Origin of the sequence: Pseudarthrobacter sp. L19, from assembly GCF_050859435.1 — a bacterium.
In the GTDB taxonomy this organism is placed as follows: Bacteria; Actinomycetota; Actinomycetes; order Actinomycetales; family Micrococcaceae; genus Arthrobacter.
In genome coordinates this window covers 2737963-2849001 of record NZ_CP193935.1, presented here as the reverse complement: position 1 = coordinate 2849001, position 111039 = coordinate 2737963, and the positions used below count along the sequence as shown (strand labels likewise).

General features: G+C 69.3%; 105 protein-coding genes, 2 tRNA genes, 11 pseudogenes and 1 riboswitch (2 of these 119 cut by a window edge). Of the genes and pseudogenes, 52 read left to right on the top strand and 66 right to left on the bottom strand.

What is annotated here, in order from left to right; all coding sequences use genetic code 11:
- On the bottom strand, nucleotides 1-351 hold the beginning of the coding sequence (locus tag ACRQ5B_RS13630) for a replication-associated recombination protein A (RefSeq protein WP_432394720.1). It extends 1116 nt beyond the left edge of the window; 351 of the gene's 1467 nt are visible here — the first part of the coding sequence; the start codon lies at nucleotides 349-351; its stop codon lies beyond the left edge, outside the window.
- 91 nt (nucleotides 352-442) lie between these two features.
- Between ACRQ5B_RS13630 and ACRQ5B_RS13625 the strand changes: the two genes are divergently transcribed.
- Nucleotides 443-1090 (top strand): acVLRF1 family peptidyl-tRNA hydrolase, encoded by a 648-nt coding sequence (locus ACRQ5B_RS13625; RefSeq protein ID WP_412883049.1) that lies wholly within the window; start codon nucleotides 443-445, stop codon nucleotides 1088-1090.
- Between the two features lie 74 nt (nucleotides 1091-1164).
- On the opposite strand, the gene ACRQ5B_RS13620 is transcribed toward ACRQ5B_RS13625, so the two are convergent.
- The 3 genes from ACRQ5B_RS13620 to aspS form a co-directional block, all read right to left on the bottom strand.
- On the bottom strand, nucleotides 1165-2700 hold the full coding sequence (locus ACRQ5B_RS13620) for a DUF222 domain-containing protein (protein WP_432394716.1): 1536 nt from the start codon (nucleotides 2698-2700) through the stop codon (nucleotides 1165-1167).
- A gap of 148 nt (nucleotides 2701-2848) precedes the next feature.
- Nucleotides 2849-3664: a GNAT family N-acetyltransferase gene (locus ACRQ5B_RS13615; RefSeq protein WP_432394714.1), complete on the bottom strand. Its 816-nt coding sequence runs from the start codon at nucleotides 3662-3664 to the stop codon at nucleotides 2849-2851.
- A 105-nt stretch (nucleotides 3665-3769) separates the two neighbouring features.
- On the bottom strand, nucleotides 3770-5566 hold the full coding sequence (aspS, locus tag ACRQ5B_RS13610) for an aspartate--tRNA ligase (protein ID WP_432394711.1): 1797 nt from the start codon (nucleotides 5564-5566) through the stop codon (nucleotides 3770-3772).
- Nucleotides 5567-5662: 96 nt separating this feature from the next.
- On the opposite strand from aspS, the gene ACRQ5B_RS13605 reads away from it, so the two are divergent.
- Nucleotides 5663-6946: an APC family permease gene (locus ACRQ5B_RS13605; protein ID WP_432394708.1), complete on the top strand. Its 1284-nt coding sequence runs from the start codon at nucleotides 5663-5665 to the stop codon at nucleotides 6944-6946.
- Between the two features lie 26 nt (nucleotides 6947-6972).
- Here the strand turns inward: ACRQ5B_RS13605 and hisS are convergent, their stop codons facing one another.
- Nucleotides 6973-8325, bottom strand: coding sequence for a histidine--tRNA ligase (gene hisS / locus ACRQ5B_RS13600; RefSeq protein WP_432394705.1), 1353 nt, complete (start codon nucleotides 8323-8325; stop codon nucleotides 6973-6975).
- Nucleotides 8326-8475: 150 nt separating this feature from the next.
- Between hisS and ACRQ5B_RS13595 the strand changes: the two genes are divergently transcribed.
- The 3 genes and pseudogenes from ACRQ5B_RS13595 (at nucleotide 8476) to ACRQ5B_RS13585 (ending at nucleotide 11540) form a co-directional block, all read left to right on the top strand.
- A complete protein-coding gene (locus ACRQ5B_RS13595; RefSeq protein ID WP_432394702.1) occupies nucleotides 8476-9276 on the top strand; it encodes a peptidylprolyl isomerase in 801 nt (266 codons plus the stop codon).
- 60 nt (nucleotides 9277-9336) lie between these two features.
- Nucleotides 9337-10823 (top strand): annotated as a pseudogene (locus ACRQ5B_RS13590) (DUF349 domain-containing protein).
- Nucleotides 10824-10934: 111 nt separating this feature from the next.
- Complete coding sequence (locus ACRQ5B_RS13585; RefSeq protein ID WP_432394700.1) at nucleotides 10935-11540, top strand: hypothetical protein; 606 nt, start codon at nucleotides 10935-10937, stop codon at nucleotides 11538-11540.
- A 23-nt stretch (nucleotides 11541-11563) separates the two neighbouring features.
- Here ACRQ5B_RS13585 and ACRQ5B_RS13580 read toward each other — a convergent pair whose 3' ends face one another.
- From ACRQ5B_RS13580 to pdxT, 9 genes and pseudogenes are all read right to left on the bottom strand, one after another.
- Nucleotides 11564-13957, bottom strand: a complete 2394-nt coding sequence (locus ACRQ5B_RS13580) for a RelA/SpoT family protein (protein ID WP_377970353.1) — start codon at nucleotides 13955-13957, stop codon at nucleotides 11564-11566.
- A 142-nt stretch (nucleotides 13958-14099) separates the two neighbouring features.
- Entirely contained in the window at nucleotides 14100-15107 is a 1008-nt protein-coding gene (secF, locus tag ACRQ5B_RS13575) for a protein translocase subunit SecF (RefSeq protein ID WP_432394697.1), read from the bottom strand.
- A pseudogene (gene secD, locus ACRQ5B_RS13570) lies at nucleotides 15108-16882 on the bottom strand (protein translocase subunit SecD).
- Nucleotides 16883-16988: 106 nt separating this feature from the next.
- Nucleotides 16989-17417: a preprotein translocase subunit YajC gene (gene yajC / locus ACRQ5B_RS13565; protein WP_412883060.1), complete on the bottom strand. Its 429-nt coding sequence runs from the start codon at nucleotides 17415-17417 to the stop codon at nucleotides 16989-16991.
- Between the two features lie 211 nt (nucleotides 17418-17628).
- A pseudogene (gene ruvB, locus ACRQ5B_RS13560) lies at nucleotides 17629-18704 on the bottom strand (Holliday junction branch migration DNA helicase RuvB).
- Entirely contained in the window at nucleotides 18697-19341 is a 645-nt protein-coding gene (gene ruvA / locus ACRQ5B_RS13555) for a Holliday junction branch migration protein RuvA (RefSeq protein ID WP_432394694.1), read from the bottom strand. Before ruvA ends, ruvB begins: the two are co-directional and overlap by 8 nt.
- Before the next feature lie 67 nt (nucleotides 19342-19408).
- Nucleotides 19409-20017 (bottom strand): crossover junction endodeoxyribonuclease RuvC, encoded by a 609-nt coding sequence (gene ruvC / locus ACRQ5B_RS13550; protein WP_290257719.1) that lies wholly within the window; start codon nucleotides 20015-20017, stop codon nucleotides 19409-19411.
- A complete protein-coding gene (locus ACRQ5B_RS13545) occupies nucleotides 20014-20769 on the bottom strand; it encodes a YebC/PmpR family DNA-binding transcriptional regulator (protein WP_290257718.1) in 756 nt (251 codons plus the stop codon). The genes ruvC and ACRQ5B_RS13545 overlap by 4 nt, the downstream gene beginning before the upstream one ends.
- Nucleotides 20770-20772: 3 nt before the next feature.
- A complete protein-coding gene (gene pdxT, locus ACRQ5B_RS13540; RefSeq protein ID WP_432394691.1) occupies nucleotides 20773-21474 on the bottom strand; it encodes a pyridoxal 5'-phosphate synthase glutaminase subunit PdxT in 702 nt (233 codons plus the stop codon).
- 92 nt (nucleotides 21475-21566) lie between these two features.
- Between pdxT and ACRQ5B_RS13535 the strand changes: the two genes are divergently transcribed.
- The 3 genes from ACRQ5B_RS13535 to ACRQ5B_RS13525 all read left to right on the top strand — a co-directional run bounded on the left by ACRQ5B_RS13535 (nucleotide 21567) and on the right by ACRQ5B_RS13525 (nucleotide 24149).
- Complete coding sequence (locus ACRQ5B_RS13535) at nucleotides 21567-22871, top strand: MurT ligase domain-containing protein (protein ID WP_432394688.1); 1305 nt, start codon at nucleotides 21567-21569, stop codon at nucleotides 22869-22871.
- Between the two features lie 112 nt (nucleotides 22872-22983).
- A complete protein-coding gene (locus tag ACRQ5B_RS13530) occupies nucleotides 22984-23661 on the top strand; it encodes a type 1 glutamine amidotransferase (RefSeq protein WP_432398767.1) in 678 nt (225 codons plus the stop codon).
- A gap of 20 nt (nucleotides 23662-23681) precedes the next feature.
- Nucleotides 23682-24149: a GNAT family N-acetyltransferase gene (locus ACRQ5B_RS13525; RefSeq protein ID WP_432394685.1), complete on the top strand. Its 468-nt coding sequence runs from the start codon at nucleotides 23682-23684 to the stop codon at nucleotides 24147-24149.
- Between the two features lie 8 nt (nucleotides 24150-24157).
- Here ACRQ5B_RS13525 and ACRQ5B_RS13520 read toward each other — a convergent pair whose 3' ends face one another.
- The 3 genes from ACRQ5B_RS13520 to ACRQ5B_RS13510 all read right to left on the bottom strand — a co-directional run bounded on the left by ACRQ5B_RS13520 (nucleotide 24158) and on the right by ACRQ5B_RS13510 (nucleotide 26821).
- The gene (locus tag ACRQ5B_RS13520) at nucleotides 24158-24655 is read right to left on the bottom strand and encodes an AAA family ATPase (protein ID WP_432394682.1); all 498 of its coding nucleotides are present in this window, start codon (nucleotides 24653-24655) and stop codon (nucleotides 24158-24160) included.
- Nucleotides 24652-25299: an alpha/beta fold hydrolase gene (locus ACRQ5B_RS13515; protein ID WP_432394679.1), complete on the bottom strand. Its 648-nt coding sequence runs from the start codon at nucleotides 25297-25299 to the stop codon at nucleotides 24652-24654. Before ACRQ5B_RS13515 ends, ACRQ5B_RS13520 begins: the two co-directional genes overlap by 4 nt.
- A 253-nt stretch (nucleotides 25300-25552) precedes the next feature.
- Nucleotides 25553-26821 carry a CapA family protein gene (locus ACRQ5B_RS13510; protein WP_432394677.1) on the bottom strand — a complete coding sequence of 423 codons (1269 nt, stop codon included), beginning with the start codon at nucleotides 26819-26821 and terminating at the stop codon, nucleotides 25553-25555.
- Nucleotides 26822-26902: 81 nt separating this feature from the next.
- Here ACRQ5B_RS13510 and ACRQ5B_RS13505 point away from each other — a divergent pair, with 81 nt between their 5' ends.
- Entirely contained in the window at nucleotides 26903-28915 is a 2013-nt protein-coding gene (locus tag ACRQ5B_RS13505; protein ID WP_432394675.1) for a M3 family metallopeptidase, read from the top strand.
- A 266-nt stretch (nucleotides 28916-29181) separates the two neighbouring features.
- On the opposite strand, the gene pdxS is transcribed toward ACRQ5B_RS13505, so the two are convergent.
- The 6 genes from pdxS to ACRQ5B_RS13475 all read right to left on the bottom strand — a co-directional run bounded on the left by pdxS (nucleotide 29182) and on the right by ACRQ5B_RS13475 (nucleotide 37587).
- Nucleotides 29182-30108: a pyridoxal 5'-phosphate synthase lyase subunit PdxS gene (pdxS, locus tag ACRQ5B_RS13500; RefSeq protein WP_290257711.1), complete on the bottom strand. Its 927-nt coding sequence runs from the start codon at nucleotides 30106-30108 to the stop codon at nucleotides 29182-29184.
- Nucleotides 30109-30312: 204 nt separating this feature from the next.
- Complete coding sequence (gene pgsA / locus ACRQ5B_RS13495) at nucleotides 30313-30951, bottom strand: phosphatidylinositol phosphate synthase (RefSeq protein ID WP_412883073.1); 639 nt, start codon at nucleotides 30949-30951, stop codon at nucleotides 30313-30315.
- Nucleotides 30941-31561 (bottom strand): HIT family protein, encoded by a 621-nt coding sequence (locus ACRQ5B_RS13490; RefSeq protein ID WP_432394671.1) that lies wholly within the window; start codon nucleotides 31559-31561, stop codon nucleotides 30941-30943. Before ACRQ5B_RS13490 ends, pgsA begins: the two co-directional genes overlap by 11 nt.
- Nucleotides 31562-31574: 13 nt before the next feature.
- Complete coding sequence (gene thrS / locus ACRQ5B_RS13485; protein WP_432394668.1) at nucleotides 31575-33581, bottom strand: threonine--tRNA ligase; 2007 nt, start codon at nucleotides 33579-33581, stop codon at nucleotides 31575-31577.
- A 140-nt stretch (nucleotides 33582-33721) separates the two neighbouring features.
- Entirely contained in the window at nucleotides 33722-37261 is a 3540-nt protein-coding gene (locus ACRQ5B_RS13480) for a DNA polymerase III subunit alpha (RefSeq protein WP_432394666.1), read from the bottom strand.
- Complete coding sequence (locus ACRQ5B_RS13475) at nucleotides 37258-37587, bottom strand: DUF6504 family protein (protein ID WP_290257706.1); 330 nt, start codon at nucleotides 37585-37587, stop codon at nucleotides 37258-37260. Before ACRQ5B_RS13475 ends, ACRQ5B_RS13480 begins: the two co-directional genes overlap by 4 nt.
- 210 nt (nucleotides 37588-37797) lie before the next feature.
- On the opposite strand from ACRQ5B_RS13475, the gene ACRQ5B_RS13470 reads away from it, so the two are divergent.
- Complete coding sequence (locus ACRQ5B_RS13470; RefSeq protein ID WP_412883077.1) at nucleotides 37798-38184, top strand: hypothetical protein; 387 nt, start codon at nucleotides 37798-37800, stop codon at nucleotides 38182-38184.
- Here the strand turns inward: ACRQ5B_RS13470 and ACRQ5B_RS13465 are convergent, their stop codons facing one another.
- Complete coding sequence (locus ACRQ5B_RS13465; RefSeq protein WP_290257704.1) at nucleotides 38185-38511, bottom strand: chorismate mutase; 327 nt, start codon at nucleotides 38509-38511, stop codon at nucleotides 38185-38187.
- A gap of 14 nt (nucleotides 38512-38525) precedes the next feature.
- On the opposite strand from ACRQ5B_RS13465, the gene ACRQ5B_RS13460 reads away from it, so the two are divergent.
- Nucleotides 38526-38948 (top strand): VOC family protein, encoded by a 423-nt coding sequence (locus tag ACRQ5B_RS13460; RefSeq protein WP_432394662.1) that lies wholly within the window; start codon nucleotides 38526-38528, stop codon nucleotides 38946-38948.
- 13 nt (nucleotides 38949-38961) lie between these two features.
- On the opposite strand, the gene ACRQ5B_RS13455 is transcribed toward ACRQ5B_RS13460, so the two are convergent.
- On the bottom strand, nucleotides 38962-39714 hold the full coding sequence (locus ACRQ5B_RS13455; protein WP_432394659.1) for an SOS response-associated peptidase: 753 nt from the start codon (nucleotides 39712-39714) through the stop codon (nucleotides 38962-38964).
- Nucleotides 39715-39879: 165 nt separating this feature from the next.
- Here ACRQ5B_RS13455 and ACRQ5B_RS13450 point away from each other — a divergent pair, with 165 nt between their 5' ends.
- The 4 genes from ACRQ5B_RS13450 to ACRQ5B_RS13435 all read left to right on the top strand — a co-directional run bounded on the left by ACRQ5B_RS13450 (nucleotide 39880) and on the right by ACRQ5B_RS13435 (nucleotide 42570).
- Entirely contained in the window at nucleotides 39880-40137 is a 258-nt protein-coding gene (locus tag ACRQ5B_RS13450) for a mycoredoxin (RefSeq protein ID WP_290257701.1), read from the top strand.
- Nucleotides 40138-40255: 118 nt separating this feature from the next.
- Complete coding sequence (locus ACRQ5B_RS13445; protein WP_432394656.1) at nucleotides 40256-41341, top strand: S-(hydroxymethyl)mycothiol dehydrogenase; 1086 nt, start codon at nucleotides 40256-40258, stop codon at nucleotides 41339-41341.
- On the top strand, nucleotides 41338-41982 hold the full coding sequence (locus ACRQ5B_RS13440; RefSeq protein WP_432394653.1) for an MBL fold metallo-hydrolase: 645 nt from the start codon (nucleotides 41338-41340) through the stop codon (nucleotides 41980-41982). Before ACRQ5B_RS13445 ends, ACRQ5B_RS13440 begins: the two co-directional genes overlap by 4 nt.
- Nucleotides 41983-42066: 84 nt before the next feature.
- Complete coding sequence (locus tag ACRQ5B_RS13435; protein WP_432394650.1) at nucleotides 42067-42570, top strand: DinB family protein; 504 nt, start codon at nucleotides 42067-42069, stop codon at nucleotides 42568-42570.
- Nucleotides 42571-42586: 16 nt separating this feature from the next.
- Here ACRQ5B_RS13435 and ACRQ5B_RS13430 read toward each other — a convergent pair whose 3' ends face one another.
- Nucleotides 42587-43333, bottom strand: coding sequence for a lipoate--protein ligase family protein (locus ACRQ5B_RS13430; protein ID WP_432394647.1), 747 nt, complete (start codon nucleotides 43331-43333; stop codon nucleotides 42587-42589).
- Nucleotides 43334-43349: 16 nt separating this feature from the next.
- Between ACRQ5B_RS13430 and ACRQ5B_RS13425 the strand changes: the two genes are divergently transcribed.
- Entirely contained in the window at nucleotides 43350-43733 is a 384-nt protein-coding gene (locus ACRQ5B_RS13425; protein WP_432394644.1) for a DUF2177 family protein, read from the top strand.
- On the opposite strand, the gene ACRQ5B_RS13420 is transcribed toward ACRQ5B_RS13425, so the two are convergent.
- A complete protein-coding gene (locus ACRQ5B_RS13420) occupies nucleotides 43730-44533 on the bottom strand; it encodes a thioesterase family protein (RefSeq protein WP_290257695.1) in 804 nt (267 codons plus the stop codon). The two genes, ACRQ5B_RS13425 and ACRQ5B_RS13420, sit on opposite strands and share 4 nt — an antisense overlap.
- 125 nt (nucleotides 44534-44658) lie before the next feature.
- On the opposite strand from ACRQ5B_RS13420, the gene ACRQ5B_RS13415 reads away from it, so the two are divergent.
- Nucleotides 44659-45339, top strand: a complete 681-nt coding sequence (locus tag ACRQ5B_RS13415) for an endonuclease/exonuclease/phosphatase family protein (protein WP_412883270.1) — start codon at nucleotides 44659-44661, stop codon at nucleotides 45337-45339.
- 63 nt (nucleotides 45340-45402) lie between these two features.
- Here ACRQ5B_RS13415 and ACRQ5B_RS13410 read toward each other — a convergent pair whose 3' ends face one another.
- Nucleotides 45403-45927: a hemerythrin domain-containing protein gene (locus ACRQ5B_RS13410; RefSeq protein ID WP_432394641.1), complete on the bottom strand. Its 525-nt coding sequence runs from the start codon at nucleotides 45925-45927 to the stop codon at nucleotides 45403-45405.
- Between the two features lie 432 nt (nucleotides 45928-46359).
- Here ACRQ5B_RS13410 and ACRQ5B_RS13405 point away from each other — a divergent pair, with 432 nt between their 5' ends.
- Complete coding sequence (locus tag ACRQ5B_RS13405; RefSeq protein WP_432394638.1) at nucleotides 46360-47628, top strand: alkaline phosphatase family protein; 1269 nt, start codon at nucleotides 46360-46362, stop codon at nucleotides 47626-47628.
- Entirely contained in the window at nucleotides 47625-48824 is a 1200-nt protein-coding gene (locus tag ACRQ5B_RS13400) for an alkaline phosphatase family protein (protein WP_432394636.1), read from the top strand. The genes ACRQ5B_RS13405 and ACRQ5B_RS13400 overlap by 4 nt, the downstream gene beginning before the upstream one ends.
- 56 nt (nucleotides 48825-48880) lie before the next feature.
- Here ACRQ5B_RS13400 and ACRQ5B_RS13395 read toward each other — a convergent pair whose 3' ends face one another.
- Complete coding sequence (locus tag ACRQ5B_RS13395; RefSeq protein WP_432394633.1) at nucleotides 48881-49555, bottom strand: DUF1345 domain-containing protein; 675 nt, start codon at nucleotides 49553-49555, stop codon at nucleotides 48881-48883.
- 145 nt (nucleotides 49556-49700) lie between these two features.
- Here ACRQ5B_RS13395 and ACRQ5B_RS13390 point away from each other — a divergent pair, with 145 nt between their 5' ends.
- The 5 genes from ACRQ5B_RS13390 (at nucleotide 49701) to ACRQ5B_RS13370 (ending at nucleotide 54455) form a co-directional block, all read left to right on the top strand.
- Nucleotides 49701-51101, top strand: a complete 1401-nt coding sequence (locus ACRQ5B_RS13390; protein WP_432394630.1) for a glutamate decarboxylase — start codon at nucleotides 49701-49703, stop codon at nucleotides 51099-51101.
- An 86-nt stretch (nucleotides 51102-51187) separates the two neighbouring features.
- Nucleotides 51188-51958 (top strand): phosphatase PAP2 family protein, encoded by a 771-nt coding sequence (locus tag ACRQ5B_RS13385; RefSeq protein WP_432394627.1) that lies wholly within the window; start codon nucleotides 51188-51190, stop codon nucleotides 51956-51958.
- Between the two features lie 90 nt (nucleotides 51959-52048).
- Complete coding sequence (locus ACRQ5B_RS13380) at nucleotides 52049-52753, top strand: DedA family protein (RefSeq protein WP_432398766.1); 705 nt, start codon at nucleotides 52049-52051, stop codon at nucleotides 52751-52753.
- A gap of 4 nt (nucleotides 52754-52757) precedes the next feature.
- Complete coding sequence (locus ACRQ5B_RS13375) at nucleotides 52758-53420, top strand: response regulator transcription factor (RefSeq protein WP_432394624.1); 663 nt, start codon at nucleotides 52758-52760, stop codon at nucleotides 53418-53420.
- Nucleotides 53421-53456: 36 nt separating this feature from the next.
- Complete coding sequence (locus ACRQ5B_RS13370) at nucleotides 53457-54455, top strand: sensor histidine kinase (RefSeq protein ID WP_432394621.1); 999 nt, start codon at nucleotides 53457-53459, stop codon at nucleotides 54453-54455.
- A gap of 58 nt (nucleotides 54456-54513) precedes the next feature.
- Here the strand turns inward: ACRQ5B_RS13370 and ACRQ5B_RS13365 are convergent, their stop codons facing one another.
- Entirely contained in the window at nucleotides 54514-54912 is a 399-nt protein-coding gene (locus ACRQ5B_RS13365) for a hypothetical protein (RefSeq protein WP_412883093.1), read from the bottom strand.
- Nucleotides 54913-55101: 189 nt separating this feature from the next.
- Here ACRQ5B_RS13365 and ACRQ5B_RS13360 point away from each other — a divergent pair, with 189 nt between their 5' ends.
- Nucleotides 55102-56253, top strand: coding sequence for a cation:proton antiporter (locus tag ACRQ5B_RS13360; protein WP_432394618.1), 1152 nt, complete (start codon nucleotides 55102-55104; stop codon nucleotides 56251-56253).
- Between the two features lie 13 nt (nucleotides 56254-56266).
- Here ACRQ5B_RS13360 and ACRQ5B_RS13355 read toward each other — a convergent pair whose 3' ends face one another.
- Nucleotides 56267-58015, bottom strand: a complete 1749-nt coding sequence (locus tag ACRQ5B_RS13355; RefSeq protein ID WP_432394615.1) for a DUF5671 domain-containing protein — start codon at nucleotides 58013-58015, stop codon at nucleotides 56267-56269.
- On the bottom strand, nucleotides 58012-58467 hold the full coding sequence (locus tag ACRQ5B_RS13350; protein WP_432394612.1) for a hypothetical protein: 456 nt from the start codon (nucleotides 58465-58467) through the stop codon (nucleotides 58012-58014). The genes ACRQ5B_RS13355 and ACRQ5B_RS13350 overlap by 4 nt, the downstream gene beginning before the upstream one ends.
- A 112-nt stretch (nucleotides 58468-58579) precedes the next feature.
- Between ACRQ5B_RS13350 and ACRQ5B_RS13345 the strand changes: the two genes are divergently transcribed.
- The 3 genes from ACRQ5B_RS13345 (at nucleotide 58580) to ACRQ5B_RS13335 (ending at nucleotide 61105) form a co-directional block, all read left to right on the top strand.
- Nucleotides 58580-60133, top strand: a complete 1554-nt coding sequence (locus tag ACRQ5B_RS13345) for a DUF5129 domain-containing protein (RefSeq protein WP_432394609.1) — start codon at nucleotides 58580-58582, stop codon at nucleotides 60131-60133.
- Nucleotides 60134-60217: 84 nt separating this feature from the next.
- Entirely contained in the window at nucleotides 60218-60595 is a 378-nt protein-coding gene (locus tag ACRQ5B_RS13340) for a cupin domain-containing protein (RefSeq protein WP_432394606.1), read from the top strand.
- Nucleotides 60596-60604: 9 nt separating this feature from the next.
- Complete coding sequence (locus tag ACRQ5B_RS13335; RefSeq protein ID WP_432394603.1) at nucleotides 60605-61105, top strand: dihydrofolate reductase family protein; 501 nt, start codon at nucleotides 60605-60607, stop codon at nucleotides 61103-61105.
- A 172-nt stretch (nucleotides 61106-61277) separates the two neighbouring features.
- Here ACRQ5B_RS13335 and ACRQ5B_RS13330 read toward each other — a convergent pair whose 3' ends face one another.
- Entirely contained in the window at nucleotides 61278-62039 is a 762-nt protein-coding gene (locus tag ACRQ5B_RS13330) for an NlpC/P60 family protein (protein WP_432394601.1), read from the bottom strand.
- 2 nt (nucleotides 62040-62041) lie between these two features.
- A riboswitch (cyclic di-AMP (ydaO/yuaA leader) is annotated at nucleotides 62042-62236 on the bottom strand.
- 133 nt (nucleotides 62237-62369) lie between these two features.
- On the opposite strand from ACRQ5B_RS13330, the gene ACRQ5B_RS13325 reads away from it, so the two are divergent.
- Complete coding sequence (locus ACRQ5B_RS13325; RefSeq protein ID WP_290257678.1) at nucleotides 62370-62621, top strand: hypothetical protein; 252 nt, start codon at nucleotides 62370-62372, stop codon at nucleotides 62619-62621.
- A 29-nt stretch (nucleotides 62622-62650) separates the two neighbouring features.
- On the opposite strand, the gene ACRQ5B_RS13320 is transcribed toward ACRQ5B_RS13325, so the two are convergent.
- The 5 genes and pseudogenes from ACRQ5B_RS13320 to arsB all read right to left on the bottom strand — a co-directional run bounded on the left by ACRQ5B_RS13320 (nucleotide 62651) and on the right by arsB (nucleotide 66769).
- Nucleotides 62651-63283, bottom strand: a complete 633-nt coding sequence (locus tag ACRQ5B_RS13320) for a DNA alkylation repair protein (protein WP_432394598.1) — start codon at nucleotides 63281-63283, stop codon at nucleotides 62651-62653.
- 39 nt (nucleotides 63284-63322) lie between these two features.
- Nucleotides 63323-63837 (bottom strand): annotated as a pseudogene (locus ACRQ5B_RS13315) (GNAT family N-acetyltransferase).
- Complete coding sequence (locus ACRQ5B_RS13310) at nucleotides 63834-65228, bottom strand: FAD-dependent oxidoreductase (RefSeq protein ID WP_432394596.1); 1395 nt, start codon at nucleotides 65226-65228, stop codon at nucleotides 63834-63836. Before ACRQ5B_RS13310 ends, ACRQ5B_RS13315 begins: the two are co-directional and overlap by 4 nt.
- 2 nt (nucleotides 65229-65230) lie before the next feature.
- Nucleotides 65231-65647: an arsenate reductase ArsC gene (locus ACRQ5B_RS13305; protein ID WP_432394593.1), complete on the bottom strand. Its 417-nt coding sequence runs from the start codon at nucleotides 65645-65647 to the stop codon at nucleotides 65231-65233.
- A gap of 24 nt (nucleotides 65648-65671) precedes the next feature.
- The gene (gene arsB / locus ACRQ5B_RS13300) at nucleotides 65672-66769 is read right to left on the bottom strand and encodes an ACR3 family arsenite efflux transporter (protein WP_432394590.1); all 1098 of its coding nucleotides are present in this window, start codon (nucleotides 66767-66769) and stop codon (nucleotides 65672-65674) included.
- Between the two features lie 105 nt (nucleotides 66770-66874).
- Between arsB and ACRQ5B_RS13295 the strand changes: the two genes are divergently transcribed.
- From ACRQ5B_RS13295 to ACRQ5B_RS13285, 3 genes are all read left to right on the top strand, one after another.
- Entirely contained in the window at nucleotides 66875-67225 is a 351-nt protein-coding gene (locus ACRQ5B_RS13295) for an ArsR/SmtB family transcription factor (RefSeq protein ID WP_432394587.1), read from the top strand.
- A gap of 240 nt (nucleotides 67226-67465) precedes the next feature.
- On the top strand, nucleotides 67466-68728 hold the full coding sequence (locus ACRQ5B_RS13290) for an MFS transporter (RefSeq protein WP_432394584.1): 1263 nt from the start codon (nucleotides 67466-67468) through the stop codon (nucleotides 68726-68728).
- 50 nt (nucleotides 68729-68778) lie between these two features.
- Entirely contained in the window at nucleotides 68779-69813 is a 1035-nt protein-coding gene (locus tag ACRQ5B_RS13285; RefSeq protein ID WP_432394582.1) for a Gfo/Idh/MocA family protein, read from the top strand.
- Between the two features lie 925 nt (nucleotides 69814-70738).
- On the opposite strand, the gene ACRQ5B_RS13280 is transcribed toward ACRQ5B_RS13285, so the two are convergent.
- From ACRQ5B_RS13280 to ACRQ5B_RS13255, 6 genes and pseudogenes are all read right to left on the bottom strand, one after another.
- Entirely contained in the window at nucleotides 70739-71308 is a 570-nt protein-coding gene (locus ACRQ5B_RS13280; RefSeq protein ID WP_432394580.1) for an RNA polymerase sigma factor, read from the bottom strand.
- A gap of 126 nt (nucleotides 71309-71434) precedes the next feature.
- Nucleotides 71435-72133, bottom strand: a complete 699-nt coding sequence (locus tag ACRQ5B_RS13275) for a DUF4397 domain-containing protein (RefSeq protein WP_432394577.1) — start codon at nucleotides 72131-72133, stop codon at nucleotides 71435-71437.
- Between the two features lie 190 nt (nucleotides 72134-72323).
- Nucleotides 72324-72545 carry a hypothetical protein gene (locus tag ACRQ5B_RS13270; RefSeq protein WP_290257666.1) on the bottom strand — a complete coding sequence of 74 codons (222 nt, stop codon included), beginning with the start codon at nucleotides 72543-72545 and terminating at the stop codon, nucleotides 72324-72326.
- 52 nt (nucleotides 72546-72597) lie between these two features.
- Nucleotides 72598-73006, bottom strand: a pseudogene (gene mscL, locus ACRQ5B_RS13265) (large conductance mechanosensitive channel protein MscL).
- Between the two features lie 81 nt (nucleotides 73007-73087).
- Complete coding sequence (locus tag ACRQ5B_RS13260) at nucleotides 73088-73357, bottom strand: hypothetical protein (RefSeq protein WP_432394574.1); 270 nt, start codon at nucleotides 73355-73357, stop codon at nucleotides 73088-73090.
- On the bottom strand, nucleotides 73354-73506 hold the full coding sequence (locus ACRQ5B_RS13255) for a hypothetical protein (protein ID WP_432394571.1): 153 nt from the start codon (nucleotides 73504-73506) through the stop codon (nucleotides 73354-73356). The genes ACRQ5B_RS13260 and ACRQ5B_RS13255 overlap by 4 nt, the downstream gene beginning before the upstream one ends.
- Before the next feature lie 211 nt (nucleotides 73507-73717).
- On the opposite strand from ACRQ5B_RS13255, the gene ACRQ5B_RS13250 reads away from it, so the two are divergent.
- Together ACRQ5B_RS13250 and ACRQ5B_RS13245 are read left to right on the top strand one after the other, a co-directional pair.
- Nucleotides 73718-74155: a universal stress protein gene (locus ACRQ5B_RS13250; RefSeq protein ID WP_432394568.1), complete on the top strand. Its 438-nt coding sequence runs from the start codon at nucleotides 73718-73720 to the stop codon at nucleotides 74153-74155.
- 53 nt (nucleotides 74156-74208) lie between these two features.
- Nucleotides 74209-74625 carry a VOC family protein gene (locus tag ACRQ5B_RS13245; RefSeq protein ID WP_432394565.1) on the top strand — a complete coding sequence of 139 codons (417 nt, stop codon included), beginning with the start codon at nucleotides 74209-74211 and terminating at the stop codon, nucleotides 74623-74625.
- Between the two features lie 33 nt (nucleotides 74626-74658).
- Here the strand turns inward: ACRQ5B_RS13245 and ACRQ5B_RS13240 are convergent, their stop codons facing one another.
- The 3 genes and pseudogenes from ACRQ5B_RS13240 to ACRQ5B_RS13230 form a co-directional block, all read right to left on the bottom strand.
- Nucleotides 74659-75141 carry a 3-hydroxyacyl-CoA dehydrogenase family protein gene (locus ACRQ5B_RS13240; protein ID WP_432394562.1) on the bottom strand — a complete coding sequence of 161 codons (483 nt, stop codon included), beginning with the start codon at nucleotides 75139-75141 and terminating at the stop codon, nucleotides 74659-74661.
- A 116-nt stretch (nucleotides 75142-75257) separates the two neighbouring features.
- A pseudogene (locus tag ACRQ5B_RS13235) lies at nucleotides 75258-75512 on the bottom strand (3-hydroxyacyl-CoA dehydrogenase NAD-binding domain-containing protein); the annotation flags it as partial.
- 23 nt (nucleotides 75513-75535) lie between these two features.
- Nucleotides 75536-76165: a TetR/AcrR family transcriptional regulator gene (locus ACRQ5B_RS13230; protein WP_412883116.1), complete on the bottom strand. Its 630-nt coding sequence runs from the start codon at nucleotides 76163-76165 to the stop codon at nucleotides 75536-75538.
- Between the two features lie 69 nt (nucleotides 76166-76234).
- On the opposite strand from ACRQ5B_RS13230, the gene ACRQ5B_RS13225 reads away from it, so the two are divergent.
- On the top strand, nucleotides 76235-78694 hold the full coding sequence (locus ACRQ5B_RS13225; protein ID WP_432394559.1) for an alpha/beta fold hydrolase: 2460 nt from the start codon (nucleotides 76235-76237) through the stop codon (nucleotides 78692-78694).
- Here the strand turns inward: ACRQ5B_RS13225 and ACRQ5B_RS13220 are convergent.
- A complete protein-coding gene (locus ACRQ5B_RS13220; protein ID WP_432394556.1) occupies nucleotides 78691-79488 on the bottom strand; it encodes a dioxygenase family protein in 798 nt (265 codons plus the stop codon). The two genes, ACRQ5B_RS13225 and ACRQ5B_RS13220, sit on opposite strands and share 4 nt — an antisense overlap.
- Nucleotides 79489-79576: 88 nt before the next feature.
- Here ACRQ5B_RS13220 and ACRQ5B_RS13215 point away from each other — a divergent pair, with 88 nt between their 5' ends.
- Nucleotides 79577-80632, top strand: coding sequence for a DNA polymerase IV (locus ACRQ5B_RS13215; RefSeq protein WP_432398765.1), 1056 nt, complete (start codon nucleotides 79577-79579; stop codon nucleotides 80630-80632).
- Between the two features lie 130 nt (nucleotides 80633-80762).
- Nucleotides 80763-81521, top strand: coding sequence for a polysaccharide deacetylase family protein (locus ACRQ5B_RS13210; RefSeq protein WP_432394553.1), 759 nt, complete (start codon nucleotides 80763-80765; stop codon nucleotides 81519-81521).
- On the opposite strand, the gene ACRQ5B_RS13205 is transcribed toward ACRQ5B_RS13210, so the two are convergent.
- The 3 genes from ACRQ5B_RS13205 to ACRQ5B_RS13195 are packed head-to-tail and all read right to left on the bottom strand — an operon-like array spanning nucleotide 81518 to nucleotide 83325.
- On the bottom strand, nucleotides 81518-82066 hold the full coding sequence (locus ACRQ5B_RS13205; protein WP_432394550.1) for an AAA family ATPase: 549 nt from the start codon (nucleotides 82064-82066) through the stop codon (nucleotides 81518-81520). The genes ACRQ5B_RS13210 and ACRQ5B_RS13205 overlap by 4 nt on opposite strands.
- Nucleotides 82067-82069: 3 nt before the next feature.
- Nucleotides 82070-82807: a hypothetical protein gene (locus ACRQ5B_RS13200; protein WP_432394548.1), complete on the bottom strand. Its 738-nt coding sequence runs from the start codon at nucleotides 82805-82807 to the stop codon at nucleotides 82070-82072.
- Nucleotides 82804-83325, bottom strand: a complete 522-nt coding sequence (locus ACRQ5B_RS13195; RefSeq protein WP_432394545.1) for an ATP-binding protein — start codon at nucleotides 83323-83325, stop codon at nucleotides 82804-82806. The genes ACRQ5B_RS13200 and ACRQ5B_RS13195 overlap by 4 nt, the downstream gene beginning before the upstream one ends.
- A gap of 80 nt (nucleotides 83326-83405) precedes the next feature.
- Between ACRQ5B_RS13195 and ACRQ5B_RS13190 the strand changes: the two genes are divergently transcribed.
- Nucleotides 83406-84110 carry a class I SAM-dependent methyltransferase gene (locus ACRQ5B_RS13190; RefSeq protein WP_432394542.1) on the top strand — a complete coding sequence of 235 codons (705 nt, stop codon included), beginning with the start codon at nucleotides 83406-83408 and terminating at the stop codon, nucleotides 84108-84110.
- A 213-nt stretch (nucleotides 84111-84323) separates the two neighbouring features.
- Nucleotides 84324-84986 (top strand): ScbR family autoregulator-binding transcription factor, encoded by a 663-nt coding sequence (locus ACRQ5B_RS13185; protein ID WP_432394539.1) that lies wholly within the window; start codon nucleotides 84324-84326, stop codon nucleotides 84984-84986.
- 206 nt (nucleotides 84987-85192) lie between these two features.
- On the opposite strand, the gene ACRQ5B_RS13180 is transcribed toward ACRQ5B_RS13185, so the two are convergent.
- A complete protein-coding gene (locus tag ACRQ5B_RS13180; RefSeq protein WP_290257651.1) occupies nucleotides 85193-85411 on the bottom strand; it encodes a three-helix bundle dimerization domain-containing protein in 219 nt (72 codons plus the stop codon).
- Nucleotides 85412-85549: 138 nt separating this feature from the next.
- Between ACRQ5B_RS13180 and ACRQ5B_RS13175 the strand changes: the two genes are divergently transcribed.
- The 10 genes from ACRQ5B_RS13175 (at nucleotide 85550) to ACRQ5B_RS13130 (ending at nucleotide 94285) form a co-directional block, all read left to right on the top strand.
- Nucleotides 85550-86173 (top strand): GNAT family N-acetyltransferase, encoded by a 624-nt coding sequence (locus ACRQ5B_RS13175; RefSeq protein ID WP_432394536.1) that lies wholly within the window; start codon nucleotides 85550-85552, stop codon nucleotides 86171-86173.
- Between the two features lie 108 nt (nucleotides 86174-86281).
- A complete protein-coding gene (locus ACRQ5B_RS13170; RefSeq protein WP_432394533.1) occupies nucleotides 86282-86671 on the top strand; it encodes an STAS/SEC14 domain-containing protein in 390 nt (129 codons plus the stop codon).
- Entirely contained in the window at nucleotides 86668-88206 is a 1539-nt protein-coding gene (locus ACRQ5B_RS13165) for a putative bifunctional diguanylate cyclase/phosphodiesterase (protein WP_432394530.1), read from the top strand. The genes ACRQ5B_RS13170 and ACRQ5B_RS13165 overlap by 4 nt, the downstream gene beginning before the upstream one ends.
- 368 nt (nucleotides 88207-88574) lie before the next feature.
- A complete protein-coding gene (locus ACRQ5B_RS13160) occupies nucleotides 88575-89003 on the top strand; it encodes a hypothetical protein (RefSeq protein WP_432394527.1) in 429 nt (142 codons plus the stop codon).
- A 5-nt stretch (nucleotides 89004-89008) separates the two neighbouring features.
- Entirely contained in the window at nucleotides 89009-89677 is a 669-nt protein-coding gene (locus ACRQ5B_RS13155; RefSeq protein ID WP_432394524.1) for an alpha/beta fold hydrolase, read from the top strand.
- A 95-nt stretch (nucleotides 89678-89772) separates the two neighbouring features.
- On the top strand, nucleotides 89773-90747 hold the full coding sequence (locus ACRQ5B_RS13150; RefSeq protein ID WP_432394521.1) for an aldo/keto reductase: 975 nt from the start codon (nucleotides 89773-89775) through the stop codon (nucleotides 90745-90747).
- Between the two features lie 158 nt (nucleotides 90748-90905).
- A complete protein-coding gene (gene rlmN / locus ACRQ5B_RS13145) occupies nucleotides 90906-92150 on the top strand; it encodes a 23S rRNA (adenine(2503)-C(2))-methyltransferase RlmN (protein WP_290257643.1) in 1245 nt (414 codons plus the stop codon).
- A 59-nt stretch (nucleotides 92151-92209) separates the two neighbouring features.
- Nucleotides 92210-92905, top strand: coding sequence for a hypothetical protein (locus tag ACRQ5B_RS13140; RefSeq protein ID WP_432394517.1), 696 nt, complete (start codon nucleotides 92210-92212; stop codon nucleotides 92903-92905).
- 232 nt (nucleotides 92906-93137) lie between these two features.
- Nucleotides 93138-93683, top strand: a complete 546-nt coding sequence (locus tag ACRQ5B_RS13135) for a hypothetical protein (RefSeq protein ID WP_432394515.1) — start codon at nucleotides 93138-93140, stop codon at nucleotides 93681-93683.
- An 89-nt stretch (nucleotides 93684-93772) separates the two neighbouring features.
- Nucleotides 93773-94285, top strand: a complete 513-nt coding sequence (locus ACRQ5B_RS13130; RefSeq protein ID WP_432394512.1) for a hypothetical protein — start codon at nucleotides 93773-93775, stop codon at nucleotides 94283-94285.
- A gap of 104 nt (nucleotides 94286-94389) precedes the next feature.
- Here the strand turns inward: ACRQ5B_RS13130 and nrdF are convergent.
- From nrdF to ACRQ5B_RS13090, 8 genes and pseudogenes are all read right to left on the bottom strand, one after another.
- Nucleotides 94390-95363, bottom strand: a pseudogene (gene nrdF / locus ACRQ5B_RS13125) (class 1b ribonucleoside-diphosphate reductase subunit beta).
- 593 nt (nucleotides 95364-95956) lie between these two features.
- Nucleotides 95957-98077, bottom strand: a complete 2121-nt coding sequence (nrdE, locus tag ACRQ5B_RS13120) for a class 1b ribonucleoside-diphosphate reductase subunit alpha (protein ID WP_432398764.1) — start codon at nucleotides 98075-98077, stop codon at nucleotides 95957-95959.
- Nucleotides 98078-98127: 50 nt separating this feature from the next.
- Nucleotides 98128-98624: pseudogene (nrdI, locus tag ACRQ5B_RS13115) on the bottom strand (class Ib ribonucleoside-diphosphate reductase assembly flavoprotein NrdI).
- A gap of 40 nt (nucleotides 98625-98664) precedes the next feature.
- On the bottom strand, nucleotides 98665-98910 hold the full coding sequence (gene nrdH, locus ACRQ5B_RS13110; RefSeq protein ID WP_120949950.1) for a glutaredoxin-like protein NrdH: 246 nt from the start codon (nucleotides 98908-98910) through the stop codon (nucleotides 98665-98667).
- 545 nt (nucleotides 98911-99455) lie between these two features.
- Nucleotides 99456-100703, bottom strand: coding sequence for a class I SAM-dependent methyltransferase (locus tag ACRQ5B_RS13105; protein ID WP_432394509.1), 1248 nt, complete (start codon nucleotides 100701-100703; stop codon nucleotides 99456-99458).
- Nucleotides 100700-102114 (bottom strand): annotated as a pseudogene (locus tag ACRQ5B_RS13100) (class I SAM-dependent methyltransferase). The gene ACRQ5B_RS13105 and the pseudogene ACRQ5B_RS13100 overlap by 4 nt, the downstream one beginning before the upstream one ends.
- Nucleotides 102111-102839, bottom strand: coding sequence for a DUF1365 domain-containing protein (locus ACRQ5B_RS13095; protein ID WP_432394506.1), 729 nt, complete (start codon nucleotides 102837-102839; stop codon nucleotides 102111-102113). Before ACRQ5B_RS13095 ends, ACRQ5B_RS13100 begins: the two are co-directional and overlap by 4 nt.
- An 11-nt stretch (nucleotides 102840-102850) precedes the next feature.
- Nucleotides 102851-104225 (bottom strand): annotated as a pseudogene (locus tag ACRQ5B_RS13090) (NAD(P)/FAD-dependent oxidoreductase).
- A 172-nt stretch (nucleotides 104226-104397) separates the two neighbouring features.
- Here ACRQ5B_RS13090 and ACRQ5B_RS13085 point away from each other — a divergent pair.
- Nucleotides 104398-105318, top strand: coding sequence for a LysR family transcriptional regulator (locus ACRQ5B_RS13085; RefSeq protein WP_412883150.1), 921 nt, complete (start codon nucleotides 104398-104400; stop codon nucleotides 105316-105318).
- Nucleotides 105319-105345: 27 nt separating this feature from the next.
- Here ACRQ5B_RS13085 and ACRQ5B_RS13080 read toward each other — a convergent pair whose 3' ends face one another.
- Nucleotides 105346-106752 carry an aldehyde dehydrogenase family protein gene (locus tag ACRQ5B_RS13080; protein ID WP_432394503.1) on the bottom strand — a complete coding sequence of 469 codons (1407 nt, stop codon included), beginning with the start codon at nucleotides 106750-106752 and terminating at the stop codon, nucleotides 105346-105348.
- A gap of 108 nt (nucleotides 106753-106860) precedes the next feature.
- On the opposite strand from ACRQ5B_RS13080, the gene ACRQ5B_RS13075 reads away from it, so the two are divergent.
- On the top strand, nucleotides 106861-107367 hold the full coding sequence (locus ACRQ5B_RS13075) for a DUF2004 domain-containing protein (RefSeq protein ID WP_290257632.1): 507 nt from the start codon (nucleotides 106861-106863) through the stop codon (nucleotides 107365-107367).
- 123 nt (nucleotides 107368-107490) lie between these two features.
- A complete protein-coding gene (locus ACRQ5B_RS13070; RefSeq protein ID WP_432394500.1) occupies nucleotides 107491-107688 on the top strand; it encodes a hypothetical protein in 198 nt (65 codons plus the stop codon).
- Nucleotides 107689-107721: 33 nt separating this feature from the next.
- On the opposite strand, the gene ACRQ5B_RS13065 is transcribed toward ACRQ5B_RS13070, so the two are convergent.
- From ACRQ5B_RS13065 to rsfS, 5 genes and pseudogenes are all read right to left on the bottom strand, one after another.
- Nucleotides 107722-108924 carry an ROK family transcriptional regulator gene (locus ACRQ5B_RS13065; protein ID WP_432394497.1) on the bottom strand — a complete coding sequence of 401 codons (1203 nt, stop codon included), beginning with the start codon at nucleotides 108922-108924 and terminating at the stop codon, nucleotides 107722-107724.
- Nucleotides 108925-109059: 135 nt separating this feature from the next.
- Nucleotides 109060-110222, bottom strand: a pseudogene (locus ACRQ5B_RS13060) (class I SAM-dependent methyltransferase).
- Between the two features lie 88 nt (nucleotides 110223-110310).
- Nucleotides 110311-110383, bottom strand: a tRNA-Ala gene (locus ACRQ5B_RS13055).
- 196 nt (nucleotides 110384-110579) lie between these two features.
- A tRNA-Ala gene (locus ACRQ5B_RS13050) sits at nucleotides 110580-110652 on the bottom strand.
- Nucleotides 110653-110769: 117 nt separating this feature from the next.
- Nucleotides 110770-111039, bottom strand: partial view of a ribosome silencing factor gene (rsfS, locus tag ACRQ5B_RS13045; RefSeq protein ID WP_290257628.1) — the 3' portion only. The gene runs 132 nt beyond the window's last position; 270 of the gene's 402 nt are visible here — the last part of the coding sequence; its start codon lies beyond the right edge, outside the window; the stop codon is at nucleotides 110770-110772.

Here is a 111039-nt window from a genome sequence, read left to right as displayed (position 1 = left end):
TTTCCGCCCCGGGCCCTTGGCGATCACGTGGGCCAGGGTGGTCTTGCCGGTGCCGGGAGGGCCCCAGAGGATCAGTGAGCTGGGGCCGGCCGGTCCGGTGGCGTTGCTGCCGGCGGCGAGCTGCCGCAGCGGGGAGCCGTGGCCCAGGAGGTGCTGCTGGCCTACGACGTCATCCAGGGTCCGCGGACGCATGCGGACGGCCAGAGGACTGCGCGGGGCGGCTCGGCCGGAGCCGTGGGACGAGTGGCCGCGGGCGGAGTCGCCGTCGCCTGACTCATCGCCGAAGTCGTCGGCGTCGGAGTCGTTGTTCGCGGACGCCTTGTCCTGCCCTGCACCAAAGAGATCATCCACATAGATAGGCTACTTCTAGTTCCGGACGGTCCCCGCACGGCCGCCGACCGCCCTTATTCTTCCCGCCCGCCCATTCCAAGGGAGATCCGCTATGCCCAGCCCCGAGTCACGTGTGGCCCGCGTCCCCGGGGAGCGGCTGGCCGGCTGGGTGGAGCGCTTTGCGGCCAGTCACGGAAGCCTGGAGGAGTCCGACACCGACGACGGGTTGCTCCTGCGCGCCGCCGACGGTGCCGAGGCGCTCCTGCAGGCACCCTGGCCCGCGGACGGGCGTCCGGGCCGCGGCGACGACGCGATCACCCGGCTGGCCGGTCTGGCCGCGCAGCCCCGGCCGCTGGGCCTGGTGCTGGTGCGCCGCGGCGGTTATTCGGTGGCCGTCGTGACGGAGGGACGGGTGCTGGCCTCGAAGACCGGCACCCGGCACGTGCAATCGCGCACGGCCGCCGGCGGCTGGTCGCAGCAGCGCTTCGCCCGGCGCCGGTCCAACCAGGCCGACGCCCTGGTGGAGGCGGTCGCGGCGCACGCGGCCCGGATCTTCGCCGAGCACCGCATCGAGTACCTGGTGCCCGGCGGGGACCGGACTCTGGCGGACCTGGTGCTCGCCGAACCGGTCCTGAAGCGTTACGCGCCGCTGGCCCGGCTGGCTTTCCTGGATGTCCCGGATCCGCGGGCGGCCGTGTTGAAGAAGGCCGCCGCCGACGCGTGTGCCGTGCGCATCCAGGTCACCGACCCGCCACGCTAAGCGGGCAGTCTGAGTGGGTCTCTGTCGTCCCGGAGAAAACGCTCTGGGAATCCAACCAGGGCGCATCGTCCGGTTCACCAGGCGGCCACTTGTCCCATTCCGGAAAAGGGTCTTCCAACAACCCTTGCAGCAGATTTACTCCGTGTTTTGGCCAAGGGTCCTGTGGAGCGCTCGCTTCGGCCTCCCACCCGTCCGCTTGGGGAGCTGCGCCACTCCACAGCCACGGCGGCCGGTGGCCACTGGGGTGGTTCCCAGTCCTGGTATTCGCTGGCGTACGTCCGGCCGGCGGGTGATGTCCACCCGGGCGGGTGGTTTGCCCCGGCGGCAGTCGGTGCCCAGGCGGTGGTGTGCTTCAAGCGATGGTGTTTGCGACAGGGCTGACCCAGGTTTCTGACGCCGGTGCCGCCGCCGTCGGCCCAGGCCAATAGGTGGTCGGCGTCGTTGTCCAGGGAAGCGTTGCTGCAGCCCGGAAATGGACACTTACCGTCGCGGAGTCTGAGCCACTGACGCATTGCCTTAGGAACGCGGTAGCTGGTCCGCCCGATCTCCAACGGGGCACCGTCGCGCGGATCGGTCAAGACCCGGCGAAACGAGTCGGCACCGTCCGCTATTAGTCGGCGGGCCATCGACGGTGGGACCGGCCCGTGTCCATCGAGAATGGCCGGTTCCTCGGTGGCGCCGAGCAGGGCCATCACGGGGACGGTTATCAGGACCTGCGCCCGCGGCGCCGGAACCTCCCCGGAGGACGGGGCGCCGGGTGCTCCATCCTCGGCAGTTCCTGGGCCGGTACCGCTGCTGAGCAGCCAGGTCGCTGCAACGTCAGCCCGGAGCTGCCCCAACGTCCGTTGCTCGTCCGGCGCCTGGAGGGTGCGGGCTGCAGCGGTGGTCCGCTCCCAGATGCCCGAAGCGGTGTCGGCGGGAAGGTAAGCCGACAGCCAGGCCATGCCGTCCCGGTCCGGGCAATATTCAACACGCCGGTTCTCGACGCCTTTGGCATGGCGGGTTTCGATGCTGACCGGGTGGTGGCGTTCGCGCCAGCTGCGTGCCTTGGCCCGGAACCGTCCCGGGACGAGTTCTCCGGCGGGACAACCGCGGGCGGGAGTGGGTGCATCCGGGTCCAGGAAATGGGCTTCCAGCGCCGCCGCGCCGGCCTGGTCAATGTTCGCGGTTTCGTCGACCATGATCCGTGCATGCTGCCAGGAAATCGTCCCGGCCCGCAGGGCGGCCAGGGTCAGTGGCAGCGCCGCTGTCAGCGCCCGGGCCTCAGAGATCAGGGCACCGGCGGCTCGCTCGCTGACGGTCAGGACGCAGGCGATCTCGGCAACAGTAGACATTTCCCGCGCCGTGCATTCCTGAGGGGACCGTGCCGGCGGCGCCAGAGCCTCGGCCGCTCGAGTGTAGTCCGCGATCAGCCGCACCTTCAGCGCCGCCATCCGGGCTTCCCACCGGGCAGACTCGGCCAGGGCGTTCAGACAGTCGTCGGCCAAGTTCCGCAGCGGGTCTGCGGAATCGACGCCGCCATCCAAACCCGCCGCCACCGCGTCGGCGGACCCGATGAGGGCCGTCAGGGCCTCACGGGTTTCAGCCGACAACGCTGTTGCGCCTTCCATAAGCCCACATTAGGTCCAGGCACTGACATTAAACGGCGGGCCAGGACGGCTGTCCGTTGGGTGCGAGAACCGGCGGCTGTCGGACGCGAGGACACGGAGGCAAGGCCAAATAACCCCCTGCAGACTGACCGTGGTCAGCGGTTAGTCGTCAGCAGCCGGTCAGGGCGCGGCGCGGGCGGTCCTGCCGGTAAAGGTAGCGGCCGGCCACGGAGAACCCGGCACGGGCGTAGAGCTCCCGCGCGCCGGCGTTGGCCGCCGTCACCAACAGCCAGCAGTCCCGTCGGCCCCGGGCCTCCGCCTCGCACAGGAGGGTCCGCAACACCCGCCCGGCATAGCCGTTGCGCCGGGCATCCGGCCGGGTGGCCATCCCGTAGATCCCGGCCGCTGTAGCAGCGGCCGCGTCGGCGTCGTCTACGGGGAGGGCCAGGCGTCCGACGGCGGCGGGCTCCCCGTGCTCGTCCCGCACCAGCGCGTACAGCGACGGGCAGCCCTCCAAAATGGTTCGGGCCACCGGCAGGTTCTCCGGGCCGCCCCGGCCGTCGACGCTCCACCAAAGCCGCAGCCATTCCTCCGAGGGGTGGTCCAGCACCTCCATATCCGACTCCGGAGCAGCCTCCGCGACTCCTTCCGCCGCATTGCCACTAACCTGGCGGGTCAGGATCAGCGTCTCGGACTGCCGGGTGAAGCCCTCGGCGTCGAGGAAGGCGTTCAGCGTCGCATGGCCGGGCCCCTCGAACACCTGGAAGATCAGCGGCAGGCGGCGGTCGCGGTACCAGCGCCGAGCCTCGGCCAGGGTCCTGCGCAGCGCCTCCGGGTCCTCCCCCGGCTCACGCGGCCAAACGGAATTGGCACGCTGGGTCACGCCGGAGGCGGCGCGCAACACCCAGCCGCCGGCCCCGGACCGCTCAGATGCCGGCCACGCGGCGTCCATCAGCCACTCCAGCCTCGGCACAAGCTCCGGCATCAACGGTCTCCTCCCGGCGGCATCGCTGCCAGCCCTCATTCCACTGAAAAGGCAGCAGCGGCTCCCCGGTGTCCCGGGAAACCGCTGCTGCCAGCATCCTAAAAGCTACTTGACGCCGTCGTTCTTCGGGGCCTCGGCCTTCTTGGCCTCGGGCTTGAAGTCGACCCCGGCCTCCTTGCGCTGCTGCGCCGTGATCGGCGCCGGGGCGGCGGTCAGCGGGTCGTAGCCGTTGCCGGTCTTCGGGAAGGCGATGACGTCGCGGATGGACTCGACGCCGGAGAGCAGAGCCACCACGCGGTCCCAGCCGAACGCGATGCCGCCGTGCGGGGGCGCGCCGAACTTGAAGCCCTCGAGCAGGAAGCCGAACTTCTCCTGAGCGTCCTCGTGGGAGAGGCCCATGACCTTGAAGACGCGCTCCTGCACGTCGCCCTGGTGGATACGGATGGAGCCGCCGCCGATTTCGTTGCCGTTGCAGACGATGTCGTAGGCGTAGGCCAGCGCCGTCTCCGGGTCGGCGTCAAAGGTGTCCATGAATTCGGGCTTGGGCGAGGTGAACGCGTGGTGCACGGCGGTCCACTGGCCCCCGCCGACGGCGACGTCACCGGAGGCGACGGCGGCCGCGGCCGGCTCGAACATGGGGGCGTCGACCACCCAGCAGAAGGCCCAGTCGGTCGGGTTGATCAGGCCGGTGCGGTGGCCGATCTCCACGCGCGCCGCGCCGAGCAGGGCCCGGGACGGGGTCTTCTCGCCGGCGGCGAAGAAGATGCAGTCGCCCGGCCTGGCGCCGACGGCGTCGGCCAGGCCGGCGCGCTCGGTCTCGTTCAGGTTCTTGGCCACCGGGCCGGCCAGTTCGCCGTCTTCCTTGAAGAGGACGTAGGCCAGGCCCTTGGCGCCGCGCTGCTTGGCCCATTCCTGCCAGCCGTCCAGGGTGCGGCGCGGCTGGGAGGCCCCGCCGGGCATGACGACGGCGCCGACGTAGGGGGCCTTGAAGACGCCGAAGCTGGTGTCCTTGAAGAACTCGGTCAGTTCGGTCAGCTCCTGGCCGAAGCGCAGGTCCGGCTTGTCCGAACCGTAACGGGCCATCGCGTCGTTGTAGGTGATGCGCTGGATGGGCGTCGGGATCTCGACGTCGATCAGCTTCCAGAGCGCCTTCACGATGCCCTCGCCGAGGCTGATGATGTCTTCCTGCTCGACGAAGCTGGCCTCGATGTCCAGCTGGGTGAACTCCGGCTGGCGGTCTGCGCGGAAGTCCTCGTCACGGTAGCAGCGGGCAATCTGGTAGTACTTCTCGAAGCCACCGACCTGCAGCAGCTGCTTGAACAGCTGCGGCGACTGCGGCAGCGCGTACCAGGAGCCGGGGGCGAGGCGCGCGGGGACCACGAAGTCGCGGGCGCCTTCCGGCGTCGAACGGGTCAGCGTCGGGGTTTCGATCTCGACGAAGCCTTCACCGTGCAGCAGCTCGCGGGCCACCCGGTTGGCCTCGGAGCGCAGGCGCAGGTTCCGGGCGGGGCCGGGGCGGCGCAGGTCCAGGTAGCGGTGCTTCAGGCGGGCTTCCTCGCCGACCTCGACGTGCTCGTCGATCTGGAACGGCAGCGGCTCGGAGGTGTTCAGGACGGTGACCGTCTCGGCGATGACCTCGATCTCGCCGGTGGCCAGAGCCGGGTTCTCGTTGCCCTCGGGGCGCTGGGAGACGGTGCCCGTGACCTGCAGGACGTACTCGTTGCGCAGGCCGTGGAAGACCTCTTCCTCACGGACGACGACCTGGGCGACGCCGGACGCGTCGCGCAGGTCCACGAATGCGACACCACCGTGGTCACGACGCCGGCCGACCCAGCCGGCGAGGGTTACGGTTTGTCCAATGTGCTCGGAGCGAAGGGATCCGAGGTCGTGTGTGCGCAGCACAGCTCGCCTTTCAGAAGGAAAACAGGGTGGTATTAAATGGGACCGCTACGGGAACGGTCCCGTCCGAGTTTACCCGTTGGAGAGGCCACCCCCGCCATGGCGCAAGCAATCCCCGAACCCGCCCGGCTGCAGCGCCGCCTGGGCGTGGTCGATTCGACGGCGATCGGCCTGGGGTCAATGCTCGGCGCCGGCGTCTTCGTCGTCTTCTCCCCCGCCGCGGCCCTCGCCGGACCCTGGCTGCTCGTGGCGGTGGCGGTGGCCGGCGTGGTGGCGTACTGCAATGCGGTGGCGTCGGCCCAGCTGGCGGCCCGGTACCCGTCCAGCGGCGGCACCTATGTGTACGGGCGGCAGCGGCTGGGTGAGTGGCCGGGCTTTCTGGCCGGCTGGGGTTTCGTGACGGGGAAGACTGCCTCCTGCGCGGCGATGGCCCTGACCTTCGGGCACTACGTGGCGCCGGGACTCGCTACACCGCTGGCGGTGGACGCCGTCGTCGTCCTGACCGGTGTGAACCTGCTGGGCATCACCCGCACCGCGCTGGTGACCAAGATCCTGCTGGCAGTGGTGCTGGCCACCCTGGCGCTGGTGGCCGTCGCGGCGGCCGCCGGGCCGCACGCCGGCGGCTTTACGGACTTCGGCGCCGGCCGGGACATCGGGGAGGCCTCGGCCTGGGGCGTGCTGCCCGCGGCGGGGCTGATCTTCTTCGCGTTCGCCGGATACGCCCGGATCGCAACCCTGGGCGAAGAGGTCAAGGATCCCGCCACCACCATTCCCCGCGCCATCCTCGGCGCGCTGGGCGGGGCGTTCGTGATCTACCTCGGCCTCGCCGCACTTCTGCAGTGGCAGCTGCCGGCCGGGCAGCTGGCCCGCTCGACGGCGCCGCTGCTGGACGCCGTCGCCGCCTCGCCGCTGCATGAGTTCGCGCCGGTGGTGCAGTTCGGCTCCGCTGCGGCGTGCCTGGGTGCGCTGCTGGCCCTGATCACCGGCGTTGGCCGGACCACCCTGGCTATGGCACGCGAGCGGGACCTGCCGCCGGTGCTGGCGCGGGTGGGCGGCGGCCACGCGGTCCCGTTCGTCGCCGAACTGACGGTCGCGGCGGTGGTGATCGGGCTGCTGCTGACCTCGAACGTGCTGACCGTCGTCGGGTTCTCCAGCTTCGGCGTGCTGGTCTACTACGCGGTGACCAACGCGGCCGCCTTCACACTTCCCGAACGGGCGTGGCACGCGCCGCGCTGGCTGAACGTGCTGGGCTTCGCCGGCTGCCTGGTGCTGGCGGCCACCCTGCCGGTGGCATCCGTGTCCGTCATGGCGGCCCTACTGGCCGCCGGCGTCGTAGTCCGGCTCCTGGTGCTGCGCCGCCGGGGACGCGCCGCCGGGGCCTAGACCCCGGCGGCCCTCAGCGGAAGGACCTAGGCGCGGCTGACCGTCACGTGCAGATCCTCGTCCGCGGGGGTCCAGGTGGCGGGGTCCGCGTCGACCTGCTCGCCGCTGCGGATGTCCTTGACCTGGTGCTTGCCGTCGTCGTCGGTGAACCAGACGAACGGGATGCCGCGGCGGTCGGCGAACTTGATCTGCTTGCCGAATTTCTCGGCCTTCGCCGCGACCTCCGTGGCGATGCCGCGGGTGCGCAGCTGGGCGGCGACGTCCTGCGCGGCGCCCCAGCTCTCGTCCGCGTTCAGCGCCACCAGCACGGCGGTGGGAACGGAGCGGGAGGCCTTCGCGAGGTCCTGGCTGAGGATCCGCGAGACCAGGCGGGTGACGCCGATGGAGAGGCCGACGCCGGGGAACGTACGGTTGCCCTTGCTGGCGAGGGCGTCGTAGCGGCCGCCGGAGCAGATGGAGCCGAGCTGTTCGTGGCCCACCAGGACGGTCTCGACGACGGTGCCGGTGTAGTAATCCAGGCCGCGGGCGATGCTGAGGTCCGCGACCACCTTGCCGGGCGCGCGCTGCACGGCGGCGGAGATGACCTGTTCGAGTTCGCTCAGGCCCTCCTCGAGGAGGTCGTTGCTGACGCCGAGGGCACGGACCTGCTCCACGAAACCGGTGTCGGGGGTGCGGATCGAGGCCAGGGCCAGGGCGGCGCGGGCCTGCTCCTCGGTGGCGCCGAGCTCGGTCTTCAGCAGTTCGGCGACCTTGTCGGATCCGATCTTTTCCAGCTTGTCGATGCTGCGCAGCACGCCGGCGGTGTCGGTCAGCCCGATGCCGGTGTAGAAGCCCTCGGCGAGCTTGCGGTTGTTGATCCGGAGCAGGAAGTCGGGGATCGGCAGGGCGCTGAGGGCCTCGGCGATGACCAGCGCGATTTCGACATCGTAGCGGAACGGCAGCGTCCCGTCACCGACGATGTCGATGTCCGCCTGGGTGAACTCGCGGGCGCGGCCCTCCTGCGGGCGCTCGCCCCGCCAGACCTTCTGGATCTGGTAGCGGCGGAATGGGAAGGCGAGGTAGCCGGCGTTCTCCACCACGTAGCGGGCGAAGGGGACAGTCAGGTCGAAGTGCAGGGCCAGGGCGTTGGGATCCGTCTTGGCGGTCGCCGCGGAGGCCGGGTCGGCGTCGTCGTCCTGCAGGCGGCTGAGGCCGTAGACCTCCTTGTCGATCTCGCCCTTGCGCAGGAGCTGTCCCACGGTTTCCACGGCGCGCGTTTCGATCGAGGAGAAGCCGTGCAGCTCGAAGGTCTTCCGGAGCGTGTCCAGGACATGGAGTTCCACCAACCGCTCCTCGGGAAGCCACTCGGGGAATCCGGACAGGGAGGCGGTGCGTGCCATGGTGGAATTTTCTCCTCTGGTGACGACGGCGGATCCGGCTGCCGCGGCGTCGCCCGCGGACCGACCAGTCGTGCATAAACTGTGTGCGGCAGTCAGTTTATGCTTTTTCCCGCACGTATCCGTACTTGCGGCCCGACCCCAGGAGGACTTTTGGCGGCGAGTTCACGCAGTGCCCGCGAGGCAAAGCGGCGCGTCCATCAGATGGAGGCCAAGCGCGAGCTGCGCCGGCACCAGGACAAGCGCCGGAAGCGTGACAACATCATCGCCGGCGCCGCCGGTGGCGCCGCGCTGGTGCTGGCCCTGGTCCTGCAGCTGACCGTCTTCGCCAGCAACCCCACCGAGGACGAGTTCAAGGCCGCCGAGGCCGGCCTGAGCACCCCGTCGGCGACGCCGACCCCGGCCGCCAGCAACGGCGAAAACATCCCCAAGCCGCAGACCGCTGCGGGGAAGACCTTCACCGGCGACCTCAAGCTGAACCGCGGCACCCTGGGCGTGGAACTGGACGGGACCAAGGCCCCGCAGGCCGCCGCCGTGTTCAAGTCCCTGGCGGACCAGAACTTCTACGCCGGCGTCAGCTGCCACCGCCTGACCACGGCCGACTCCTTCGGCGTGCTCCAGTGCGGGTCCAAGACCGGCGACGGCGCCAGCGATCCCGCCTACACGTGGGGCCCCCTGGAGAACACGCCCACAGACAACAAGTACCCGGCCGGAACCATCGCGGTGGCCCGCACCGGTAACAACGCCTACGGCAACGGGACACAGTTCTTCATCGTCTACAAGGACACCGTGATTCCGGCCGACTCGGCCGGCGGCTACACCGTGGTGGGCAAGGTGACCTCGGGCCTGGATGTGGTCTCCGGGATCGCTGCGGCCGGCATCAAGCCCGGCACCAGCGCCACGGACGGCGCGCCGGTGGAACCAGTCACGATAGACTCGTTCTCTCTGAAGTAACCAGCCGTGCTCCCGGAGCATCGGTCCCGGTATTTCCCTCCAAGCGAAAGACTTCTAGCGGTGACAGACAGTCAGAAATCCGACGAAACAGTGGCAGCAGCTGCCAGCGAGACCGAATCCGGCGCGCCGGTGACGGAACAGGCCCCCGCGGCGGAAGCCCCCTCGGCTCCGACTCCGGCGGACGCCCCCGGCCGGCCGCGCGCCCTGCTCCCTCCCCCGCCGCCTTCGCGGCACGGCCCAAGGCAGCGCCGTCGCCGGCTGCTCCCGCCGTCGCCGCAGCCGCCCCGAGCACCTCGGCCGCCGAGGCCGCCCGCTGGGGCCGGGTGGAGGGTGACGGCCACGTCTTCCTCACCATCGACGGCGCCGAGCACCCCGTGGGCCAGTACCCCGGTGTGAGCGACGACGAGGCGCTGGCGTACTTCGCCCGCAAGTACGACGACGTCGTGGCCCAGATCGTCCTGCTGGAACAGCGCGTCGCATCCAAGGCTCCCGCCGCGGACATGCAGAAGACCGTGACCCACCTGCGCGAGCAGCTGGCCGAGCGGAACATGGTGGGCGACCTGCGCGCCGCCGAGGGCCGCCTGGACACACTCTCCGGCCAGATCACCGAGCTGGAGAAATCCGAGAAGGCCGAGCACGACGCCGTCCGCGCCGCCGAGCTCGCCGCCCGCGAGGCGATCGTCGCCGAGGCCGAGCAGATCTCCGCGCAGGATCCGTCCCAGGTGCAGTGGAAGACTTCCAGCGCCCGGATGAACGAGCTGTTCGAGAACTGGAAGACCGCCCAGAAGAGCGGCGTCCGGCTCGGCCGCAGCAACGAGGACGCCCTGTGGAAGCGGTTCCGTGCCGCGCGCACCGTCTTCGACCGGCACCGCCGCGCCTACTTCTCCCAGCTGGACAGCAACAACTCCGCCGCCAAGGCAGCGAAAGAGAAGCTGATCGTCGAGGCCGAGACGCTCTCCTCCTCGACCGACTGGGGCTACGCCGCCGGCGAGTACCGCCGCCTGATGGACCAGTGGAAGGCCGCCCCGCGCGCCAGCCGCAAAGACGACGACGCCCTCTGGGCACGCTTCCGCGCCGCCCAGGACGTGTTCTTCACGAACCGGCAGGCCGCCAACGAGGAAATCGACCAGGAATACGGTGCGAATCTCGTGGTGAAGGAGGCGCTCCTGGCCGAGGCCAACGAGCTGCTGCCGATCACGGACCTCGCCGCCGCCAAGAAGGCACTGCAGTCGATCCGTGACCGCTGGGAGGAAGCCGGCAAGGTTCCCCGCGCCGACATGGGCCGCATCGAGGCCGGTCTCCGCAAGGTCGAGGACGCCGTCCGGCACGCCGAAGACGAGAACTGGAAGCGCTCCAACCCGGAGACCAAGGCCCGCACCAACAGCGCGCTCTCGCAGCTGGAATCGGCCATCGCCGGTCTGAAGGAGGACCTCGCCAAGGCCGAGAAGGCCGGGGACGAGCGGAAGATCAAGGACGCCCGGGAGGCCCTCGAGGCCCGCCAGGCGTGGCTGGAACAGCTGGAGCGCTCCGCGAGCGAACTCTCCTAATACCCCCCGGGCCGAGCGGCCCGAACAGGTGTTGCCCGGGCCTCGGCCCCGTTATCCACATGACGGGACCGGGGCCTGTTCCATGCCCGGGGTCCGCGGCACGATGGCTCAATGACCCTTCCGCCGGTCCCCTCCGTCCCCTCGGGGCTCGACCCGCCCGTGCTGTACTCGCCGGGGCCGCTCTTCTCGTGGGCGGAGCTGCAGGCCATGGCGGCCGACGGCGTGCTGGCGCGGATCTCCCAGCGCGGCTTCCTGCCGCCCGGGGCCACGGCCACCCCGCAGCTCCGCGCGCGGGCGGCGGCGGCGCTGATCCCGGCCGCTATCCGGCAGCGGGTGGTGGCCGGCCGGATGACGGCGGCCTGGATCTATGGCTGCGCCGGGGAGCCGGACCGGCTGGCGCTCCTGGTGGACGCCAACCGGCGCATCTCCAGCCTCCGCGGTGCCCGGGGCTGCAGCTTCCACGAGACTCGGCTCGGGACCATGGATGTGGTGAGCCTGGGCGGGCTGATGGTCTCCAGCCCGCTGCGCACCGCCGTCGACATCGCCCTGCACGTCAGGCCCGAACACGCCGTTCCCGCGCTCACCGCGCTGCTGGCCGCGCCGGACCTCCCCGTACGCCTGAACCTGCTGGTCCGGGCGGTCGAGGCCGTGCCGCGGCTGCCGTACAAGAACTCGGCCCTCGCGGTGTTGGAACGGGTGCGGGAGGGCAGTGGGTAGCCGGTGAGGGCTAGCTTCCGGGGCTAGCTGCGGCGGCGGTTGCCGGTGGTGCGGTAGACGTCGAAGACCCCGTCGATCCGGCGGACGGCGCTGAGCACGTGGCTCAGGTACTTCGGATCGCCCATCTCGAAGGCGAACTTGGAGATCGCCACCCGGTCGGTGGATGTGTGGACGCTGGCGGCGAGGATGTTCACGTGGTTCTCCGAGAGCACCCGGGTGACGTCGGAGAGCAGCGACTTGCGGTCCAGCGCCTCGACCTGGATCTCCACGAGGAACACGCTCGACTGGGTGGGTGCCCACTCGACCTCGACGATCCGGTCCGGCTGGTCCATCAGCCCGGAGACGTTGGTGCAGTCCGTGCGGTGGACAGAGACACCGGAGCCGCGCGTGACGAAGCCCAGGATCGGGTCCGGCGGCACCGGGGTGCAGCAGCGGGCCAGCTTTACCCAGACGTCGTCCACGCCGCGGACCACGACGCCGGAATCGGAGTACCGCGTCTTGGAAACCTGGGCCGGAATGGAGACCTCGGTGAGGTCGTCCTCGGGCGTGTCGTTGCCGCCCAGGCTCTCGACGAGGCGTTCCATCACCGACTGGGCGGAGGTGTGTCCGTCGCCCACGCCGGCGTAGAGGCCGGAGATGTCCGTGTACTTGAAGTCCTCGGCGATCGCGGCGAGGGCGTCGTGGGTCATCAGGCGCTGCAGCGGCAGGTTCTGCTTGCGCATCGCCTTGGTGAGCAGGTCCTTGCCGCGATCGATTGCCTCTTCGCGGCGTTCCTTACTGAACCACTGGCGGATCTTGTTCCGGGCCCGGGCGCTCTTGACGAAGTGCTGCCAGTCCTGGCTGGGGCCGGCGCCTTCGGCCTTGGAGGTGAAGATCTCCACCCAGTCGCCGTGGTTGAGTTCGCTGTTGAGCGGGACGAGCTTGCCGTTGACGCGGGCGCCGATCGTCCGGTGGCCCACCTCGGTGTGCACGGCGTAGGCGAAGTCCACCGGGGTGGATCCGGCGGGCAGGGCCATGACCTCACCCTTGGGGGTGAAGACGAAGACCTCGCGGGCGTTGATCTCGAAGCGCAGGGAGTCCAGGAACTCGCCCGGGTCAGAGGTTTCCTGCTGCCAGTCCACGAGGGAGCGCAGCCAGCCCATGTCGCCGTCGCGCGGGCTTCCGGGGCCGGCCGCCGTGCGGTTGGGCTGATCCTTGTACTTCCAGTGTGCGGCGACACCATACTCGGCCCGGCGGTGCATCTCGTGCGTGCGGATCTGGATTTCCACCGGCTTGCCGCCGGGGCCGATCACCGTGGTGTGCAGCGACTGGTACATGTTGAACTTCGGCATCGCGATGTAGTCCTTGAACCGGCCGGGCAGCGGGTTCCAGCGGGAGTGCATCGCGCCGAGGGCGGCGTAGCAGTCGCGGACCGAGTCGACCAGGACGCGGACGCCCATGAGGTCGTTGATGTCGTCGAAGTCCTTATCGCGGACGATCATCTTCTGGTAGATCGAGTAGTAGTGCTTGGGCCGGCCGGTGATGGTGGCCTTGATCTTGGCCGCTCGCAGGTCCTCGGTGATCTGGTTGCGGATGACCGCCAGGTTCTTCTCGCGTTCGGGGGTGCGCTCCCCCACCATGCGCACGATCTCCTCGTACACCTTGGGATAGAGCGCGGCGAAGGAGAGGTCCTCGAGTTCCCACTTGATGGTGTTCATGCCGAGGCGGTGGGCCAACGGCGCGAAGATTTCCAGGGTCTCGCGGGCCTTCTTGGCCGAGGACTCCGCGGAGACGAAACGCCAGGTGCGGGCGTTGTGCAGCCGGTCCGCGAGCTTGATCATGAGGACACGGATGTCCTTGGCCATGGCCACGACCATCTTCCGGACGGTCTCGGACTGTGCGGCCTCGCCGAAGCTGACCTTGTCCAGCTTGGTGACGCCGTCCACCAGCATGGCCACCTCGGGACCGAACTCGCCCTTGAGGTCATCGAGGGTGTAGGAGGTGTCCTCCACCGTGTCGTGCAGCAGTGCGGCGGCGAGGGTGGTGCCGTTCATGCCGAGCTCGGCCAGGATGGTCGCCACCGCCACGGGGTGGGTGATGTACGGGTCCCCACTCTTGCGCTTCTGGCCGCGGTGGCAGCGTTCGGCCACCACGAAGGCCCGCTGGATCAGTTCGAAGTCGTCCTTGGGGTTGTTGGCGCGGACGGTGCGCAGCAACGGTTCCAGGATCGGAGAGTAGGCGGGGGTGCCGCGGCCGGTGAGGCGGGCCAGGCGGGAGCGGGTGCGTTCGCGCCGGCCGGGGAAGGTGGGCCGGGTTCCGGTGTTGTCGACGGGCACGGCCGCGTCGGGGCGTCCGGGAGCGGCCACGCCGGTCTGTGATCCCTGGCCGTGGGCCTCTTCCGCCGGTACTGCAGGCGCCGACGTCGAACGTTCTTCCAAGAAAACAACCTCTTCCAACCCGTTAATTATTCAAGTGTATTCCCGCGGGGAGACAGTTCGATAACCGGCGCGAACGGCCGACGGGCCGGAGAGCGTCCTGGACGTTCTCCGGCCCGTCGGGCGGTGCTGCTGTGGTGGCCTGTCAGGCCGTCGCGGCGGCGGTCTTGGCGGCGTTGTCCGCCCGGCGCTGCTGCACCCGCTTGGCCTGCTTGACCAGGTCCGGCTCCCCCTGACGCAGCCACGCATAGAGCGGGGCGGCGACAAAGATGGTCGCTGCGGTGCCGATCAGGATGCCCACGAAGAGGGCGAGCGACAGGTCGCGCAGGGTGCCGGCGCCGAGGAGCCCGGCCCCAATGAACAGAATCGCGCCGACCGGCAGGATCGCCACCATCATGGTGTTGATGGAGCGGACCAGGGTCTGGTTGACGGCCAGGTTGACCTCTTCGGCGAAGGTCCGCCGGGTGGAGGCCTGCAGGTCCGCGGTGTTCTCGCGGATCTTGTCGAATACCACCACGGTGTCGTACAGCGAGTAGCTGAGGACGGTGAGGAAGCCGATGATCGCGGACGGGGTGACCTCGAAGTCGCTGAGCGAGTACACGCCGGCGGTGATGAACATCGTCGCCGCCATGCCGGCCAGGGCGGAGAGGGACATCTTCCAGGTCCGGAAGTACAGCGCCATCAGCACCGCGGCGAGGCCGACGAAGACGGCCAGGCCGAGCAGGGCCTGCTGGGTCACGTCAGCACCCCAGGTGGGGCCGACGAAGGTGGAGGTCACCTCGTTGTCGGTCACGCCGTAGGCCTTGGTCAGGCCGTCCTTGATCTTCAGCGTCTCGTCGTCGGTGAGCTTGTCGGTCTGGATCCGCATGGTGTTGCCGGCGACGTTGGCCACGCGCGGCAGGCTGCCGGAGACGACATCCTGCACCGCCTTCTCGCCGAGGCCCGGGTCGCGGTCCTTGACGTTGGAGACGGTGAACTCGGAGCCACCGCGGAACTCGATGCCGAGGTTGAAGCCGCCCTTGACCACCGGGAGGAGGATCGAGAGCGCAACGGCGGCCGCGGCGATCAGGAACCAGATCTTCTTGGACCCGACGAAGTCGTAGGAGCGCTTGCCGGTGTAGAGCTCGTTACCGAATGTAGCGAAGCTGGCCATTTACTTTCCCTCCTTGGACGAGTTCTTGCCGGAGCCGGCGAGCTGGCTTTGGTCCGCCTGCCCCTGCCGTTCCGCGAGACGCCGTTCTGCGATCGTCATGCGCCGTTCGGCTTCGGCCGCGGCCTTGGTGTTCTTGGCGCGTACGACGGCGACCGGCTTGTCCTCGGGGGTCCGGATCCGGCCCGCGCCGCGGTACAGCGGCACCGCGCCGAGGCGCTTGGGGTCCAGGCCAGAGAAGGTGTGGCCCTCGCCGAAGAACTTGGTCCGGGCCAGGAGCTGCAGCGTCGGGTGGGTGAACATGAAGACGACGATCAGGTCGGCAATCGCGGTCAGGCCCAGCGTGAAGGCGAAGCCGCGGACGTTGCCGACGGCGACGAAGTACAGCACCAGGGCGGCCAGCAGGTTCACGGCCTTGGAGGCCAGCACGGTCCGCTTGGCGCGCTTCCAGCCGTTCTCCACGGCCGAGACCAGGCCGCGGCCCTCACGCAGTTCGTCGCGGATGCGTTCGAAGTAGACGATGAAGGAGTCGGCGGTCTGGCCGATGGCCACGATGATGCCGGCGACGCCGGCCAGGGACAGGCGGTAGTTCTCCGTCCAGCCCAGGATCGCGATGGCGAGGTACGTAAGGGCACCGGCGACGACGAGCGAGGCGACGGTGACGAAGCCGAGGGCCCGGTACTGGAACAGCGAGTACACGACCACGAGGAGCAGGCCGATGAGGCCGGCGAGCATGCCCATGCGGAGCTGTTCCCCGCCGAGGGTGGCGGAGATCTGCTGCTCGCTCTGGATGTCGAAGCTGATCGGCAAGGCGCCGAAGCGCAGCTGGTCGGAGAGGGCCTTGGCGGACTGTTCGGTAAAGCCGCCGGTGATCTGCGGGCGTCCGTCAGTGATGACGGCCTGCGACCGCGGGGCGGAGATGACCTGGTCGTCCAGGACGATCGCGAACTGGGACTTCGGGTCCGAGCCGGTGGCGCCGCCGGCGGCGACGTAGAACTGGTTCAGCCGCTCGGTGACGGTCTTGAACTTGGCGGTGCCCTGGTCGTTGAACTGGATGTCGACGGCCCACTCGTTGGTGACGGCGCCCTGGGCGCCGCGTTGGAGCTGGAAGGACGAGGTCTTGATGTCCGAGCCCTTCACCTCCACCGGGCCGAGGATGTACTTCACCGCGGGCTTGCCGTCCGCGGCGGGCTCGCAGGTGACCAGCGGCTTGGCCGGGTCGGAGCGTTCCTGCTTGTCCTGGGACGGGTTGTCGCAGTCGAGCGCCTCGAACTTCTTGTAGACGTCGGCGGTGACCCAGTTCTCGTCACTGCTGTTCGCGGGAGCGGCGGTGGGCTTGGGCAGCTTGTCGTCGGGGGTGCGCTGGGCTTCGGGCACTGCCGCGCCCGCGCCGGCCTGGATGACCGGGCGGAAGTTCATGTCCGCGGAGGCCTGGATCAGGGCCCGGGTTTCCTTGGAGGGGTACCCGGGAGGCTGACGACGACGTTGCGTCCGGACTGGGTGGAGATTTCGGCCTCGGCGACACCGGAGCCGTCCACGCGCTGGCGGATGATCGCCACGGCCTGGTTGAGCTGGTCTTCGTTGATGCCCGTGTTGCCCTCGACCTTGGGCGCCAGGATCATCTGGGTGCCGCCTTCGAGGTCCAGGGCGAGCTTGGGTGCCCAGCTGGCCTGTCCGGCCATGGTGCCGCCGGCCAGGACTGCGGTCAGGGCGACGAGGATAACGCCAAGCCAGACCAGCACCCTGCGGGCTGAGTTTTTAGGGCCAGTTCGTGCCATTGTCGATCTTTCTATTGTTTACGGAAGAACCGCCGGCGCAGACCTCTCAGGCCCGCACCGGCGGATGCCCGCGCACCGTAATTCCGCGGGTAGCTCAGGAGGCAGACTAGCTGTCTTTCCTGTTCTCATCGTTCAGGCGGCGCAGGGTTTCCTCCGGCGTTTCGGCGCGCGGGGCCTCCGCGGCAGGGGCTGCACCGGTGACGCCGGCGTCGTGGGTGTCGGCCTTGCCGAGGGTGAGCGAGGAGGCGTCGTCGGGAACCACGGTGGACTCCTCGGCGGCGGCGACCGGCTCGACGATCTTGGTCACGGCCTGGCGGTGGACCGTGGCGGTGTTGCCCGGGGACAGTTCCAGGACAACCTTGTTCTCGGCGTCATCGATGGAGACGATGCGGCCGAACAGGCCGAAGCTGGTCATCACGTCAACGCCGGGTCCGAACTTCGACTGGAGCTGTGCCTGCTGCTGCTGCGTCTTCTTGTTGCGGCGGAACATCATGAAGACGAACACGCCAAGCATGACGAACAGGAGAATTGTCATTGGATCCAAGGGGAAAGTTCCGTTCTGTACTTGCAAGCTGGTTTCACAGCACCGTCAGCTTCGTCCCTGGCCACGCGGCGCACGGCCCGGCAGCAAACCCATGCCGGCCAGCGGCGGCTGGCGGGAGCCGCCCTGCGGAAACGAAGGCCCGAACGTGCCGAGCGTCATACCAGTCTAAAGGGAAAACGCCCAGGGCGAGTGCTATTGCCGGTTACGGATGGGTTGCGGCCGGTTCCCCGCCGGCGCCGTCTTCCTCGAAGAGGTCCAGCGGTTCCTGGCCGAAGACCCCGGCGGGAACCGCGAAACCCAGGTGGGTCCAGGCGGGGGCGAGGGCGATCCGTCCGCGCGGGGTGCGGCCCAGCAGGCCCTCCCGGACCAGGTAGGGCTCGGCGACGGTTTCGACGGTCTCGGTTTCCTCGCCGACGGCGATTGCCAGCGTGGACAGGCCCACGGGGCCGCCGCCGAACTTGGTGATCAGCGCCTCCAGGACGGCGCGGTCCAGCCGGTCCAGGCCGCGCTTGTCCACCTCGTACATGTCCAGGGCGGCGGAGGCGCTGCGGGCGTCGATTTGCTCCACGCCGTGCACCAGCGCCCAGTCGCGCACCCGGCGCAGCAGCCGGTTGGCGATGCGGGGTGTACCGCGGGAGCGTCCGGCGATCTCGCTGAACCCGGCCGAGTTGACCTTCAGGTCCAGCAGGCCGGCGGAGCGGCGGAGCACCAGTTCCAGTTCCTCGACGGCGTAGAACTCGAGGTGGCCGGTGAAGCCGAAGCGGTCGCGCAGCGGACCGGGCAGCAGGCCGGCTCGGGTGGTGGCTCCGACCAGGGTGAACGGCGGCAGTTCCAGCGGGATGGCGGTGGCGCCGGCCCCCTTGCCGACGACGATGTCGACGCGGAAGTCCTCCATGGCCATGTACAGCATTTCCTCGGCGGGACGGGACATGCGGTGGATCTCGTCCAGGAACAGCACCTCGCCCTCGGAGAGCGAGGACAGGATGGCGGCCAGGTCGCCGGCGTGCTGGATGGCTGGGCCGCTGCTGATCCGCAGCGGGGCGTTCATTTCCGCGGCGATGATCATGGAGAGGGTTGTCTTGCCCAGGCCGGGAGGGCCGGAGAGGAGCACATGGTCGGCGCTGCGGCCGCGAATGCGGGAGGCCTCGAGGACCAGGGAGAGCTGTTTGCGGACCCGGTGCTGGCCGACGAAGTCGTGGAGGTTCTTGGGCCGGAGCGCCGCCTCGATGGCGCGTTCTTCGGGTTCCTCTCCCCGGCGACGAGGGACGGCTCAGCCACGGGTGCCTACCCGGTTCCCGGCGCGGGCGCCGTCCTGGCCCAGCCAGCGCAGCGTTGCGCGGAGGATCTCGGCGACGTTGCCGCGCTCGGCCAGTTCCGGGGAGTCGGCCATGGATTTGTCGATGCTGCTGGTGGCGTCCTTCTCGGACCAGCCGAGGCTGGTCATGGCCGCCACAACCTGCGGCTTCCACACGGCCTCGACCGAGCGTACCGGGGCGGCGGCGTCTGCGGTGCCGTGCGGGACGAGCTTGCCGGCGAGTTCGAGGACGATGCGGCCGGCGACCTTGGGGCCGATGCCGGGCACCTTGGTGAACGCCTTGCCGTCGCCGGAGTGCGCAGCGACGCGGATGGCCTCGGGGTCGTGGACGGCGAGGACGGCCAGCGCCAGCCGGGGCCCGACGCCGCTGACGCTGAGCAGGATGTCGAAGACCTCGCGCTCGTCGTCGCTGGCGAAGCCGAAGAGGGTAAGCGAGTCTTCGCGGACGATGAGGGAGGTGAAGACCTTGCCCTCCTCGCCGACGTGGAGCTTGCTGAGGGTCTGCGGTGTGGCGTAGACGCTCATGCCGGCACCGTTGAGGTCGATCACCGCCGAGGAGAGGCCGACGTGCGCAACGGTTCCGCGGAGAAAACTGATCAAGGCCTGGCTCCTGAGTTATCCGAACATATCTACGAATACCGTACCAAGCGGGCGGAGGTTTGGCCCGTTACTTGGCGGCACGGCGCGCTTTGAGCTCCGCGTCGGCCCAGGCACGCTGCGCCGGGGTGAGCGCCGAGCGGGACGCGGCGGCCGCCGTCGGTATCCGCGCGCTGGCCGCACCGGCCGCGGCGACTCCCCCGCCGGAGCGCCACGCGTGCGTGATGGCCAGGGCCAGGGCGTCGGCGGCGTCGGCCGGTCGCGGCGGGGCGTCCAGGCGCAGGATCTTGGTGACCAGCTTGGTTACGGCGTCCTTGTTGGAGGTTCCGCTGCCGGTCACGGCCGCCTTGACCTCCGAGGGGGTGTGCAGGGCCACCGGGATGCCGCGCCGGGCCGCGGCGGCGATGACGACGCCGGAGGCCTGGGCGACGCCCATCACGGTGCTGACGTTGAGCTGGGAGAAGACCCGCTCAACGGCCAAAACCTGCGGCTGGTACTTGTCCAGCCACTCGTCGATGGCGGTGGCGATCACCAGCAGCCGCTGGTCCAGGCTTTCCTCCGGTGAGGTGCCGACGACGCCGAAGTCCACCATGGTGGCGCGCCGGTTCCGTTCGACGTCCACGACGCCGATCCCGCAGCGGGTGAGGCCGGGGTCGACGCCGAGGACGCGAAGGGTCACTCGGCTTCCAGGGCGGCCTGTACTTCGTCGCTGAGGTCGGCGTTGCTGTAGACGTTCTGGACGTCGTCGAGGTCCTCGAGGGCGTCGACGAGCTTCATGAACTTCTTGGCCGCCTCGAGGTCCAGCGGGACCTGCATGGAGGGCACGAACTCGGCCTCGTCGGTGTCGTATTCGATCCCGGCTTCCTTGAGCGCATCGCGGATGGCCTGCAGGTCGGTCGGCTCGGAGTGGATCTCGAAGCTCTCGCCGTTGTCCTTGACCTCTTCGGCGCCGGCGTCGAGGACGGCCATCAGCACGTCGTCCTCGGTGAGGCCGTTCTTGGGCAGGGACACGACGCCCTTGCGGGTGAAGAGGTAGCTGACGGAGCCGGGGTCGGCGATGGTTCCGCCGTTGCGGGAGATGGCCAGGCGGACCTCGGAGGCGGCACGGTTCTTGTTGTCAGTGAGGCACTCGATCAGCAGGGCGGAACCCTGCGGGCCGCGGCATTCGTACATGATCTCGGTGTAGTCCACGACCTCGCCGGTAAGGCCGGCGCCGCGCTTGATGGCGCGGTCGATGTTGTCGTTGGGGACCGAGGTCTTCTTGGCCTTGGTGACGGCCAGTTCCAGGCCGGGGTTGCCGGCGAGGTCCGGTCCGCCCATCCGGGCGGCGACTTCGATGTTCTTGATCAGCTTGGCGAACGACTTGGCCCGTCGGCTATCGATGATGGCCTTTTTGTGCTTGGTCGTCGCCCATTTGGAGTGGCCTGACATGCTTTACGCTTCTCCTCTGATCATTCGAATAAACAGTTCATGCACGCGCTTTTCCCCTGTCACTTCCGGGTGGAAGGAGGTGGCCAGCAGCTTGCCGGAACGCACTGCAACAATTCTAGCGGCCCCGTCCAGCACGCCGGAGGCTCCGGCGCCGGCGGGTTCCACCCGGGCGAGGACCTCCACGCCGGGTCCCACGCGTTCCACCCATGGGCCGCGGATGAACACGGCGTGCACGGGGGCGACGCCGGTGTCCCGGGCGCTGAACTCCAGTCCCTTGAACTCCAGGTCCGTTTCAAAGGATTCCCGCTGCCGGCCGAAAGCGTTCCGCCGGACGGTCATGTCCAGGCCGCCGAAGGTCTGCTGCGGATTCCCGGCGAGATCGGTAGCCGGGTCGGTGAGGTCGTCCGCCAGCAGGATCATGCCGGCGCAGGAGCCGTAGACCGGCAGGCCGTCGCGGATCCGGCCGACAAGGGGCTCGCGGAGTTCGAAGGCACGGGAGAGCTTGTCGATGGTGGTCGATTCACCGCCGGGAATGATGAGTCCGTCCAGGCCGTCGAGTTCGGCGGGCCGGCGGACGCCGACGCCGGTGGCTCCGGCGGCTTCCACCGCGCGCAGGTGCTCGCGGAAGTCGCCCTGGAGCGCCAGGACGCCGATGCGCAGGCCCAAGCCCACGCTGGAGCCGGGCGGGAAGAGTGGGGAGGTCATCCTGCCAGCATAGTGCGGCCGTCCGCCGCGGGCCGCACCGGGCGGGGCCGCCGGGCCGGGTTCTATGCCGCGGCTGGGATATATTACAAGGCATGCTCTACTTCAGCGTCCCGCTCGGCAAGCTCGTCCGCCGGGTCTCCCGGCTCAGGGGTGGAGGCTCCGCCCTTCCCGGCCTGGTGGTCGAGAAAATCGACTCCGGCTTCATGCAGAGGACGCTGGCCACGCTGCCGCTCGGCGTCGCCGTCGTCAGCGGAACGAACGGCAAGACCACCACCACCAAGATGGTCGTGGAGCTGCTCGAGAGCCAGGGCCTGAAGGTCTTCACCAACCGCACCGGCAGCAACTTCACCCGCGGCGTCGCCGCCGCACTTCTCGGCGAGGTGGACTGGCGCGGCCGGCTCGACGCCGACATTGCGGTGCTGGAACTCGACGAAGCCCACGCGGTGCACTTCGTCAACAAGGTCCCGCCGCGCTACTGTTTGCTGCTCAACGTCCTCCGAGACCAGCTGGACCGGTTCGGCGAAATCGACAAGACCGCGGACCTGTTGCAGCACATCGCCTCGAAGACCACCGGGACCGTCGTGTTGAACCGCGAGGATCCGCGGGTGGCCCGGATCGCCGTCAGCCTCGCCGCCCCGGCCGCGGGCGGGCCGGAGGTCCGCTACTTCGGGCTGGACGACTCGCTGCTGAGCACCTTCCCCAACGACGACGACATGCGCTCCGCCCCGGGCAGCCCGGTCCCGGACGCTCCCGCGAAGCCGGCCGCCGACGTCGTCCTCCGCCGCGTGGGCCCGGCCGACGCCGACTTCGACTACGACGGCGCCACCGTCTCGACGCCGATGAAACTGCGCGGCGTCTACAACATCTTCAACGCCGCCGCGGCCCTGACCCTGGCCCGTGCCATCGCCGCCGTCCGCGGCACCGCCACGGACCACGCCGGCCTGCTCAAGGCCCTGGGCAACGTCGCGCCGGCGTTCGGCCGCGGCGAGAGCCTGGTGGTGGACGGCCTGCCGCTGGACCTGGTGCTCGTCAAGAACCCGAGCGGCTTCCGGCTGGGGCTCAAGTCCTTCCCGGCCGCGGGCTACGCAACGATGATCGCGATCAACGACAACTACGCGGACGGCCGCGACATGTCCTGGCTCTGGGACGTCGAGTTCGACACCCTCCGCGAGGGCGGCGTGGACCAGCTGACCGGCTCCCGCGCCTACGACATGGCCCTGCGCCTGCAGTACGACGACGTCGCCATCGGTGCGGTCGACACTGAGATCGCTCCGGCCCTGGCCGCGTTCATCCGCGGCGCCAAGGACCGGCCGAAGCGGATCTTCTGCACCTACACAGCCATGCTGGCCATCCGCCGCGAGCTCTCCAAAATCACCACAGTGGAGGTGGTCTCGTGACCCCGGAAACCGGTCCGCAGCACGAACTCTCCCACGGCCACGAGCTTCCCCGGAGGAACCCGCCGCGCCCAGCAAGGGCACCATCCGGGTGCTGCAGCTCTACCCGCGCGACATGAACATCTACGGCGACTGGGGCAACGCCCTGGTCCTGGCGCAGCGGCTGCGCTGGCACGGCTACACCCCCGAACTGCTCGAATACAACGTGGGCGACGACTTCCCCGCGAACGTGGACCTGATCGTCGGCGGGGGCGGCCAGGACAGCGGCCAGCTGGTGATCCAGGACGACCTGCTGTCCCGGGAAACGGTGCTGCGCGAACTCGCCGAAGCCGGCACCCCGATGCTGGTCATCTGCGGGCTCTACCAGTTGTTCGGCAAGTTCTTCCGGACCCGGACCGGCTCGGTCATCCCCGGGATCGGCATCCTGGACGTCGAGACCAACGGCACGGATGAGCGGCTGATCGGCAACGTCAGCGTCTCCTCCCCCGAGTTCGGGACCGTGCTGGGCTACGAGAACCACAGCGGCCAGACCACCCTGGGTCCCGGCGTCGAACCCCTGGGCACCACCGCCAAGGGCACCGGCAACAACAGCGGCGACGGCCACGAGGGCGCCCGGTACCGGAACATCGTGGCGAGCTACCTCCACGGCTCGCTGCTGCCGAAGAACCCGGCGCTGGCCGACTTCCTGATCAAGACCGCGGTGGAACGCAAGTACGGCAGCTTCACGCCGGGCACCCCGGACGACCGGTACGCCGTCCTGGCCCGCGAGCACGCCGCCCGCCGGCCGCGCTAGGGACCGCCCCGGAACCGGCCATGATCAGCTACGCCCCGGACGCGCCGGACCGCGCGGACGTACGGACCCTGCTCGAGGAACACCTGGCGGACATGTTCGCGACCTCGCCGGCCGAGAGCGTCCACGCGCTCGACGTCGGCGCCCTCGCCGGACCCGCAATCAGCTTCTGGACCGCCCGCGAAGACGGCACCCTGCTTGGCTGCGGCGCCATCAAGGACCTCGGCGCGGGCGGGGCGGAAATCAAGTCGATGCGGACCGCCCGGGACGCCCGCGGACGCGGCGTCGCCGGCGGCCTGCTGGGGCGGCTCCTCGCCGAGGCCCGGGAGCGGGGCTTCGGCCGGGTCAGCCTGGAAACCGGTTCCCAGGACTACTTCGCGGCGGCACGCAGGCTCTACCTGCGCCACGGTTTCACGGTCTGTCCACCGTTCGCCCACTACAGCGCCGACCCTAACAGCGTGTTCATGACACTGGAGCTGTCGGAGGGCTAGGCCGGCCCTTACCGGGCCGGGACCCTGTGAATCCGCAGCCCCTCGGTTTCCGAGGGCTCCTCGAAGAGTCCTGCGAGGTGCCGGACGCCGTCTTCCGTCAAGGCATGCGAGCCCGGTTCTGCGGCCAGCGTCCGATGCCGGGTTTGCTCGATGGCGGTGTTCAAGGGCGTTGTGACATGGTGCAGAAGGACAGCGAAACCGGCCGCGCGGGCGTTCTGATGCCAGGTTGCCCGCCGCGCCCGGCTCCACTGGTTCCAGTCGAGGACCACATCGGCCCCCGCCCGCAACACCTGCAGGGCCGTGTCCCAGATCAGGCCCTTGCACGTCTCCGCCCGGCTGCCATAGTCCTCCGTGGCATAGTGCAGGCCCGGATAGAGGAGCAGCATCCATTCGTCCAGGCTGAAACGGACGGCCGGCAGGGATACTTCAAGCTCGCGGGCCAGGGTTGTCTTACCGGAACCGTTGAGGCCGCACAGCAGGTGCACCGTCGGCGGGGCAGAGATCACGCTTCCCCGTCGCGGAGCAGGCGCGCGAACTCGGCCGGGCGGCTGGCGGGCCACCAGTGGCCGCCGTCGGCCCGAACGACCGTGAGGTCATCGATCCAACCGTCCAGGTCTTCGGCCAGGTGGGGCGAGAGGTAGGCGTCGCGCAGGGGCACCACCACCTGCACCGGGATGTGCACCTGCCGGGTTGCCCCCGGCGGCCGGCCCGTGCGGGCGCCGCGGCCGAAGAGATTGCTCCGGTAGAGGGCGAGGCCCCGGACGGGGTTGTCCCCCAGCGGCCGGTGCGCGGCCTGCTCGAAGCGGCGGGTCAGCACCAGCCGCCATGCCGCCTCCGGCAGGACGGGCAGCTGGAACGCCATCAGATACCAGCTGCGGAGCAACTGCCCGCCCAACTTGCCCCACTCACGCGGACGCCGGATCCTGGCTTTGATCCAGCGGGAGAGGTGGTCCATGTCGGGCCCGGAGATGCTGGTGTAGCGGCCGATCACCCCGGCGGCGCGCGGATCCCTGATCACGGCCCAGCCCTGGATGGAGCCCCAGTCGTGGCCCACCAGGTGGACGGTTCCGACGTCGACGGCGGCGAGGACGGCGAAGGCGTCGTCCACCAGTGCGGCCAGCGAGTAGCCTGCGCCGTCCCCAGCGTCCACGCGGGACTCCCCGCGTTGCGGGTGTCATAGGCGATCATGTGATGCGTCCCGGCAAGCTCGGCGATCACGGGCAGGAACACCTGGTGGTCGTCGGGATAGCCGTGGATCAGAAACAGGCTCGGCACGCCCGGCCCTGGCTCCCGGCCATACTCGAAGACAGCCAGCCGCGCGGCGCCCTGCCGGACCTCCCGCCGTCGTCCCTGCGGGGTTCCCTGCCCTGCCGCCGCGAATCCTGCCCCTTCGTCGGTCATGGCTACTTCTCCTTGGTGATCAGCAGTTCGTGGGCGCCGGCCGTCGCTGCTCCCATTGATTCGACCACCGTCTTGGTGCGCTGGCGGGTGGCGGCGTCAGCGGCGGGACCGGCGCATGGGCCCTGCGGGGCGTCGGCGGCCACCGAGCACCAGCGGTACGGGCCGCGGACGATCACCGACGGCGCCCAGGCCAGGTCCGAGGCCGTCCACTTCCCCGCCGCGTCCTGGTTGAACTGCGCCCGGACCAGGAGGCCCTCGTTATTCACGACGTACGTTGGCGAGAGTTCCGTGATGCCGTTGCCGAGCCCGTAGACGATCCAGGTGCCCTTGTACTGTTCGATGGGCAGCACCGAGTGGGTGTGGTGGCCGTAGATCATGGTGAACTGGCCGCTGTCCACCAGCGCGTGGGCGGCGTCGCGCTGTTCGGCGTTCGGAACGCTGGCGTACTCCTCGCCGGCGTGCATCACGCCCAGCACGATGTCGGCACCTTGGGCGCGGGCCTTCTTCGCCTTGGCGATCATGGCGGCCGGATCCAGCATGTCCACCTGCCAGGCGTACTCGGGGGTCTGGCCATTGAGGCCGTAGGCGCCCTCGATGACGGCGATCTTGGCGGCGGCGGTCTGCAGGATGAGCACGCCCTGCGAGTCCGCCTCGGTGCGGTAGGACCCGGTGTGCTGCAGGCCGGCCGCGTCCAGGGCGTCCAGGGTGCGGACCAGGCCGGCGGTGCCCCGGTCGATGGTGTGGTTGCTGGCCGTGGTGCAGGCCTGGTATCCGACCTGCTGGGCGGCGGTGATGATCTGCGGCGGGACGTTGAAGGAGGGGTAGGCGGAGAAGGGGCCGGTGGGCCCGGCCACCGGGGTTTCCTGGTGGCAGATGGCCAGGTCCGCCTTCGCGATGTAGCGGCGCTGGCCCTCCAGCAGCGGCCCGAAGTCCAGGCCCTTGGCCCCGGCGGCCAGCGCGTCGGCGCGGGCCTGGTCCCAGAGCTGGGCGTGGACCAGCATGTCGCCGGTGACCAGCACGGACGTGCAGCGGACGGCGGCGCAGGCGGGTCCCTTCCCGGGCGTCGGGGTGGGGGTCGGCGTCGGGCTGGGCGACGACGACGACGGCGCGCCCGGCGACTGCGCGGATGCTGTGGCGCCGGCGTTCGCGGTCCCGGCGGCGTCCCCGTCCGGTCGGGCCAGCACCCCGCAGGAGCTCAGCGTGGCAGCGACGACGAACGAGAGCAGGGCGGCGGCGACGCGGGCCGGGCGCGAAAGATGTGGAGTCCCCATGGCCACATCGTACGGGCCGGACCGTCCCAACACGCGCCGCGGACCATTGAGAACCGCCACCAAACATGAAAGTGTCGTTTCATGACTAACGCCCTCCTGAGCCCCAGCACCCTGCCGTACGGACTGCCGCCCTTCGCGGACATCGACGCCGGCCACTTCGCCGACGCCGTCGAGGCCGGCCTGGCCGAACACCTCGCGGAGATTCAGGCGATCGTCGACACGGACGAGCCCGCCAGCTTTGAGAACACCGCCGTCGCCATGGAGCGCTCCGGCGCCCTGCTGCAGCGTGCGGCCGCGTCCTTCTTCACACTGGTGTCCGCCGACGCCACGGACGAGATCCGCGACCTGGAGACCCGCCTCTCCCCCGCGTTCTCCGCCCACGAGGACGCCATCTACCTCAACCGCGGCCTCTACGAACGGTTCGCCGCAATCCCCACGGACGGGCTCGACGCCGAATCCGCCCGTCTGGTGGAGGAGTATCTGAAGGCTTTCCGGCAGTCCGGGATCCAGCTCGACGCCGCCGGCCAGGACCGGCTCCGGGCCATCAACGCCGAGCTCTCCACCCTGGGCACAGAGTTCGGCCAGCGGGTCAAGGAGGGCATGAAGTCCGCGTCGCTTCTGCTGGACGACGCCGCGGACCTGGCCGGGCTGCCGGCCGACGACATCGCCAGCGCCGCCGAGGCCGCCCGCACCGCCGGGGCCGAAGGCAAGTTCCTGCTGACCCTGATCCAGCCGAGCAACCAGCCGGCCATGGCCGCGTTGGAGAACCGCGAGGTCCGCCGCCGGCTCTACGAGGCATCGATCGGCCGGGGCAGCAGCGGCGGGACACTGGACGTGCGGGATCTGGTCAAGGACATGGTCCGCCTGCGCGCCGAGAAGGCGACGCTGCTGGGCTTTGCCAACTTTGCCGAGCTCAGCGTGGACCAGCAGACCGCCCCCGACTTCGCCGCTGTGCAGGCGATGCTGGGCCGGTTGGCCCCGGCCGCCGTGCGGAACGCCGACGCCGAGGCCGAGGCCCTCGCCGAGGTCGCCGGACACCCGCTGGAGGCGTGGGACTGGGCGTACTACTCCGCCCGGGTCAAGCGCGAACGCTACTCCGTGGACGAGCAGGCCCTGCGCCCCTACTTTGAGCTGGACCGGGTCCTGAAGGACGGGGTTTTCTTCGCGGCGAACGCCCTCTACGGCATCACGTTCCACGAGCGGACCGACCTGGCCGGCTACCACCCCGACGTCCGGGTCTGGGAGGTCAAGGACGCCGACGGCACGGGCTTGGGCCTTTTCCTGGGCGACTACTACACCCGCGAATCGAAGCGGGGCGGCGCCTGGATGAACTCGCTGGTGGAGCAGTCGGACCTGCTGGGGACCCGTCCCGTGGTGATCAACAACCTGAACGTCTCCAAGCCGCCGGCCGGTGAACCCACGCTCCTGACCCTGGACGAGCTGCGGACCACCTTCCACGAGTTCGGCCACGCCCTGCACGGGCTCTTCTCCGCCGTGACCTACCCGCGGTTCTCCGGCACCTCGGTGCCGCGCGACTTCGTCGAGTACCCGTCCCAGGTCAACGAAATGTGGATCATGTGGCCGGAGGTGCTGGCCAACTACGCCCGGCACCACGTCACGGGCGAGCCACTGCCGCAGGAAACCGTGGACAAGCTCGACGCCGCCGCGCTCTGGGGCGAGGGCTTCGGCACCACCGAGTATCTGGGCGCCGCCCTGCTGGACCTGGCCTGGCACGTCCTGGAAGAATCCGAGGTCCCAGACGACGTCCTGGAATTCGAGGCGAAGGCCCTCGCCGCCGCCGGCGTCGCCCACAGCCTCATCCCGCCCCGCTACCGGACCGGGTACTTCCAGCACATCTTCGCCGGCGGCTGGTACGCAGCGGGCTACTACTCCTACATCTGGAGCGAGGTGCTCGACGCCGAGACGGTCGAGTGGTTCAAGGAGAACGGCGGCCTGTCCCGGGCCAACGGGGACTTCTTCCGCACCGAACTGCTCTCCCGCGGCAACAGCCGCGACCCGCTGGAGTCCTTCCGGGCCTTCCGCGGCCGGGATGCCCGGCTCGAACCGCTGCTCAAGCGCCGCGGCCTCGACTGAGGCCCGACTGACTGGCAGCAGGGGCCGTTCTGAGGCGTGAAAATGGCCTTTGCTGCTGGTTGGATAGCTGGCCACAAACGACGGCGGCCGGCCATCCAAAGGGTGACCGGCCGCCGCCGTACTATCTCAGGAGCGCAAGGCGACGGGCGGTGTGATCCGGCAGCGTGCGTAGGGCCCCGCGCCCCGGGCAGCCGCTTGGCTGCCCACAGGGCGCGGGGAATAGCACGCAGAGGATCAGCGCCGTCCGGCGTCCTCAACAGCGCGAACTACCAGCCGCGCTCGGCGAGGCGGTGCGGCTGCGGGATCTCGTCGACGTTGATGCCGACCATGGCCTCGCCCAGGCCGCGGGAGGCCTTGGCGATGACGTCCGGGTCGTCGAAGAAGGTGGTGGCCTTCACGACGGCGGCGGCACGCTGGGCCGGGTTGCCGGACTTGAAGATGCCGGAGCCGACGAAGACGCCGTCGGCGCCGAGCTGCATCATCATGGCGGCGTCGGCCGGGGTGGCGATGCCGCCGGCGGTGAAGAGGACCACGGGGAGCTTGCCGGCAGCGGCAACTTCCTTGACCAGTTCATACGGAGCCTGCAGTTCCTTGGCCGCGACGTACAGCTCGTCCTCGGGCAGGGCGGCGAGCTTGGCGATCTCGGAGCGGATCTTGCGCATGTGCCCGGTGGCGTTGGAGACGTCGCCGGTGCCGGCCTCGCCCTTGGAGCGGATCATGGCCGCGCCCTCGTTGATGCGGCGCAGCGCCTCACCAAGGTTGGTGGCGCCGCAGACGAAAGGAACCTTGAAGTTCCACTTGTCGATGTGGTTGACGTAGTCGGCCGGGGTGAGAACCTCGGACTCGTCGATGTAGTCGACGCCGAGGGACTGCAGGACCTGGGCCTCGACGAAGTGGCCGATGCGGGCCTTCGCCATGACGGGGATGGAGACCGCGTCGATGATCTGGTCGATCATGTCCGGGTCGGACATGCGGGACACGCCGCCCTGGGCGCGGATGTCAGCGGGAACGCGTTCCAGCGCCATCACGGCCACGGCACCGGCGTCTTCGGCAATGCGGGCCTGCTCGACGTTGACGACGTCCATGATGACGCCGCCCTTGAGCATCTCCGCCATGCCGCGCTTGACGCGGCTGCTGCCCGTGACGTTCTGGGCGGACGCGCCGGCTTCGCTGCTTACATCAGGTGTAGACACAAAAACCCCTATGGGTAGATAGATGACCTCGCCCGGCGCGGACGGCACACGGGTACCGTGTGCGTTCACCCCGGATTACCGGAAACCATTGGCCGGTAAGGTTAATACTAGTCCCCCGCCGCGGGCCGGTTGAACTCGGGTTACGCCCCGGAACCCGGGCGGGGACGGGGTATGCCGGCCCGTGGCCGGTCGGTCCGGCGCGGCTCAGGCGGCGTGGTCGCTGGTGGTGCCGCGGGCTTCCTCCAGCGACTGCCGGCGGACGGCGCCGACCCGCTGGATGATCGTCACGAAACTGGCCAGCGCGAGCAGGCAGAGGGTGGCGAGCAGGACCACCGGCGGCAGGCCGATGCCGGTGAAGCCGGTGACCACCAGCACGGAGACGAGCCGTTCGGCACGCTCTGCGATGCCGACGTTGGCATGGAAACCCAGCGCCTCGGCCTTGGCCCGGGCGTAGGAGACCACCATGCCGAGGACCAGGCAGAGCAGGGCGGCGACGGCGATGGCCGGGTTGGCCCCGCCGGTGAAGAACCAGACGGCGACGCCGGCGAACAGGGCGCCGTCGGCCACCCGGTCCAGGGTGGAGTCCAGGAAGTTGCCCCATCGACCGCCGCGTTCCTGCAGCCGCGCCATGATCCCGTCGATGACGTCGGAGAAGATGAACGCGGTGATGAAGATGGTTCCCCACCAGAGCTGGCCCAGCGGGTAGAAAACGAGGGCCCCGACGACGACGCCGGCGGTCCCGACGATCGTGACGGCGTCCGGGGAGACGCCCATCCGCAGCAGCCAGCGGGCCAGCGGGGTGAACAGCGCGGTGAAGAACCCGCGGGCGTGCTTATTCAGCATCCGGTGTTCCCGCCGCCGGCTCAGTGGCCACTGACGCGGGCCACGCCTCCGAGACCTGCCGGCGGACCTCGCCGAGGGTCTGGGTCATCGCCTTGGTCTGGGCGATGATCGGGAAGAAGTTGCCGTCCCCGCCCCAGCGCGGCACGACGTGCTGGTGGAGGTGGCCCGCGACGCCGGCGCCGCCGGTGACGCCCTGGTTCATGCCCAGGTTGAAGCCGGTGGGGTTGGAGACCTTCCGCAGCACGCGCATGGCGGTCTGCGTCAGGTCGGCGAACTCGGCGGTCTCCTCGACGGTCAGGTCGGTGTAGTCAGGGATGTGCCGGTACGGGCACACCAGCAGGTGCCCGGGGTTGTAGGGGTACAGGTTCAGCACCACGTAGCAGGTCCGGCCGCGGTAGACGATCAGCGATTCCTCGTCCTGGCGTTCCGGCGCCACGCAGAACGGGCAGTCGTCCTGGTTCTTGAATTGGTGCTGGCCGCCCTTGATGTACGCCATGCGGTGCGGAGTCCACAGGCGCTGGAACGAGTCCGGCACGCCGGCCAGGCCAAAGTCATCGGTCACGCCGTCGTCGCCCGGGTAGCCCTGGCCGGCGCCTGTGGATTCCTGCACTTGTTGCTCCCCGCTAGCTGGTCCGCTCGCGGACGGCGTCCACGATCCGACGGACGGCCTCGGCCACCGGCACGCCGTTGTCCTGGCTGCCGTCCCGGAACCGGAAGGACACCGCCCCGGCCTCGGCGTCGTCGCCGCCGGCGATCAGCACGAACGGGATCTTGTCCTTGCTGGCGGTGCGGATCTTCTTCGGGAACCGATCCGAGGAGATGTCCACCTCTGCGCGGATTCCCGCGGCCTTGAGCTGGTCGACGACGTCGAACATGTAGTCGTTGAACGTCTCCGCCACCGGGATGCCGACCACCTGGACGGGGGCAAGCCAGGCCGGGAACGCGCCGGCGTAGTGTTCGGTGAGGACGCCCATGAACCGTTCGATCGAGCCGAACAGTGCGCGGTGGATCATGACCGGGCGCTGCCGGGTGCCGTCGGAGGCCTGGAATTCCAGTTCGAAGCGCTCGGGCAGATTGAAGTCCAGCTGGATGGTGGACATCTGCCAGGTGCGGCCGATGGCGTCACGGGCCTGGACGGAGATCTTCGGGCCGTAGAACGCCGCTCCGCCCGGATCCGGAACCAGCTCGAGGCCGGATTCGGTCGCCACCTCCTCGAGGGTGCGGGTGGCTTCCTCCCAGACCTCGTCCGCGCCGACGAACTTCTCCGGGTCCTTGGTGGAGAGCTCCAGGTAGAAGTCCTGCAGGCCGTAGTCCTTGAGCAGGCCCAGCACGAAGTTCAAGGTCTTGGTCAGTTCGTCCTTCATCTGCTCGCGGGTGCAGTAGATGTGGGCGTCGTCCTGGGTCATGCCCCTGACGCGGGTCAGGCCGTGCACCACGCCGGACTTCTCGTAGCGGTAGACCGAGCCGAATTCAAAGAGCCGCAGCGGCAGTTCACGGTAGGAGCGGCCGCGCGAGCGGAAGATCAGGTTGTGCATCGGGCAGTTCATCGGCTTCAGGTAATAGTCCTGGCCGGGCTTGCGGACGGTGCCGTCCTCGTTCAGTTCCGCATCGATGTGCATCGGGGGGAACATGCCGTCCCTGTACCAGTCCAGGTGCCCGGAGACCTCGTAGAGGTGGCCCTTGGTGATGTGCGGGGTGTAGACGAACTCGTAGCCGGCGTCGACGTGCCGCTGCCGGGAGTAGTCCTCCATGGCCTTGCGGATGATGCCGCCCTTGGGGTGGAACACCGGCAGGCCGGAACCCAGCTCGTCCGGGAAGGAGAACAGGTCCAGTTCGGCGCCGAGCTTGCGGTGGTCGCGGCGTTCGGCCTCGGCGATGCGCTCCTGGTAGGCCTTGAGGGCTTCCTTGGTGGGCCAGGCGGTGCCGTAGATGCGCTGGAGCTGCTTGTTCTTCTCGCTGCCGCGCCAGTAGGCCGCGGAGGAGCGGGTCAGGGCGAAGGCGTTGGAGATCAGCTTGGTGTTGGGCAGGTGCGGGCCGCGGCACAGGTCGCACCAGACCGTGGTGCCTTCCTTGCGCTCGACGTTGTCGTAGATGCTCAGTTCACCGCCGCCGACCTCCACGCTGGAGCCGTCCTCGTCGCTGCCGGCGCCCTTGAGGCCGATCAGTTCGAGCTTGTACGGCTCGTCCTTCATCGCCTCGCGCGCTTCGTCCTCGGTCACCACGCGGCGGACGAACTTCTGGTTCTGGTTGACGATCTTCAGCATCATCTTCTCGAGCTGGCGCAGGTCCTCCGGGGTGAAGGGTTCCTCGACGTCGAAATCGAAGTAGAAGCCGTCGGTGATGTAGGGGCCGATGCCCAGCTTGGCGTCGGGGCGCAGCTGCTGCACGGCCTGGGCCATGACGTGGGCGGTGGAGTGGCGCAGCACGTTTAGGCCGTCCGGCGAGTCGATGGTGACGCCTTCGACGTCGGCACCGGCCGGCAGGGGCTGGTCCAGGTCTTTCAGTTCGCCGTTGACGCGGGCCACGACGACGTCGCGGCGCTCGAAGAAGAGTTCCGCGCCGGTGGTCCCGGTAGTCACCTGGGTCTCTTCGCCATCGACGAGAAGGGTGATCTGCTGGGCATCTGACACGGGTGTCTCCTATTCACGGTTTTAAGGCTTCGTAGCTTGTGGCGTACGGGGACCACAGCCAGCCTCGTCCATGCTATCGGTATTTCCGGACGCCCAACCAACGCCCGCCACCACGTCCGCCGCCGCGTCCGGACCCGCCCTCAACCGCTGAACCCCGTGATCGCGAGGGTCCGGCGGATGCCGTCCAGCGCCCCCGGCGCCATGTCCAGCGGCGGGCCCTCGGGCGCGTCGCCGCCGGTACCCGTGCCAGTGCCTCTTCTCGCGCCGGTGCCCGCGGCCGGGAAGGGCAGGGTGTCGGTGCGGCTGAGGTCCCAGGCCATGGAGGCGCTGATGCTGATGCCGCGGGGCCCTGTGCGGCGGGTGGTGCCGCGGATCAGCAGCAGCCGGGTGCTGAAGAGAAGCGGCCCGGCCTGCTCCTGGGCCTCGTGGAAGAAGACCGAGTCCACGCAGCCGGTCCCGTCGTCGATGCTGATGAAGACCACCCGACGGCCGCCGCGCATCGGAGGAGTCTGGGTGGCCACCCGGACCCCGGCCACCAGCACTTCGGTGCCGTTGCGCAACTTCAGGAGCTGGTCCGCCGTGGTGACGCCCAGCCGGTCCAGCAGGGGCCGGTGGCTATCCACCAGGTGGGCGCTGACGTCCACGGCCATCAGGTCCAGCTCGGCCCGGACGGTGTCCACCAGGGTGGGGGCGGGCCGCCCGCCCTTGAGGTTGGTTAGTTCCACGTCGCCCAGCGGCAGGGCCAGCTGGCCCTCGATCACTTCGGCTCCCTTGCGTTGCGTCCTGGTCTGCAGCTGCTGCAGGTGGTGGACCAGGTCCGCCCGGTTGGTGTTGCCCCCGGCGGCCCGGTGCAGGGAGTCGAAGGCGCCCAGCTGGGCGAGCCGCTGGATGCTGGGTTTGCTGATCCGGGTCCGGGCTCGCAGGTCCGCGAGGGAGTCGTAGGGCTGGCCGGCGACGATGCGTTTGAGTTCCGCGCCGGAGAGACCAAAGATCCCCTTCAGGCTCAACCGGATCCCCAGCTTCCCCCGGTCCGGGCCATCTTGGACCGGTTCCACCCGGTATTCGGCCTGGCTGCGGTTGATGTCCAGGGGCAGGATGGGGATGCCCATGCGGCGGGCCTCGGCCACCAGGAGGCGTTTAGGGTACATGCCGGGGTCGTGTTCCCAGATCCCGGCGAGGAACGCCTCCGGGTGGTGGGTTTTCAGCCACGCCGACTGGTAGGTGGGAACGGCAAAGGCTGCCCCGTGGGCCTTACAGAAACCGAAGCTGCCGAAGGCCTTCAGGGTTCCCCAGACCTTGTCCACCACCGCCGGGGAATAGTCCCGCCGCTTGGCCTCCCGGCGGAAGAATTCCTCCACCTGGTTCTCCAGCACCTCGTTGCCGAGGGCGCGCCGGAATTCGTCGGCGCGGGCCAGGCCGCAGCCGGTCATCACGTCGAAGGTCTTCAGGATCTGTTCGTGGAAAACGGTGACGCCGTGGGTTTCCTGCAGCACCGGTTTGAGGTCCGGGTGCGGGAACACCTCCGGAGCGAAGCCGTGCCGGTGCTCCAGGAAGGGACGCACCATGTCCGACTTCATCGGCCCGGGCCGGAAGAGGGAGATGTCGATGATGAGGTCGTTGAATTCCCTGGGCGCCAGCTTGCCGATCAGTTCCCGCTGCCCCGGGGATTCGATCTGGAAGCAGCCCAGGGTGTGGGTGCTCCGGATCAGGTCGAAAGTGGGCTCGTCGTCCAGCGGGACGGCGTTCAAGTCGATGGTGCCGTCCTCGGCAATGTAGTCCGGCCCGCTGCCGTCCGGCCCGGACTGGTGGTTTCCGGCGGCCACCACGTCCGCCTTCGAAGGGTGCAGCCGGATGACTTCCCGGACGGCGAAGGCCATGGCGGACTGCATCCGGACTCCCAAGACGTCGAGTTTGAGCATGCCCATGGGGTCCATGTCGTGCTTGTCGAACTGGCTCATCGGCAGGCCCAGGCCGCTGGGCTGGACCGGGGTGCGGTCCAGCAGCGTGGCATCGCCCAGGATGACCCCGCAGGGGTGCATGGAGATGTGCCGGGGCAGCCGGTCCAGCCGTTCGGTCAGGTCCACGAGCAGGTCCAGCTGCTGGTTGCCAGTGAAGTCCCGCTGCTCCACCCGCCCGGCGAACTCCTTCAGCTCCGGCTTCTCCACCAGCGCCTCGCGGAAATTCCGGGCGGAAAAACGCCACAGCTGCTTGGCGATCTCGTCGATGTCGCCGCCCTCCATGCCGAGGGCCAGCCCGGCGTCGCGCACGGCACCCCGGGCGCGGTACCCGTTCTGCATGCTCATCAGGGTCACCCGCTCGGAGCCGAACCGGTCGAAGATCTTCCGGTAGACGTTGTGCCGTTCGGCGCTTTCGACGTCGATGTCGATGTCCGGCAGCGTGGCCCTGTCCCGGGAGAGGAACCGTTCGAAGATTAGGTCATGCTGCAGCGGGTTCACCTGGCTGACGCCGATCAGGTAGTTGACCAGGCTGGAGGCCCCGGAGCCGCGGGCCGCGGCGCGCACGCCCATGTCCGTGATCATCCGGGACACCTCGGCCACGGTGAGGAAGTAGGAGGCGAACCCTAGGCTGTCGATGATTCGCAGCTCGTGCTCCAGCCTGGCCCGCAGCTCCACGGCATTGCTGCCGGCGATGCCCTGGAAGCGGCGGGTGATGCCGGCCTCGCAGCGGGCCGCCAGCTCGGCCAGCGGGTCCCCCTCGATCCCGATCACGGCCGCCTCCGGGACCACCGGCTGCTTCCAGCCCATGTCCGCGGCCGGGTCCATCCGGCAGCGGTCCGCGAGCGCCTCGGTATGGGCCAGCAGGCTCTTGAGGTCGGCCGCGCCGAATCCCGCGGCGTGGATGATTTCCTTGCCCAGCTCCAGCATCTGTGCGGAGCTTTTGAGCCAGGCCTGTCCGTTGGGTTGCAGCAGCGGCTCGCCGGCAAGTTCGGGCAGGGACTTCAGGGTCCGGGCGGAGTCCAGCACGTCCGCCGTGGCCGCCCCGTCCTCGGCGACATAGCGCACGGCGTTGCTGAGCACGGCGGGGACGCCGTGTTCGGCGGCCAGCTTGAGCATCCGTACGGCGTGGGCCGTGCTGAGGTGCTCCCCCGGGGCGCTCAGCTGGGAGACCACCTCGGCGGTGACGGTTCCCGCCGGCATGGCATCGAGCCATTGCTTGAACAGGGTGCGCGGCCTCAGGTAGCGCCGCCCGCCCATGGAGCGGCCGACGTCGGAGTCCGGTCCGATCAGTACCGTCAGCACCGGTTCGAGCGTCTGCGGGTCCAGAGCCCGGGACGCCAGCTCGGCCCGGGTCACGGCGGCGGGGACCGTCCCGCCGGCCCTGCCCGTGGTGCGGGCGTGGGCGTCGGAGATCAGCCGGCACAGGGCGCGGTAGCCGGCCCCGGCGTTTCCCCCGTGGGCCAGGACGACGACGCGGCCGCCAACCTGGGTGCGGAGGTCGCCGTCGTCGTCAAAGACGGCCAGGTCCACCCCCACGATGGGATCCAGCCCCGCGGCCATGCAGGCCTTGAGGTGCTTGATGGTGCCGTACAGGCCGTCCCTGTCGGTGCAGGCGAGCGCCGTCGCCCCGTCGCTTGCGGCCGCCGCGGCCAGTTCCTCCGGCCAGGACACGCCATAGTGGGCGCTAAAGGCGGTGGAGACGTGCAGGTGGGTGAAACTCATGCCGACGCCGGCCTCCGCTGCCCGGCCAGGGCGTCGTGGAGCCGCAGCAGCCGCCAGCGCCCGCTGCGCAGGTGGCGGCTGAGGTCGAGGGTGAGGCTTTGGTCCGGGGCCGAGGCGTCCCGGACCTCGAGCCGCCAGATCTCCGAGTCCACCAGGCCGGGGCCACTGCCCAGCGGTGCGCGCTGCTCTTCGGCCCACCACTCACGCCGTTCGAACCAGCGCACCGGCTCGGCGCACAGCTCATAGCTGCGTCCCGCCCAGACCAGGGACTCGGGCCGGCCTTCCGGGGTGCAGGCCACCTCCACGGATTCGCTGAACATCCCCATGATGCCTCCCGGGCGCAGTGTTTTTGACGAACGGGCTGGACGGCCGCCGGGCAGGTGCGCCGGAAGGTGCAGGTGCCAGGGTGGGAGGCCAGACGGGTTCACGCTTGAATTATTCGAACATACCTTCGAATAGAACAAGTCTACGACGGGGCCGGGACAAAACCTAGATCAGGGCTGGACGGGGCCAACGTCCGGGGGCAGGATTGGCCTATGAGCTCGCACAACGCACTCCTGAAGCACGTCAGCATCGCAGCCAAGGATTCAACGTTGGTGGCGACCTTCGATATTGACGGCAATATCCCGGCCTCGGGCGCCTACGTCGTGGGGCTGGTCGCGGCGACGCCGGACCATTCACATCAACGGCGGCTGGAAATCGAATTCCTCAATGGCGAGGCCGTGTCCTTCTTCTGCTTCAGCCATGACGGCACGGAGGAGAACTTTGACATCAAGGGCGTCCAGCATTCCGGGAACACCATCACGGGCAACTTCCCGCTGAGCACCGTGCTGGGCTTGCCCAAGGGGCACCTGATGACGGCCTACAGCGACTGCGACGGGCGGGACTACCAGGCCAACGTCCCGGTGGAGGAATCCCTTTAGCTAGCTGCCGGCCTTGTAGACCTCAAGCTCCAGGCGGATGAAGGCATCGATCATGGCTTTGTAGGTCTCCCCGACGATGTCGGTGTCGATGTCGTTGCGTTCGGCCGTCGCCTTCACGTGTTCCAGGACGCGCTCCACCCGGCCCGGGGCGCGGACTTCGGCACTGTCGGCCTTGAGCGTCCCGGCGATTCGGATCAACCGCTCCCGGCGTCCGATCAGCGCGACGATCTGCTCGTCAACCTCGTCCACGGCCACCCGCACGGCGGCGAGCTGGTCCTTATCGGCCTGGGCTGCTTTATCCTCTGCGTGATTAGTCGACATCTGCATGACAGTATCGAACGATGCAACCACGAGTCGACTTCATCTCCCTTGGCGTCCGCAGCGTGGAAGCCTCCCGCCGGTTCTATGTGACGGGCCTGGGCTGGCCCGTCCACCGCGAAGTCCCCGGTGAAGTGCTCTTCCTGCAGATCAACCAAGGGCTCATCGTCTCGCTCTGGGACGCGGGCCAGATGCGGGCCGAAGCCGGGACGGACTCCCCCGCCGGCATCCCTCCGATCACCCTGAGCCACAACGTGCACAGCGCCGACGCGGTCGACAGGGTGCTGGGCGAGGCGGCGGCAGCCGGGGCCACGATCGTCGCGGCTGCCAAAACCCAGCCATGGGGCGGCTACACCGGCTACTTCGCGGACCCGGACGGCTTCCGCTGGGAGGTCGCGTTCAACCCGACCTGGACTGTCGACGCGGCCGGCCGGGTCACGGTCTAACCCCGCAACAGGCCTAGAACAGGCTGCCGACCGGTTCGATCAGTTCCGGGGAGTCGTTGCGGACGTTCCCGACGGCGGTGCCGACGGCGTCGATCCGCCAGCCCTCGGCGACGTCGTGGGCGTTGGCGCGGACGATGCCGACCAGTTCCGCGGCGTCCTCGGCCCGGGGGTCAAGCCAGGCCTCCATGGTGGCTCGGTCCATCGGCAGCGGCACCCGGTCGTGCAGGGCCGTCAGTTCCGCCAGCATCCCGTCGGCGTAACCCTCGGGCGGCGAATCGGTGGTCAGGATCGTCGTCGAGAGCAGCCAGCGGCCGGAGTCCCCCTCGGCCTTCGACGGATCCTTCCACCACTCGTACAGGCCGGCGAACGCCACCGGCGAGCCGTCCTTCGGATGCACGTAGTAGGGCTGCTTCCCCTTGCCCTGGCCCTTCCACTCGTAATAGCCGTCGGCCGGGACGGCGCAGCGCCGGGACCGCGTGGCCTTCCGGAACGCCGGTTTCTCCAGCACGCTCTCGCTACGGGCGTTGATCATCTTCGACCCGATGCCGGGGTCCTTCGCCCAGGACGGGACCAGGCCCCAGCGGGCGATGTGGAGCTGCCGCGCCGGGAGCTCCGCCCCCTCGACCAGCCGCTCGAGGATGATCGGCACGTCCGCCGTCGGCGCGACGTTCCACGACGGCGGCACGGCGATCTCCTCCTCGAGCCCGGCGTCGAACTCGGCCAGCAGGTCCCCGACGGCCCGGGCCATCACATAGCGTCCACACATGCCCCCAGCATGCCACCGGCCGGCCGGGCCTGCACAGCTGCAGGTAAAGGCCAGCACCCGGCCAGTCCCTCCCTGCGGGAATACCGTCCCGCAGGATACGGTTATTCCAGAGACGTCCGATTGACCGTCCCGGCACGCACCGGCAACCCACCTGAGGAGAATTTCGTGGACTTCACCCCCGAATCCGGCACCATCACCATGTTCTCGACCACGTGGTGCGGCTACTGCAACCGGCTGAAGAAGCAGCTGGACGCGCAGGGCATCGGGTACACCGAGATCAACATCGAGGAAGTCGAAGGCACGGCCGAACTGGTCGAGCAGCTCAACGGCGGCAACCGTACCGTCCCCACCGTGCTGTTCCCGGACGGCACCGCCGCCACCAACCCCTCCGCGGCAGAGGTCAAGAGCCGCCTCGCGGCCTAACCCGCCAGCACCAGAGAACACCCACACCAGACACGACGCGGACTCCGGATTACCCCGGGGCCCGCGTCGCGCCGTATCCGGCAACCCCGCGCCGGGCGGCATCGAAAGGAGCTCTCCCATGGTCCACAAGGTCAAGGGCGCAATCGTCCGGTCCAAGAACGCCCCCGTCACCCTGGAAACCATCCTGGTGCCCGATCCCGGGCCCGGCGAGGCACTGGTGGACATCCTCACCTGCGGCGTCTGCCACACCGACCTGCACTACAAGCAGGGCGCCATCAACGACGACTTCCCGTTCCTGCTCGGCCACGAAGCCACCGGCGTGGTCAGCGCCGTCGGCCCCGACGTCACCTCCGTGGCCCCCGGGGACCGCGTCGTGCTGAACTGGCGTGCCGTCTGCGGCGAATGCCGGGCCTGCCGCCGCGGCGAACCGCAGTACTGCTTCAACACGCACAACGCCGCCCAGAAGATGACCCTGGAAGACGGCACGGAGCTGACCGCCGCACTGGGCATCGGCGCCTTCGCCGAGAAGACGCTCGTAGCCGCCGGCCAGTGCACCAAGGTGGACCCCGAGGCCGACCCGGCCGCCATCGGCCTGCTTGGCTGCGGCGTCATGGCGGGCCTCGGCGCCGCGATCAACACCGGCAACGTCGGCCGCGGCGACTCGGTGGCCGTAATCGGCTGCGGCGGGGTGGGCGTGGCGGCCATCGCCGGCGCCGCGCTCGCCGGCGCCACCACGGTGATCGCCGTCGACATCGACCCCAACAAGCTCGAGCGGGCCAAGGACCTCGGCGCCACCCACACCGTGGATTCCTCCGCCGTGGACCCGGTGGAAGCCATCCGGGAACTGACCGGCGGTTTCGGCGCCGACGTCGTGATCGACGCTGTGGGCCGTCCCGAGACGTACAAGCAGGCCTTCTACGCCCGCGACCTCGCCGGCACCGTTGTGCTGGTGGGCGTCCCCAGCCCGGAGATGACCCTGGAGCTGCCGCTGCTGGATGTGTTCGGCCACGGCGGATCGCTGAAGTCCTCCTGGTACGGCGACTGCCTGCCCTCCCGCGACTTCCCGATGCTGATCGACCTGTACCGGCAGGGACGGCTGGACCTGGACGCCTTCGTCACCGAACGCATCGCCATCGACCAGATCGAGGAAGCCTTCGAGAAGATGCACTCCGGTGCCGTCCTGCGTTCCGTGGTGGAGCTGTGAGCACCGTCGAGGACGGCCTGCGGATCGACCGGCTGGTCACCTCGGGGACCTTCTCGCTCGACGGCGGCACCTGGGACGTGGAGAACAACGTCTGGATCGTAGGCGACGACGCCGAGTGCGTCGTGATCGATCCGGCCCACGACGCCGCCGCGATTGCGGCCGCCGTCGGCCACCGGAAGGTCACCGCCATCCTGCTTACGCACGGCCATGACGACCACATCGCCGCCGTGGGCGAGTTCCGGAAACTGACCGGCGCTCCCGTGTACCTGCACCGGGACGACTGGATGCTCTGGGACCGGGTGTTCCCTGGCACCGAACCGGATCACGCGATCGCCGACGGCGACACGTTCGGCGTCGCCGGCGCCCGCCTCGTGGCGCTCCACACGCCAGGCCATTCGCCCGGGTCGGTCAGCTTCCGACTTGAAAGCGAAGCCACCGTCTTCACCGGCGACACCCTGTTCCAGGGCGGACCGGGTGCCACCGGACGGTCCTTCAGCGACTTTCCGACCATCATCGAGTCCATCTCCTCCCGGCTGCTGACGTTGCCGGCGGAGACGGTGGTGCGGACCGGGCATGGGGACCAGACCACCATCGGCGCCGAGGCCCCGCACCTGCAGGAGTGGATCGACCGCGGCCACTGACGCCACGGGAGGGATACCACCCAGCCGCCACACCTCATGGGTCCCGTCCGGTTTTCCGGGCGGGGCCCATTAGGCTGTGGGCTCATGAGCACCAATCCCAGCATGGAACCGGACCTGTTCACCGCGGACCTCCGGACCCAGTTCGAGGCGTTCCTCGACGACCACCGGGCCGATCTGGAGGCCAGTCTCGACGGACTGAGCGAGGAGGAGGCACGGGCGGCCCTGGTGCCCTCGCGCACCACGCTGCTGGGGCTGCTCAAGCATGCGGCCTTCGTCGAGAAGGTCTGGTTCGACGAGGCCATCACCTGCCGCAGCCGCGCCGAGATCGGCATCCCGGCCACGCCGGACGAGTCGTTTGTGCTGGACCCGGGGGACACCATCGCCTCGGTGCGGGCCGCCTACCGCGAGGCCTGCGCAGGCTCCCGGGCCCGTACCGCGGGGCTGGGGCCCGACGATTTGGTCCGCGGCAACCGGCGCGGGCCGCTGCCGTTGCGGTGGGTGTACCTGCACATGCTGCGCGAACTGGCCCAGCATTGCGGGCACGCGGACATCCTGCGCGAACAAATCCTGGCCGCCCGGGCCCAATGATGGGCCAGAGGAACCGCTAGGAGGCGGCCAGAGTCCGGAAGTCCCCGTCCTCCAGCGCCGCGTACCGCCCATAGGCGCCCAGCACGGCCGCCTCCACGGCGTCGACGTCGAGGCCCGGCACCAGGTCATCCGCGGCGCCCGCCGTCGCCGGGTCCCAGTCGAGGCCGAGCGCCGCGTAGCTGGCCTCCAGCACGGCCCGGATGGGCGCCGAGTCCGAGACGATCACCGCCGAGCTGAACAGCCAGCCGCCGGAGACCACCCGCTGGGCCGTACCCACCAGCTTGATCCGGCGCGCCGGGTCACGGCGGTCGGTGCCGTGGACGCTGAATTCACCGGGGCAGTACTCCCCCGGGATCTCGCCGACCGCGGCGTCCACGCCGGCGTCCCGGAGCGCCTCCGCCAGCAGGCCACCGAAGAGCGCGAACCGGGCCTTGGCGCCGGCGATCGCGTCGGCGTCGGGCTCCAGGTGGTCGATCACCAGGCTGCCCGGGTGGTAGGCGGCGGCGCGTCCCCCGGCCTTCCGCACCAGGGGTTCGAAGCCGAGATCCCTGCAGGCCTGAGCCGCGGCGTCGAAGCCGCGCAGGTTGGCGTCCCGCTGACCGAACGCCAGGGTGGGCACGGGACGGTAGAGCCGCAGCAGCGGGCCCGCCGCCCCGGTCTTGACCCGTCGCAGCAGTTCGAGGGCGAAATCGAGGTCTTCCGCCGCGCCGAGGGAGGAGGGCTGACGGAACACGGTGAGGCTCCGGGGTCCGGCCTGCTGCATGTGGTTATGCTCCCTTATGGTCTTTCTGCAATTCCTGGTGGTGGCCGCCGCGTTTGCCGTCATCGACGCCGTCTGGCTGAAGTCGACGAGCAGGTTCTACCGCCGCCACCTGGGCCACCTGATGGCGGACAAGCCCCATCTAGGCTACGCCGTCGTGTTCTACGTGCTCTACATCGCCGGGATCGTCTTCTTTGCCCTGCGCCCCGCGCTCGACGGCGGCGGCTGGGCCGCCGCGTTCGGTTATGGCGCGGCGCTGGGCGGCTTCGCCTACGCCACCTACGACCTGACGAACGCCGCGACCCTGAAGAAGTGGCCGCTGGTGATTGTGCTGATGGACATCGCCTGGGGCGTGGTCCTCACCGGCCTGGCCACGACGGTGGGCTGGCTGGTCTTCCACTAGCTCTTGCGCAGCGTCAGGATCTGCTCGGCCCGGCCGAAGGGACCCTGCAGGTCGTGCAGCACCGTGGAGGTCAACCCGATGCCGTCCGTACCAAAGGACACCTCGTTGTCCAGGCCCAGCCACTGTCCCTCCGGCAGTCGGTACATGTGGATCTGCAGGTCCAGGTTGGGAAACACGTAGCTGCCCTTGCCCGGCGGGACCCGGGCCGCGATGCCGTTGGCCGTGTCCACCAGCCCGATCAGCCGGGCCAGGTCGCCGCTGTCGTTCCGGTCGGTCAGCGGGTGGTCGGTGTGCAGCCAGACGGTGCCGGACCCTGCCCGGTGCCCCTCGGCGATGCGCATGCTCAGCGAGGCGATGTACCCGCCGGGCCAGACCTGCGCGGCGTCGTACGGCTCGCAGTCCTCCGGGGCCGGGATCCGCGGGTCCTCGAAGGCGGCGATCGCGGTGGTGTCCGAGGTGATGATCCGCCAGGCGGTGGCCCGGATGGCGACACGGCCGCCGGCGGTCAGTTCCGCCTGGAGCAGTTCGATGGTGCGGCCCGGGCGCAGCGTGGTGGTGGTGACCTCGAACTCGCCGCCCGGGATCAGTCCGAGGATTTCGTAGCTGATCCGGGCCATCCGCATGTCCGGCCGGGGGTCGTGCCGGGAGAGCGCGTCGGCCATGATGCCGGAGGCCGGAGCCATGTGCTGCTCGTGGACGTTCCAGGCACCCTGGGCGTGGATGGTCGAGCGGTAGCGGCCTCCGCCGAGGACCTCGTAGTAGAAGTCGCCCTCGGCCAACTCAGGCATTTCAGCAGTCAACGGTGACCCTTTCGCAGCAACGTAATCAGAGAATTCCACCACCCTATCGCCTCGTCACCGTGCCGGACTGGGTAGACTCGGGGGCAGGTTAACCCCGACTATGCTGCGAAGAGGTGCTCCCCCTGATCCGAGTTATCAGCTATAACCTCCGCAAACACAAGGCCAGCGGCGAACTTGAGGCGCTGGCCCGCGACTACAACGTGGACGCCTTGTGCCTGCAGGAGTGCGACACCGAAGACCTTCCCGAAAGCATTGGAAACCTGCGCCTGGCCGACGCCACGCGTGGCAACCGGCTGGGTCTGGCGATCTACTACAGCACGGACCGGTTCACCGCCGGCGACACCAAGACCTTCTCGCTGAAGAAGTCCGTGCACGACCGGGTCCTGGCGCCGGCGCATGAGCGGCTGATCGGCACCCGGATGGTGGACAACCAGACCAACCATTCCCTGGTCATCGCCTCGTTCCACGCCGCCCCGCTGACGGCGTCGAACTCGCTGCGCCGCAACCAGATCCACGCCGCCCACGGCGAGCTGCTCAGCATGGGCGGCGGCCTGATGACGCTCATGGTGGGCGACTTCAACTACCCGTTCTTCACCAAGTACCTGACGGAGCAGATGAAGGACGCCGGTTACGAGCTCTCGCTCAGCGACCGGCGCACCTACACCCGCTACAAGGTCTTCAAGGGCCACTTCGACTTCGCCACCTCGCAGGGGCTGGTGATTGAGAAGGTGGAGACGTTGCCCCGCGGCGCGTCCGACCACCTGCCCATCCTGATCTCGGCCGAATACGGCCAGAACCCCGAATAGCGGCGGTAGAAGTCGGTAGCGGAACAGCCGGGCCATCCAGGCCCGGCCGTTGGCAGTTAGCCGCTAGTGTGAGCCCGGCCCGTTCTGCTCCACGTACTCGTCGGGGTCCACGTCCCGGGCCTTGATGCCACCGGCGTGGGCTGCCTCGAAGGCGTAGAAGGACACGGCCAGCTTGTGCCGCAGGTCCAGGTCCGCGTGCAGGCGGAAGTCGGTGAGGCCCTCGCGTTCCTCCTCGCCCATGTGCTCGCTGTTCGCCTCATTCACCTTCGCGACGGCGGCCCACCACTCGTCGGAGCCGGCGTCGTGCCGCCCGACGTCGGCGATCGCGTCACGGATCTCGTTGTGGTCGTGGATGGCGTCGGTGGTCTCGTCCTCCGGCGAGTCCTTGCCGCCCTCCCCCGTGCCCAAGGCCAACAGCTCCGGATAGAACAGTTCCTCCTCGGCCTTGGCGTGCACTTCCAGCAGGATCTGCAGGCGGCCCCAGACGGCGGCCAGGTCCGCGGGGGCGGCGCCGCGCATCTCCTCCAAAATCGCGAACATGCGGCGCTGGTCGTGGTGGTCGTTGAGGATGACGTCGGTGATGTCCATGCGTGCTCCTGCGGGGTTTTCGGCCGTGTCCCGGCCGCGCTGCGGCGGCGGGGTCGGCGGCGTGTGCCGGCGGCGGGATGCCGCTGCTCCGATGCTAGTGCAGGCTCCGCGGGCGGCGCTGACCGTCCGGGGAAGTTCCGGCGTTTCAGGCAAACATCGCGTGAACAAACCACGGACGGACGTGAAAAAACGGCAGTTCCGTCACCTTCCCGTGATCTACTTTTGGGCGTCATCCTGCGCTTCGGGCACTGCCCGGGACCGGCGGGATGTGGCAGGCCCAAGCCTTCGACGGGGCCGTCAGGAATCCGGCTGCCTCCGGGGCGGGGACCCCGGGACCGTAACTTTTCCGTCGCTTCCAGCGATTACCCCTGCGCAGGACCGGCTGAAGACAGCAGCCAGAATGTCCGGCCCGATAACGAAGGAAATGATCACGTGACTTTTTCCAGACGGAGTTTTCTCGGAGTGGCGGGAGCGACAGCGGCTACCGCCCTTGCGACCACCGGCACGGTCCGCGCCGCGACCGCCGCCACCCCGACCCTGCCCGCACCCGACGCCTCCGGCATCGAGCACATCATCGTGGTGATGATGGAGAATCGTTCCTTCGACCATTTCCTCGGCTGGCTGCCCGGCGCCGACGGCCAGCAGTCCGGGCTGAATTTCAGGGACCGCTACGGCATCCCGCATTCGACGTACCACCTGACCGATTTCCAGGGCTGCGGCCACCCGGACCCGGACCACTCCTATGAGGGCGGCCGGATCCAGTTCAACAACGGCAAGAACGACGGCTGGCTCCGGGCCGGCGAGAACGACGAATTCGCGGTGGGCTACTACGACGCCCCGGACCTGGACTTCTGGCGCCAGGCCGGACCCGACTGGACCGTCTGCGACCGCTACTTCGCCGCGACGATGGCCGAGACCTACCCCAACCGCTTCTACCAGCACGCCGCCGCCACGGACCGGATCCACAACTCCACCGTGACATCCACGCTCCCCACCATCTGGGACCGGCTGGCCGCCGCGGGCGTGGCCGGGAAGTACTACTACGGCGACATCCCCTTCACCGCGCTGTGGGGCACCAAGTACCAGCCCATCTCCCACCCCTACGCGGACTTCCTCACGGACTGCTCGGCAGGGACCCTTCCGGCCGTGTCCTTCGTGGACCCGCGCTTCACCGACGAGGGGTCCGGGACCTCGGGGGACGACCACCCGCACGCCGACATCCGCTCCGGCGAGACATTCCTGGCCGAGGTCTACAACGCGGTCACCTCCGGCCCCGGCTGGGCCAACACGCTGTTGGTGGTCAACTACGACGAGTGGGGCGGCTTCTACGACCACGTCGCCCCGGCCACGGCCCCGGACACCGCGGACACGACTGCCCTTCGCGGCTTCCGGGTCCCCTCCCTGGTGGTCTCCCCGCGCGCCCGCCGCCGCTACGTCGCCCACGACGTCTACGACCACACCTCGGTCCTCAAGGCTATCGAGTGGCGCTGGAATCTGCCGCCCCTGACACCCCGCGACCAGGCCGCCCGGAACATCGCCGAGGTCCTGGACTTCGGCACCCCCGCCAACCTCGCCGCCCCGAGCTACCTCGTCCCGCCCTTCGTGGCCGGCCCCGCCTGCACCCCGGTGGGACCGCCACCGGAAGAGGAATGGTCCGGACTGAAACAGAAAGCCCTCGCCGACGGATGGAAACTGACATGAACACCACCACCAGCACCCAGGCCGCCCCGCGCCGCGGCCGCCGGATCCTGAAGCGGTTCGCCGCCGCCTCCGCGCTCGTCCTCGCTGCCGCGGGCATCGGCTACGGCTCGGCGTCAGCCACCGCGGGCGCCCCCGCTGCCGCACCGCTGCAGGCCGGCACGGCCGTCCCCGCCGCGACCCAGACCGGCGGCTACCTTCCCGGGGCCAAGCACGTCTTTGTCATCAACCTCGAAAACAAGGGCTACGACGAGACCTGGGGCCCGGCGTCGGCCGCCCCGTACCTCTCCCAGACGCTCCGCAGCCAGGGCGTGCTGCTGAACCAGTACTTCGGCACCGCCCACAACTCCCAGCCCAACTACGTCGCGCAGATCTCCGGCCAGGGGCCCAACGCCCAGATGCAGTCCGACTGCCAGACCTACTCGCCGTTCGTGGGCACCGGCACCGCCAGCCCGGGCCAGGCCGTCGGCGAAGGCTGCGTCTTCCCTGCCAGCGTCCCCACCGTCGCCGGGCAGCTCAAGGATGCCGGGAAGACCTGGAAGGGCTACATGGAGGACATGGGCACCCCCTGCCGGCACCCCGCCCCCGGCGCCGTCGACGACACCCAGAAGGCCCGGGTCGGCGACCAGTACGCGGCCCGCCACAACCCGTTCGTCTACTTTGCCGGGATCACCGGTTCGCCCGACTGCGCCGCGAACGACGTCGACCTCTCAAACCTGAGCACCGACCTCGCCTCCACCGCCTCGACGCCGAACCTGTCGATGATCACCCCCAACCTCTGCCACGACGGCCATGACTCCCCCTGCGTGGACGGCCAGCCCGGCGGCCTGGCCAGCGCCGACGCCTGGCTCAAGCAGTGGGTCCCGGTCATCACCGGCTCGCCGGCGTTCAAGCAGGACGGCGTCCTGGTCATCACCTTCGACGAATCCGACGGCCCCCAGTCCGACGCCAGCGCCTGCTGCGGCGAGGGCCCGGGACCGAACGCGGCCCTGCCCGGCATCACGGGCATGGGCGGCGGCCGGGTGGGCGCCCTGGTGCTCTCCCCGTTCAGCAAGGGCGGCACCTGGTCCACCACCCCGTACAACCACTACAGCCTGCTGGCCAGCATCGAGGACACCTTCGGGCTGCCCTACCTCGGCTACGCCGGGACCCCGGGCCTGAACCGGTTCGGACTCGACGTCTATAACGCCGGCGTCTAAGGCTGGCGCCTAAGGCCGGGAACTGAAACCCGGGGCCTGAAACCCGCGGTGGCCGGTCAGTGGATGAGGCCGGCCACCAGGTTGATGGTGGTGGCGAGCACAATCGTGCCCAGCAGGTAGGACAGGAGCGCCTGACGCAGGACCGTGGTGCGGATGGCGTCGGACTTGAGGTCCGTGTCCGAGACCTGGAAGGTCATGCCGACGGTGAAGGCCAGGTACGCGAAGTCCAGGTAGCGGGGCAGCTTGTCCTCATTGAAGTCGACGCCGGTCTTGTCCCGGTAGTAGATGGAGGCGTACCGGAGCGTGTACAGGGTGTGCACCAGGAACCAGGACAGCGCCACGCTGCCCACGGCCATGGCGATGATGGCCGCCTTGGTGCCGCCCTGGGCGTTGGAGGCATCGAGCAGGATCAGGGCGACGCCGCCGAAGCTCGCCACGGTGGCCACCAGCACCAGACCGTCGGCCAGGCCACGGCTGGGGTCCTCGCGGCGGGCGTGCGCCGCCGTAGCCTGCGGCTGCAGGCCACCGATCACCGACCACACCAAGATCAGGTAGGTCAGGGACGCCGCCGCCCAGCCCAGCGCGGGCGCGTACGCCCAGGACATCAGGGAGCCGACGGCGACGGCGGTAACCGCGCCGACCAGGACCATCACGAGCACCCGGAGCCGGGAGTGGTGGGCGCGGCTGTTGAAATTGTGGCCGCCGTGGCCGTTCGCTACCTCTGCGTTCATGCGCCGATCGTCCCAGTTTAGCCGCCGACGGCGGCGCACGGCGGGGCGTGTCGGCGCCGTTTCCTTCCAACGCCCCGGCCCGGCGGGTAGCGTGGGCGGGGCAGGCCGCGGCCCCGCCGAGGCCTCCCCCTGCCGAAGGAGTGTCATGCCCAGGTCCCACCGATCCCCCCAGCACGAGCCGGACACCGATGTGGAGCTCAACCCGCTCTTCAGCAGGCCCGGAGAGGCCAGCACGTTTCCCAAGTTCCGGCTTCCCGACGGCGAGTCCCTCCCCGCCACGGCGTACCAGGTGGTCCATGACGAGGCGATGCTGGACGGCAATGCCCGGCTGAACCTGGCCACCTTCGTGGGCACCTGGATGGAGACCGAGGCCGCGAAGCTCTACGCCGAGACGTTCGACAAGAACATGATCGACAAGGACGAGTACCCGCAGACCGCCCTGATCGAAACCCGCTGCTGGCGGATGCTCGCCGACCTCTGGAACGCCCCGGACCCGGAGTCCGCCGTCGGGACCTCCACCATCGGCTCCTCCGAGGCCTGCATGCTGGGCGGCCTGGCCCTCAAGCGCCGCTGGCAGAACGCCCGCCGCGCCGCGGGCAAACCCACCGACAAGCCCAACCTGGTCCTCAGCTCCGCCGTCCAGGTCTGCTGGGAGAAGTTCTGCAACTACTGGGAGGTCGAGGCCCGCTACGTCCCCGTCTCCGCCGAACACCCGGTCCTGGACGGGTCAGACCTGGAGCAGTACGTCGATGAGAACACCATCGGCGTCGTGGCCATCATGGGCGTCACCTACACCGGCCGCTACGAGGACATCGCCGGGATCTCGGCCGCGCTGGACGCCATCGAGGACAAGCACGGCCACGACGTCCCCATCCACGTCGACGGCGCCTCCGGGGCCATGATCGCCCCGTTCCTGCAGCCGGACACGGTGTGGGACTTCCGGCTCCCCCGTGTCGCCTCGATCAACACCTCCGGCCACAAGTACGGCCTGGTCTACCCCGGCCTCGGCTGGGTGATCTGGCGGGACAAGGACGCCCTGCCCGAGGAACTGGTGTTCCACGTCAGCTACCTCGGCGGGGACATGCCCACGTTCGCGCTGAACTTCTCCCGCCCCGGCGCCCAGGTGCTCCTGCAGTACTACCTGTTCCTCCGCCTCGGCTTCGAGGGCTACGCCTCCGTCCAGTCCGCCTGCCGCGACGTGGCCACCTACCTCTCCGCGGCGATCGGCGCGATGAAGGCTTTCACCCTCTGGAGCGACGGCTCGGACATCCCGGTCTTCGCATGGCAGCTGGCCGACGGTCACACCCGGAACTGGAACCTCCACCACCTGTCGGAGCGGCTGCGGATGAGCGGCTGGATTGTTCCCGCATACCCGCTCCCGGACGGCCTCGGCGACATCACGGTGCAGCGGGTGGTGGTGCGGAACGGCTTCACGAAGGACCTTGCGGCGAGTTTCCTGGCCGACCTGAAGAAGGAGGTCGAGTATCTGGACTCCCTTGATGCCCCGATGCCGTCCCAGGGGCAGAGCCCGGCCTTCCACCACTGAGGATTCTTAAGCGATTCTTAACCGGTGCCGGGGACACTGGAAGAGGCGCGCCACCGCGTGCCAGCGCCCCCGAAACGGAGGATTCCATGACAGGACCCGCCCCACTCGATCGATCAGCCGAGCGCCACGGTTCTTCCGGCACGCTTTCGGCCGGCACCGGCCCTGCCGCGGGCCGGTTCTGGCCGCTGCCCCGGCAGCGCCACTGGCTGCTGCTGGCGGTACTGCTCTCCGCCGTCGTGATCGCCCTCGGCGTCACGGTGAAGCTGCTGCCCGGCGACACCGCGGCCGAGCTGGGCATCGACCAGAACCTCAGCCAGCACCACATTGCCGTGCTGACCGCCGTCGCCATGGCCATCAACCTGGTCTTCGGCCCGGTGGTGGGACTCGCCGTCGTCGCCGTCATCGCGCTGGTGATCTGGCTGGTCCGGGGCGACCTGGTCAAGGCGGTGGCCTTCGGGCTGGTGGCCTGCTCCGGCTGGGTGGCCAGTGAGGCGTTCAAGCTCCTGATCGCCCGGCAGCGCCCGGACCAGGGCCTGCTGGTGGACCCGCTCTCCCCCGAGACCGGCTCCAACAGCTTCCCCAGCGGGCACGTGTCCTTTGCCGTGGCGCTGGCGTTCGCGCTGTTCTTCCTGGTCCGCGGCACCCGCTGGGCCCGCCCCGTCGCGATACTCGGCGCCGTGGTGGCCGTGATCGTGGCCTGGTCCCGCCTCTACGTCGGCGTGCACTACCCCACCGACGTCACCGCCTCGTTCCTGGCCGCCAGCGCCGCCGTCCTGGTGGTCACCGGCCTCTGGAACCGGTTCGGCCCGGCCCTGGCGGATCGGATCCCCGCCGCCCTCCGCTCTCCCCGACGCTAAAGGACCCCGCCCGTGCACAGCATCGTCCACGCCACCACCCTGGCCCCCGGCCTCGTTGCCGGCGCCCCCTCCCTGCTGGACCCCGCGACCATGCTCTCCGGGTTGGGACCGGCAGCCCTCGGCGTCATCGCCGCCATGGTGTTCATCGAATCCGGGGTGCTGTTTCCGTTCCTGCCGGGCGATTCCCTGCTGTTCACCGCGGGGCTCCTGCACCGGGACCTGGAGCTGGGCCTGCCGGTGCTGATCGGGGTGGTCACGGCCGCCGCTATCGCCGGCGACCAGGTGGGCTACTTCCTCGGCCGGACCTTCGGCCGCCGCTGGTTCAAGGATGACGCGCGGATCCTCAAGACCGCCCGCCTCACCGCCACCGAGGACTTCTTCCGGCGGCACGGGGGCGCCGCCGTCGTCCTGGCCCGCTTCGTCCCGATGGTCCGCACCTTCGCGCCGCTGACCGCCGGGATCGGCCGCTACGGCTACCGCTCCTTCACCCTTTGGAACATCGTCGGGGCCCTCGCCTGGGCCACCTCGGTGACGCTGCTGGGCACCTGGCTGGGCCACTACGCGATCATCGCGAACAACATCGACATCATCGCCATCGCCATGGTCCTGGTCTCCGTGCTGCCCTGGCTGGTCCAGTTGCTCCGGCGGCGCCGCAGCGGCTCCCGTGGTTCGTCGGGCACAGACGCGTCCGGCACGCCCGCGGACGACGGCGCGGACAGGGACGGCGCGGACGACGGCGGCTCCCGGGATCGCGTGTCCGAGGACGGGGTGCGCACCGCGGCGGTGGAAGACTAGCTCCATGCCGATGCCCGCCCTGCTGCTGGTCGAGGACGATCCCGTCCTCGGCCCGCTGATCGCCGAACTCCTGGAACCCGACTACCGGGTGGTCCTTGCCGCCAGCGGACAGGAGGGCCTGCACCGTGGGCTGACCGGGGCCTGGGACGTGCTGGTGATCGACCGCGGCCTCCCGGGCCTGGACGGCATCGGCCTGATTGGTGCGCTGCGCGCCAAGGGCATCGCGACGCCGATCCTGATCCTGACGGCGCTCGGCGACCCTGACGAGAAGGTCCGGGGCCTGGACGCCGGTGCCAACGACTACGTCACCAAACCCTTCGACGCCCGCGAACTCGCCGCCCGGCTCCGGGCCCTTACCCGCACGTTCGCCCCGCCGCCTGCCACGGTCCCCATCGGCGGCTGGGAGCTGGATCCCGGGGCGCGCCTGGTCCGCTCCCTCTACGGCCAGACCGTCACCCTAACGGCAAAGGAGGCCGAACTGCTGGCCGCCCTCGCCACAGAACCGGGCCGCGTGTTCACCCGGGACGAGCTGTTGTCCCGGTACTTCTCCCCAACGGACCAACCGGGTGTGATCGACACCTATGTCCACCACCTCCGCCGTAAGATCTCCAAGTCAGTGGTCCGCACCGTCCACGGGCTCGGCTACCAGATCGGCGAGCCCGAATGAGCAGGTTGATGACCATGTTTCCGCGGGCGGGTGTCCATGAGTAAGGCAACAGTGGCCAGGCCGAGCCCGGACGAGACCACGCTGCGCCGTGCGGCGCTGAAGGTGGCCGTGCGGATCAGCGCCGTCAGCGCCGTGCTGGTGCTGGCGCTCCTGGCGGTGGCCACCGCGTATTTGGTGCACAAGCTGTCCCAGCCCACCCAGCTGCCGGCCACGGGTGCCGGAACAACGTACGCCTATGTGGACTCGCGCGACATCCTCGAGGCCATGATCATCGCGGGCGTGGCAGGAATCGCTCTGGCCGGACTGGTCGGGTGGCTGAGCGCACGCAGCGCCATCCGTCCCCTCGGCGAGGCCCTGGCGCTGCAGCGCCGCTTCGTCCAGGACGCCAGCCACGAACTGCGGACCCCGCTGGCGATCCTGGACACCCGCATCCAGCTGGCCCAGCGGGACGCCGAGGGAGATCCGACGGCGCTGCGCAATCTGGCCAGGATCCGCGCGGATACGGCCACGCTGACCGGGATCGTGAACGAGCTATTGCTGGCTGCGACGGCGGCGGCCCCGGACCCTTCCGCTCCCCCGGTGGAGCTGGCCGGCGTCGCCGAGTCCGTCGCGGAGAGCCTGCGGCAGTTGGCCGACGGAAAGGGCATCGTGCTCGGCTTCGAGTCCGACGGCCGCCCCCGGGCGCGGATCGAGGCCAATGCCCTGCGGCGGGCGGTGCTGGCCCTGGCGGACAACGCGCTGGCGCACACCCCGTCCGGCGGCCGGGTCCTGATCAGGGCCGCGGAGGAGGACGGGTCCGCCGTCATCACCGTCTCCGACACCGGGCCGGGCATCACCGGGGTGGATCAGGACCGGATCTTTGACCGGTTCGTCCACGCCGCCCGGCCCCCGGGGTCCGACGGCGGACGCGGCTTCGGGATCGGGCTGTCGCTGGTTCGCGAGATCGCCATGGCCGCCGGTGGCACGGTTTCGGTGGCCGGAACCGGTCCGGAGGGCACGGTGCTGCGGATCGAGCTGCCGGCCGCGACCGACTAAACGGCCCACGGCAGGGTTGAAGCGGGTTGACCGGCCTGGTTGACTTGGGTGCCCCGGCCTACAGCGCGGCGCTGGTCTCCACGCGGTTCGCCGGGCTGGTCCCCGCCCGGTTCGCCGCCTGGTTCCCAGCACAGTCACAGGCCGGAGCGTCGGCGGGTTCCACGTTGGTCCGGGCCAGGAGGGCCTCCACCACTTCGGCCACCAGGTCTTCCTTGTCGCGGCGCCTGGCGTCCTCCATCTGCGCCACCTCTACCCGGGCAGCCTGCCACGCGGACCAGTGCCCGGATACCAGTGCCCAGAGGGAGAGGGCCGAAACGTAAACCACCGAGTCCAGCCAGCCCATCATCAGCGAGATCGGGATCATCAGGATCCAGATGATCGCCAGCCAGCCGTTCACGCGCCGCATGAAGACAGGGTCGCCCTGGACCATCGCCCAGAGACTCTTGATCGGGCCCACGCATCCTCCTTGGTGATAACACGGCGGAGCGGACCGCCTCCGGGACCTTATCCACGCAGGCTGGGAGATTGCTGGCAATTTCCCAGCCTGGAAAGCGGAGCTCAGCGGGACCGCAAAGGCCCGGCGGGACTACTCTCAGTCCATGCTGAGATATCCCGGCGCTGCGGGACCCGGGGAGGACCGGGCCGCGTGAGCTTCCTGACCCTGGCGCTGATCGCCGTCGTCGCACTGGCCGGGCCGTTGCTGGCCTTGCCGGTCCGCTGGCATTTGCCGGTGGTGCTCGGGGAACTGCTGGCCGGCATCCTGATCGGAAGGACCGGGCTGGCCCTGGTGGACCCCGGTGACCCCACCTTCAGCCTGCTCGCCAACATCGGGTTCGCCCTGATGATGTTCGTCGCTGGTACCCACGTCCCGGTCCGGGACCCGGTGATCCGGCCGGCCCTGGGGCGCGGGGCGGGCCGGGCGGTGCTGGCCGCCGCGGCAGCCGCGGCCGCAGGCACAGGCCTGGGCCTGCTCTTCGGCACGGGTCACGCCCCGCTCTACGTGGTGCTGCTGGCCTCCTCCTCCGCCGCCCTGGTGCTGCCGATCGTTGACTCGCTGCGGCTGGGCGGCCCGCACGTGGTGGCGATGATGGCGCAGGTGGCCATCGCCGACATCGCCTGCATTGTCGCCCTGCCGCTGGCCCTGGACCCGCCCAACGCGGCCCGCGGCGCCCTCGGGGCCCTCGCCGTGGCCGCGGCCGCCGTCGTGCTCTTCTTCGGCCTGCGCACCCTGGAGCGCCGGGGCACCCGGCAGCGCGTGCACCAGCTCTCCGAACAGCGGAAGTTTGCCCTGGAACTGCGGATCCAGCTGGCGCTGCTCTTCGCCCTGGCGGGCATCGCGAACCTGGGCCGGGTGTCGGTGATGCTGGCGGGCTTCTCCTTCGGCCTGGTGGTCGCGGCCGTCGGGGAACCGCGGCGGCTGGCCCGCCAGCTGTTCGCCGTCAGCGACGGGTTCCTTGGGCCGGTGTTCTTCGTCTGGCTGGGTGCCACCCTGAACCTGCGCGACCTGGCCGGCCGGCCGCAGATGGTGGCGCTGGGCCTGGCGTTGGGGCTGGGGACCGTCGCGCTGCACGCCGGACTCAGGGCGGTGGGCCTGCCGCTGCCGCTGGGAGTCATGTCCGCGGCGCAGCTGGGCATCCCGGTGGCGGCGGCCAGCATCGGCACCCAGCTGAATGTCCTGCTTCCGGGCGAGGACGCGGCCCTGCTGCTGGGGGCGCTGGTCACGATCGTGGCGAGCGCGGTGGCCGGGTCCCGGGCCGCGGGGACGTTCGGGCCGCCGCCCGGGGCCGACACCCGGTAGGCGTGCGACGCCGTCAGTCGCGGAGGGCGATGACCTGGGCGGCGTCGGGGGTATCGGCGATGACCAGCACCCGCGGCGCGCTGATCCCGGCGAGCGCCCCGGCGAGCGTCTGCGGGGAGGCATCGTCTGCGAGCGGGGCGGCATCAGCAGCGGCGGTATCAGGCCTCGCGACGCCGGACGGGAAGGCGTTGGTCGGGACGGCATTGGACGGGAGGACGCTTGCCCGGTGCCACACGGTGACCGGCGCACCGGTCTGTTCCTCGAGGATACGACGGAGCGGTTCAGGGTCGGCGGCGGTGACCAGGATGATCCTTCCGATGCGGGGACGGGCCGCGGGTGCGGTGAACTCCTTGAGGGTCTTGTCCTGCCGCCAGACGGAGAAGTGGTGACCGGAGGCCAGCCCCGCCGCCACCAGCCAGCCCAGCGGGGCGCGGATCCGGTCCACCACACTGCCGCCGGTGACGTCCGCGAGCGCCAACTCGAAGAGCCGGTAGCCAATGACCAGCAGGGCCACCAGCGCCACCGCCGCACTGAGCCCGAAGACGGTCACCAGGTAGACGCGCCGGCCGGGCGTCACGCCCTGCGTTCCGTGCTGCTCCCGGGGCCGCCAGGTCCGCCACCAGACCAGGCCGCCCACGGCGAGCGAACTGATCCCGCCCAGCAGCAGGGTCAGGGCACTCCCTCCGCCGGGACCCTCGCCCCGTGGCGTCTCCGCCAACGGGGACACCGCCAGGGAGAGCGCGGCGTTGAGCACCACGCCGATCCCCGATGCGGCGGCCGCCAGCGCCACCCCCGACGTGATCAGGGTGCCCGCCTGCCTGACCCGGAGCGAACGGCCGCGCGCCGCCGCCCGGTGATACCGCCAGACCAGGGCGCCGACGGCGGTGGCGGCGAGCGCCGCGCCGAGGGGAGACAGCAGGCCGGTCAGCGCCTCGGTCCGGTCGAACGCGAGCCGCAGCAGCACGAACAGCACCGTCCCGGCACCCCCGAGCGCCAGCAGCCCGGCGGCGAGGACGCCCGCCAGCAGCAGGGCCACGTCGGCGAAGCCGCGCCTGAGCTTGCGGGCTCCGCCGCGGAACCAGTGCCACCACCACACCAGCGCTCCCCCGGCGGCCCACACCGTGTTCCCCAGGACGGCCCGCCACCACGGGTCCGCGGCGCCGGTCAGTTCCATCGAGCCGCGCAGGGCGACGTCGAACAGCCCGGAGAGGGCCGCCACCCCCGCGCCCGCCCCGATCGCCAGCCCCGCCGTCGTTCCGATGACCCCCGGTACCTGCGCGAGCGCCAGCGGCCCTTTGGCCGGGTGCCGCCACATCCATCGGTGCCACACCCACACCAGGAACCAGACGATCCCCACAGCGAGGGGCGGGCGCCACTGCGGCTGGGGCTCCGTGACCAGCGACGACGCCGCGGCCAGGAGGGAGGTGGTGGAGATCAGCAGCGACAGCGTATAGAGGGCGCTCACATAGAGACCCCACGACGCCGCCGCACGTTCGTCATCTGCGCCCAGGCGGCCCCACACCAGCCACCAGAGCAACGCAGCCAGCGGCCCGCCAACGAGTGCGAACGCCAGGGACAGCGCCAGCCCGGCGACCCCCTCGCCGGCCAGGACCTGCCCGGCGGTCAGTGCGCGTTCAAGCAGGCCGCCGGCCCCGTTGGCGGCGATCACCACCAGGGCCGCCAGCAGCACGTACACCACCAGCCGGCGTACCTTGGCCTGGGCGGTACCTCCGGCGGGAACCCGGACCGGCGTGGTGGTCATATGACCGGTGTCCCGCCGGTGCAGGCCTGCAGGCTGTAGGGGAGGTCGTCGATGGACCAGCCCGTGCCGGAGCGAACCAGCACGAACACCCCGTTCTCCGTGTACTCGGACGGACCGAAGGGACCCTCCCCGGCGGGGTGAACGATGGAGACCCGCACGGTGGCGGTGGGCCCCCGTTCGGTGGAGCCCACCAGAACCACCCGGGCGGCCTGGACCGTCCCGAAGTAGCCCGTGCAACGGTTCTTGGCGGTCTCGGTCAGGTAGCCCTGCGCCGCCGCCAGGTCACCCTCCACCACGGCCTTGCTGTACTGCTGGACCACGCCGGCGGGAGTGCCCGGGTCCAGCGGTCGCGGCTGTCCGCGCAGCAGCACGGCCACCAGGGCCGCGACGATCAGCAGCACGATGGCCGCGGCGATGCCCACGAGGACCCGGTCCGGCTTCGGCTGGCTCATGCCGACAGTATGAAACGACCACCCGCACCGGTCATGGTGTCTTTGGACCCTTTCAGCCCGGCCGGTCCGCCGCGAGTCTGGGACGACACGCCCTCTGCAGATGGTGGGACCGATGGGGACCTTTACCGCCGCCAGGTTAGCCCCGTTCCTGGCGCTCGCCGCCGTCGCCGTAGCGCTCGTTCTGGGACCCGCGGTGACCGGAGCGGCCGCGGCGGCCGTCACGGGCACCACCACCGCCGCCGGCACCACCGGAGAAGTCCGCACAGACGTGGTCCCCACCGAGATAGTCCGCACCGGCACCACGCCCACCGACGTCGTCGTCGTGGACCGGGCGGGCGTCCTGGACCTCGCCACGCTCCTGCCGGCGGTCCGGGGAATTGAGTTCTACCAGCCCACCAAGGTCGCCGTGTACACCTACAACGGCACGGCCTCGGACAACCTGAACGAGGAGGTGTTGCGCTACGCCCGGGCGGAACACCCGGACTGGATCAGCCCAGACGGGCAGAAGTGGGCTGACGGGCTGTTCATCTTCGCGCTCGACCCGGTGGGCCGCCACGTCGGCACCTACATGGGCGAGGACCGGAAGGTCTCCCCGGGGGCGCGGACGGACATCCAGGACGCCTCCAAGGACCTGCTCCGCGACGCGCAGTGGACGGACGGGACCATCGCCGGCATCCGCCGCGGCGCGGAACTGATCAACCAGCCCTGGTACCGCAGCGCCGCGTTCCTCGTCACGGCGTGGATCGGCGTGGGACTCGCCGCCGCCGGGGCCGCCGCTTGGCTCCTGGTCCGCTGGCGCACCCGGGTGGGGTGCCGCCGGGAGACAGCGAAGGGCGACGCCGCCTACGCCCGGGTGAGCTTGGACCTGCCGGTCACCGAACTCAACGCCGGCACCATCCCCGCCTCCTCCCGCTACGGCGGCACTGTCCTGGAGAAGCACCGCAGTTTCCTCAGCCGGTACGACGCCGCGACGGCGCTCTCCAACCGGGTCCACGCCCTCACCCGCAGGCAGCAGGGGAAGCGCTCCGCTCTGGCGCTGGCGCGGCAGTTCGCGGACGCCGCCGCGGAACTGGATGCCCTGGATGACGTCATCTCGGACGCGAACGCCCTGCTGAACCGGAGCCCGCTCTGGCCCACCGCCTGGGACCGTCAACTCGCGCCCTTCAGGCAGGATCTGGCCGGCATCGAGGACCTCCTCCGCAAGAGCCACAGCGCGGGTGAGTCGGCCACCGCCGCCGCACTACGGTCCTTCCGCGACCGCAGCCAGGGCGACATGGAGGGCTGGACCGCGGACCTCGCGGACGGCGCCCTCGGCCCGGAGGACGCGCTGGACCGGCTCCGGGACGCCCGCACGGAACTGACCGGACTGTTGAACCGGCACGCGGAGACCGTGATCGAGGGCTTCGCCCGCACCGAACGGGAGGCGCGGCTGATGCGCCGGGAGATGGAGCAGGCCCGGTCGGGCACCGGCGGCAGGAAACGGCCCGGCTACGAGCCCAGCATCCTCGGCACCGTCTACCCGTCCGCCTATTTCTTCTCGGTTCCCGCATTCTCGTCCGGCTTCACCACCGGGGTGACAAGTCTCAATTCGGCCCGGGGCGGGACCACGGGATACGGAGTCGGCGGGGGCAGCTTTTCCGGTTCCGGCAGCTCGTCCGGCTTCTAGGAAACCCGTATCGACAACCCCTGGGCAAGCGAGGATCGTTGGCCTTGTCCGTAGTTTCCGTTCCAGACCGAAAGAGGCAGAGCGATGCCTGCTGTCGCTGTTTCCAAGTTGCAGGTGAAGTCCCACAACACACCGGACGAAAAGCGCCGCCCGGACAAGACCGAGGTGGATATCGTCACCCTCGACGACTACACGATCGGCCGTTTCACGTTCCAGCCAGGCTGGCGCTGGTCCGACTGCATCAAGCCCGTGGTCCACACCGAGATGTGCCAGCTCAGCCACGTCGGCTTTTGTGTCTCCGGCCAGCTGACCGTCGAGACCACCGACGGCAACCGGGTGGAGATCGCCGGCGGCCACTCCTACACCATCCCGCCGGGGCACGATGCGTGGGTCGAGGGCGGGGACGCGTTCGTGGGGATCGAATTCGTCAGTGCCGCGGGCTTCGGGAAGCCCGGCGGATAGGACGGATCCTTGCGGAAGATCATCCTGTCCTTCCAGGTCTCCCTCGACGGCTTCATGGAGGGCCCGCACGCGGACATCAGCTGGCACCGGGTGGATGCCGAACTGCATGAGCACTTCAACGACCAGCTGCGCACCATGGGCGCGTTCCTGGACGGCCGGGTCACCTACGAGCTGATGGCCGGGTACTGGCCGACGGCGGACCAGGACCCGGACTGCCCTCCCGCCATCGCGGACTTCGCCGCCATCTGGCGGGAGATGCCCAAGTACGTCTACTCCCGCACGCTGCCGGAGGAGGCCGGCTGGTACACCACGGTGGTGCGCGAGGTCGACGCCGGGCAGGTGCGGGCGCTCAAGGCCGCCCCCGGCGGCGACCTGGCCCTCGGCGGGGCGGAGTTGGCCGATTCCTTCCGCCGGCTCGGGCTGATCGACGAGTACTGGATCTACGTCCACCCGGTACTGGTGGGCCGCGGAACGCCGCTGTTCAAGGCCGCGGACTCCCCACCGGCCTGACGCTGCTGGAGAGCCGGGCGTTCGACAACGGCGTCGTCCTCCTGCGGTACGCGGCAGACAACGACACGGCAGACAGCGTAACCGCAGACAACGAAACCTCTAACAACGAAACCGGCGTCCGGCAGCCGTGAGGGGCTGCCGGGCGCCGGCCCGGTACTGCTGAACGCGCGGGTTACGCCCCGGCGCGGACGAAGGTCACGCTGCCGGTGGCGGTCAGCCAGGACAGCGGGTGCACGATCGTCTGGTTGGAGCCGTTCATGCCGCCGCTGATCGCCTGGCCGTTGCCGGCGTAGATGGCGACGTGGCCGGACTGGACGATCATGTCGCCCGGCTGCGGGTCGGAGACGACCTTGCCGTAATTGAGGAACTGCTGCGGGCCGAGGTCGCCCACGGGGATACCTGCGGCGCCGAGCGCCTTCTCCACCATCGCGGTGCAGTCCTGCGTGATGCCGATCTGGCTGTACGCGGCGGAAAGCATGGCGGCGTTGACGCCACCGGCGGGGGCGGCGGCCGGAGCCGGCGCCGGGGCTGCGGCCTGGACGGCCACCTTCGCCACCGGGGCGGCCGGGGCCTTGGCCACGGGGGCCTTGGCCACCGCGGGCGCGGCGGCAGGGGCCGGAGCCGGGGCCTCGACGACGGGCGCCGGGGTGGTGGCGACGGCCGGGCGGTCGAAGCTGATCTGCACTGCAGAGTCGGCGGTCACCGGGGCGGAAACCTTGCCGGCGACGTCGGCGTGCGAGACGGGTGCGGATTCCCGTTCGGCGGGGACGTTGCCGGCGGCGTTGGCCGCCATGCCGCTGGTCAGGACCAGGCCGGAGGCGGCGAGGACGACGGCAGCCTGCCGGCCCACGGTGCCGGTCGCCGCGGCGAAGGCGGCACCCCGACCGGTGGTTGCGGTGGTGCCGGGGCGCGCGTCAGTAGAGCGTGAAATCATGATGTACCTCTCCCAAAGCCTGCGAGGTGAGCTGTCGGATTCGGATGGGAGACACCCGGCCGCGGGTCCGTCTGGGCGGACACTGCGCGGCTTCACCCCAAGACCCGCCCGTGGGCAGGTCGCGATTGGTTTCCCCGTCTCTGCCAGCTGGTTGCGAGGATGCCCTGGACCGCGGCAGAGTTAGGCAATCGGTCCGGGGGCGCCCGTCTCGGAAACCAACGGGCACCTCTCCACAGTAACGGCCATCCTCCCGAATGTCACATTAAGGTAACGGCGGAGGCGTCCCGGCGGGGTTACGATGATCCCACCATGTCCCGAGCGGAGGGTCCGATGAATCCCCATTGTGTCGCGATCTGCCAGCTGAGCGATCAGCCGCAGGAAGACTTCGACGTGAACACCGAACTGCTGGTTCTCGAGGGGAAGGAGATCCACGTCGCCACCTGGGATGCCGAGCCGCGCGACGGCGGTTTCGACCTGCACGTGCTGAACGACAGGGTGGACGCGCTGGGCTTCATGGTGGTGACGGACTGGGAGTTCCTGGACGGCAAGGCCTACGCCGTCGTGGAGCGCCGGCCCGCCTGAGCACCCTCCGCTTCGCGCGGCCACCATCCCTAGGCTTCGCCGCCCGCTTCCCGTTCGACGCGCTCGACGGCGGCCCTCACGATCTCCGCCGCCCCGCCGTCGGGGCGGCTATCCGCAGTGCCGTTGGCCAGGGCCGCACGGCGCCGGAACCGCGCCCAGTCCCCGGCGCCCTTGCGGAGTTCCCGCAGCGGAGCCAGCAGGGCAGCGCGGCGCAGCCAGGGGTCGGGGTCGCGGAGCCACCGGTCCAGGACGGCCTCGGAGCGGGTCCGGGCCTGCCCGCCCAGCCCGGCAATGAGCGGCCCCACCACGTCCACCGCCAGCGGGTCCGCGAGGTCTGGCAGGTGTGCGCCGCGGAGGAAGCCCTCGATTCGGGTCAGGTCCGAATTGTCCAGGTGCCGCAGGGCCGACTGCAGGAGCACGACAGCGGCCAGGCGGCGCTCGAACACGGGCACGGCCCACAGTTCCGAACTGAGCGCGGTGAGACCGTCCCGGTCCAGTTCCCGGTACCGGCGGAGCGCGTCCCGGACGGTGCCCCGGACGGCGCCAACGGAGGCGCCGTAGACCGAGAGCCCGGGCCCGAAGCGGTCCTGCTCGGCCTCGGCGCGCTGCCAGGAACTCTCGCGCTGCAGTGTCGCGTCTATGAAGTCACCGGCCTCGCTCACCGTCCCATTCTTCCGCACCGGCTGTGAGCCCGCGTCCGGCTAGTGGTCGGGGCTGCGGTACTCCACCAGGACGGTGTCACGCCACTGCCCGGCGAGCGGCCCGCAGGACATCAGGCCGATCCGGCGCCGGGTGCCCACCACGGTGAATCCCAGGCGTTCGTGCAGGGCCAGGGAAGCGGTGTTCTCCGGGAAGATGGTCGACTGGATGGTCCAGATACCGGCCTCTTCGCAGCGGCCGATGAGCGCTGCGAGGAGCCGCGCTCCGTGGCCGCGGCCCCGCGCGGGGCGGCGAGGTAGAGCGAGTGTTCCACCACGCCGCGGTAGACGGGGCGGGAGGTCACCGGCGAGACGGCGGCCCAGCCGAGCACGGCGCCGTCGTCTTCCAGCACCAGGCGGACGTCCGGGAGGCGTCCGGCGTCGAAGCTCTCCCAGGACGGCGGCTCCGCCTCGAAGGTCGCATGGCCGGTGGCGATGCCCTCGGCCCAGATATCCCGGACGGCGGGCCAGTCGGCGGGTGTCAGATCCCTGATCCGGAGGCCCGCCCCGGCGCTCATCCGGCGTCCGCTTCGCCGCTGCGCCCGTGCAGCAATCCCGTGGGAAAACCGAGGAGGACCGGCTCCGGTGCGGTGCAGCAGCCGCCGCCTGCTCCGGCTGGCGCCGGCGTCCCGGCTGCGGCGGGCGTATCGCAGCTGCTGCCGGTGTCCGTGGAGCAAACTCCGGTCTCCGGCAGCTCCAGGTGGACGGTGTCCGCTGCCTCCCGGTCGCCGGCCAACGCCGCGGCCACGGAACGCACCTGCTCGTAGCCGGTGGCGAGCAGGAAGGTGGGGGCGCGGCCATAGGACTTCATGCCCACGATGTAGAAGTCTTCCTCCGGATGCGCCAGCATCCGCGCCCCGTGCGGTTCCACGGTGCCGCAGGAGTGGAACTCCGGGTCGATCAGCGGCGCGAGCTGCCGCGGCGCCTCCACGCCCGGGTCAAGGTCCAGCCGGAGCTCGCGCAGGATCTCCAGGTCGGGCCGGAACCCGGTGGCGGGGACGACGACGTCGGCTGTCAACGTGCGTCCATCGGTGGCGGTGAGTGTGACCATGGTGCCGTCGGCGGAGACGGCGGCGGTCCCGAACCGGGTGTGCAACTGCACGGTTCCGTCCTTGACGAGCCCACGGAGCCGGCTGCCGAGCAGGCCCCGGGCGGCGAGTCCGTCGGCGTCGCCGCCGCCATAGACCTTGGCCGCGGAGGCGCCGCGGACGGCCCAGAGGATCCGGGTGCCGGGCTCTTGGGCGGCCAGGTCGGCAAGATTGATCAGGGTGTTGGCGGCGGAGTGCCCGGCCCCGACCACGACGGCGGTGCGGCCGGCGAAGATTTCACGGTCGCGGCCCAGCACGTCCGGCAGCGGCGCGGAGATCCGGGCAGAGGCGGCCCCCTCGCCGCGGGCCGGCAGGCCGGAGGTACCCAGCGGATTGCGGGTACTCCATGTGCCGGAGGCATCGATAACGGCGGCGGCCCGCACCTCGCGGGTTCCGCCCCCGGCCTCCTCGATCCGGAGCAGGAACGGCGTTCCGGCGCGGTTCCGGCTGTGCGTCTTGTCCAGGCCCTCCCGGGTGACGGCGGTAACGCGGGAGCCGGTGTGCAGGCGGCCGGCGATCTCAGACAGCGCGGCCAGCGGTTCCAGGTACCGCTCAATGAGGTCCCCGCCGGTGGGCAAGCCTGAGGGCTTCGGCGCCTCCCAGCCGGAGGCGGCGAGCAGCCGGGCTGCCGCGGCGTCGATGTTGTACTGCCACGGCGAGAACAGCCGTATGTGGCGCCACTGCCGGATGGCGTCCGCCGGGGCTTCGCCGGCCTCGAAAATCACGGGTTCGAGGCCGCGCTCGAGCAGGTGCGCCGCCGCGGCGAGTCCTACGGGACCGGCGCCAATGATGGCAACGGGAAGGGATCCGGTGGCGGCCATGGTCAGGCCTCCTTCAGGGACGCAATGAGTGCCTCGATGCGGGCCTTGATCTCGTCGCGGATAGGCCGGACCGACTCCACGCCCTTGCCGGCCGGGTCGGCGAGTTCCCAGTCCTCGTAGCGCTTGCCGGGGAAGATCGGGCAGGTGTCGCCGCAGCCCATGGTGATGACGACGTCGGATTCCTTGACGGCCTCGGTGGTGAGGATCTTGGGGATCTCGGCCGACATGTCGATGCCGACCTCGGCCATGGCCTCGACGGCGGCGGGGTTGACCTTGTCCGCCGGCGCGGACCCGGCGGACCGGACCTCGATGGCGCTGTTGGAGAGGGTGGTGAGGAAGGCGGCGGCCATCTGCGAGCGGCCGGCGTTGTGGACGCAGACAAAGAGGACGGAGGGTTTCTTGGCGGTTTCGGTGCTCATGGGATCTCCTGAAGATTCTTGAGGTCAGACGGAAGGCGTAGCGGGGGCGAAGAAGCGCTTGCGGGCCCAGAGGGCGGCGTAGACAAGTGCCACCAGGGCGGGAACTTCGATCAGGGGCCCGACGACGCCGGCCAGCGCCTGCCCGGACGTGACGCCGAAGGTCCCGATCGCCACGGCGATGGCGAGTTCGAAGTTGTTGCCCGCGGCCGTGAACGCCAGGGTGGTGGTTTTCGCGTAGCCCAGGCCGAGACCCTTGCCGATGGCCATCCCGGCGCCGAAGACCACCAGGAAGTAGACCAGCAGCGGCACGGCAATCCGGAGCACGTCCAGGGGCCGGGAGGTAATGGTGCCGCCCTGGAGGGCGAACAGCAGGGTGATGGTGAAGAGGAGGCCGTACAGCGCCCAGGGGCCGAGCTTGGGCAGGAACGTTCCCTCGTACCAGTCACGGCCGCGGGCGCGTTCGCCGATGGTGCGGGTGAGGAACCCGGCCAGCAGCGGGATGCCGAGGAACACCAGCACGGAACCGGTGATGGCCCAGAAGGAGAAGCCGGCGCTGGTGGGGGGTAGCCCCAGCCAGGACGGCAGGAGCTGAAGGTAGAACCAGCCCAGCGCACCGAAGGCGATGACCTGGAAGACGGAGTTGATGGCCACCAGAACGGCCGCGGCCTCCCGGTCGCCGCAGGCGAGGTCGTTCCAGATCATCACCATGGCAATGCACCGCGCCAGGCCCACGATGATCAGGCCGGTACGGTATTCGGGCAGGTCCGGGATGAAGATCCAGGCCAGGGCGAACATGAACGCCGGCGCCAGGATCCAGTTGAGTACCAGGGACGTGACCATGAGCTTCCGGTCGCCGATGACGCGGTGCGCCTGGTCGTAACGGACCTTCGCCAGCACCGGGTACATCATCACGAGCAGGCCGACGGCGATCGGCAGCGAGACTTCGCCGATCTTCACGGCGTCGAGCGCGGTGTTCAGGCCCGGGATGACACTGCCCAGCAGCAGGCCCAGGGCCATCGCGGAGACGATCCACACGGGTAGGAACCTGTCCAGGGTGGAAAGCCTGCCGACGACGGCGGACTCACCTTCACGGGTGGGCGACGGGTCAGTCTGGGTGCTCACGGGGCTCCTGGTGAGTGAAGGGATGCGCGATAGAGATCGAAACTTGTCGATATGAAGTATCGGCGGCTATATCGACGAATGTCAATCTATGGGCATAATGAGGGCATGACCTCGCTGGACATTCTTGATCAGGCCTCCGCCGGGAGCTGCTGCACGCCCTCCGCCACCCCGGCCCTGGGACCGGACGAGGCCCGGCGCAGCGCGTCGGTCTTCAAGGCGCTCGCCGACCCGAACCGGCTGCGGCTGCTCTCGATCGTGAAGGGCTCCGGGGAGGGCGAAGCCTGCGTCTGCGACCTGACCGAACCGCTGGGCCTGAGTCAGCCCACCGTTTCCCACCATCTGAAGATCCTGGTCGACGCAGGCCTCCTGCACCGTGAGAAGCGGGGCACCTGGGCCTATTATTCTCTTGTCCCGGGGGCGATCGCCGGAACCGCCGGACTCGTCGAATCCCTCTAGGGATCCACCGCCGGGCAGCCGGGCTCCGCAAGCGCCGACCGGTCTTGTGAAAAATACCCCTAGGGGTATTATTGGAGGGCGGGTATCCGTCCGGAGCCCCGGCACCACAACTTTTGAGGAGAACACCATGTGCAGTCCCGTTCGATGCAACACCTGCGGAAAGATCACCTGGGCTGGCTGCGGCGAGCACGTCGACTCCGTGATGGCCAACGTTCCCGCTGAACAGCGCTGCACCTGCAAGTGACCACCCGGCCGGTACGGGAGCACCCTCCGCGGCAGGCGTCGCAGCGGAAGGTGCTCTCCGTGCTGGTGGGCGGCCAGGTCCTCGGCGGCATCGGCATGGGCGCCACCCTGTCCCTGGGATCGCTGCTCGCAGCCCAGCTGTCCGGGTCCCCGGCCTGGGCCGGCACCGCGGCGACCATGAGCACCCTCGGCGCCGCCCTGGCCGCCATCCCGCTCTCGCGCCTGGCGCTGGCGCGCGGCCGAAGGGTATCCCTCTCCACCGGCGCCCTGATTGCCTGCCTCGGCGCCGCCACGGCCATTAGCTCCGCGGCGCTCGGCATCTTCCCGCTGCTCTTGCTGGGCCTGATGCTGCTGGGCTCGGGCTCGGCGGTCAACCTCCAGGCCCGGTTCGCGGCCACCGACCTCGCCACCACGGGCACCCGCGCCCGCGACCTGTCCGTCGTCGTCTGGTCCACCACCGTCGGAGCCGTCCTCGGCCCCAACCTCTTCGGCCCCGGTGAGGCCGTGGGTGCCGCCCTCGGCCTGCCGCCCATGACCGGCGCCTTCGCCTTCTCCGTCGCCGGCCAGCTGGCAGCCGCGGCCGTCTACCTCACCGGGCTTCGGCCCGACCCGCTTCTGCAGTCCCTCAGTGCCGGCGCCCGCACCGAGGCTCCGGAGCCGCCGCAGACCGGCCGGCAGATCCTCCGGCGGAACACCCGGGCCCGCTACGCCGTCGCCGTCGTCGCCCTCAGCCACGCCACCATGGTGGCGCTGATGTCCATGACGCCCATCCACCTCCGCGAGCACGGCGCCAGCCTGACCATTGTGGGCTTCACCATCAGCCTGCACATCGCCGGCATGTATGCACTCTCCCCCGTCTTCGGCTGGCTCGCGGACCGCGCCGGCCGCGTGCCCGTGGTCCTGGCGGGCCAGGCGACGCTGCTGGCCTCGCTTCTGATCGCCGGCCTCTACTCCGATTCGCAGGCCGGCGTCACGGTCAGCCTGATCCTGCTGGGCCTGGGCTGGTCCGCCTCCGTGGTGGCCGGCTCCGCGATGGTGGCCGAATCCGTGGCCGGCCAGGACCGGCCCGCCTTGCAGGGCATTTCGGACCTGAGCATGAACGCCGCCGGCGCCCTGGGCGGTGCGCTGGCCGGGCCCGTGCTGACCGCGGCGGGCTACTCCGGCCTGGGCTTCCTGGCCATGGTGCTGGTGGCGATCGTGCTGGCCTGGACCGGCCTGAGGGCCCGCGCAGACCGCACCGCTACCCCGGCGGTGCGGTAGCGTCGTTCCCAGGCCAGCCGCAACCCGCGGCCGCACGCAAGGGAGCTCAGATGCCAGACGCCACCACCCCTCCGCAGCGCTCCGCCCCCGCCGGCGGCGCCCGGCCCGTCCGCTGGGGCATCCTCGGGACCGGCCTCATCGCCGGCCTGCAGACCTCGGACCTGGTCGAACACGGCTTCAGCGTCCAGGCGGTCGGCTCCCGCGCCGCGGACACCGCCCGCGGGTTTGCGGACCGCTTCGGCCTGGCCACGGCGCACTCCAGCTACGAGGCGCTGGCCACCGATCCCGAGGTCGACGTCGTCTACGTTTCCTCGCCGCACCCGTTCCACTATGAGCACGCGATGCTCGCCCTGGACGCCGGCAACCACGTCCTGGTGGAGAAGCCGTTCGCCATGAACGCCCGGCAAGCCCGGCATGTCACCGAGGCGGCGGCGTCCAAGGGTCTGGTGGCGCTGGAGGCGATGTGGACCCGCTACCTGCCGCACATGGTCCGGATCCGGGACCTGATCGGCTCCGGCGCGCTCGGGGAGGTCCGGACCCTGCTGGCGGACCACACCCAGAACCTGCCCAAGGACCCGGCCCACCGGCTCAACGACCCTGCCCTCGGCGGCGGGGCCCTGCTGGACCTGGGGATCTACCCGGTGTCCTTTGCCTTCGACGTGCTGGGCGCGCCGGAGCGGATCCAGGCCTCGGCCAGCATGACCGCCACCGGAGTGGACCGCCAGACCGCCATGATCTTCGACTATGCGCGGGGGCAGCAGGCCGTCCTGCACTGCGCCCTGGACACCGCGGGCCCCAACCGCGCCGCGGTCCTGGGCACCGGCGGCCGGATCGAAATCGACCCGGTCTGGTACACGCCCACGGGCTTTAGCCGCTTCGACGACGCCGGCACGCTGGTGGAGCGCTTCGAGGAACCGGTCACGGGGCGGGGCATGCAGTACCAGGCGTGGGAGATGGAGCGCCTGATCGCTGCCGGCGCTACCGGAAACGAGATCCTCCCGCCGGTGGAAACCGTGGGCATCATGGCGGCCCTGGACTCGGTGCGGGAGCGGATCGGCCTCCGTTACGCCGCCGACGGCGACTAGGACCGGGTCACCCCCGGTTTGGCACCACTTTGGGGCCGGCTGCCGGAACCGCCGGGTCCATCGGTCAGCCCTTGAGTGACAGCTTCCCCGGGCCAGGCTGTCCGCGGAGTGGGCCGGATCGCCGTCGTAGGGTTCGTCGGAGACATCCAGCACCGGGTAGGCCTTCAGGTCCAGCCCGCCGGGCACAACGAAGGCCTGGCTTCCCTCTCCGAGGACGCCCAGGCTGACCATCCTGGACAGGTCCGCGGAGCCCAGCCACACCTCGCGGTAGCCGGTGAGCTGCTGCTCCGGGAGGGTGACCACCACCTGCCGGGTCCCGTCGGGCAGTTGCTCCACCAGGGCGTTGCCGCGGGCGGAGTGCCCGCCCAGCGGGGTCAGGACGGCCTCACCGATCACGGCCGCTGTGGGGCCGGTGCCCGGGGCCGGACTGGTGCTGGGAGCGGGACCGGCCGACGGGGTGGACTGGCCGAGCACACTCCAGGCCGTCCACGCACCGGCGGCACCGAGCAGGATCCCGGCCGCCGCGCCGAGCAGCCATGGGGAACGGCGGGGCAGCCGGCCAGAGGACCCGGTCCGCGGCGGATCCTCCGGTGGCGGACCCGCTGGCCGCAGATCCCCTGAGTGCCGCAACGGTGCCGGGTCGTAGTCCGGCCGGTCGTCGGTCATCGGGTCGGCGGCGAGCGGGTCGGCCGCCAGCGGGTCGGGGGCGAGCGCCGGCGCCAGGCCCAGCGTCCCGTGGATCGCGGTCCAGTTGTGTCCGCCCGGTGCCACCAGCTCCGCCCCCGCGGGATCGACCCTCGCCGCGGCGACGGTCCGCCGGAACCCCTCCAGGAGGCCCCGGCATTCCCCGCAGCCGGCCAGGTGACTGGTTTCAGCAGCGGTAGTGTCGCGCTCGCCGAGAGCCAGCAGGGCGAGAAGATCCTCGTCACAATGCGCCATGTTCCGCCTCCAGCCGGGAACGCAGGCGGGCCAGGCTGCGGCGGATGTGGCTCTTGACCGTGCCGAGCGGGAGATTCAGCCGGGACGAGATCTGGTCGTGGGTCAGGTCCTCGTAGAAAGCCAGGCGCATGATCCGGGCCTGCGGGTCTCCCAGGCGGTCCAGCTCATCCTCCAGGGTGAGCCGGTCCGCGAGCGCCTCGGCCGTGGGCTTGCCGGCGGCATCGGCCGGTACCGGCACCAGGTGCAGGGCGGCCTGTTCGAGGTCGCGGCGGTGGGCCCGGGCCGAGAGAGCGTCGTAGATCTTGTTCCGCGTAATCCCTACCAGCCAGGCAGGCAACCGGGCAGTCTCGGGGCGGTAGCTTGTTCTCGACTTCCACGCGCGGATGAAAACCTCCTGGGTGACGTCGTCTGCGGCGCCGTGCTCGCACAGTGCCCGGAGCGCGAGCGTGTGGATCAGGGGTGCGAGCAGGCGGTAGGCCTCGGCCAGGGCCCACTCCTCCCCCTGCGCGAAGGCATGGTCGATGCTGGCGTCCCATTCGCGTACGACAGCCTCCACCGTGTGCCTTTCGAGCGACAGTGAGACCGTGGAACGTCATTATTCCCACTCGGCGGAGGCGCTGCAATGGTCTAAGGTCCGGGCGGACCGCAGCATGCGGCCGCCCGGACCCGGACGGGGCCGCGCCTAGTCGTGCTTCTGGGACTTCACCACCTGGACCGCCAGGGCAAGGTTCTTGTCCGCCAGGCTTCCCCAGGCATAGACGATGGTGTTCTCACCGGCGGTGACCGTGACGGGCGCCGGTCCAATCAGCGCCTCGGTGCTGCCGGCGGCTGCCACGGACGCCTCCACCGTTCCGGCGTCGAGGGTGAGCTTCTTCTGATCGGGGTTCTCAAGGCCCTCGATCACGGCGGCTCCCCCGGCGAGGACGTCGACGGCCGGCGCCGCGGCCACGTGCCGGACCGTCAGCTTGCCCCTGCCCTCCGGAGCGGGTTTCGTATCGTTGCGGAACAGCGTGGCCGTGGGCTCGCCGTCGGCGTTCAGGTGGGCGACGGCGGTGTAGTCGCGGCCGGCCTTGAGGTCGACCTTGACCGGACCGATCACGGGATTGTCCGCGCTGGTGGCATCCGCTCCCGTGATCGCGATCTTGTGGTCGCCCGCGCTGACATCCAGCGGGCCCGCCAGTGTGCCGGGGGTGAAATTATCCAGCGTGAGCTTGCCGTCCACCCAAACGTCCACGGTCAGGCCCGGGACGCCGTGAAGGACCGAGAGCTTAGCCGTGCCGGGATCCGGGCAGTAGCCGCCCGCCTGGGCAGGTGCGGCGAAGGCAAGGCTCCCCAGCAGAGCCACGGCACCGACTGCTGCGGAGAGTGATTTCTTGTACATGTGGAGCTCCTCATTGAGGCCCGGGGTCGGGCGGGTGATGCGCTGACACCCTTACTACCGGCCGAGGGAGCCGCCCGGATGCACCCGCACCCGGACTTTTTTCCGCACGTGGGGCCCGAACGCGGCGCGGCCCGGCGGATGAGACCGCCGGGCCGCGCCGGGAGGATTCGAGGTACCTCTCGGCGAAGGGTCAGCCCACCTTGCCGGAGAGGGCAACCAGCACGCCCGCCGTGGCGAAGTATTTATTGCTGCCCAGATCCTTGAGTGTCTTGATGCCCATGCCGGCCAGCAGTTCGTCGTGCTTTTCCGTCAGGCCGGCGAGGGCCGACGGCGGGGCCGCCAAAACCTCATCCAGCGTGGCATTCTCGTATGCCTTATCGAGGGCCTTGCCCAATTCGATGGAAACTGCCATGGTCATTTCCTTTCATCGGTGGGGTGGAAAAATCGGATGGAACTGCGCCGTGTCAGGCCCTGCGGTCGGCCTGGAGCGCGTCGCGGATTTCGGTGAGAAGGGCGATTTGCGGGTCTTCGGCCGCTTCGTCCTTTAACGTCGGGGTGAATGCCGAGGCGCCGGTTGCGGCGTTCGATCATTTTGTTCATGGGAACGACGATGATGAAGTAGATCGCGGCAGCCACCAGGACGAAATTCACGATGGCGGTGAGGAGGACGCCGAATTTGATGTCATTGCCGTTGAGGGTGACGAGGGCAAAGCTATCGAAATTCGGCGAGCCCACAAGGCCCGCGATGAACGGCATCAGGACGCTCTGGACGAGGGCCGTGACCACCCCTCCAAAGGCTGCGCCAATCACGACGGCGACGGCAAGGTCCACGACGTTGCCTTTGAGAATGAAATTCTTGAATCCGGTCAACATGTTTACCAAGCTACTCTGCAGAAATACACCTGCAAATATCTTGAGGTGAATTTCCGGAATTATTTTTGACGGGAACGGTAATCACCGCTTGGCGGCACGGACCCGCTTCCGATCGAGGATGAGCGACGCCGCGATGCCCAGCATCCAGATGTCCTTGGCCAGGCCGGTGCCTTGCTGGGTGGGGCGGATCCCGTCCGCCTCGGTCATCCCCGGCGTCTTCAGGTACATGGTGAAGAGGGAACCGGAGAAGGCGGCCAGGCCCAGGCCCACCAGACGGCTCGGGATGAACGGGGCCAGCAACGCCGCACCGAGGGACATCTCGGCGTAGCTCAGCATCTTCCCGAACGTCACTGGGTCCATGCTGGTGACGGGGGAAGCGCCCGGGCGGCCATGGCCTGGACTCCGGCGGCGCTCTCGGCGTCGAGGTTCCGTTTACCCCAACCCGAGTTGAGGATGAAGGCTCCGGTGGTCAGGCGCAGTGGAAGATGACTCAGTCTCATGGCGGTCCCCTTGGCTGTGTTGTGGTGGGTGGTGCCGGATACGCAAGAGCCTAGTGACCCCCGGCCCGCCACCGCCAGACCCCGGTGAGCTCCGTGGGGCCGGGCGCCCCTCCCCTCCCGCGCCGTGTTCTGTCAGCATGGGAGCGGCACCGGGGTCCGCGGCCCCGGAACCGCGCATTCGGCGGTCCATCCAATCAAGAGCGGAGGAAGCATGGCAGGAGACGGAAACTTCAGAATCGTGGTGGGGGTGGACGGCTCCCCGCAGTCGCAGGCGGCGCTGGACTGGGCCGTCGAGGAGGCCGGGCTGCGCTCGGGAGAGGTGCTGGCGATCGCCGCCTGGCACTATCCCTACGTCAGCGACGCGCTCGGTCAGGCCTGGGATTACGAGGTGTTCCAGCGCGACGCCGAGACCATCCTGGAGTCGGAACTGGCCCGGGTCGGGAACCGGGGCGGGGCATTGACCGGCCGGTCCGTGCAAGGCAACCCGGCGTCGGCCCTCATCGACGCCTCCCGGGACGCCGACCTCGTGGCCGTCGGGTCCCGCGGGCACGGCGGATTCACCGGAATGCTGCTGGGCTCGGTGTCCTCGCAGACCGTCCACCACGCCCACTGCCCGGTACTGGTGATCCGCGAACCCGGCGCCAATTAGGACCCCGGGTTAGGCTCGAAACCGCCGTCGAGGGCATGGTTTAGGGTGGTGCCATGCCCAGCCGCATCGCAGGAATAGCGCTCGACGCCACCAACCCCGGACTCCTCGCCGCCTTCTGGTGCGCCGTGCTGGACTGGGAGGTGGTGCCCGAGGACAGCGACGGCGACGCGCTGGTGAGCATCGCCGCGCGGGACCGCACCGGACCCAGCATGGACATCATCGCCGTGCCCGAACCCAAGGCCGGCAAGAACCGGCTCCACCTGGACCTGCGCGCGGACGTCTCCGACACAGCCACGGAACTGCGGCGCCTCCTCGATCTCGGCGCCACCCGTGCCGACGTCGGCCAGGGTCCGGACGTCAGCTGGGTGGTCCTGGCCGACCCGGAGGGCAACGAATTCTGCCTGCTCTCCCGCACGGTGCAGGACGTCCTGCGGGACGACGAGCAGGCCCGGCAGCAGACGCAGTCCTAGCCGCGTCCACCACCGGGCACCGCCGGCTCCACCTCAGTAGCGGTAGAAGCCCTCGCCCGTTGCGACGCCCAGCTTGCCGTGGTCGATGTAGTTCTCCTTCAGGTAGCGGGCGAAGGCCTGCGACCCAGCGTCGGGCGCGTGCGAGGAGATGTTGTACGCCGTCGTGAGGCCGACGACGTCGAAGATCTGGAAGGGCCCGCTGGGGGCGCCGGTGGCGATCCGCCATGTCTTGTCGATGGTCTGAGGGTCCGCGACGCCCTGCAGCAGGAGGCCAGCGGCGGCGTTCAGCAGCGGCACCAGCAGCGAGTTCAGTACATACCCGGCCTTCTCCTTCCGGATTTCCACCGGCTCCAGGCCGCTCTCCCGCGCGAAGGCGACGACGGCGTCGAACGACTCGGGGCTGGTCTCCGCGGTGCCCATGACCTCGGCGATGTTCTGCGCCCAGATGTTGTTGGCATAGTGCAGGGCCAGGAAGCGGTCCGGCCGGCCGGTGGCTTCCTTGAGGTCGCTCGGCAACAGGGTGGAGGAGTTCGTGGCGAAGATGGTCCGCTCCGGGGCCAGGGTCGCGAGGAGCGGTACACCTCCCGCTTGAGCTCCAGCACCTCGGGCACCGCCTCAATCACCAGGTCCGCGTCGGCTGCGGCCTCCCCCAGGTCCGAGGTGAGCCGCAGCCGGGTGAGGGCCTCCTCAGCCTTCCCGTCGGCGGCGCCGGGCACCTGGCTGCGGTAGATCGCGGCGAGCCGGTCGAAGCGCCCCCGTGCCGTGCCGAGGGCGTCGTCGTCGACGTCGTAGGCGGTCACGGCGAACCCGTGGAAGGCGGCCTGGTAGGCGATCTGTGAGCCGAGGACGCCGGTGCCGAGGACCGTCAGGTTGTGGATCGGGGCCATGCGGGTACTTCCTTTCCGTCCGGCTACGCGCCGGGGTTGGTGGTGCCGTAGATACTGCGGATCCAGATGGTGGACAGGACATCCAGGGCGCGGGACTCCTCCAGCGCCGGGGTTTCCCGGTTGAGCACGGCGGTGATGACCCGCTCGTTCATCAGGTTCAGGCTGACGGCCAGGTCGTGGGGATCGGCCCCGCCCGGCGCCGCGCCGCGGGCCTGTTCGGCCGCGATGACGTCGCTGGAGAAGTCCACCCAGGACTGCATGGACCGGGACCAGAGCGCGCGGACCTCCTCGTTCCGGGCGCGGGCGGCGATGGCGGCCGTGGCGACGCCGCGGTGGGCGGTGAACACGTCGACGAAGACGCCGATCGAGCGGGTCCAGGCCGCCACCGCGTCCCGGCCGAAGTCCCGCGGCAGGGCCCCCACCCGGTGCTCCACCTCGGTGATGACCCGGTCCAGGAGCGCCAGTAGCACCGCGTCCTTGGAGGGGAAATAGAAGTAGAAGGTGGGCCGGGAGATGCCCGCACCGCGGGCCAGGTCCTCGATCGAGACGTCGTCGAAGGACCGCTCGGCGAGCAGCGCCTCGGCGGTGATGAGGATTGCGTCCTGGCGCTCGTCACCCGAAATCCTGGCGCTTCGCCTGCCTCGTTCAGCCATGCGCCCATCGTAGCGCCTCTTCTCAACAGACTGTTGACTCTTTCGACACCGAGTCGATAACTTGGCCGTATGAGCGAACACGTGGATGTGTTGATTGTTGGAGCGGGCCTGAGCGGCATCGGCTTTGCCAGCCGGTTGAAGCGCGAGCTGCCGGGGAAGAGTTTCGCGGTGCTGGAGTCCCGCGGGGCGGTCGGGGGGACCTGGGACCTCTTCCGCTACCCGGGCATCCGCTCGGATAGCGACATGTACACCCTCGGCTACTCATTCCGGCCCTGGGAGGGCGCCAAGGCGATCGCTGACGGTGATTCCATCCGCGACTACATCCGGTCCACGGTCGCCGAGGAGGGACTTGAGCCGGCGGTCCGGCTCAACACCCGGGTGGTCTCGGCCGACTGGTCCAGTGAGACCGCGCAGTGGACGGTCACCGTGGTCCGGACCGGCGACGGCGAATACCGGCACGGCGCGGCGGCGGAGGAAGAAAACCCCGGCGCCCCGGACGACGGCGCCGGGCGGCAGACCCTGACGTGTTCGTTCCTCTCGGTCTGCTCCGGCTACTACCGCTACGACGAGGGTTTCAGCCCGGCCATCGAGGGGGCGGAAGACTTCGCCGGCACCATCGTGCACCCGCAGCACTGGCCCGCAGACCTGGACTACACCGGCAAGCAGGTGGTGGTGGTCGGGAGCGGCGCCACGGCCGTGACCCTGGTGCCGTCCATGGCGAAGACGGCAGCGCGGGTCACCATGCTGCAGCGCTCCCCCACCTACATTGCCCCGGTTCCGGCCCGGGACCACCTGGCCGACCGGCTGCGCGGCAAGCTGCCCGCCCAGCTGGCCTACGACGTCGTGCGCGTGAAAAACATCCTGTTCTCGATGTTCACCTACCAGCTGAGCCGGCGGCGCCCGGAGACCATGAAGGCCATCCTGCGGAAGTCGGCGGTGGCCAAGCTGCCGTCCGGGTTCGCCGTGGACACGCACCTGGCGCCGACGTACCAGCCGTGGGACCAGCGGGTCTGCGCCATCCCCAATGGCGACCTGTACCGCGCCATCAGCGCCGGCACCGCGGATATCGTCACGGACCGGATCGCGCGGATCACCCCGGAGGGCATCGAACTGGGGTCCGGCGGCTCCCTGCCTGCCGACGTGATCGTCACGGCCACCGGGCTAAACCTGCTGGTGATCGGCGGCATGTCGCTGACCGTCGACGGGGAGCCCGTGGACGTGGGCCGGACGCTGACCTACAAGGGCATGATGCTCGACGGCGTTCCCAACTTTGCTCTGACCATCGGCTACACCAACGCCTCCTGGACCCTGAAGGCGGACCTGGTGGCCGGCTACGTGGTCCGGCTGCTGAAGCACATGGACCGGCGGGGCCGGCAGTGGGTCGCTCCGGCCGCCCCAGCCGAGGTTTCCCAGGGTGAGCTGACGTCGCTGATCGACCTGAAGGCCGGCTACATCTTCCGCGGCGCGGACCTGTTGCCGCGCCAGGGTGCAGGCTCGCCGTGGCGGCTGCACCAGAATTACTTCCGCGACTTCGCCCTGCTCCGCGCCGGCCGGCTGACCGACCGGGTCCACTTCGGGCGCCGCGGCCAGCATGTCCGCACCGGGGCGCCGGCCGCCCCGGTGCGCAAGGATCCGCTGGAACTGCCGGGCACCGGCTACGTCCAGGTGGGCGGCACGCGGCTGCGCTACCGGAAGACCGGCAGCGGCAGCCCGGTGCTGCTGCTGCACGGGATCGGGCAAAGCCTGGAGGACTGGAACGAACAGCATGAACTGCTGGCCGGACGGCACACCGTGTACAGCATCGACCTGCCGGGCTTCGCCTACTCGGAGCGGCTGCCCGGCACGGCGACGCTGGCCCGGCTCGCCGACATCCTGCCCGGCTTCCTCGACGCCGTCGGGGTGCGGGAGCCGCTGCCGGTCATGGGCAACTCACTCGGGGGCGCCGTCGCCATGAAACTGGCGGCGGACCACCCGGAGCGGGTCTCCGCCCTGGTGCTGGCCAACAGTGCCGGGTTTGGCAAGGAGGTCACCCTGGTGCTGCGGCTGCTGGCGCTGCGGCCCGTGGCCGCACTGCTGATGCGCCCGGCGGAAGCGGCCTCCCTACGGACGGTGCAGTCGCTGTTCTACGACAAGTCGCTGGTGACGCGGGACCGGGTGGCGCACGCCCTGGCCCTGTCCCGGCGCGCCTCGCACCGGAAGACACTGGTGGATGTCGCCCGGGACCTCGGGACCATCGCCGGCGTCCGCGCGGAGTGGCGGAGCGAGCTGCTCGCCGCCCTGGGGCACCGGGACGTTCCGGCGCTGGTGGTCTGGGGCGACCACGACCACATCCTGCCCTTCAACCACCTGGAGGCAGCGCTCGCGGCCCTCCCGGGGGCGGAATCGCACATCTTCGCCAACACCGGCCACATGCCCCAGATCGAGCGCCCGGACGAATTCGCCGCCGTGGTCGAGGACTTCCTCGACCGACGCGCCGGGACCGCCCCCGCGACGAAGGCGGAGGCGGAACTGCAGCCGGACCCGGCCTAGGTCAGGGTCCAGGACCGCTTCGACAGTCCGAACCAGAAGCCGTCGATCGCGGTCTTCGCGTTGAGGTCACCGGATTCGTAGGCGGCACCCAGCGCCACGTACAGCGGTGCCCAGTGCTCGCTGCGCGGGTGCGCCTCGCGGGCCGCCGGGGCCTTGTGCAAGAAGTCCAGGATGGAGTCGACGTCGCCGCGGGCCATGGCTTCCTCGGCCCAGTGGTCGAATTCACGGGAGACCGACGGCGGCGTGCTGTCGGGGCCGCCGGCGGGGTTGAACCAGCGCAGGTTGTGGGTCGTGAACCCGGAGCCGACAATCAGGGTGCCGCGGTCGCGCAGCGGGGCCAGGGACCGGCCCAGCGTGAACAGACCTTCCGGATCCAGGGTGGGCATGGACATCTGCACCACCGGGACGTCCGCCTCGGGGAACATCTCCTTCAGCGGCACATACGCGCCGTGGTCCAGGCCGCGGCTCTCGTCCCGCTCCACGTGGTGGCGGTGGTCCGCCACCAGCTTGGCCACCTCGGCGGCCAGCTCCGGGGCCTGCGGCGCGTCGTAGGTGACCTCGTAGTACTTCTGGGCGAACCCGCCGAAGTCGTAGACCAGGCCCGGGTTGCGGGTGGTGGCGCTGAGCGCGACCGGGGCGTTCTCCCAATGAGCCGAAATCATCAGGACGTCCTTCGGCTTGGCGAAGGTGCCGGACCAGTCACCGAGTTGCCGGGTCCAGGTGGCGTCATCCGCGAGTGGCGGGGCGCCGTGGCTGAGGAAGAGGACGGGTGCGCGGTCAGCTGTCGATGTCATGCCTCCAGTTTATGAGGTTTTAGTTGAAGTTTCAAGTGTTGTTTAGAATGCTTTGCGGCAGACTGGTCGCGTGACCGGAAACCCTTGGGTGCTGCACGTCGACCTGGACCAGTTCATCGCCGCCGTCGAGGTCCTGCGGCGGCCCGAGCTGGCGGGCAGGCCGGTGATCGTCGGCGGCCGCGGCGACCCCGCCGAGCGCGCGGTGGTCTCCACGGCGTCCTACGAGGCCCGGGCCTTCGGCGTGGGCTCCGGGATGCCGCTGCGGGTCGCCGCGCGCAAGGTGCCCGACGCCGTCATCCTCCCCGTTGACCGGGACGCCTACCTGGCGGCCTCCGAAACGGTAATGGCGGTGCTGCGGGACCAGCCCGGCGCCACCGTGCAGGTTCTCGGGTGGGACGAGGCATTAGTCGGCATCACGACGGCGGACCCGGAGGCGTACGCCCGGGGAATCAAGGCCGCTGTGCTGGAGGCAACCCGGCTGCACTGCAGCGTGGGCATCGGCGACACGCTGGTCCGGGCCAAGGTGGCCACCGGATTCGGCAAACCGGCGGGCATCTTCCGGCTCACCGCGGAGAACTGGCTGCAGGTGATGGGCGCCAGGCCCACCCGGGAACTGTGGGGCATCGGCGCCAAGGTCTCCGCCCGGCTGGCCGCACTGGGCATCACCACCGTGTCCGAACTGGCCGCGGCAGACCCGGCCGCCCTGGTCCCGGAGTTCGGGCCGAAGATGGGCCCCTGGTATGCGGAGCTTGGCCGCGGCGACGGGTCCGCCACCGTGGACAGCACCCCGTGGGTGGCGCGGGGGCACAGCCGGGAGACCACCTTCCAGCAGGACCTCACCAGCCCCGGCCAGGTCGAATCCGCGCTGCGGGAGCTGGTGGCCCAGGTCCTGGGCGACGTCGCCGCCGAGGGCCGGCCCGTCATCGGACTCACCCTTAAGGTCCGCTACGCGCCGTTCACCACCAAAACCCTGGCCCGCAAGATTCCCCAGACCTCGGACGGCGCGGACGTCCTGGCCCGCGCCCTGGCCATCGCCGCGGAGATCGACCCCGGGCGGCCCATCCGCCTGCTGGGGCTGCGGGCCGAGATGACCATGCCCGACGATGCGCGGCAGGGGCACACGCCTACCCGCGGAGGCTGGTGAGGACGGCCGGCGCGGTACCTGTTTTTTCCCCGGCACTGCTTGGAAATTACGTGTTTACAGCCCACGGAGGCGGCCGTAGGGTGCTCGGTTAACAAGGGTTTAGACAACCTTGGGAAGGGATCGATGCACCATGCAAACCACCCGAAACACCACAAGAAAGAGCATTCTCATCAAGGCGCTGGTCACCGCAGGTCTGGTGGTGGCGGCGCTCCTGGGCGGCCCCGCGGCGGTCGCCCGGGCGGAGGACAAACCCCTGATCGGCCTGACCTTCGACGACGGGCCCTCACCGCAGCGGACGGCCTTCGTCCTCGACGTCCTCAAGCAAAAGGGCGTGAAGGCGACCTTCTTCCTGCAGGGCGTGAATGCCCAGCAATACCCGGACCTGGTCCGGCGGATCAAGGCCGAGGGGCATGTGATCGGCAATCACTCCTGGAACCACCCCAATTTCCCGGAGCTGAGCAACGCCCAACAGAAGGACCAGATCGACAGCACCAACGCCGCCATCTCGGCCGCCACCGGCTCCACCCCGAAACTGCTGCGCTTCCCGTTCGGCAACAGCACCACCTATGCGACCGGCTACCTCAAGACCCTCGGCATGAGCGGCGGGGTCCTCTGGCACTGGGACGTCGGTAATCCCGGCGATTTCGAGTGCCCCGGCGCCACGGGCGTACAAAACTACGTCATGGCCGAGGCCGCCCCCGGAGCGATCATCCTGCTCCACGACGCCGAAGATGTCCTCAACTGCCCGGCATCGCAGTGGACCTACCTGTCGTCCACCATCGACGCCCTGCGCGCCGAGGGCTACGACTTCGGGGTGGTGGCGCCGTCGTCGTCCGCCAACCCGGTGAACCAGGGTTCGCCCGCCGTGGTCGTGGCACCCGCGGGCTAGCCTGGTGTGACCGATCCGGGCCGCTCCATGGCGGCCCGGAGCAGGTCCGCCAGTCCGGCCAGGTCCACGGCGGCCTCAGTGTCCACCCGTATTGTCGTCCCCAGCTCGAGCGGGGCGCCGTGCTCCCACCACTCCGCCCAGGTGGCGTCGGCCGTCGCCGGGTCCATCGTGTGGATGGGGTGGCGCACCCGCCGTTCATAGCGCACCCGGGCGGTCTCCGCGAGGACGTCGCACCAGACCTCGGCGATGGCGGGGGCGCCGGACAGGGCGGCCCCTCGCCGAGCGTGCTCCAGGTCGCGGGGCCGGTACCACCAGGATTCGACGACGGCTGCACCGGGCACCGCGGCCGCCAGCTGCCACATGGTGTCTGACGCGATCTGCCCGAGCCGGCCGCCGGAAACGCAGCCGCCGGTAGTCTCCGCGAGCGCCTCCTTGAGTACGTCCTTGGAGATCACGGGGAGTCGCAGGATGCCGCCGAGCTGGCGGCTGAGGGTGGTCTTACCGGACCCGGGCAGCCCGTTGACCAGAATCAGGAATGAAGCCATGGATCAGGACCCTCCCTTTGCGTGGGTGTCCCGGCGGCCGCGCACGTGCCCCTCCTGCAGCGCTCCCCCGACACTGTCCAGCACCGCCGAGGCCACGCGGCACAACTCGTCGCCGGAGCGTTCGGCGGACTCCGCCCACCCGATGAGGTCCGTGGCCTCGGGGCGGTCGAGGCTGCCCAGCCGTCGGACCAGCCACTTGCCGGTGCCGAGCCAGCCGTTGTTGGCGAACAGGAGCAGTTCCGCGCTGCGGACGAAGACGTCGGCCATGACGGCCAGCGCCTCCTCCGGGGCCGGGTTGCCCCGGAGATCGTCGATGGCGGCCGTGAGACCGTACCGCAGGTCATCCCTCTGGTACGGATCCAGGGGCGCGGGGCCGGCGTCCAGGATGGCCCCGGCCTTGTCCCTAAGCTGATCCGCAACGTCCTCGCCCATCAGGGGAAGTCCGGTCGCCCACATGTCGAGCGCCACCGGCCGACGCAGCCCGGCTTCTTTGGCGAACCACTCCTCGATGCCTTCGGGACCATAGACGAACGATTCCACCAGCCATCCGTCGTAGCGCAGCGTCTCCGCGTAGTTCACGGTCCGGTCGGCGTAGTAGAGGACCACGTCCAGATCGGAGGTGTCGGTCCCGCGGCCCGCGGGGATGCTGCCTGCCAGTGCCGCCGCGGCCGCCTCCGGATGGACCTCGCCGACGAATGCCCGGGCCGAAGCCACCGCTCGGTCAAAAATTGTCGGGGTCATAGGCTCACTTTCTCTGCGATCCGGCGGGCGGCCAGTTCCGGTGGAGTGCTGGTCGTGTCGATAACTTCTGCCTCCGCGTGCAGCCACATTTCGGCGGCCTCGGCATACGGTTCGACGTAGGCGAAGCGGAACGACGACGGTCCCATGACCGTGTCGTTCTGGATTCTGTCCCGCAGCGTCTCGCCGTCCGCGTGCAGGACGAAGTGCCGGACCGGGATGCCGTAGCCTTCCAGCCCGGCGCTGATTTCCCGCCAGTAGCTCTCCACCAGCACCGTCATCGGGATAACCAGCGTGCCGCCGGTGTAGTCGAGGAGGCGGCGGGCGGTCTCGACCACTAGCGGCCGCCAGGGATCCCAGTGTTGAAAGTTCCCCATATCGGGCAGCGCCGGAGTGACGTCCATGAGGACGTCGCCCACTTTCTCCGCGTCGAAGACCCGGGAATTCGGCAGGAGCTCCTGCACCAGGGCACTCGTCGTCGTCTTACCCGCCCCATGGGTGCCGTTGATCCACACAATCATGGCTGCACTCTAACCCGGGCCCTTGCTAGGATCGGCCGGACCGTCCCAGGCAGCAGTGACATCCACGAAGGCGAGGATCCATGAAGGCAGCACTCTACGACGGCTTTGCCGCCAGGTACGCCGCGGAGAACGAGTCCAGTCTCCTCAACGCGCACTACGAGCGGCCCGCGATGCTGGACCTGGCCGGCGACGTCCGGGCCAGGCGGATCCTGGATGCCGGCTGCGGGTCCGGCCCGCTGGCGGCGGCGCTGGTTGCCAGGGGCGCCTCGGTGACCGGGATCGACGTCAGCCCGGCCATGATCGAGCTCGCCCGGCGGCGCCTGGGTCCGGACGCGGACCTCCACGTAGCCGACCTTGGCGAAGCGCTGCCATTCCCCGACAACACCTTCGACGACGTCGTCTGCTCGCTGGCCCTCCACTACCTTGAGGACTGGTCGGCACCCCTGGCCGAGCTTCGCCGCGTCCTGGTCCCGGGCGGCCGGCTGTTGCTGTCGGTGAACCATCCGACGGTCAGTGTCGTCAATTATCCCGGCGAGGACTACTTCGCGACCCGGGAGTACTCCGAGGAATACGAGTTCGACGGCGTGCCTGCGGTGCTCACCTTCTGGCACCGGCCGCTGCACGCCATGTTCGACGCGTTCTCCGCTGCCGACTTCCGGGTGGTCCGGGTCGCCGAACCGGCCCCGTCCCCGCAAACACCATCGGAGCTGCTCCCACCCCGCATCGCCGCGGGTGAGCGCTCCGCGTTCCTGTCGTTCATCTTCTTCGTCCTCGACGCCGGCTGAGGAGCCCGCCCTCCCAAGCAGGAACCCGCTCCCCCGCTGGGTGTCCCCTGGACGAAGGGTGGGTCCCCGGCGCATGGCAGCTGGTGGTGCGCCGTGCGCCGTCGTTCGGCCCTCCCTTGTTACGATCGAGGGGTCCGCGGAAACCGCGGGGACCTGCGGCGCACCCTGCGGCGCACGGCCCGACGTGCACGTCCACCAGTCTGAGGTTGATAGATGGTCCTTCAGGATCGCGCAAAAGCTACCCGAGCGGCGGTCATCGCCGGTGCCGCAGCGGTTTTCGAGGAACACGGCTACGGCAGCACCAGCCTGACGCAGGTGGCGGAGCGGGCCCAGGTGACCAAGGGCGCCATGTACTTCCACTACCCCTCCAAGGAAGACCTCGCCCGGGCGGTGATTGCCGAGCAGCACCGAATGGCGGAGGCCGAGGGCCAGCGGGTCCTCGCCAAGGGGCTGCCACCCCTCGAATCGATGATCCTGATCTGTGCCACGTTCGGCCTCCAACTGCTTGAGGAACCCGTGGTCCGTGCCGGCATCCGCCTAACCTTTGAGGCCACCTCGTTCGGGCCGCCGGTCCGTGAGCCCTACGTGGACTGGATCGCCACGATCGAGGACCTGGCGGCGCGCGCCAGGGCCGACCGTCAGCTGCGTTCCTCCGTCGACGCCGAAGCCTTCGCCCGGTACCTCGTGGCGTCCTTCACCGGGGTGCAGATGGTCTCCTGTGTCCTGACCGAACGCCAGGATGTCATGCAGCGCATCGAGCAGATGTGGGACATCATGCTGCCCGGAATCCTGCACGAAGACCTGCTGGGACAGGCCAAAAAGCTGTCGGCGATCATTCCCCAGGCTGTCCTGGAACCCGTCCCGGCAACGGATTAGACAAAAACCGGACGCCCGTCTTGTTTATGGGACTTCTGTGCCCTAGAGTTGTGACACATCCATTAGGAACCGCACTTTTGCGGTAGCTGTGTCGGCGCACAAGTTTTTGGGGGGCGCCGACACGGCTTTTTCCATTTCCGAAGGTCCTGACGCACTGTGCGGCCCTTTTCAGGCCCACGCCACAGCGGCGAGAAGGAGCGGGGCGGCTACTCGCCGTCGGCAGGCCGGCCCGCCTCGCGGTGCAGCCGGGAACGGGCGCTGTTTTCAACCAGGGTGGGGACGTAGATCCTGATGCGGCCCGTGTCCAGGGAGTGGTATTCCTCCCCCACGATGCTCTCGATGCGGTGCCGGGGCTCATCAGGAAAGCGGGCCGCGAGGCGCTCGGTAACCTGGCTGATGGTCGATTCCTGCTCAGCGTCGCTCATCCTGTCATTGTGAGCCAGCGGATATTCGCCGTCAATGAATCCACTGCCGTTCCGGGCGGCGTCACCCGGCATTCATCTTCCTGCCGCACAGTTTCCTCCAACCCCGCATCCCCGGGGCGTTGTTGAGGAAAGGTCACCATGGTGCGTCTTCCCCGCCGGCTGCCCGTTCTGGTGACCCACGGCGGCCGGTTTGCCCTTTCGGCCTTCGCCGCCGCCGACGTCGACCCCTTGGCCCGCCTGCTGACGCACGACGCGGTGTGGTCGCAGGGCTACGGCGACGGCGGCCCCCGGCCCGCCACCTACGGCCAACTCATCGAGTTCATCCACCGGCGCTACGACGGACTGGCGGTCTTCGCCATCCACCATCACAAGATGCCCGGATCGCCGCTGTTCGCCGGCACCACCGGTATCACCGGCGTCTCGGACGGCCGGGTCAGGGTGGGCCGCACCGTGATCGATCCGGCACTGTGGGGAACGGGCGCCAACCACGAGGCGAAAGTCGCCGTCTTCGATTGGCTGTTCGCGGCCGGAGCCGACGGGATCGAGTGCGACGTGGACCCCCGCAATGTCCGCTCGCTGAAGTCGCTGACCACCCTGGGGTTCGCCGTCGAGGGCTTCCGCAGGATCCCGTCGCCTGCCACTGACTCCGGCTGGCGGGACATGGCCGTCCTCATCCTCCCCGCGAAAGCCTGGTCCGAAGCCCGGGCACGGGCGGTGCGGACGATCGATGCCGGACGGCGCACCCTGGGAGCACCCGCCTAGGCCTGCCCGAGGCGAATAATTGCGTGTTTTGCCGGGCGGCGCCCCGCCCCGGGGTACCTTTAGGGAGTTGCCGAACATTTCGGCTTGGCTCTTGGAAGGTAAGGGGACATGGCACCGGTTATTGTCGACGGCGGCAAGGGCAGCGTTGAGCTCGACGACGGCGGTTACGTGCACCTGCGCTGGCTGCCCAGGGTGGACATCCAGGTCGAGGACGCCCGGGCCGCGATGGCCACTGTGAACGACGTCTGCCAGGACCAGCCCCATCCCATGCTCGTGGACATGGCCTCGGTCGCGTCGGTGAGCCGTGAGGCGCGGGCCATCTGGTCCATCCCCTGCAGCGCCTCGCGCATCGCGCTGCTGGGCCGGTCGCCCGTGGACCGCGTCCTGGCGAACTTCTTCCTCGGCGTGCACATCCCGCCGTGCCCCACCCGGTTCTTCACCTCCCGTGACGACGCCCTGGCGTGGCTCAATACCAGACAAGCTGGTCCCACGGCGTGAGCCCCGACGGGGAGACCGCCGATCTTCGGCTGCAGGAACTCGTCGAAGGAATTGTCCGCCTGGCCGCCGGCGACCTGGAGGCACGGCTCGTTGCCTCCGAGAACGGCGACGAGATCGACGCGGTGATCACGGGCATCAACCTGCTGGCGGAGGAACTCGGCCACATCCACGCGGAACTTGAGGAGCGCGTGGCCGCCCGGACGGCCATGCTGCGCCGCACGCAGGTGGAACTGGAACTGATGGCCAAGACGGATGCCCTGACCGGCCTGGCCAACCGGCACCTGCTCAGCGAACGGATCCGCGACGCCATCGCGGCCGCCTCCGACGCCGCCAGGGTCCCGGCCGTTCTGGTGCTGGACCTCGACTCCTTCAAGGCCATCAATGACACCCTCGGCCACAGTGCCGGCGACGCGGTGCTGGTGGAGGTCTCCCGGCGCCTGCTCTCGGTGGTGCGGGCCGAAGACACCGTCGCGCGCCTGGGCGGGGACGAGTTCGCCGTCCTCATCGACGGCGCCACGGAGGAAGAGACCCTCGCCATCGCCCAGCGCGCCCGCGACGCGCTGCAGGAAAGCGTGAAGATCGGCTCCGAGACGGTCTGGACCACGGCCAGCATCGGCGTCTGCATTCAGCGCGCCGGCTACTCGCCCGAGGACCTCATCCGCGACGCGGACATCGCCATGTACCAGGCCAAGTCCGAGGGCCGGAACAAGGTCCGCCGTTTCCATCCGGACATGCTCGACGCGGTCCTGGAGCGGTCGCGGATCACCTCCGAGCTGCGCAGCGCCGCCGCCGGCGGGGAACTCGCCCTCCTGTACCAGCCGGTGGTGGAGCTCGCCACCGGAAGGATTGCCGGCGTCGAGGCCCTGGTCCGGTGGCACCACCCCGTCCACGGGACCATCATGCCGGACCTGTTCATCGGCATCGCCGAGGAGACCGGACTGATCCTGGAACTGGGCCGCTGGGTGCTGCAGGAAGGCATCGCCCAGCTGGGCCGCTGGAAGGCCGAGGCCCCGGAACTGGCCGGCTTCGGCCTCCATGTGAATCTCTCCGCCGCGGAACTCCTGCGCAGCGACCTGGTCGACGATGTCCGGGAAACCCTGGCACGCCACAGCGTGGAGCCCCGCCGGCTGGTCCTCGAGATCACCGAGACCGTCCTCATGTCCCGCGGCGCCGGCGAGGAGCAAATCCTGCACCGGCTGCGGGATCTTGGCGTCGGACTGCAGATCGACGATTTCGGCACCGGGTACTCCTCGATCAGCTACCTGCGCTCCCTCCCGGCGGACACCGTCAAGGTGGACCAGTCGCTGATCCGGAACCTCGAATCGGACCCCCGGCAGCACAAGTTCGTCGCCGCCGTGTTACAGCTGATCGCGGCCGCCGAGCTGAACGCCATTGTCGAAGGGATCGAAACCGAGGGCCAGGCGTCCCGGCTGCAGGCCATGGGCTGCCAGTACGGCCAGGGCTACCTGTACGGCCGCCCGGTCGACGCCGCGCAGGTCCTCGAACGGCTCCGCGGCGCGGTCCAGCCCCGGTAGAGTATGCGAATGTCCAAGCTCTGGCAGCAGCTCCTCCTTGTCCCCACGGTGGTGCGCCTGACCTCCAAGGCCCCGCGGGACCCGCACACGGCGTGGGACCGGTACTGGACCGGCGTCCGTGCAACCGGCAGCGACGGCGATGTCCTTTGGGATTCGGATTCCGCGGCGGAACACGCCCAGTACGCCCGCATCCTCCTGGACGCCTTCGATCCGGACCTGCCCGTCATCGACGTCGGCTGCGGCAACGGCACGCACACCCGCTGGCTGGCCGGGCTCTTCCCGCAGGTCCTCGGCATCGACGTCTCCCCGGGGCCGTCGCCCGCGCGGCCCACGAAGCCCGGAAAGTCCCCAACGCCGACTTCCTGGCCGTGGACGCCACCGGCGAGGGCGCCGGCGCGCAGCTCCTGGAGGAGCTTGGCCCGGCGAACGTCTTTGTCCGGGGCGTCTTCCACGTGTTGGATCCCGCGCATCAGGCCGCGCTGGCTGCGAACCTTCGTACGCTTGTGGCCGGCCAGGGCCAGGTGTTCCTCGCCGAAACCAACTTCCCCGGCTCGAGCCTGGACTACCTCACTGCGCTCGGCGCCAGCCGTCACCACGTCCCCCGGCAACTGGAGAGGGCCCTGCAGCACCTCCCGCGGCCCGGACGGTTCGGCGGGGCGGAACGGCAGCGCGCCTTCCCGGCCTCTGAGTGGGAGCTCCGTTCCGAGGGGCCGGTCAACATCGAGGTCGTTCCGATGAAGCCGGAGGGGCTCCCCCAACAGGTCCCCGGCTACTTCGCCCTGCTGAAGGGAGTGTAGGGCCGGTGCCGGCGCGTGCCGAGGTGGTTCTGGTCCACGGCCTGTGGCACCAGCCCCGGCACTTCACCACATTGGTTGAGGCGCTGCGCTCCCGGGGCCTGACAGCCCATACGCCGCACCTGCACCGCGGCTCGCTCGCCGCCGACACAGACGCCGTCCAATCCGTCGTCGATTCCTGCGGGTCCCCGCCGCTGGTCCTGGGTCACTCCTATGGCGGGTCCGTCATCACCGGACTTGAGCGGATCAGCCACCTCCTCTACGTCGCCGCGTTCGTCCCGGCAACGGGAGAAAGCGGCGCCTCCCTGGGCGGACCGGCGGCCCCAATCAACAGCATCGTCGAGCACCACGACGACGGGACCTCACGCCTGCAGCCGGAGTCAGCCGGAGACCTCCTCTATGCCGACTGCAGCCAGGAAGACCGCGCCCGGGCCACGGCCCTGCTCGTTCCCCAACGGGCGGGGCACGGGCGGGGCGTCCCGGCACGGGCCGCCTGGCTGACGACGCCGAGCACGTACATCGTCTGCCTGCAGGACAGGGCTCTCGACCCAGCGCTCCAGTCGCGGATGGCCCGCCGGTGCACCACATCGCACGCCCTGGACTCGGGCCACTCCCCGTTCCTCAGCCAGCCCGGCGTCGTCGCGGACGCCGTCGTCCGCATCCTCTCCTCCCACTGAGCGTGCGTTCCTCGCAATTTGTCAGACTCGTCACCTAACGTGGGGCGGAGGCCGCACCGCACCGGCGGCCGTGGGATTTTCGACGGAAGGCAGACGTGGAATACATCAAACTCGGGAACACCGGCATGGACATCTCACCCCTGGCGCTGGGATGCATGACGTACGGGGACCCGGAGCGCGGCCCGCACCCATGGACCCTGCCCGAGAAGGAGAGCCGGCCGCTGATCCGGCAGGCCGTGGACGCGGGCATCAACTTCTTCGACACGGCGAACGTCTACTCCAACGGCTCCAGCGAGGAGATCGTGGGCCGCGCCCTGGCGGAGTTCACCCGCCGCGAGGACACCGTCATCGCCACGAAGGTTCACGGCGTCATGCGCCCCGGCCCGAACGGGCGCGGACTCTCGCGCAAGGCCATCTTCGCGGAGCTGGACGCCAGTCTCACCCGGCTGGGCACCGATTACATCGACCTCTACCAGATCCACCGCTGGGACCCTACGACGCCGATCGAGGAAACGCTCGAGGCCCTGCACGACGTCGTCAAGGCCGGCAAGGTGCGTTACATCGGCGCGTCTTCGATGGCGGCCTGGCAGTTCAGCAAGGCGCTTTACCTGCAGCAGCTCAACGGCTGGACCCGGTTCGTCACCATGCAGGACCACTACAACCTGGTCTACCGCGAGGAGGAACGCGAGATGTTCCCGCTCTGCGCGGACCAGAAGATCGGCGTCCTGCCGTGGAGCCCGCTGGCCCGCGGCAAGCTCACCCGGGACTGGGACGAGAAGACCAACCGCTCGGAAAAAGATGAGTTCGGCAAGACCCTCTACAGCGCCGAGAGCAGCGACCGGGCCGTTGCCGACGCTGTGCGCACCATCGCCGAGCGCCGCGGCGTGCCCCGCGCCCAGGTTGCCCTGGCGTGGGTACGCGCCAACAGCGTGGTCAGCGCCCCGATCGTGGGCGCCAGCAAGGCCCAGCACCTGGAGGACGCCCTGGCTTCGCTGGAGCTGACGCTGACGCCGGAGGAAATGGCCGAACTGGAGAGCCCTTACGTCCCACACGAGGTCGCGGGCTACTAGGGAGCGTCCCCGGCGCACCGCGCGCCTGGCGCCGGCCTGGGCACAGGGGTGCGGCACCGGGCGCGGCCTGCCGGTGCCGCACCCGGCTCGTGCCGCACCCGGCCGCCGGACTTCCCCGCGCTTAGCGTGTGGTAAGCCGGCGTGGGACAATGGAAAGGATGACTTCCTCAACTTCCCCTTCCGACGCCCCCGACCGTACCCGCGCAAAGGGCGGCGACGCCGTCGGCAGCGCCCGCCCGCAGGTCCGCCCGACGGCGGAAGGCTGGGAGCAGGCACGCACCTCGGAGGGCCGGCCGGTCCTCCAGTTCGCCTCGCCGCGGGTGAAGCAGCCGCCGGCGCACCTCGCCGACCTCACCCTTGAGGAGCGCGCCGCGAAGCTCAAGGAGATGGGCGTGCCCGCGTTCCGCGCGAAGCAGCTCTCCACGCACTACTTCCAGCACTGGACCACGGATCCGGCGGCGATGAGCGACCTGCCCAAGGCCGGCCGCGAGGAGCTGGTGGCCGAGATGTTCCCGCCGCTGCTGACCGAGGTCCGCCGCCTCCGCACCGACAACGGGGACACCATCAAGTTCCTCTGGCGGCTGTTCGACGGCGCCCTGGTCGAGTCCGTGCTGATGCGCTACCCCGGCCGGATCACGCTCTGCGTGTCCTCGCAGGCCGGCTGCGGCATGAACTGCCCGTTCTGCGCCACCGGCCAGGCAGGGCTGACCCGCAACATGTCCACCGCGGAGATCGTGGACCAGGTGGTCGCCGCCAACCGGGCCATTGCGGCGGGCGAGCTGGGCCCCAAGGAGCATGACGACGAGCGCGTCACCAACATCGTCTTCATGGGCATGGGCGAGCCGCTGGCCAACTACAAGCGCGTCATGGCGGCCCTGCACCGCTTCGTGGACCCGTCCCCCGAGGGTTTGGGCATGTCCGCCCGCAACATCACCGTCTCCACCGTCGGCCTTGTCCCTGCCATCCGCAAGCTGGCCGACGAGGAAATTCCGGTCACCTTCGCGCTGTCCCTGCACGCGCCCGACGACGAGCTCCGCGACGAGCTGATCCCGGTGAACAACCGGTGGAAGGTCGACGAGGCCATCGACGCCGCGTACGAGTACTACCGCAAGACCGGCCGCCGCGTCAGCATCGAGTACGCGCTGATCAAGGACATGAACGACCACCCGTGGCGCGCCGACCTGCTGGCGAAGAAGCTGAACCAGCGCGGCCGCGGCTGGGTGCACGTCAACCCGATCCCGCTGAACCCCACCCCGGGTTCCATCTGGACCGCTTCGGAGAAGCCGGTGGCCCAGGAATTCATCGCCCGGCTCCGCGCCGCCGGGGTGCCCTGCACGCTCCGAGACACCCGCGGCAAGGAAATCGACGGCGCCTGCGGCCAGCTCGCCGCCGCCGACGAGTAACGCCTTCGGGCGGTTTCCTGTGCCGCAATAATGTCAGTGGTCCGCTCTAGTGTTTTGGTATGGAGAGCGGAGAGGCTTTCGAGTCGGACATCAGGGCGGCGGTAGCGGCCCTGACGGAGTCCGCCGCCGCGCTTGAGCGGTTGCTCTCCTTCGCAGCAACCGGATCCTTCCTTGGCTCCGACGTGGACCCGGCCCGGGAGCTTGCCGATGCCTGCTTGGACGGGCTCGCGGAAGTTGCGCGTCTGGAAGCCCGGGCCGCCGCGCTGAAGGTCCACCTGACCGCCGAATACGTCCACGTTGCGGCGGTCATTGCCGGACCGGGCGCCTCCGCCCAGGAGTGCACCGCGCAGGAGATGGGCACCGTGGCGGAAGTCGCGGGCGTCCTCACCGTCAGTGAACGGTCCGCCGCTGCGCTGATCTCCGAAGCACTATCCCTGACAACGTCGCTTCCCCTGACCCTTGGCGCGTTGAGTGCCGGCACCGTTTCCTGGCAGCACGCCCGGGTCATGGTGGACGAGGCGGCCGGACTCTCCCCGCCGGCGCCGCAGCCCTGGAGGAGCACTTCCTCCACCCGGACGCCTCTTCGCCGGCGCGGGGCTGTTTCGCGGGCGACCTCGTTCCCGGCCGGTTCCGGGCCAAGGCCAGGATCTGGCGCGAGCGGCACCATCCCACCAGTATCGAGGCCCGGCACACCCGCGGCACGGCCGACCGGCGGGTGGAGTTCCATCCTGACCGGGACGGCATGGCCTGGCTGAGCGCCTACCTGCCGGCGGCAGAAGCGGCCGGAATCTTCGACCGCCTCACCTCCGCCTCGCGCGCCCTGCAGGGTCCGGACGAGCCGCGGACGCTGGCCCAGCTCCGTGCAGACGTGGCCGCCGGACTGCTGCTTGGCGACCATACCGGGGAACCCGCCTCGCTGCCTGCACCGGACTCGGGGAGATCGCCCCGACTCCCACCATTGACCGGGCGTCGGTCCCGCGGGCCCAGGTGCTGGTCACCGTCCCGGTGCTGTCGCTGTTGGGGCAGACCGATGAGCCGGCGATGTTGGATGGCTTCGGGCCGATCCCGCCGTCGACGGCCAGGAGGCTGGTGGCGGACGGTGCGGACTCGTTCTACCGGGTGCTGGTGGATCCTCGGGACGGTGCACCGCTGGAAATCGGCCGCACCAGATACCGGATACCCAAAGCGATGCGGCAATGGCTTCGGCTGCGCGACGCCAAATGTTCCTTCCCCGGCTGTAATAATTCTTCCCTCGCTACGGAAGCAGATCACCTGATGTCGTGGGCCAGCGGCGGCACCACCGGGATCAACAACCTCGGCCAGCCGTGCCGGAAGCATCACCGGCTCAGACACACCACGGCGTGGCAACCGACTCCCGCTACGCCACAGCAACCGCCGGAATGGGTCTCCCCCACCGGGCGCCGCTACCGGAGCGAACAGCAGGATTGGGAACCGCCGCTCTGGCCGGATTCCCTCCCGGCACTCCGTGCCGCCTCCGGCCCTCCGCTCCTCGAGGAAGCTGCCGGCTTCTGAACATTTTGGCTATTCCAATCCCTCCGCGACGGGAGCAAACTTCCACTGCGCGGACCTGCGCCTCAACCAGCAATCAGGAGGGCATTCCAATGTCCAGCATCGAATCCTTCAGCGGAATCGGCGTCTACGAGATGCAAAGCGCGGCTGCCAGGGAGGTGAAGCGCATCATGGCCGAGGCCAAAGGCGACCGCCTGAAGGCCGACAAGATCGTGCTCAGCAAACTGCACGAGCTGAACTTCATCACTGAGGCGGAACTGCCGGTCCTGAACCACATCTGCGAGGTCGGCCACAAGGCCACCGGAGGCAAGCACGACGCCGCCAAGGCCTACCACGAGGTCAAGAAGGCGTACGAGGAACTGATGATGAAGGGCAACGCCAGCCCCGTCGCCCTGGCCTACGCCTCCGGAGCCGTCGGATCCTACGTTTCCGAGGACGGCGGCGGAGGATCAACCACGGTGGTCTACAAGAAATCCGGAGGCAACTGGCAGGGCACCCTGGCGGGCGCAGGCGGAGTAATCGGCGGCTATTTCGGTGGCTCCGGTGGTGCGGCCCTGGGCGCCGCCGTCGGCAGCGTCGTCGGAAAGATCATCGACGAGTGCTGAAGCGACGCGGATATCCCCGGTAGCCGCCAACAACACAGAACGGCCCCGCACAGTAGGTGCGGGGCCGTCCTCACATTCGGTGCTGACTGAGAAGAGAAGGAAGACTAGAAGTCCCAGTCCTCATCCTCGGTATTAACAGCCTTGCCAATGACGTACGACGATCCCGACCCCGAGAAGAAGTCGTGGTTCTCGTCGGCGTTCGGCGACAGGGCCGAGAGGATCGCCGGGTTCACGTCGGTGACGGAGGCCGGGAACATGGCCTCGTAGCCGAGGTTCATCAGGGCCTTGTTGGCGTTGTAGTGCAGGAACTTCTTGACGTCCTCGGCCAGGCCGACGCCGTCGTACAGGTCGTGCGTGTACTGGACCTCGTTCTCGTACAGCTCGAACAGCAGCTCGAAGGTGTAGTCCTTGATCTCCTGGCGCTTCTCCTCGGAGACCTTCTCCAGGCCCTTCTGGAACTTATAGCCGATGTAGTAACCGTGGACGGCCTCATCGCGGATGATCAGGCGGATCAGGTCGGCCGTGTTCGTCAGCTTGGCCCGCGAGGACCAGTACATCGGCAGGTAGAAGCCGGAGTAGAACAGGAAGCTCTCCAGCAGGGTGGACGCCACCTTGCGCTTCAGCGGGTCGTCGCCCTGGTAGTAGTCCATGACGATCTGGGCCTTCTTCTGAAGGTTCTCGTTCTCGGTGGACCAGCGGAACGCCTCGTCGATCTCCTTGGTGGAGGCCAGCGTGGAGAAGATGGAGGAGTAGCTCTTGGCGTGCACGGACTCCATGAACGCGATGTTCGTGTAGACGGCTTCTTCGTGCGGGTGACCGCATCCGGGATCAGCGAGACGGCGCCGACGGTGCCCTGGATGGTGTCCAGCAGGGTCAAGCCGGTGAACACCCGCATGGTGAGCTGCTGCTCGGCCGGCGTCAGGGTGTTCCACGACTGGACGTCGTTGGACAGCGGCACCTTCTCCGGCAGCCAGAAGTTGTTGACCAGGCGGTTCCAGACATCCACGTCCTTGTCGTCCTGGATGCGGTTCCAGTTGATCGCCTCAACATGGCTCAGCAGCTTGACCTTTTCGGTCATGTGGTTCCCTCCGCCTGATTGCTATTGCACGTGAGAATTCCCCCGCGCCTCTTCTAATTCTAGGATGCCCGTGCGGGTGGCCCTTACGGACACCCGCACGAACTCTCCACAGACTGCTAGACCCGCTGCCTGATAGTGCGGTCAGGGCTGCGCTTGGCAGCCGCATCCGATACGAACTGTCCGGTCTCTGCTGAGCGGTTGACGACCCTCGTATTCGAAGTGCCAGCCCCGACGAACTCAACCGTAGTTGACGCGGGGCGCCGTACGGCTACGGACATCGGGACAAACTCGCCAGTCTTGGCGTTCCGGGCAATCTTCTGAGCCACTGTGGCTCCTTTCCGCCGAATGTTCGGCGCTAGATCCGTAGCTGGCCTTTTGGCCGGCCACATGAATCTCGCTATTGGGCGTTTGGACACCAGTCCTTCAGCCCTGATACATTCGACATTCCAGAGATTCAATTTGGAACGTCTCGTAAGCGAGATTCTTGAGGAGTCATGTTGTCGCATGACTCCTCAGTCTTTTAAGTCTGATTGCTCTGAGCGTACGACGGCGGGCGGGCGCCCGCCGTCGTACTCGCATGTCTCAGCCGGAGGCTAGAGCATGCAGGAGACGCAGCCCTCTACCTCGGTCCCTTCCAGCGCGAGCTGGCGGAGACGGATGTAGTAGATGGTCTTGATGCCCTTCTTCCAGGCGTAGATCTGGGCCTTGTTGATGTCACGCGTGGTGGCGGTGTCCTTGAAGAACAGCGTCAGGGACAGGCCCTGGTCCACGTGCTGCGTCGCGGCGGCGTAGGTGTCGATGACCTTCTCGTAGCCGATCTCGTACGCGTCCTGGTAGTACTCCAGGTTGTCGTTCGTCAGGTACGGCGCCGGGTAGTACACGCGGCCCAGCTTGCCTTCCTTGCGGATCTCAATCTTGGACGCCACCGGGTGGATCGAGGAGGTGGAGTTGTTGATGTAGGAGATCGAGCCGGTCGGCGGGACGGCCTGCAGGTTCTGATTGTAGATACCGTGCTCCATGACGGAAGCCTTCAGCTCGCGCCAGTCATCCTGGGTGGGGATGTGGATGTTCTGGAACAGCTCGGCAACCTTGGCCGTCTCCGGAACCCACTCGCGGTTGATGTACTTCTCGAAGAACTCGCCCGAGGCGTACTTGGACTTCTCGAAACCGCCGAAAGTCTGGCCGGTCTGGATGGACAGCTTGTTGGAGGCGCGGACCGCGTGGAACAGCACCGTGTAGAAGTAGATGTTCGTGAAGTCCAGGCCCTCTTCGGAACCGTAGTGGACCCGCTCGCGGGCCAGGTAGCCGTGCAGGTTCATCTGGCCGAGGCCGATCGCGTGGCTCTGGTCGTTGCCGCGGGCGATCGAGGGCACCGAGGTGATGTTGGACATGTCGGAGACCGCGGAGAGGGACCGGATGGCCGTCTCGATGGTCAGGCCGAAGTCCGGCGAGTCCATGGTCTTCGCGATGTTCAGCGAGCCCAGGTTGCAGGAGATGTCCTTGCCGGTGGCGTCGTAGGACAGGTCATCGTGGTACGTCGTCGGCTGAGAGACCTGGAGGATCTCGGAGCACAGGTTGGACATGATGATCTTGCCGTCGATCGGGTTTTCCCGGTTCACGGTGTCCTCGAACATGATGTACGGGTAGCCGGATTCGAACTGGATCTCGGCGAGGGTCTGGAAGAACTCGCGGGCCTTGATCTTGGTCTTCTTGATCCGGGAGTCGTCCACCATCTCGTAGTACTTCTCGGTGACCGAGACGTCGGAGAACGGCATGCCGTAGACCTTTTCGACGTCGTACGGGGAGAACAGGTACATGTCCTCGTCCCGCTTGGCGAGCTCGAAGGTGATGTCCGGGATCACGACGCCGAGGGAAAGGGTCTTGATGCGGATCTTCTCGTCCGCGTTCTCGCGCTTGGTGTCGAGGAAGCGGTAGATGTCCGGGTGGTGCGCGTGCAGGTACACGGCACCGGCACCCTGGCGGGCACCGAGCTGGTTGGCGTAGGAGAAGCTGTCTTCGAGGAGCTTCATCACGGGGATGACACCGGAGGACTGGTTCTCGATCTGCTTGATCGGGGCGCCCACCTCGCGGATGTTGGTCAGGGCGAACGCCACGCCGCCGCCGCGCTTGGACAGCTGCAGTGCGGAGTTGATGGAGCGGCCGATCGACTCCATGTTGTCTTCGATGCGGAGCAGGAAGCAGGAGACCAGCTCGCCGCGCTGCTTCTTGCCGGCGTTCAGGAACGTCGGGGTGGCCGGCTGGAAGCGGCCTTCGATGATCTCGTCGACCATCTGGGTGGCCAGCTGCTCGTCGCCGCGGGCCAGGTGCAGGGCCACCATGCAGACGCGGTCCTCGTAGCGCTCCAGGAAGCGCTTTCCGTCGAACGTCTTCAGCGTGTAGGAGGTGTAGAACTTGAACGCGCCGAGGAAGGTCTCGAAGCGGAACTTCTTCTTGTAGGCGCGGTTGAACAGGTCGCGGATGAAGTTCATCGTGTACTGGTCGAGGGTTTCCCGCTCGTAGTACTCGTTCTTCACCAGGTAGTCGAGCTTTTCCTCGAGGTCGTGGAAGAACACGGTGTTGTTGTTCACGTGCTGCAGGAAGTACTGGTGGGCGGCCTCGCGGTCGGCTTCGAACTGGATCTCGCCGTTCGGGCCGTAGAGGTTCAGCATGGCGTTGAGCTCGTGGTAGCCCAGGCCCTGGTAGGCGGCCGGCAGCGCCGGCTTCTCGCCCGCCACGGTGTGCTTTTCGACGGCGTGAGCCCCGGTCACTTCGTCTGCGACAGTCGTGTCCAAAATTCTTCCAATCCTTGTTGTACTCGGCCGACGTCTTCCGGCGTCCCCATGAGTTCGAATCGATATAGGTGCGGGACGTTGCATTTGGCGGCGATGATGTCGCCGGCCATGCAGTAGTTGTCCCCGAAATTCGTGTTGCCCGCCCCGATCACTCCACGGAGCTGTTGCCGGTTCCTCGGGTCGTTCAGAAAGCGGATGACCTGCTTCGGAACGGATCCTTCTCCCCGGTCCCGCCGTAGGTGGGAACCACCAGGACATAGGGCTCGGTGGCCACGAGCGCCGGTTCCCTCGCCAGGAGCGGAATGCGGGCGGCGTCGACGCCGAGCTTCCGGACGAAGCGGCGGGTGTTTTCCGAAGTGGAGGAGAAGTAGATGAGGTGGCTGCCGGTGGTCCGTACTGGTTTTTCGTCCGCGGCTGAGTTCACGGTCGTCGCTGCCAGCGGCGGCCCGGCGGTTGCCGGTGCGGCCATGGTCGTCACCTCATCCGATGGTGCTGCTGTGGGAAGGCTTTCAGGCAACCGCGACGGCGGAGGCCTGGGCCAGTTCCTCGATCTTGTCCGGGCGGAAGCCGGACCAGTGGTCCTGGTCGGTCACGACGACCGGAGCCTGCATGTAGCCCAGGGACTTGAGGCGCTCGAGGGCCTCGGCATCCTGGGAGATGTCGACGCTCTGGTAGGCGATGCCCTTCTTATCGAGCGCCCGGTAGGTTGCGTTGCACTGCACGCAGGCCGGCTTCGTGTAAACCGTAACGGTCATGTCGTGGTCCCCTTAGTTGAAGTCTGTGGTTCGGGTCCGGTGGGGCCTGCCCGGGACTGCTTTCGCGTCCCGGGACCCGCCTCGCCTTGCGGCCTGTAACCGCTCCGCTCGAACTGTATGTCGATACTACATGTAGTGCAAGAGCCCGGCGCGGACCCCAAGATGATGTATTACAAGTATGTCATTTAACCCACCGTTAATCCACAAGCGGAGGGCCTCAAAATGTCCGGATTCGCGGCTTTTTCTGCGGCCCCGTCCACACCCTGTGGACTAGTTAGCCACAATTAACCACCCCGCGTGTCGAACATTTACGGCGTGTCGCGGGGTGCGTCATTGGTGGCCCCAAGTGGGCGGCGGCACTATATGTAGTGCTCCGCGGCACGGGCACGTGTGGGTGACGGCACGCGCTCCTGTGGGCGGGGCCACGGGGTCCCGTGTGGGACGGCACGTCCCGGAGTGGGTGACGGCATGCCCCCCAAATGGCAGACACGACAGAAGGCGGCCACCCTCCGGTGACCGCCTTCTGTGTTTCGTGTGGAGCGCCCCTACTCGGGGCGGCTGCTGAGGATCTGGTCCACGCCCATCCGGCCCTCCGCGAAGCTGCGCAGCGCGCCCACCAGGTACAGCCGCCAGACGCGGACGATCTCCTCGCCCATCATGGCGACGGCGGCGTCGTGGTTCTCCTCGAACCGCGCGTACCAGGCCTCCAGGGTGTAGACGTAGTGACGCCGCATGCCCTGGACGCCCTCGATCTCCAGTCCGGCGTCCTCCAGGAAGCCCAGCGTCTCCCCCACCGGCCGCATGTGCATGTCCGGGGCGATGAAAGATTCGATGAACGGTCCGCCGCCGGGGTGCTTGCCATGGCGGGACATCTGCTGGATGAGGACCTTGCCGCCGGGCTTGACGTTGTTGAACAGCGCGGCCGCGTAGACCGGGTAATTCTTCTGGCCAACGTGCTCCCCCATTTCCAGGGAGGCGACGGCGTCGAACGGGCCGTCCGGGATTTCGCGGTAGTCCTGGACGCGGATGTCGACGCGTCCCTCGAGCCCGCGCTCCTTGATCCGGCGGTCGATGAACGCCTTCTGCTCTACGGAGAGGGTGACGCCCACGACGTCGACGCCGTAGTGCTGGGCCGCGTGCAGGCTCAGCGAACCCCAGCCGCAGCCGATGTCCAGCATCCGCATGCCGGGCTTGAGGCCGATCTTGCGGCAGACCAGGTCCAGCTTGTCCCGCTGCGCGTCCTCGAGCCCGTAGCCCTCGGCGGCGTGACTGTCTTCGAGGTGGTTGGTCCAGTACCCGCTGGAGTAGGCCATCTGCGGGTCGAGGATCAGCTCGTAGTAGTCGTTGCTGAGGTCGTAGTGGTGGCTGATGGCGGCACGGTCCCGGAGCAGGCTGTGCAGCCGGCCCTTGACCTTGGCCTGGCTGGCCGGCGGCTCGGGCGGGGTGCCGAGGGCTCCGGCTTCCTTGGCGATCCTGGCCACGCCGGCCAGCAGGGCCGGGGTGGGGCGGATGCCGGCGAGGTTGCGGTCCCGGACCACTTTCCAGATGTGGGCCAGGGCCGAGTTGAGGTCGCCATCGAGGTCGAGTTCGCCGGTGACGTAGGCCTGCGCGGCGCCCAGCTCCCCGGGCGCCCAGAGCAGGCGCCGGATCGCGGCGGGCGAGTTCAGCCGCACCGTCGGGGCGCCGGCCGGACCGGCCTCGCTGCCGTCCCAGACGACCAGCCGGACGGGCAGATCGCCGCCCACCACCGGGCGCAGGACCTCGGCGATGGTACCCGCGAGTCCCCCGCTCACTTGGTGCCCCGCTCGTTAGCAGAGGCCTGGGTGGCGGCGGCCTTGGCGGAGGCGCGGGTGGAGACCTTGTCCAGCACGATCTGCTGCACGTTGAGGTAACTCAGTCTCGAAGCCGGCCCGTGAGTAGCAGAGGTAGAACAGCCACATCCGCTGGAAGATCTCGTCGAAGCCCAGGGCACGGACGTCGCCGCCGCGGGCCATGAACCGCTCCTCCCAGAGGCGCAGGGTCTGCGCGTAGTGCTCGCCCATGGCGAGGCGTTCGCGGACCCGGAGGCCGGTCTGCTTCTCGGTGATCTCCTCGATGGCGCGGACCGACGGGATCACACCGCCCGGGAAGATGTACTTGTGCACCCAGGTGTAGCTGGTGCGGGTGGCGATCAGCCGGTCGTGGCCGATGGTGATGGCCTGGATGGCCACCTTGCCGCCGGGCGCCAGGACCCGTTCGATGGTCTTGAAGTAGGTTGCCCAGTACTCATAGCCCACGGCCTCGATCATCTCGACGGAGACAATCGCGTCGTACTGCCCCTGCACGGCGCGGTAGTCCTTGAGGTCGATGGTGACGGCGTCGGCGTACCCGGCCTCGGCGACCCGCTTCCGCGCCAGCTCCTGCTGTTCGCTGGAGAGCGTGACGGAGTAGACGGTGGCGCCCCGGGCGGCCGCGCGCAGGGCCAGCTCGCCCCAGCCGGTGCCGATCTCGAGGACACGGGTGCCCGCGGTGACGCCGGCCTTGTCCAGCAGCCGGTCGATCTTGGCCTGCTGTGCCGCGGCGAGATCCTCCCAAACTACGGCGCGCAGTGCGTCGCCGCTTTCGGGGAACAGCGCACTGGAGTAGGTCATGGTGCTGTCGAGGAAGGTCGCGAACAGGTCGTTCGAGAGGTCGTAGTGCCGGGAGATGTTCGAGCGGGTGTTCTGCTCGGTGTTCTTCTCGGTCCGGGGCGTGCGGGGAGGTAGAGTCCGCGCAGTTTCTGCAGCGGTTCGGGTACCAGCTTTCCGACTCGGGCGGCGAAGACCTCCATCACGGCGGTGAGGTCATCGGCGTCCCAGTCGCCGGCCATGTAGGACTCGCCCAGGCCGATCAGTCCGCCGTCGCCCAGGCGGGCCGCGAAGTCGTCGGGCCGGTGCATGGTCATCACCGGGTGGCCGTGGCCGGCCTCGCCCAGGACGGAGCCGTCCGGGTAGCGGACCTCCAGGGCAGCCGCTGCACGGCGGTACGGAAGATGGCGTCGGCTACGCGGCCGGCCACCTTGGCCTTGATCCCGGCGGGGACGGTGGCGATGCTCGGCCAGATGGCGGCGTCGACGACGGCGGGTGCCGGGGGCGCGGTGTACGGCACCGGGGATCCGGCGGGGGCCGGAGCGAAGTCGCGTTCCTGGGATCCCTGCGGGGATCCGGTCGCTTCGGTCATGGTCACTGGACTGCCTCCTGTGAGGGGTGGTGTGGTCTTTTGATGATGGGCAGGCGTCGTGCCCAAAGTTTGATGCCCTGCCAGCGGATCTGGGCCGCGACCCGCAACGGGGCCAGCGGAACGGCGATCGCCGCGGCGAGGATGTTGGCGGTAGTGGCCGGGCTGCGGGTGCCGTCCATGGTGGCGATGAAGGGCTTCTGCCCCTCGCGTTCCAGGACGATTGAGACCGCCAGCCGGTCGCCGGGTTCGGGGACCTTCATCCGGTACCTGCCGTCGACATCGTTGAACGGTGATACGTAGAACGCCTTCGGCACGGTGGCCCGGCCGGCGCCATCGGTCTCCAGCAGGTAGCAGTGCCGCTCCCCGTAGGTGTTGTGCACCTCGGCGACGACGCAGCGCAGCTCCCCGGCGGCGTCGTGGCACCAGAACAGGCTCAGCGGGTTGAACACATGACCGAAGACGCGGGCACTGGCCAACATCGTGATCCGGCCGCCCCCCAGGTCAATGCCCTGGGTGGCGAGGTAGCGTTCGACGTTGCCGCGCAGCGTCCCTTCGGGGTCACCCAGGTGGTCCGCGGCGGTGAACCCCGCCAGCGGCCGGAGCGGCTTGGGCAGCTCCGGGAGGGCGTCGACGTCGACGTACCAGCTGTAGCTTCGATAGGTGAAGGCGTTGTGCAGCGGGGTTCGCCGGACGTGTGAGATGGACGTCCGGTAGATGGCGGCGCCGTTCACAGGACCCCGGTTCACAGGCCCTCCGCGGCCGGGGACAGTTCGGCATTGCGGGCGCCCTGCCCGCCGGCTTCCCAGTCGCGGCCCAACCGGGCGGCGGCCCGGACGCCGGAGAGCGCGCCGTCCTCGTGGAAACCCCAGCCGTGGTAGGCGCCCGCGAACGCCAGCCGGTCATCGCCCAGGTCCAGGATGCGTTCCTGCGCCCGGAGCGAGTCCGGCGTGTACTGCGGGTGTTCGTAGACCATCTGCTCCAGCACCGTGCCGTCCCCGATCAGTTCGGATTCGCCCAGGCTGACAATGTAGCGCTTGCCGTCCACCGGCTCCAGCCGCTGCAGGCGGGTCATGTCATAGCTGACAAGCACCCGGTCCGGCCGGGCGTCGCAGGCCGGGAGCCGGTAGTTCCAGGAGGCCTTGGCGTTGTCGCTGGCCGGGAGCACGGCGTCGTCGCGGTGGAAGACGGTCTGGTTGACCGAGTAGGGCATGCCGCCCAGGGCGGCGCGTTCCTCGTCCGTGGCGTCGGCCAGCATGGCCAGCGCCTGCGCCGGGTGCGTGGCGATGACGACGGCGTCGAAGTTCTCCGCGGTCTCGGCGCCGGCGGTGTCGCGGGTGGTGACCTCCAGGCCGCCGGGGTGGCGCCGGACCCGCAGGACCGGGCTGCCGGTGCGGACGTCCGGCAGGACGGCGGCGACCTTGTCCACGTAGCTGCGGGAACCGCCGGTGACCGTGCGCCACTGCGGGGATCCCTTGATGCCGAGCAGGCCGTGGTGACCCAGGAAGGTGAAGAGGTAGCGCGCCGGGTAGGCCAGGGCGGTCGACGGGTCGCAGGACCAGACGGCGCTGACCACGGGCGTCATGAAATGGGCGATGAAGTAGTCGCTGAATTTCTCCCGGGCCAGGAATTCGCCGAGGGTCAGTTCGGGGGCGCCACCGTGGGTGGTCTCCGCCTCCGCCAGCAGGGCCCGGGCTCGGCGGTAAAGCGGGTGACCTCCAGCAGCATCCGCAGGTAGCGTCCGCGCAGCAGGGTGGAGGGCCGGGGAATGATGCCGCGGGCACCGCCCCGGGCCCCGCGTACTCCAGTCCGCAGCCGTCGCAGCGGATGGACATGCTCATTTCGGAGTCCTGGGTCTGGACGCCGAGTTCGCGGAAGAGGCGCAGCAGGGTGGGGTAGGTCCGCTCGTTGTGGACGATGAAGCCGGTGTCGATGCCCAGCACGGAGCCGTCAGCCTGGCGCACGTCGTGGGTGTGGGCGTGCCCGCCGAGCCGGGTGTCGGCCTCGAAGAGCGTCACCTGGTCGCGCCGGTTCAGCACGTAGGCCGCCGTCAGGCCGGCCACGCCGCTGCCGATCACGGCAACCCGGCGTCCGACCGGAATGCTTACTGCTTGCTGCACTGGTTGCTCCTGTTGCTTCGCCTGAATCGTCCTGGTGGAACTTGCTAAGGGCAATTCGTCACCGCGAGGCAGCCGGATGAGTCTGACTTTTCCAGCGGGCGCCTAGGACCAATGTGCCAGAATGAAGCGGGATTTCGCTCCCGCCCCACCGCAAACACCGAAGGGCATTTCCGTGATCAACCCCGTTCACCTCAGGACGCTCGTCGAAGTGGTCCGGTTGGGGTCCTTCGCGGCGGCGGCCACCCGGCTTGGGTACACCGCCTCGGCGGTCTCCCAACAGATGTCCGCCCTGGAGCGGGACACCGGGGTGGAGCTGTTCCAACGGTCGGCCCGGAGCATCCAGCCCACCGATGCCGCCGTCACCATGACTCGGCACGCGGCGAAGGTCCTCACGGATATCGATGCCCTCATGGCGGCCGCGGCCCGCACTAACGAAAGCCCCCACCAGGAGCTCCGGCTGGGCATCTTCCCCTCCCTGGCCACCTATGTGCTACCCCGGATCCTGCAGAACCCGGCGTGGAAGAAGCTGGGCATCGAACTCCGGGTCTCCGTCGCCGAACCCGGGCAGACCATCCAGGGCCTGCGCACCGGCGGCGAACTCGACGTCGCCCTGGTCTACCAGGTGGGCCAGTCCGGCCTGGCCTGGCCGCACACGGTGAACCGGCAATGGATCGGCGACGACGACTTCCGCGTGGTGCTGCCCGCCGGCTGGGGAATCGGCCCGGAATCAAAGGTCGCCGCGGACCACCTCTCGGACATGCCGTGGATCATGCACCACCCCGGCACCTCGGACGCCACCGTGATCGAGCGGCTGTTCGCCAGCTGCAACCTGCACCCCCGGGTGGTGGCCTACAGCGACGACTTCCACGCCAGCCTGGAGATGGCCGCCGCGGGCCTGGGCGCAGCGCTGGTCCCGGAACTGGCCCTGCTGCACCGCCCCGACGGCGTCGTGGTCCTGGACGTCCCCGAGATCAGACTGGCTCGCAACGTCTTCGCGCTGCTACCGAAGGAGAAGCAAACCGCCCAGGTGCAGCTGTTCGTGGAGCTGCTGGCCGACACCCTGCAGAAACTGGGCACCACGCGCCGCGACTAGGCCGCTACCGTGGCCGTTGCCCCCGGGCTACTTGCCCTGGTTCCTGCCCGGATTCTTTCCCGCCGGGGACACGAAACTGCTGATCACCCGGTGCTTGAGGCGGGTGTAGGGCGGGAAAATCAGGCCCAGCGTCTCAGGCCACAGGGGCTTGGACAGGCTGGCCCGCTCGTGCGAGAAGGTCTTCAGGGAATGCTCGCCGTGGTAGGCGCCCATCCCGCTGCCGCCCACGCCGCCGAACGGCAGACCGGGAACGGTCAGGTGCGCCACGGGGACGTCGAAGCACAGCGCCCCGGAGGAAGTCTGCTCGGAAAACGCCCGGCGGGTGCCGGCGTCGTCGCTGAAAACGTAGAGCGCCAGGGGCTTGGGCCGGGCGTTGATGGCGCTGATTGCCTCGCCTGGGCCGCTGACCTCCAGCAGCGGCAGCAGCGGACCGAAGATCTCCTCCCCCATCACCGCGTCCCCGGGCGCGGGTCGGAGCAGTGTCGGTTCGAAGTAGCGGGTGGCCGCGTCCCGGGCCCCGCCGTGCACCACGGTGCTGCCGTCCGCGAGGGCGGCGAGCCGGTCGAAGTGCCGGTCGTTGATGATCCGGCCGTAGGAGTCGCTCGCGGCCGCGTCCTTGCCGAACAGGGCGGTGACCGCCGTGGCCAGTTCCCGCTGCAGCGGCTCGATCACCTCGGCGGTGGCCAGCACATAGTCGGGGGCCACGCAGGTCTGGCCGGCGTTCATGAACCGGCCCCAGGCCAGCCGCCGGGCCGCCTTGGCCAGGTCGGTGGTGGCGTCCACGTAGGCCGGGGACTTCCCGCCGAGTTCCAGGGTGACCGGAGTCAAGTGCTCCGCCGCGGCGCGCAGCACGGCCTTGGCCGCCACCTCCCCGCCGGTAAAGAAGATGTGGTCGAAGGGGACGGCCAGCAGTTCCGTGGTTTCCGGGATCCCTCCCTCCACCACCTGCACCGCGCCGGCCAGGTACTCCGGGACCCACCGGGCCAGGGCCGCGGAGGTGGCTGGCGCGTGCTCGCTGGGCTTGAGGATCACCGTGTTGCCGGCGGCGAGGGCGCCGGCCAGCGGGGCGAGCAGCAGCTGCAGCGGGTAGTTCCACGGCCCGATCACCAGCACCACCCCCAGCGGGGTCAGCTCGGTCCAGGCCTTGGCCGGCTGCACGGAGAGCGGGACGGGGACCGGGCGCGGGCGCAGCCAGGCTGCGAGGTGTTTTTCCAGGTGCGCGGCTTCGGCGGTGACGAAGCCGATCTCGGTCATCTGCGATTCGGTCTCGTGCTTGCCCAGGTCGGCGGAGAGGGCCTGCGCGAACTCGGCACGGCGTTCCACCAGCATGCGGCGCAAGGCGGCGAGCTGCTGGAGCCGCCACTGCAACGGCCGGGTCACCCCGCTGTCGAACTCTTCACGGGCACGGGCGACGGCGGCGGCTACGGTCTGCATCCGATCAATGTACCGTCACCGCACCCGCTCCGGACTGCGGTTTCAGGTAAATTCGGGTAAATCCCGGTGATGCTGGAACAGCCACCGGTTCAGGACTATGTTGAAGACATGAGCAAGGTATCCAGCCGGCATTTTGGAGAAATCGAGCTCAATCACGGGCGCGACCATAACTTCGCCGCCACCCATGAACTGGCCGGACACCCGCTGGAACTGGACCTGAACGTCAACGCCCATGACCACTTCGACGAGGCGGCCCTGCACAAGGTGGACTACCGGTTGCGCTTCCTGCCCGAGGTGGTGGACCAGGTGCGGGAGATGATCGCCGAGGAGCTGGACCAGGAAGGCAGCAGCCCGCAGGAGTACCTGCGTTTCCACTGCAACGCCCTCAAACCCGAGCACCTGCGCCAGGTCTTCGGCGTAGAGGACAAGTCCCAGCTCACCAACCAGGTCTTCCTCAAGGCCCTCAAGCTCGGCCACGTGGGCATCTATCCCGGCCAGCCCGAACGCTACTTCGTCCTCGACTTCACCCTGGGAGCGCACTTCACCGACGAGGTGCTCGTCGCCTCCACGGACGAGGACGGCGTCGTCGACGACGAGATCCTGTGGGAGTCCTGAGTTCTCCCCCTCTGAAGAACCGGGCCCTGCAAACCCGCTAAGGAAAGCCGCCCCGACTCCACTGCTTCCCGCCCCGGCCGGAAGTCCCTCCCCCGCAGCCGCGTCGGGGACTATCCTGCAGGCATGATCCAGCTTCCAGCCAGTTACCAGGAGTACCTCGCGGGCAAAAGCGAGGGCATTGTGAACGCCGTCCGGCCCGTCCTCATGCAGTCCGCGGCGGACCAGGCACACGGGGTGCGGGTGGTGGTCCACCCGCACGATCATCAGGCCCACATCGACGAGACCCTGCCGTTCGGCACTGTCCTGGAGGACATTGACTGATGCCAATCACCGGCGGCAGGTGTTGAGCGGGCCTCAGCCGTCCAGCAGCAGCCGCTGGGAGCGCGGCGCGAGCATGTGCTCCAGCACCAGGCAGGCGGCCCCGACGGCGCCGACGTCGTCACCCACGCCCGTGCTGACTACCTCCACCCCGTGGATCTTGCCGGTGTCGCTGTTGCCTGCCACGAGGCCGGGCACCAGCTCCAGGTAGGCCGGGGCGAGGCAGGTCCAGAACGGGCCGCCGAAGACGACGCGGTCCACGTCCAGGGCGTTGGTCACCGCGGCCACGGCGCGGCTGACCAGCACGGCCGAGTCGCGGAGGATGCCGACGGCGCCTTCGTGGCCGCCGTAGGCCATGGCGCACAGCTCGGCGAAGCGCTCCTGGACCGCGGGGGCGCTGTGGCCCTCCTTGGGGCCGTCCAGCACGCCGGCGGCGACGGCCTTGGCCACCAGCACCTGCGGGATGGCGGAGGACTTCACGCAGCCGCGCTGGCCGCAGTCGCACTCGGGCCCGTCCGGGTCCACGATCACGTGGCCGATCTCGCCCGCGTTGCCGGAGACGCCGCGGACCACTTCGCCGTTGAGGACCAGGCCGCAGCCGATGCCGGTGCCCATGTACATGAAGAGGAAGCTGCCGGCGCCGCTGGGTCCGCCGGCCCAGGTCTCAGCGACGGCGGCGCTGGTGACGTCCTTGTCCAGGATGGTGGAGAGGCCGGTGGCCTCGGCCAGGGCGTCGCGGAGGTTCACGCGGTCCCAGCCCGGCAGCAGCGGCGGGTCCACGACGGCGCCGGCCACCAGGTCGATGGGTCCGGGAGAAGCGACGCCCAGTCCGGCGATCTTGGCCCGGTCCACGCCCGAATCGTCGATCAGCTGTTTGATCTCGGCGGCGATGGTGTCGATGATGGCGCCGGGTTCGCTGCCGTCCGGCGTCGGGATCCGGGTGTGCCGGACGACGTCGCCCACGAGGTCCAGGAGGACGAACGTGAGGACGGCGGGGTCCACGTGCACGCCGACGGCGTACATGCCGGCCGGGTTCAGCCGCAGCATGGTGCGCGGCTTCCCGGGGCCGGTGCCCTCCTTGCCGGCCTCAACGATCAGGCTCTGGTCCAGGAGGCGGCGGGAGATGTTGGAGATGGTCTGCGGGGACAGCCCCACGATCTGGGCCAGCTCCACCCGGCTCAGTCCCGTCGGGGAGCGGCGGATCGCATCCAGGATGACGGTGAGGTTGAAGTCGCCCATCCGTGGGAGATTCGTTCCCCGCCGCGGCGAGGGGGTGCGGCTCTCAGTCACTGGTACCTCTCAACGTCATCGGTCAAGTACTGCTGATGTGGGAAATGCTACGTCACCGGCCTTACGCCGCCACACAGGCGGCCGTCACGTTTGCGCGGAATAAGCCTGGCGGCGGCTGCTGGCGGTGACGGTGAACTTCGGGTTCCGGCCCGCCTCGCGGGTGGGACCCACCAGGCGCTCCAGCGAGGGCCGGTACTGCAGGTGGCTGTTGTAGACGGTCCAGAGCTCTCCCCCGGGCGCCAGCACCCGGGCGGCGGCCTCGATCAGCTTGAGCCCGGCGCCGGCGTGCACGGCCGAGCCCAGGTGGAAGGGCGGGTTGAGCAGTACCAGGTCCACCGAGGCGTCCGGCAGTGTGCTCAGGGCGTCGTCCTGCAGACCCGTCACGGTCGTGATCCCGTTGGCGCGGGCGGTGGCCAGGGCGGAGTCGACGGCGGCGGCGGAGCGGTCCGTGGCAGTGACGCGGGCCTCCGGGTGGCTCCGGGCATAGAGGGCGGCCAGGATGCCGGAGCCGCAACCGAGGTCCACGGCGTGCCGGGCGTCGGGCATCTGCGGAAGGAAGTCCAGGAGGAAACGGGTGCCGATATCCAGCCCCGTACCGGCGAATACCGCACCGCGGGCGCAGACCGTGAGGTCCAGGCCGGGGTGGAGCTCTGACACCGGGTACGGAGGCTCCCCACGGCCGGCTTCGGGCCGCGGGCCACCAGCACGCGGGACTTCTGCCGCGCGAGCTGGGGCTGGACCTCCGCGAAGGAGCGGGCCAGGACCGCGTTCATGCCCAGGCTCATGTGCTTGACCCGGCCACCGGCCAGCAGGACCGCGCCTGGGGCGGCGTAGCGGGCGACTGCGTCGGCGATCTCTTCGAGCTCGGCGAGGGAACGGGGCAGCTGCAGCAGCACCAGGGAAGCGCCGTCGACAGCGTCGGACAAGGTGGTCTGGATGAAACCGCCGGTGAGGCCCGCGGCTTCGGCGTTGCGCCGCAGGGCGCGTTCGCCGGTGATGAGGTCCTGGTGGACCCGGATCGCCGACGCTGCCGGCCCGCCGGCGCCGGCGATTCCCGGCGCGAGGAGGCCGAGGGTGAGGGCGCCGTAGTCATCGCCGATGACCGCCACCGGGCCGCCGTCGTGGAAGCCGGCAGCGGTGTCCAGCAGCAGCCGGTCCGTGGCGTCCCAGGCCTGGAGGTTGGGGGCCTCCACGTCCGGGAAGCGCCGCAGTCCGGCGAAGATCTGGTCGAGGTGATGGTCCGACACGTCCGGTTTCCGCCGTTTCGTCAGGGTGGGTGGGGTGGCCGAAGGGTTAAGCGGTGAGGCCCCGCTCAATGAGCGGGGCCTCGTTCGGTGGAGCTGAGGGGACTCGAACCCCTGACCCCCTGCATGCCATGCAGGTGCGCTACCAGCTGCGCCACAGCCCCGAACCGTTCCCTGCCGGTCCGGTTTTTATGCCGTTCCGATCAAGCAACCTGATTAGAGTAATGCACTTTTGCCCGGGATGCTAATCGGCGTCCTGCGGGCGTGTCCCGACTGCCTTCCGGGGGCTTCGCGGGGCTTCGGGGCACATCCGGGCAATATAGAAATCCGCCGGAACCTGATGGTTCCGGCGGATTACGGTGGAGCTGAGGGGACTCGAACCCCTGACCCCCTGCATGCCATGCAGGTGCGCTACCAGCTGCGCCACAGCCCCGTATTCTCGCCGCTTCGACCTTGTTCCCGCCGAAGCAACTCAAATATCTTAGAACACCACTTCCGAAAATTCCAAATCGGGAATATTCACGGTGCGCCTGCCCCGGAGGGCGTGCGGCTACTCCGCGTCGGTGCCGGCTGCGGCCTTGGCGGACGCGTCGTCGCCGAGCTGGAGATCCACCACGGGGCAGTCCTTCCAGAGGCGCTCGAGGGCGTAGAAGACCCGGTCCTCTTCGTGCTGGACGTGGATGACGACGTCGGCGTAATCCAACAGCACCCAGCGGCCGCCGGAGCGGCCCTCACGGCGGACGGGCTTGAGGTCGTGCTTGGACAGTTCGTCCTCGATGCCATCGACGATCGCGTTGACTTGGCGCTCGGACGGGGCCGA

Coding starts and splice junctions, on each gene's coding strand:
- ACRQ5B_RS13605 (WP_432394708.1), top strand. CDS start 5,663: ATGGCGCAAGCAATCCCCGAACCCGCCCGGCTGCAGCGCCGCCTGGGC.
- ACRQ5B_RS13400 (WP_432394636.1), top strand. CDS start 47,625: ATGAACACCACCACCAGCACCCAGGCCGCCCCGCGCCGCGGCCGCCGG.
- ACRQ5B_RS13170 (WP_432394533.1), top strand. CDS start 86,282: ATGGCACCGGTTATTGTCGACGGCGGCAAGGGCAGCGTTGAGCTCGAC.
- ACRQ5B_RS13070 (WP_432394500.1), top strand. CDS start 107,491: ATGATCCAGCTTCCAGCCAGTTACCAGGAGTACCTCGCGGGCAAAAGC.
- ACRQ5B_RS13310 (WP_432394596.1), bottom strand. CDS start 65,228: ATGGCCGCCACCGGATCCCTTCCCGTTGCCATCATTGGCGCCGGTCCC.
- rlmN (WP_290257643.1), top strand. CDS start 90,906: ATGACTTCCTCAACTTCCCCTTCCGACGCCCCCGACCGTACCCGCGCA.
- ACRQ5B_RS13205 (WP_432394550.1), bottom strand. CDS start 82,066: ATGGCTTCATTCCTGATTCTGGTCAACGGGCTGCCCGGGTCCGGTAAG.
- ACRQ5B_RS13225 (WP_432394559.1), top strand. CDS start 76,235: ATGAGCGAACACGTGGATGTGTTGATTGTTGGAGCGGGCCTGAGCGGC.
- ACRQ5B_RS13140 (WP_432394517.1), top strand. CDS start 92,210: ATGGAGAGCGGAGAGGCTTTCGAGTCGGACATCAGGGCGGCGGTAGCG.
- ACRQ5B_RS13190 (WP_432394542.1), top strand. CDS start 83,406: ATGAAGGCAGCACTCTACGACGGCTTTGCCGCCAGGTACGCCGCGGAG.
- ACRQ5B_RS13625 (WP_412883049.1), top strand. CDS start 443: ATGCCCAGCCCCGAGTCACGTGTGGCCCGCGTCCCCGGGGAGCGGCTG.
- ACRQ5B_RS13340 (WP_432394606.1), top strand. CDS start 60,218: ATGCCTGCTGTCGCTGTTTCCAAGTTGCAGGTGAAGTCCCACAACACA.
- ACRQ5B_RS13460 (WP_432394662.1), top strand. CDS start 38,526: ATGCAACCACGAGTCGACTTCATCTCCCTTGGCGTCCGCAGCGTGGAA.
- hisS (WP_432394705.1), bottom strand. CDS start 8,325: ATGGCACGCACCGCCTCCCTGTCCGGATTCCCCGAGTGGCTTCCCGAG.
- ACRQ5B_RS13270 (WP_290257666.1), bottom strand. CDS start 72,545: ATGGCAGTTTCCATCGAATTGGGCAAGGCCCTCGATAAGGCATACGAG.
- ACRQ5B_RS13370 (WP_432394621.1), top strand. CDS start 53,457: ATGAGTAAGGCAACAGTGGCCAGGCCGAGCCCGGACGAGACCACGCTG.
- ACRQ5B_RS13480 (WP_432394666.1), bottom strand. CDS start 37,261: ATGAGTTTCACCCACCTGCACGTCTCCACCGCCTTTAGCGCCCACTAT.
- ACRQ5B_RS13380 (WP_432398766.1), top strand. CDS start 52,049: ATGCTCTCCGGGTTGGGACCGGCAGCCCTCGGCGTCATCGCCGCCATG.
- ACRQ5B_RS13330 (WP_432394601.1), bottom strand. CDS start 62,039: ATGATTTCACGCTCTACTGACGCGCGCCCCGGCACCACCGCAACCACC.
- ACRQ5B_RS13200 (WP_432394548.1), bottom strand. CDS start 82,807: ATGACCCCGACAATTTTTGACCGAGCGGTGGCTTCGGCCCGGGCATTC.
- ACRQ5B_RS13285 (WP_432394582.1), top strand. CDS start 68,779: ATGCCAGACGCCACCACCCCTCCGCAGCGCTCCGCCCCCGCCGGCGGC.
- ACRQ5B_RS13615 (WP_432394714.1), bottom strand. CDS start 3,664: ATGCCGGAGCTTGTGCCGAGGCTGGAGTGGCTGATGGACGCCGCGTGG.
- secF (WP_432394697.1), bottom strand. CDS start 15,107: ATGGCCAGCTTCGCTACATTCGGTAACGAGCTCTACACCGGCAAGCGC.
- ACRQ5B_RS13275 (WP_432394577.1), bottom strand. CDS start 72,133: ATGTACAAGAAATCACTCTCCGCAGCAGTCGGTGCCGTGGCTCTGCTG.
- ACRQ5B_RS13075 (WP_290257632.1), top strand. CDS start 106,861: ATGAGCAAGGTATCCAGCCGGCATTTTGGAGAAATCGAGCTCAATCAC.
- ACRQ5B_RS13395 (WP_432394633.1), bottom strand. CDS start 49,555: ATGAACGCAGAGGTAGCGAACGGCCACGGCGGCCACAATTTCAACAGC.
- ACRQ5B_RS13530 (WP_432398767.1), top strand. CDS start 22,984: ATGAACATCTACGGCGACTGGGGCAACGCCCTGGTCCTGGCGCAGCGG.
- ACRQ5B_RS13390 (WP_432394630.1), top strand. CDS start 49,701: ATGCCCAGGTCCCACCGATCCCCCCAGCACGAGCCGGACACCGATGTG.
- ACRQ5B_RS13210 (WP_432394553.1), top strand. CDS start 80,763: ATGCAAACCACCCGAAACACCACAAGAAAGAGCATTCTCATCAAGGCG.
- ACRQ5B_RS13425 (WP_432394644.1), top strand. CDS start 43,350: ATGGTCTTTCTGCAATTCCTGGTGGTGGCCGCCGCGTTTGCCGTCATC.
- ACRQ5B_RS13375 (WP_432394624.1), top strand. CDS start 52,758: ATGCCGATGCCCGCCCTGCTGCTGGTCGAGGACGATCCCGTCCTCGGC.
- ACRQ5B_RS13245 (WP_432394565.1), top strand. CDS start 74,209: ATGCCCAGCCGCATCGCAGGAATAGCGCTCGACGCCACCAACCCCGGA.
- ACRQ5B_RS13065 (WP_432394497.1), bottom strand. CDS start 108,924: ATGGGCGACTTCAACCTCACCGTCATCCTGGATGCGATCCGCCGCTCC.
- ACRQ5B_RS13545 (WP_290257718.1), bottom strand. CDS start 20,769: ATGTCAGGCCACTCCAAATGGGCGACGACCAAGCACAAAAAGGCCATC.
- ACRQ5B_RS13430 (WP_432394647.1), bottom strand. CDS start 43,333: ATGCAGCAGGCCGGACCCCGGAGCCTCACCGTGTTCCGTCAGCCCTCC.
- ACRQ5B_RS13470 (WP_412883077.1), top strand. CDS start 37,798: ATGAGCTCGCACAACGCACTCCTGAAGCACGTCAGCATCGCAGCCAAG.
- ACRQ5B_RS13445 (WP_432394656.1), top strand. CDS start 40,256: ATGGTCCACAAGGTCAAGGGCGCAATCGTCCGGTCCAAGAACGCCCCC.
- ACRQ5B_RS13535 (WP_432394688.1), top strand. CDS start 21,567: ATGCTCTACTTCAGCGTCCCGCTCGGCAAGCTCGTCCGCCGGGTCTCC.
- ACRQ5B_RS13350 (WP_432394612.1), bottom strand. CDS start 58,467: ATGAGCCAGCCGAAGCCGGACCGGGTCCTCGTGGGCATCGCCGCGGCC.
- ACRQ5B_RS13505 (WP_432394675.1), top strand. CDS start 26,903: ATGACTAACGCCCTCCTGAGCCCCAGCACCCTGCCGTACGGACTGCCG.
- ACRQ5B_RS13080 (WP_432394503.1), bottom strand. CDS start 106,752: ATGCAGACCGTAGCCGCCGCCGTCGCCCGTGCCCGTGAAGAGTTCGAC.
- ACRQ5B_RS13435 (WP_432394650.1), top strand. CDS start 42,067: ATGAGCACCAATCCCAGCATGGAACCGGACCTGTTCACCGCGGACCTC.
- ACRQ5B_RS13385 (WP_432394627.1), top strand. CDS start 51,188: ATGACAGGACCCGCCCCACTCGATCGATCAGCCGAGCGCCACGGTTCT.
- ACRQ5B_RS13250 (WP_432394568.1), top strand. CDS start 73,718: ATGGCAGGAGACGGAAACTTCAGAATCGTGGTGGGGGTGGACGGCTCC.
- ACRQ5B_RS13585 (WP_432394700.1), top strand. CDS start 10,935: ATGACCCTTCCGCCGGTCCCCTCCGTCCCCTCGGGGCTCGACCCGCCC.
- ACRQ5B_RS13180 (WP_290257651.1), bottom strand. CDS start 85,411: ATGAGCGACGCTGAGCAGGAATCGACCATCAGCCAGGTTACCGAGCGC.
- nrdH (WP_120949950.1), bottom strand. CDS start 98,910: ATGACCGTTACGGTTTACACGAAGCCGGCCTGCGTGCAGTGCAACGCA.
- ACRQ5B_RS13130 (WP_432394512.1), top strand. CDS start 93,773: ATGTCCAGCATCGAATCCTTCAGCGGAATCGGCGTCTACGAGATGCAA.
- ACRQ5B_RS13295 (WP_432394587.1), top strand. CDS start 66,875: ATGACCTCGCTGGACATTCTTGATCAGGCCTCCGCCGGGAGCTGCTGC.
- ACRQ5B_RS13220 (WP_432394556.1), bottom strand. CDS start 79,488: ATGACATCGACAGCTGACCGCGCACCCGTCCTCTTCCTCAGCCACGGC.
- ACRQ5B_RS13620 (WP_432394716.1), bottom strand. CDS start 2,700: ATGGAAGGCGCAACAGCGTTGTCGGCTGAAACCCGTGAGGCCCTGACG.
- ACRQ5B_RS13195 (WP_432394545.1), bottom strand. CDS start 83,325: ATGATTGTGTGGATCAACGGCACCCATGGGGCGGGTAAGACGACGACG.
- ACRQ5B_RS13465 (WP_290257704.1), bottom strand. CDS start 38,511: ATGCAGATGTCGACTAATCACGCAGAGGATAAAGCAGCCCAGGCCGAT.
- ACRQ5B_RS13455 (WP_432394659.1), bottom strand. CDS start 39,714: ATGTGTGGACGCTATGTGATGGCCCGGGCCGTCGGGGACCTGCTGGCC.
- ACRQ5B_RS13475 (WP_290257706.1), bottom strand. CDS start 37,587: ATGGGGATGTTCAGCGAATCCGTGGAGGTGGCCTGCACCCCGGAAGGC.
- ACRQ5B_RS13355 (WP_432394615.1), bottom strand. CDS start 58,015: ATGACCACCACGCCGGTCCGGGTTCCCGCCGGAGGTACCGCCCAGGCC.
- ACRQ5B_RS13345 (WP_432394609.1), top strand. CDS start 58,580: ATGGGGACCTTTACCGCCGCCAGGTTAGCCCCGTTCCTGGCGCTCGCC.
- ACRQ5B_RS13230 (WP_412883116.1), bottom strand. CDS start 76,165: ATGGCTGAACGAGGCAGGCGAAGCGCCAGGATTTCGGGTGACGAGCGC.
- ACRQ5B_RS13525 (WP_432394685.1), top strand. CDS start 23,682: ATGATCAGCTACGCCCCGGACGCGCCGGACCGCGCGGACGTACGGACC.
- ACRQ5B_RS13410 (WP_432394641.1), bottom strand. CDS start 45,927: ATGGACATCACCGACGTCATCCTCAACGACCACCACGACCAGCGCCGC.
- pgsA (WP_412883073.1), bottom strand. CDS start 30,951: ATGCTGAATAAGCACGCCCGCGGGTTCTTCACCGCGCTGTTCACCCCG.
- ACRQ5B_RS13255 (WP_432394571.1), bottom strand. CDS start 73,506: ATGAGACTGAGTCATCTTCCACTGCGCCTGACCACCGGAGCCTTCATC.
- ACRQ5B_RS13325 (WP_290257678.1), top strand. CDS start 62,370: ATGAATCCCCATTGTGTCGCGATCTGCCAGCTGAGCGATCAGCCGCAG.
- ACRQ5B_RS13175 (WP_432394536.1), top strand. CDS start 85,550: ATGGTGCGTCTTCCCCGCCGGCTGCCCGTTCTGGTGACCCACGGCGGC.
- pdxT (WP_432394691.1), bottom strand. CDS start 21,474: ATGACCTCCCCACTCTTCCCGCCCGGCTCCAGCGTGGGCTTGGGCCTG.
- ACRQ5B_RS13185 (WP_432394539.1), top strand. CDS start 84,324: ATGGTCCTTCAGGATCGCGCAAAAGCTACCCGAGCGGCGGTCATCGCC.
- ACRQ5B_RS13305 (WP_432394593.1), bottom strand. CDS start 65,647: ATGAGCACCGAAACCGCCAAGAAACCCTCCGTCCTCTTTGTCTGCGTC.
- yajC (WP_412883060.1), bottom strand. CDS start 17,417: ATGACAATTCTCCTGTTCGTCATGCTTGGCGTGTTCGTCTTCATGATG.
- ACRQ5B_RS13510 (WP_432394677.1), bottom strand. CDS start 26,821: ATGGGGACTCCACATCTTTCGCGCCCGGCCCGCGTCGCCGCCGCCCTG.